Genomic DNA, 114,777 nt, shown 5'->3' on the forward strand with positions numbered 1-114,777 from the left:
TGGAACCACCTGATCCCATCCCGAACTCAGCAGTGAAACGATGCATCGCCGATGGTAGTGTGGGGTTTCCCCATGTGAGAGTAGGTCATCGTCAAGATTAAATTCCGAAACCCCAATTGCGAAAGCAGTTGGGGTTTTGTTTTGCCTGCAAGAAAGTGCTCATCGGCTGCACCAATGTCCGACCGTCGTTTTGGCCGTCAAGGACAATCACTTGGGAAATTACCCCTAAAGTGGCCGCGCAGTTTTTGGTATGGTGCAGCTCGTTTTTTAATGGACTGATGTCACGCGCAGGGAATGGCGTTTAACCCGGTCAAAGAGTTGCTGCAGAAATGCCCGAACCGATCCCGATCAAGGACCACGAAAAAGAAACGCGCCTGGTCAACAAACGCCTATTGGCCTGCGCATTGTTCGTGGTTGCCATTACCTGCGCGCTGGTTGTGCGCATGTACGTCCTGCAAGTGGTCGAGTTTGACTATCACTCGACGATCTCTGAAAACAACCGGGTGCATGTCCTGCCCATAACCCCGACTCGCGGTCTGATCTATGACCGCAACGGCGTACTGCTGGCCGATAATCGGCCAAGCTACAACCTGATCATTACCCGCGAACGCGCGACCGATGTGAAAGGCGAGCTGGACTCGGTGGTTAGTCTGTTGCACTTGCCTGCTGAAGACCGCACGCTCTTTGACAAGGCGATGAAGCAGGCACGCCATCCCTTTGTTCCAGTCACCTTGTTTTACGAACTGACCGAAGAGCAGATTGCGACACTGGCGGTGAACGAGTTCCGCCTGCCAGGAATCGACGTTGAGCCGCAGTTCGTGCGCAACTACCCGCTGGGTGCGCATTTCGCCCACTCGATCGGATACGTCGGGCGTATCAACGAAAAAGAATCCAAGGCACTGGATACCGTCGAGTACCGCGGTACCCAGTCGATCGGCAAGACCGGCATCGAAAAATTCTACGAGTCCGAGCTGCATGGCCATGTCGGCTATGAAGAGGTCGAAACCAACGCCCAGGGCCGGGTACTGCGAGTGCTCAAGCACACTGATCCGATCCCCGGAAAAAACATCGTGCTCAGCCTCGATGTAAAGCTTCAGGAAGCGGCAGAAGACGCGCTGGGCGACCGCCGTGGTTCAGTGGTTGCTCTCGATCCGGCAACCGGTGAAGTGCTGGCAATGGTCAGCAAACCGAGTTTTGACCCGAATCTGTTTGTCACCGGCATCAGTTTCAAGGAGTACGCGGCGCTGCATGACTCCATTGACCGCCCACTGTTCAACCGGGTCTTGCGCGGGTTGTATGCGCCAGGCTCGACGATCAAGCCGGAAGTGGCGATTGCCGGGCTCGACACTGGCGTGGTCACGGCGTCCACCAGGGTCTTCGATCCGGGTTACTACCAACTGCCAGACTTCGACCATAAATACCGTAACTGGAATCACAGCGGCGACGGTTGGGTCGACATGGACGCAGCGATCATGCGTTCCAACGACACCTATTTTTACGACCTGGCGCACAAACTCGGCATCGATCGTCTGCACGATTACATGACGATGTTCGGCCTTGGCGAAAAAGTCTCGCTGGACATGTTCGAAGAGTCTCCCGGGCTAATGCCGTCCCAGGCATGGAAGCGCGCTACTCGCCGTCAGCCGTGGTTCCCCGGTGAAACGGTGATCCTCGGGATTGGTCAGGGTTATATGCAAGTGACACCGCTACAACTGGCTCAGGCGACTGCGCTGATCGCCAACAAAGGGGTGTGGAACCGACCGCGTTTGGCCAAGACGATCGACGGCGTAGCGCCGGTGGATGAGCATCCGATGCCGAACATCCTGCTGAAGAATCCGCACGACTGGGAGCAGGTCAACCACGGCATGCAGATGGTTATGCACGATCCGCGCGGTATCGCCCGTGCGGCGGCGGTGGGGGCGCAATATCGGATTGCAGGCAAGAGCGGCACCGCACAAGTGGTGGCAATCAAACAGGGCGAGCGTTACGACCGTTTGAAGACCCGCGAGCGTAACCGTGACAACGCCTTGTTCGTCGGTTTCGCCCCGGCCGAGCATCCGCAGATCGTGATCTCGGTGATGATCGAGAACGGCGAGGCCGGCGGTCGCGTTGCTGGCCCTGTAGTGCGGCAGATCATGGATGCGTGGCTGCTGGACAAGGACGGCCATCTGAAGCCGCAATACGCGAGCCCGAGCAAACCACCCAGCGATCCTCACGTTTGACGCGCTGAAAGCTACAGCACCTGCTCATGCCTGTTGAGCAGGTGCTGGAAGCTGTCCAGGAACACTGTTTCGGCCTGAGTCATTTTCTGCTCGCGATTCCAGAGCAACCGAATATCCAGATCCACCACACCCTCCTCAGGCGGCAAACGCCATAGCAACCCCTGCTCGACATCTCGCTGCACCAGGTGAACGGGTAAACAGCCGATCCCAAACCCTGCACAGATCAATCGGTGTATCTCTTCGAAGCTGGTCGATGATGCGACGATCTTGCCGGTAAAGCCTTGCTGGTCGCGAAACAGCGTCAGCGGTGAAAGATTGCCGCCCAACTGGTCACTGGTGAAGCTGACGAAGTGCTCGGTGGCGAGCTGTTCCAGCCTCAGATTTGTCTGCCCGAACAATCGGTGGCGTTGGCCGCAGAAGTACCCATAACGCTCGCGAAACAGCACCCGTTGCTCCAGCCGCGGCTGCGGTAGTCGGGATAAGCCGACGCCGACCGTCGCAGTCTTTTGCAGCAGGGCACTGATGATGTTCGAACTGCCCATCACCTCGACTTCCAGTTCGACATTCGGATGGCTCTCATGGAAGTCCGCCAGGAACTTATCGTAGTGCGCGGACTGGATACCGCTGATGGTCAGGATCCGCACCTTGCCGACCACGTCATCGTGAGGACTCTCGATCACCGGCCCCAGGCGCGAAATATCACCATAGACATCGGCCGCGATACGCAGCACTTCTTCACCGGTTTCGGTGAGGTCGAAACGCCGGCCGCTGCGGACAATCAGCACGCAGTCGAGTTGCTCTTCAAGACGCTTGAGCGCCTGGCTCACCGCCGATTGTGTGATGTGCAGGCGTGCAGCAGCGCGGCTCATGCTGCCTTCCTGGGCGATCACCAGATAGGTGCGCAACAGGTTCCAGTCGAGCCGGTCATTGAGAAAGCGGCGGCTGGATTGGGAGAGGGGGGAGGGCATAAGGAATCCTGCTATTAGTCAGGCTAATAGTTAGGTTAAGAATTTGAAAATTGACTAATCCTAGCCCGGCCGCGATAAAGCTCACAAGCACACCGTGCTGTTGATACCCGGCGTCTGCGCTTTGCCCGTTCAAGGGCAGCCCGCTCGCCATCACACACAAAAAGAGGTGATTTGGTGAATAAGCCCGAGCACATGAACACCATTGAATGGCAGGCCCGCTGCGAGTTGGCAGCCCTATATCGATTGGTCGCGCACTTTCGCATGACTGACCTGATCGACACCCACATCACATTACGGATCCCAGGGCCCGAGCATCACTTCCTGATCAATCGCTACGGGGTGATCTTTGATCGCATGCGCGCCTCGGATCTGGTGCGCATCGATCAGCAGGGCCGAATTGTCGATCCGGCGTACGCGGATCATCGAGTCAACACGGCGGGCTTCGTGATCCATTCTGCGATCCACATGGCCCGCCCCGATCTGAACTGCGTGATCCATACCCACACGGCGGCGGGCATGGCGGTGGCTGCACAGAAACGAGGCCTGCTACCGATCACTCAACACGCGCTGAAGTTCTACGGCAAGCTGGCTTATCACACCTATGAAGGTATCGCTTTGTCGCTGGATGAGCGCGAGCGGTTGATTGCCGATCTGGGACCGCACAAGGCGATGATCCTGCGCAATCACGGACTGTTGGTGGGCGGCGCCAGTGTGGCTCACTCGTTCCAGGAAATTTACTTTCTGGAGCGTGCCTGCCAGGCGCAGGTACAGGCGTTGGCGGGCGGGTGTGAGCTGAATTTTCCGTCGCCGGAGGTCTGTGTTCACACGGCTGAACAATTCGAACAGGACGATGCCGAAAACATCATCGAGCTGGCCTGGTCGGCGGCATTGACCCTGATCGAATCGCAGCGCGAGTCCTATTGCTCATGAACACCGGGTCAGGTGCTCTACGGCACTTGCCAGTCTCTTGACGTTAACGTAAAGATAGGCGCTGGCGCCGAATTCCCATGGCGCAGGTTTTGCGTGAGGGAAGGGCTGTCCGAGGTATCGGGCAAACTTCCCTTTACTGCCACCTGAACCGGGTAGATATTTCCCCATGGCATGCGTGCTTCGTCGCATGTCGGGAAGTGACCCGGCCAGAGACTGGGCGGACCGATCCGGAGCGCTTGATGACTCTTATAAAAACAATAACGCCACAACCGCAACATGAAGCCCGGCTGGCTCGGGAGAAACTTCACCTTGAAGGCGAAGTCCCGAACGGGGTGTTGCGCGCTGAAATCGATGCCTCATGGCGGCGCAGCTTAAGCCATGGCGTGCACTTCAATGGCAAGCATGAGCTGGCACTGGAATCGAGTGCGAGCCTCGAGGTGTTGCTGGCGAGCAATCGCTTGCTGATCGACGCCGCGATGCCGGCCATCGATTACCTGGCCGAGCGTCAGGGCAAGGAAGGGTTGATCATCCTCGCCAATTCCGAGGCGACCATTCTCGCGGTCGAAGGCCGCGCCGACCGCCTCAAGGGCAGTGGCCTGCAAGACATCACCCTGGGCGCCTGCTGGAGTGAAGCTGCACGCGGCACCAACGCCCTCGGCACTGCGCTGGTGGAAGCCCGACCGACGTTGATCGACTGTGGCGAACATTACCTCGATCGTCTCAGCGATTTCTCCTGCAGCTCGGTGCCGATTCACTGCCCTCAAGGCGACATCCTTGGTGTACTCGATCTGACCCGCGAAGGCCCGTTGGGCCGGGCGCATGACAGCACCGCGTTGTTGGCGATGGCGGTCAGTCAGATTGAAAGCCGGGTGTTCAACGCCAGCTTCCCCGAACAGATCGTGCTGGCCTTTCATAGCCGTCGACAGTACCTCGAATCGCCCTGGCAAGGGTTGTTGGCGGTGAGCCTCGGCGGGCAGATTCTGGCGGTCAGCGCCCAGGCCTGTCAGTTGCTCAATGCCGAGCGTTCAGCCTTGGTTGGTCACCGCTGCGAAGAGTTTCTCGGGGTCGATGGCCTGCAACTGCTGGCGCGTCTGCAGCAAGGCGGGATCGGCAGTCTGCAAACCGCCAAAGGCGAGTTTTTCTACAAAACCCTACGCGCGCCACAGCGCTCGATCAATGTCACCAGCACACCGCGCAGCGTCGCCAAAAATCCTAAACCTCAACCCGATCTCGAATCCCTGGCCGGCAGCAATGCGCGTTATGCGCGTGCGTTACGGATGGCCCGGCAAGGCCTGGCCAATGAGTTGCCGGTGTTGCTGCTGGGTGAAACCGGCACCGGCAAGGAAGTCATCGCCCGGGCATTGCACATGGCCGGCAGCCGTTGCGACAAACCCTTCGTCGCGGTCAATTGTGCGGCAATTCCCGAAGGCCTGATCGAGTCGGAACTGTTCGGCTACCGCGAAGGGGCGTTCACCGGCTCGCGGCGCGGTGGGATGATCGGCCGCTTGCAACAGGCCCATGGCGGCACGTTGTTCCTCGATGAAATCGGCGACATGCCGCTGGCACTGCAAGCACGCCTGTTGCGGGTGTTGCAGGATCGCAAGGTCGCACCGCTGGGTGCCGGTGAAGAGCAAGACATCGACGTCGCGCTGATCTGTGCGACTCACCGCGACCTCAAGCGTCTGGTCGAGGACAAACACTTTCGCGAAGACCTGTTCTACCGGGTCAATGGCATCAGTGTGATGCTGCCGGCGTTGCGTGAACGCGATGATTTCAGTGAGTTGGTGAACCGTCTGCTCGGCAAACTGGATGCCCCGACGGTCAAGCTCAAGGGCGACCTGAGCAACTTGCTTGCCGGATACCACTGGCCGGGCAACATCCGTCAGCTGGAGATGGTGCTGCGCACCGCGCTGGCGATGCGCGAACCCGGTGAAACCGTGCTGAGTCTGGAGCATTTGCCCGACAGCATGCTCGACGAGTTGAATGCCTGCGAGCGCTCAACCTGCGGCAGTATCCGCGAGAACGAACTGGAGCTGATCCGCCAGTCCCTCGACAATCATCACGGCAACGTTTCGGCAACGGCCGATGCGCTGGGCATCAGCCGCGCGACGCTGTATCGCAAGCTCAAACAGTTGCGCAACTGATGCGGCGCTTGATCGTCAGGCTGGTCGACAGTCACAACCCCCAGGCACTGGACGCCGCCTTACAGTGGCTGTACGGCTTCGTGCGCCCGCATCGGCTGGCGATTGCCGGGCTGCTCGGGTTGTCGGTGTGCGCCTCGTTGCTGGTGCTGGTGCAGCCCTGGCTGACCAAGTTGCTGATCGACGATGGACTGTTGGCGCACAACTTTTCCATGCTGGTGCTGATCGCGGGGTTGATGATCGTCGCCGGATTGCTTGGCACGGCGTTGTCGGGGATCAATCGCTACCTGCACACACGGTTGTCGGGGCGGATTCTGTTTGCCCTGCGCGACGACCTTTATCGGCATTTGCAGACGTTGTCGCCGGGCTTCTACGGACAACGGCGGATCGGCGACCTGATGTCGCGCCTCGACGGTGATGTGGCGGAGATCCAGCGCTTTGCTGTCGACTCGCTGTTCTCGGCGGTTTCCAGCGTTATCGGTCTGGTCTGCGCAGTGGCGATGTTGCTGACCCTGTCGTGGAAACTCTCGTTGCTGGCGTTGGTTTTGATCCCGCTGGATATGCTGTGGCTACGCTGGATGCGGCGCAAGGTCGAGCGTGATGTGCGGCAGTTGCGTGAGCGTTCGGCGGACATGTCCTCGTTCATGGTCGAAACCTTGCCAGTGATGAAATTCATCCAGTCCGCCGGACAGCAACAGCGCGAAGCACGACGCCTCGAAACATTGGGGCAGGGCTACATGAGCCAGTTGCTGCGCCTGCAAGTCACCGAATTTTTCACCCAGGCGGTGCCCGGCACACTGACTTCGTTGTCGCGGGCCTGTGCGTTTTTGATCGGTGGTTACTGGGTGGTCCAGGGCACGTGGCAGCTCGGTGCGTTGATCGCGTTTTCGACGTATCTGGGGATGGCGGTCGGGCCGGTGCAGAGCTTGCTCGGGTTGTACGTGGCGATTCAACGGATGACCGTCAGCCTCGGTCGAGTGATGGAGCTGCGCGGTGAACAACCGAGCGTCGTCACACCGGCCACGCCGCAGCCAATGCCGAGCTCTGGTGAGCTGTATTTTGAGGCGGTGCACTTCAACCATCCCGGGCGCCCGGCGACGTTACGCGGGATCGAAGCGCGGATTCCCTACGGTTTGAAAGTTGCCCTGAGCGGCGGCTCCGGGGTTGGCAAGTCGACGCTGATCGACCTGCTGCAGCGGCATCACGACCCGCAGTCCGGTCGGGTGCTGCTGGACGGGATCGACCTGCGCGAGCTGGCGCTGTTCGAGTTGCGTCGGCGGATCGCCGTGGTCAGCCAGGACATCGTACTGTTTCGCGGCAGCCTGGCGGATAACCTCGCCTATGCGGTGCCGGACGCCAGTCGTGAGGCAGTGGCCGAAGTGGCGCGGCTGGCGCAGCTCGACAGTCTGATCGCGTCCCTGCCCGAAGGCCTCGACAGTCCGTTGGGCGAGCGCGGTCAGCAGTTGTCCGGCGGGCAGAAACAGCGGATTGCCATCGCCCGTGCGCTGTTGCAGGATCCGCTGATTCTGGTGCTCGATGAAGCCACCTCGGCGGTCGATGAGGCCACTGAACGGGAAGTCATCGAGGCCATCGATCGACTGTTTGCCGGACGTACACGAATCCTGATCAGCCATCGCCCCTCAACCCTGGCCGATGCGGATCTGCGCTTTGAGTTGTTCGACGGCGTGCTAACGCAGGTTAAGGTGCTGCATGAAGCTTGAGCTAAGGATTGGCGTGGTCGACAGCGGACATTCCGTGGCACAACGCGGACAAGTGAGTGCCGGGCGACGGTTTTACCTGGTCGAAGACGGACTCGCCGATGATGAGCTGCGTGACGATCCGCTCGGCCACGGTAGCGCAGTCGTCGAGGCAATCAGCCGGCGTGCAGCCTCTGCACGGTTTTGCGTAGCGCAGGTGTTCGACCAGCGTGGCGTCACCAGCGCCTTGCAGATTGCCACGGCGATCGATTGGCTGGTGGCGCAGGATGTTCGAGTAATCAACCTCAGCCTGGGCTTGCGTCAAGACCGCAGCCTGCTGCGTGAAGCCTGTTCGGCAGCATTGGCCCGTGGTGTTTTGCTGTGTGCCTCGAGTCCGGCGCAAGGCGAGGGTGTGTACCCGGCGAGTTACCCGCAGGTGTTGCGGGTGACTGGCGATGCCCGTTGCGGCGAACACGAATGGTCGTGGCTCAACAGTCAGCAGGCCGACTTTGCCGCCTGTGTTCAGGGCATGTACCCAGGGCAATCCGGTGCCAGTCTCGGTTGCGCGGCGTTGACCGGGCATATCGCCAATTTTCTTGCCGGACACCTCGATGCGAGCAATGCGCAGGTCCTTGAATGGCTACGAGACAATGCCCGTTATCATGGCCCTGAGCAGCGAGTCTGGACATGAGCAGCATCCTGATTCTCGGCGCCGGGCCTGCGGGCGCGGCGGTGGCGTTGGGTCTGCGCCGGTTGGGTTATGCGGTGACGCTGGTCAGCGACTGGCGCCGATTTGCGGCGCTTGAAGGCGTTTCGCAACGGGTACTCGAAGCCCTGCGCGGTGCCGGCTTGAATCAGGCACTGGCGCAGGTGGCGTTGCCATCGCAGCGACAGGTGTCGTGGAACGGCCAGCAGCATGCGCAAAACATCGAGTTTCTGCTGGATCGGCCGAGCTTTGATCGCGGCCTGCGTGAGGATTTGCGCCTGGCCGGTGTCGCGTTGATCGAAGGCCGGGTGTTGGCGGTTCACTCCCAGGCGTCGGGTCATCGGGTTGAGGTCGAAGGTCATGCTGAGCTGAACAGCGAGTTTCTGGTAGAGGCCCGTGGTCGTCAGGCGCCAGCACTTGGCAAAGGACTGCGCGGACCGGAGACGGTCAGCCTGCTCAACCGTTGGCAGGGCGCACCAGGCAGCACCGCCAGCGCGGTGGAAAGCCTGCCGGACGGTTGGGCCTGGATGGCACGGCGGGCCGACGGTCAATGTTATTGGCAGTTGACCGTGGACGTGGCCAGCGCCGAATTGCCGGGCAAGGCGCAGTTGCTCGACTACTGTCGCCAGCGCCGCGAGGACTCGTCGTTGGCCATCGATTTTTTCGGATCGCAGCCTGAAACCGACCTGCAACTGCACGCCCGCAGCAGCACGGCGATTCTCAATCAGCAGGTGTGCGGCGATAACTGGATTCGGGTTGGCGATGCGGCCATGGCGGTCGATCCGCTGTCAGGCAACGGCATCTTTCAATCCCTGTCCTCAGCCTTGCAAGCACCGGTGGTGATCAACACCTTGCTGGCTAAACCTGAGCGGGCGGCCTTGGCCCAGCGCTTCCATCAACAACGGGTCGAGCAGCTGTTCTTGCGTTTTGCGCGCATTGGTCGGGACTTTTATGCCGATGAACTGCGCTGGCCGGAGCAACCGTTCTGGCGTGCGCGTCGACAGTGGCCGGACGCTACGCCTGCTCATGCACCCGCCGACTTTGCTTCGCTGAGCATTGAGCGGGCGCCGGTGCTGCGCGATGGGTTTGTCGACGAAGCCGAGGTGGTGATCACGGCGGATCAGCCGTTGGGGATCTGGCATGTGCAAGGGGTTGAGTTGGCGCCGTTGGTGCGACGGTTGCGAACCCAGCCGGCTGACCAGGCGCTGCAAGGTTTGACGGTGGAGCAGGGGCGGGTGGTGCGCGGGTGGTTGCTGGGGCAGGGATTTAAACCCTGAAATGTGTATTGACCGGTCTGGCCCCATCGCGAGCAGGCTCGCTCCCACAGGGATCGGGTGAACGCTGGAGATCCAATGTGGGAGCAGCCGGGCGGCGTTCCGTCTGCTCGCGATGGCGGTCTGGAGGGCCCGATGATTACAGCTTGATCAACACCGACTTCAACTCGGTGTAATGCTCGATCGCCGCATACCCCATCTCCCGACCCACACCAGACATCTTGTAGCCACCAAACGGCAATGCCGGGTCGAGGGCGCTGTGACAGTTGACCCACACCGAACCGGACTTGATCCGTGGAATCATCCGGTGCACGGCCGCCAGGTCGTTCGACCAGATACTCGCCCCCAGGCCATACGGACTGTCATTGGCCATGCGCAATGCATCGGCCTCGTCATCGAACGGAATCGCCACCAGCACCGGGCCAAAGATCTCTTCCTGAACCAGCGAATGCTTTTGATCGACGTCGACAATCACCGTCGGTTTGACGAAGAACCCGGGGCCGAATTGCTCACCGCCACAGGCAATGGTCGCGCCGCTTTCACGGCCCATTTCAATGTAGTTGTACACCCGCTCTTGCTGGCGCGCCGAGATCAGCGGGCCCATGTCAACGCTTGGGTCCAGGCCATTGCCGAGCTTCATCGCGTTGGCGATGCCGGCAATGTCGGCCACCACATTGTCGAAATGCTTGCGCTGCACATAGAGCCGCGAACCTGCGCAGCAGACCTGGCCCTGGTTGAAGAAGATCGCGCTGGCCGCCCCGGCAGCGGCACTGCCGAGGTCGGCATCGGCCATGACGATGGTCGGCGATTTTCCGCCCAGCTCCAGGGTGACCCGGGTCATGGAATCCATGGCGATCTTGCCGATCTGCTTGCCGACGGCGGTGGAGCCGGTGAAGGTCAGTTTGTCCACTAGCGGGTTGTGGGTCAGCGCCGAACCCGCGGTGATGCCGGTGCCGGTGACCACGTTGAATACTCCGCTCGGGTAGCCGGCTTCCAGCACCAGCTCGGCGAGTTTCAGTGCGGTCAGCGGCGTTTCATCCGCCGGTTTCAGCACCACGGTGCAACCGGTCGCCAGGGCCGGGCCGAGTTTCCAGCAGGCCAGCAGCAGCGGGAAATTCCAGGCGACGATGGCGCCGACCACTCCCACCGCTTCACGGCGGATAAAACTGTGGAACTGATCGTCGGGCATCAATGGCAGCGAGACTTCGACGCTGGAGCCTTCGATCTTGGTCGCCCAACCCGCCATATAGCGCAGGAAGTCGATGGACAACTGCACGTCCATGACCTGCGCCACCGCCGCGCTTTTGCCGTTGTTCAGACATTCCAGCTGCGCGAGCAGTTCAGCGTCGCGTTCCATCAGATCCGCGAGTTTCCACAACAGGTTTTGCCGCTCCCGAGGTCGGGTGCGGGTCCAGGCCGAATCATCGAACGCGTGACGCGCAGCAAGCACCGCGCGATCAACGTCGTCCGGCGTAGCCTTCGGGACAACGCACAGCACTTCGCCGGTTGCCGGGTTGTGCAAGGGCATGGTCTGGCCGTCGGCGGCCTCGACCCACTCGGCGCCGATCAGCATGCGCGGGGCGCGTTGGATGAACGCCGAAACGGCAGGAAGCAGATAAGGGAGTGGCATGGTAAGACCTCGTCTTGTTCGTGTGACGAGGCCTTTCGCAACGGTTGTGCCAGTTTGCCGGAGGGCTTTATTCAGCGGGGTTCAGGGCCAAAAGCCGCAGAGAGGAACACACCGTGCTGTTGCAAACTGAGACACGGATGAGACAGCTATAACCCTTGACGGCTCAACATGCGATCAATCACCGCCCACAGCTGCGGATCGTCAAAGTCCTCGATCACCAGATGCGCGCCGGCTGCCAGCAGCGTCTCGCGGCGTTGGCTGGTCACCAGGCCGACGGTGAAAATCCCGGCGCTCACTGCCGCTGTCAGGCCGGGGATCGAGTCTTCGAACGCCAGGGTCACTTCGGCGCTGGCCTGCAAACGTTCGAGGCCGGTGAGGTAGGGCAGGGGATCGGGTTTGGCGCGGGGCAGTTCCTCGGCGACCACGATATGTTCGAAACGCTCACGCAGGCCCAGCGCTCGCAGCATGTGATCGGCGTTGGCCCGTGGCGCGTTGGTCACCACGGCGATGCCGATGTCTTGAGCCTTGGCGAAATCCAGTAACCGCACCAGCCCGGCCATCGGCGTCAGTTGCGGCGACAGCTCACGGAAACGCACTTCCTTGCGTTCGGCAAACGCTTCGCGCTCGGCCACCGAGCGGTCCGGGAACAGGTAGCGACACATGTTGGCGTTGGCTTGACCGCTGACGTGGGCTTCGAACTCGGCTTTGCTGAAGACCCGGCCATCCTCCTCCAGCAACAACTGTTGCAGCGCCAGCAGATGGAGCGCATCGGTGTCGGTCAGGGTGCCGTCGAGGTCGAAGAGCAAAGCATTGAGCATGGCGCAGTTCCCGTAGCTGAAGCGGTTAAGCGGATAGCTGCCCATCGTATACGCAGGGCGTCATCTATGCTCGTCTCAGAGTGCAACAGTTGTCGCGATATTAGACGCCGCTGACCTTTCTCAGCGCTGATAAAAATCCATTATTTCTCGCCAATTACTTGATTTTAAAGACTATTAATAAGCTGGCACGCTCCGTGTATTGCTCCTTCGCAGACGTTTCTCCTGCCACCGTCAGCGACCGGCTCGCCGACGGCAGAGACCCTGAAAACGATCATTCAAAAAATAAGAAAGCACCGTGCGAGGTTCGACGTTGATGAAGAGAAAACTCCGATCAGGCATGAGCGCCAGTCTGCTGGCGCTTGCCGCGTGTGCCGCCCTGCATGCTCCGCAAAGCATGGCGGCGCGTGACGCCCAAAGCATTCTCAAGGAAACCTGTCAGGGCTGTCATACCCCTGAAGCCGGCAATGCCTTGAGCCGTATCAGCCACCAGCGCAAAACCCCCGAAGGCTGGCTGATGAGCATTGCGCGGATGCAGACCATGCACGGTTTGCAGATCAGTGATGAGGACCGTCGCACGCTGGTCAAATACCTCGCCGATACCCAGGGCCTGGCGCCGAGCGAAACCGATGGCGTGCGTTATGCGCTGGAGCGTCGGCTCAACACCGTCGAGCATTTCGATGACCAGACCAGTCAGATGTGCGGTCGCTGCCACTCCGGCGCGCGAATCGCCCTGCAACGACGACCGGCCCAGGAGTGGGAACGTCTGGTGAACTTCCACCTCGGCCAATGGCCGTCCCTGGAATACCAGGCGCTGGCCCGCGACCGTGACTGGTTCGACATTGCCCGTAAAGACATGGTGCCGCTGTTGGCCAAGCGCTATCCGCTGGACAATCCGGCCTGGAAAAGCTGGCAGAAAACCGCGCCGAAAGCCGACGCGCTGGTGGGCGACTGGAGTTTCAGCGGCCACTTGCCGGGCAAGGGTGAACTGGCCGGCGTGATGAGCGTCAGCGCCTCGGGCGCCGACCAGTTCAAGGTCACAGTCAAAGGCCAATACGCCGATGGCAGCCCGTTCAACGGCGACGGCAGTGCAATCCTCTACAGCGGGTATGAATGGCGCGGCAACGTAACCATCGACGGCGTGGTCATGCGTCAGGTGTTTGCCGCCAAGGGCACCGAGCTGCAAGGCCGGATGTTCGAAGCCGAGCACGATGAACGCGGCCTCGACTTTATCGCCGCCAAACAAGGCTCCAGCCGTTTGCTGGCGGTGCAGCCGGGTTACCTCAAGGCCGGCAGCGAAACCGAGGTGACCCTGATCGGCAGCGGTCTGCAAGGTACGCCGAACTTCGGCAGTGGTGTGCAAGTGGCGCAAGTGCTGGAGCAAAGTCCGGAGCGCATCAAGGTCAGGCTCAAAGCCGCCGCCGATGCCAAGCCAGGTGCGCGCGAGGTCACGATTGGCAACTTGAAAGGCGCGACGCTGGCGGTTTACAGCCAGATTGCCGAGGTCAAGGTGGTGCCGGAATTCTCGGTGGCGCGGATCGGTGAGGGCGGCGGTTCGACGCCGAAAGTCCAGGGCCGTTTTGACGCTGAAGCCTGGGGCAAAGGCGTTGATGGCAAGCCGTATCGCATCGGTGTGTTCCCGGCACAGTGGAAGGTCGAAGCCTTTGATGACCGCGCCAAGGAAGATCAGGACGTCAAGTTCGCCGGGACCATGCAGGCCGACAGCGGCGTGTTCACCCCGGGCGATGCGGGGCCGAACCCGGCGCGCAAGATGTCCACCAACAACGCCGGCAACCTCAAGGTGATAGCCGCCGTCGACGATGCAGGGAAATCCCTGACCGGCGAGGGCCACATGATCGTCACCGTACAACGCTGGAACAATCCACCCATTCCCTGATTTGAAAACGTGAACTGGCTGACGTAACGGTTTCAGACACTTTTCAGGAATGACCGCAGGCCTCGCCAAACGGGGTTTGCACAGGAGGTTGTAATGGGCGCCATTTTGAATCTGGTCGAGCGCAATCTGCATGAAGTGCACGTTGATGCCGACCGCATGCTGTTCCATATCCCCAGCAGTTCGCTGTTCGCCAGTGATGAACTGACCGGGACCATCATCGATACCTTGCGCGGTCCCGGCTGTTCCTCGGAGGACTTGATCGAGCGTTTGGCGGCACGCTTCAACGGTGAAGAAATCAGCGAAACCCTGCGCGAGTTGATCTCCCTGGAACTGGTCAGCGACGGCTCGCCGCTGACCCCGGACATCGGCACCAAACGGGTCGAACGCACGGCGATCAACACCGTGGTGCTCAACGTCAATACCGGCTGCAACCTGAGCTGCACCTATTGCTACAAGGAAGACCTCGACAAGCCGTCCGCCGGTAAAAAGATGGACGTCGACACCGCCGTCGCGTCAGTGGAAATGCTGCTGCGCGAATCCCCTGACGAAGAGCGTTTCACCGTGGTGTTCTTCGGTGGCGAGCCGTTGAGCAACCGCAAGCTGATCGAGTACATGGTCGATTATTGCGAGAAGCGTTTTCGCGAGGCCGGCAAGTTCGTCGAGTTCGTCATGACCACCAACGCCACGCTGCTCACCGAGGAAACGGTCGATTACCTGAATGCCCATCGCTTTGGTTTGTCGGTGAGCATCGATGGACCGAAAACCGTACACGACCGCAACCGCATCACCGTGGGCGGGCAGGGCACCTATGACGTGGTCCGGCGCAAGGCCGAGATGTTGCTGTCGCGCTATAACAGCCGCCCGGTCGGCGCGCGTGTGACCCTGACCACTGGCGTCACCGACGTCGAAACCATCTGGGATCACTTGTTCAACGAGCTGGGTTTTGCCGAAGTCGGTTTTGCCCCGGTGACCTCGGGTGACATCAGCAGCTTCAACCTGTCGAGCGACGAACTGATCGAGGTCTTCGCCAACATGAAAAAACTCGGCCGGCGTTATCTGCAAGCGGCGCTGGAGCATCGCAACATCGGTTTCTCCAACCTGCACCAGTTGATCACCGACATCCACGAGGGCCACAAGAAAGCCCTGCCGTGTGGCGCCGGGCTGAAGATGCTGGCGGTGGATCACAAGGGCGAACTCAACCTCTGCCACCGTTTCACCGGCTCGTCATTGCCGACCTTCGGCAACGTCCACAGCGGCGTGAAACAGGTTGAGTTGAACGATTTCCTGTCCCAGCGCCTGGACCGGACCAACACCGGCTGCGAAGACTGCCAGATCCGCAACCTGTGCTCCGGCGGCTGCTACCACGAGAGCTACGCCCGTTATGGCGACCCGACTCATCCGACCTATCACTACTGCGAACTGATGCGTGACTGGGTCGACTTCGGCATTGAGGTCTACACCCGGATCATGGCTCACAACCCTGCGTTTATCAGCAGTTACATCACTCCGCGCAAGGCTCACTGATATGAAACATCTCAAGGCAATCAATAACAAAGCGCAGAAGCTCGATCAGGCCGCGGCCGAAAACCGTATCGAAGAAGTGGTGGCCATGAGTTCCGTCGCCGGCTGCGCCTCGACCACCGATCCGGGTTGGGAAATCGACGCCTTTGGCGGTGTGTCGTCGCTGTGCCAGCCGATGGAAGCTGACCTTTATGGCTGTTCCGACCCTTGCTGGTGGCCGGCCCAGGTGCCGGACATGATGAGCACCTACCCGGACTGGAACAAGGACGCCCAAGCTTCCAACGAGAGCTGGCGCAACCTGGGCACCGTGTTCCCTAAAGACAAGTAATCGGACCGAAGAAGGATTCCAGCATGCTTCGCATCAATGCCTGCGGCCTGGCCGCTTCTGCCCTCCTGAGTATCTGCTCACTCAGTGTTCTGGCCGATGAAAACACTGTGCTTCAAAATGGTCACGAGTACATGCTGACCACCAATTACCCGAACAACCTGAACGTCATCGACCTTAAAACCGACAGTCTGTACAAGACCTGCAAACTGCCGGACGCCTTTGGCCCCGGCACCATTCAGTTGTCACCGGACCGCAAGACCGCCTACGTGCTGAACAACCACTACGCGGACATTTACGGCGTCGAACTCGACAACTGCAAGCAGGTGTTCCACGCCAGCATCACCCAGCATCCGGGAGAGAAGGCGCGGTCGATGTTCGCGTTCACCCTCAGTCACGACGGCAAGGAGCTATACACCGTCGCCAACCCGACCTTGATGCTCAATGACCACTATGAAGTGCAGCCGCCACGGCTGGATGTTTACGCCACCGATGCCGGCATGAGCGCGAAGCCGGTTCGCAGTTTCCCGGCACCGCGCCAGTTGACCATCATGCAAAGCGGTGACGATGGCACGCTGTATGTGGCGGGTGCGGACATCTACAAGGTCAACGTGAAGACCGGCAAGTTCGACGTGCTGATCCCCAGTCGTCACTGGAAACGTCCGAACTACAGCGCACCGGACGTGCTCTACGTGTGGAACCAGCAGACGTACCGGCACGACTTTTCGCTGCTCTACACCACAGCTAAATTCAAGGACAAGAAACAGGACCCGGCCACTGCCGAAAACCTCTATGGCCTGTTCAGCATCGACCTGAAAACCGGCAAGACCGAAACCACCGATTTCGGCCCGCTGACTGAGATCTACTTCAGCGGCATGCGCTCGCCGAAAGACCCGAACCTGATGTTCGGCGTGCTCAATCGCCTGGCCAAGTACGACATCAAGCAGAAGAAGCTGCTGCAGTCGGCAAACCTGGATCACTCCTACTACTGCATTTCCTTCAACAAGGACGGTAGCAAGATCTATCTGGCCGGGACCTTCAATGACGTGGCGATCTTTGATGCCGACAGCCTGAAACAGATCGGCAGCATCAAAATGCCGGGCGGCGACATGGCGATTACCACGGCGCAGGTGTTTATCCGGTAATCGCGGTGGCCGCACGGACGCTATCGCGAGCAGGCTCGCTCCCACACTGGATCGGGTGTACACGAAATGAGTGTACGACCGAATTCCCCTGTGGGAGCGAGCCTGCTCGCGAAGAGGCCCTTACAGACGCTCGAGCATCAAACCCCGGGAACCGGGCAACTCAGATCACCTTCCTGGCACTCGAGGTAAGTCTTGAAGGCCTCGACACGTTTTAGCGTCAACCCGGCCAGGCAGTTGCTGTAGATCATCGGGTAAACGCTGCCGCCAGCCACCCCGGACGCCGAGAACTCGCACTCGGCATCGCGGAACGCCACCCAGGCACGCTGTGCACCGACCAGCAGTTTTTTGCTCTCGACGTTGTCCTTCAAGCGGTCATTGATCTGCTTGTAGAGGGCGTTGAGTTGAGTGTCGGCCTTCTTGTAATCCTTGGCGGCACACTCGCTCATTGTGCGTTGGTCGGCGGCGTTAGCGCAGTCGTCGGCGTGGGCGAAGGGCGCCAGCAGCAGCGGCGCAAGTGCCAGTAAAAAGCGTGGAGGCATGGAAAGCTCGCGTGGGTCTTCGAGGAGTTAAACGGCTGATTGAAGTGCAGTCGCCGCACTTGTGCAACCCGTGGCGGTGGTTATTCGGCAGACTCGGTCATTCCTTCATAAGCCAGCCATGGCACATCGTGAGAGGTCCAGATGTGCGCCTGCGGCGACATTTGCGGATCATCATCGAGCGTCGCCACCCGCACGATCACATGCGGCTGAGCCAAACGCTCGGCCACCAGGTGCGAGCCGCACTGCGAGCAGAAGTGCCGCAGCTTGCCGGGTGATGACTCGAAAGATGACAACTTATCCAAACCTTTGACCCAACGAAAATGCTCACGCATGACCCCGGCCGTAGATGCGAACGCCGCCGCATGCGCTTTGCGACAGGTGTGGCAATGACAGTGGCTGATCGGCATGTCGAGGCTGTCGAGTTCATAGGCGATGGCCTTGCATAGGCAACTGCCGTGGAGAGTGGGCATTGGGCACTCCTTGTGTCCGTGTATTCAGTCATTAAGTCGGGTGAGTGATGCTTGCAGCAATGCGTCAGCTATCGCCCCGATTTCATCAAACATATGCAGCTTCGCAAGCCAGTTCCCGGGGATTGCTTGAACGCCGTAAAAAGCTCCGGCCAACTGCCCGACAATAGCGGCGGTAGTGTCAGCATCATCACCCAGGTTGGCGGCTTGCAGAACGGCGTCTTCAAAGCTGTCGGTGTGATGGAAGCACCACAGCGCCGCCTCCAACGAGGCAACGCAGTAACCTGTACCCACGATCTCGGATTTTGGTTTGGCGAGATAGTCGCCACCGGCAATCGCGGCGACTTTGGGTTCTGAAAAGTGTCTGTGGCCCAGGTGTCGCAAGTCCGATTTCGACGCGCCCTGCAATGCTCTGCAAATCAATTCGGCGAACAGCTGACAGCATTCGATGGCTTCCGGGGCGGCGTGGGTGGTTCTGGAACTGCTAGCGGAATACACGTTGATCTGATCGATGTCAGGGAAATAGAAAAGCACCATCGGCGCTAATCGCATCAGCGAACCGTTACCTGCACTGAACGGATCGGTCGATCCGGCGAATGGATTGCCGGTTTCCTGATAATGAGTCAGGGCTTCGCGCACGGTCATGCCGATATCAAAGCAGTCGCCAGTCGAGCTCAGGTAACCCCATTGCCACCAATTGAGATAACGCCCCATCTGGTCGAAGGCGTCAAAACCATTTTTTGTGAGCAGGCTTTCGGCCAGGCACAGCGCCATCGACGTGTCATCGGTCCACTGGCCCGGTTTCAGATTGAACGGGCCGCCACCTACCATATCGGTGAGCGCCGGGAACGACCCGCGCGGTTTGAACTCTACGCTTGTACCGACGGCGTCGCCGCAAGCCAGCCCCAGCAGGCAGCCGCGATAACGCTCCGAAAGGGTAAGCAACATGAAGCATCCTTGTTCTGGGCCAGTTCACTGGCGACGTTAGCATTTCCAGGCGCCATGACAGAAAGGTAAAGCCTGTCCGAATGTTTTATGCAACCAGAAAGTTGCGCATTCAGCTATCCGGGCCTAGTGTTCATCAAAGGAGGTGACCTATGCACTCATCAGATCGCATCGAAAGAAAGATCCTGCTCAAGGCTCCACGCTCCACCGTCTGGCGCGCCCTGGCCAATGCCGAGTCCTTCGGCAAGTGGTTTGGTGTCGCGCTCGAGGGCAAACGCTTTGTTGCCGGTGAGCGAACCCGGGGGCAAATCACTTATCCGGGCTATGAACATCTGGTCTGGGACGTGCAGGTGGTGCGGGTCGAGCCCGAGCGGGTATTTGCGTTTCGCTGGCATCCGTATGCAGTGGATCCGGACATGGACTATTCGTCGGAGCCCACCACCCTGGTGCTGTTCGAGCTCGAAGACATGGAGGGCGGTACGTTGCTGAGGGTTGTCGAGTCCGGTTTCGATAACATTCCGGCAGAACGCCGTTTGAAAGCTTTCCGCATGAACAGTCGCGGCTGGGAAGATCAAATGACCAACATCGAGACGTACCTTGCCACCCCCTGACGCCTTAACGCTGGATACACCGTCAACCACCACTGCGCTGGGCCGCTCGGCGCTGACTTTCGCCGCACTTGGCGACGAAACCCGGCTGCGGCTGATCGACGTGTTGTGTGGTGGCGGGGCAATGTCGATCGCGCAGTTGACCGCCGGCACCGACATCAGTCGCCAGGCTGTGACCAAACACCTGCGAGTGCTGGCTGACGCCGGCCTGGTGCGTGACACCAAGCGGGGGCGTGAGCGCCGCTGGGTCTTCGAGCCGACGCAACTGGACGAGGCCCGCCGCTCGCTGGAAGTGATCAGCCAGCAGTGGGACCACGCGTTGGTGAGTCTGAAATCCTTTGTCGAACAATGAATTGCGAGCCGAAACTCGCACCTCAAGTGCTTGAGACCTGAGGTCTCTAAGGGGTTTCGGAAGTGCTGTAATGGCGAATGTCTTACACGAAGTAGCAGCTATGTCTCCTGTTTCAGATTGGATCCGAAGCGTAATCTACACCCATCAACTGAAGCGCAGGACGCGCTCAGGGTCATGGATGATCGACCATTTGCAAGGATCGCAGCGACAGGATGTCGTCATGGTCTTGAAAACCCGCTTCGGCGGGTTTTTTTTTGCCTGCAGGAAATGGCCCATTGGGGCTGGACCTGACGTATAGCCAATGGCTTACGCGCGGCCGATGGTATGTCGTCTTTTGCGCCTGTGGATTCAGGCCTAATCTGACTCCATCAACTGCAGCGCAGGACGCGCTCAGGGTCATGGATGACCGACCATTTGCAAGGAATGCAGCGACAGGATGTCGTTATGGTCTTGGAAAACCCGCTTCGGCGGGTTTTTTTATGGGCGTTGTAAAGGTCTGTTTCGGACCTGACCAAGCGCTTAACCGAGACGTGCTGCTGCGCGTTCGGTGATCAGTGTGCGTTGATTGAGCGAGGCGGCAGCTCGCCGACGAGCTTCCTCCAGCACGGCTTTCGGCGCGGTTTGCGGGTCGCCCGAGTTGAAGGGTGGTGCGGGCGCGTATTCGAGTTGCAGTTGCACCAATTGCGCAGTGTCTTTGTCGTACAACTCAGCGGCCAGGGTCAGGGCAAAATCGATCCCCGCCGTGATCCCGCCACCGGTCAGCAGATTGCCGTCGCGTACCACCCGGTCCCGAACCGGAATGGCGCCCAACAGGCTCAACAATTCATGATAGGCCCAGTGGGTCGTCGCACGTTTTCCCTTGAGCAATCCCGCCGCGCCGAGTACCAATGCGCCGGTGCACACCGAGGTTACATAGCGTGCCTTGGCGGCGTGTTTGCGAATGAACGCCAGGGTCTGCGGATCTTCCATCAATGGCCCGACGCCGCTGCCTCCTGGGATGCAAATCACATCCAGGTCGGGGCAGTCATCGAACGTGGTGGTCGGCTTCAGGACCAGACCGGTGCTTGCCGTCACGGGGACCAGGTCCTTCCAGATCAAATGCACCTTCACATCCGGCAACGAAGCCAGCACATCGTAAGGTCCGGTCAGGTCCAGTTGCTGCACCTGTGGAAACAACAGAAAACCGATCTGCAACGTCATGACGCTATCTCCTTGGTCTGCATGTTCACACCCTTATTGGGTGGACGGTTTAACTGTAGGCTCGTAGGATTTGGCGTATACGCCAATAAACCCTCGAATTACGCCAATCATGCCGAACTCACCGAAAACCATTCATGTGCTGGCCTTCGCCAATGTGCAACTGCTGGATGTCACCGGGCCATTGCAGGTGTTTGCCTCGGCCAATGACATGGCCGCGCAGCGAGGATTGCCACCGCCCTATGCGCCGACGGTGATTGTCAATGGCGGTGGGGCGGTGATGTCCTCGGCCGGCTTGGCGCTGTTGGCCGAACCGTTGCCGAGCGAACCTTCCGACACGCTGATCATCGCGGGCGGCTGGGGTGTTTACGCGGCGGCCGAAGACACTGTGCTGGTGGACTGGGTGCGTCAACAGGCGGCGCTTTCCCGGCGTGTGGCGTCGGTGTGTACGGGCGCCTTTCTGCTGGCCGCCAGCGGCTGGCTCGATGGTCGTCGCGTGGTTACCCACTGGACCCGCTGTGATCAGCTGGCGCAAAAGCACCCGAAACTGCGGGTCGAGCCCAACCCGATCTTTATCAACGACGGCCCGGTCTGGACCTCGGCCGGGGTTACGGCCGGCATCGACCTGGCGTTGGCGCTGGTGGAAGCAGATCTGGGGCGTGGGATTGCCCTGGAAGTCGCCCGGCAACTGGTGGTGTTCCTCAAGCGCCCGGGTGGCCAGTCGCAGTTCAGCGTGACCCTCGACCTGCAACAGCACGGCAATCGCTTTGATGAACTGCACGCCTGGATCGCCGAAAACCTCTCCCTGGACCTCGGCATCCCGGCGCTGGCGCTGCAAGCGGGTATGAGCGAACGCAGCTTCGTCCGGCACTATCGCGCCGACACCGGCCAGACCCCGGCGCGGGCCATCGAACTGATCCGCGTCGAAACCGCACGGCGATTGCTGAGTGACACCGGAGTGCCGATCAAACGGATCGCCGTGCAATGCGGGTTCGGCAGCGAAGAAACCCTGCGCCGCAGTTTCCTGCGGGCCATGGGCGTGACTCCGCAGGCGTATCGCGAGCGGTTTTCGCGGGAGAGTGTGGTTGAGGAGGTTTGAGTCAGCTGACTCCCTGCTCCCGGGTTTCCATTTCCGACGGCTGGTTAAAGTATTTCGAGCGATCGGGGGTGAAGGTCACGAGCATTTTGGTGCGGGAGCAGGTTATCGATCGTTCCTGAGTCAGGTCGATGTCCAGGTCTTCACCGCGCAGGCCTTGCCATTGGGCGAGGTATTTGAGGGAGCCGAACTTGTCGCGCTTCTTCAGGCTGCGGCTGACGCCACCTTTCCAGCCGAGTACCGGGAGTTCGCCGGCCAGGCAGCGTTTTGCAAGATCGGGGAATTTGGCGGCACGTTCGCGGCCGATTTCCCAGCATTTGATCAGGCCTTTGTCTTCGGCTTCCCACAGTTGATCCCGATTCAGGCCCGATCGGGGAGGTGCTTGGATGCTGCAGTGGATGCGATGGCTCATTCTGGTTCCTTGAATGCGGGTTTTTGTTGAACAGCTCCGCTGTACCCGTTGAGGGGGCGATGTTATGAGGCGGATGGCTGGCTTGCAACCGCATATTTCAGAGTGCGGAATGACTCCCGCCAATGGGCGTGAACGCACTGTTGTTTAACCGTTGTAAGCCTTGACACCGTCCGTAGCAGCTGGCGAAGCCTGCGTTCGGCTGCGCAGCGGCCGTAAAATCAGACACCCCGTTTTTTCAAGCTAACCGTGGAGGCAGGATTTACGACTGCTGCGCAGCCGAACGCAGGCTTCGCCAGCTGCTACGGATCGAGTAATGGCTTGAAGGTCTGGCTCCTACAAGAAGCGTTGCAGTGGGGAATTGTCCGACGTGGTTTTAAGGTTGCGGTTGGGAAGGGGGCGGGACTAGTGTTTGCGGGTCGCTGCAAAATCAGTGACCGGGTTTGGTCGCCCGGGTTTAGAATGGCGCACAGAACCGCGTGAGCGGTTTTTTTGCTTATTGGCAAACTGTGCGTGGGAGGGCTTAGGCCCTGCCGGGTTTCCATTCCCTGGTCGACCAACCTGCGTACAGTTCGCCACCCTTTTGCTTGGTCGCAGAAATGGCGAACTCCAATTTCTGAATGGAGTTTCAACCATGGTCAAGATCACCCCCAATCCCCCCGAAAATCCCAGCGTTTCCCCGTACGATTCCCTCGATTCCAGCAAGCTGCATGAAGCCGCCGAGCGTGCGCTGGATTACCACTTACCGCCATTCACCCAGCCACCGAAACTCGATACCCGGCCGGGCAAAATGTTTGTGGTCATTCCCGATGTCGACAACGAAACCTTGCTGGCCCACGCCAGCGAAACCCTGGCGTCGGTGAATGTGTTGGCCAGCGATCTGGCCTTCGAACTGGAAGGTTCGCGGCGTCATGTGGCGCTGGCGATTCAGCAGATGATTGTACTGAGCGAGTTGCTGGTGAACCGGGCGCTGGATAATTTCGATCCGTACGACTCCGACGCGTAGAGCACAACCTTGCTCCCGCTGGAGCGCGAAGCGGTCCCAACACCATTCGATGCGGTTTTGCTGGAGGACCGAGTGACAGGGGTTACGACTGCTGCGCAGCCGAGCGGGAGCAAGCCCCCTCGCCACAAGGGACTGTCTGCTGTCAGACAGTCCCCGTCAGGTCTCTCACCAGCACCTCACGGCTGCCAGTAACTCTTCTCCCCACTCAACTTCCGTTCGAGAAAACTCGCCGCGCTGATCAGCGCCAGATGGGTCAGTGCTTGTGGCGTGTTGCCCAGGTGTCTGGCGTGGCTGTCAAACTCTTCGGCGTAGAGTCCGAGCGGGTTGGCGTAGCGCAGCAGTTGTTCGAACTCCAGGTGCGCTTTTTCGATCATACCGGCGCGGGCCAGGCACTCGACGTACCAGAACGAGCAGGCGGCGAAGGCGCCCTCGGTGCCGGGCAGGCCATCGATCTGGCTGTCGTCGTTGTGGTAGCGGTACACCATGCCGTCGCGCACCAGGGTTTTCTGGATCGCTTGCAGGGTTGATAGCCAGCGCGGGTCCTTGGCGCTGACGAAGCGCACCAGCGGCATCAGCAACATCGAACCGTCGAGCGCGGTGCCGCCGATGTGCTGGACGAAATGCCCGTGTTCAGCGTTCCAGAAGTTGCTCCAGATGTCGGCGTAGATCGCTTGGCGGGTCTGATCCCAGCGGGCGAACGGGGCGGGCAGCGAACGTTTCGACGCGAGTCGGATGGCCCGATCCAGCGCCACCCAGCACATCAGCCGTGAATGCAGGAAGTGATGCTGCTCGCCACGCATTTCCCAGATGCCGACATCCTCTTGCTGCCAGCTATCGCAAACCTGATCGACCACCTTGATGGCATGTTGCCAACTCTCATGGGAAATGGCCTCACCGTACTTGTTGACCAGGTACACCGCGTCCATCAACTCGCCGAAAATATCCAGCTGAGCCTGCTCGTAGGCCTGATTGCCGATACGTACCGGCTTGGCGTTGCCGTGACCGGACAAGTGCGCGAGTTCGATTTCCGGCAGTTGCTGACGACCGTCGATGGCATACAGCACGTTGAGCTTCATCGCATTGCCCTGGCAGTCGCTCATCCGGCCGTGCAACCAGCGCATGTAGGCGTTGGCTTCATCGACAAAGCCCAGGCGCATGAAGGCATAGACGGTGAAGGAGGCATCGCGGATCCAGGTGTAGCGATAGTCCCAGTTACGGGCGCCGCCGGGTATTTCCGGCAGGCCGAAGGTTGCGGCGGCGAGGATCGAGCCGTGTTTGCGCGAGGTCAGCAGCTTCAGCGCCAGTGCCGAGCGGTTGACCATTTCGCGCCAGCGTCCGCGGTAATTGGATTGCCCGATCCAGTCGCGCCAGAACTTCAGCGTGCGTTGCAGGCACAGGTCGCTGTTTTCATCCTTGAAGCGTGGGTCGTCGAGGGCACCGAGGAGGAGTTCGGCGCTCTGGCCCTGTTTGAGGCTGAACGTGGCGACGGCAGCGTTTTGTACAACCTGCATCGGTTGATTGGCGCGCAGGCGTAGACCTGGCTGCTGGGTGGCTTCGAAGCAGACGTCTGCGCCGTCGGTCCGCGCCGTGGTCTGCGCTCGGGCGTAGTCATGGCGCACCGCGCAATGCAGGTGGAGCGTGGCGTGGCCACTGACCAGCCGCACACGACGGATCAACAGGGGCAGGGCGTCGTCGTTGTCGCCAACAGGCAGCAGGTCGGTGATTTCCACCACGGCCTGCTCACTCAACCAACGGGTTTGCAGCACGTTGGTGTCGGGCAGGTAGATTTGCTCGCGCCGGGCATCCGGCAGGTCGGGTGCCAGTTGGAAAATCCCCGCGTCCGGGGTGTCCAGTAATGAGCAGAAGATCGACGGACTGTCGAATTCCGGCCAGCAGAAAAAGTCCACGCTGCCCATGTCGTTGACCAGTGCGGCACTGCGCATGTCACCGATGATGCCGTGGGCGTCGATAGCGCTTTGTCGCTCGTTGTAATGATCAACCATTGCTGCGTCACTCCAGATAGAGACACATGCACTGTCGATGAACAGTGTGCTGCCGATGAGATGGGCCTATCAACCCGCGATGAAGGAGGGCCTTATCAGGTGACTGGCGCACGGTGGCTGGAGTTCATGGTGCGGCGGGTTTATTTGTGGTTTCGGGTTGCCAGGTTTTTTACTACAGGGACGCTTTATGGCAAGTTGCACGCCTCAGCAGAGGATGGAACCGGATGGCAAATCCCTATCAAGCGCTATTCAACGCCCCCGGCAGCCGCGCCTTCGTGCTGGCAGGGATGGTTGCGCGCATGCCGATCTCGATGACCGGTATCGGGCTGATCACCATGCTCTCGCAGTTGCAGGGCGGTTACGCGTTGGCCGGGTCAGTGGCGGCGACCTTTGCCTTGGCCACGGCGTTTTGCGCGCCGCAGGTGTCGCGCATGGTCGACCGTTTTGGTCAGGGCCGGGTGCTGCCGGTGTCAGCCTTGGTCGGTGGTGGCGGGTTGTTGCTGCTGTTGCTCTGTACACGATTGCAAGCGCCGAACTGGACGCTGTTTGTGTTCGCCGCGCTGGCCGGTTGCATGCCGAACATGTCGGCGATGGTCCGGGCGCGCTGGACGGAGCTGTATCGTGGTAAACCGCAGTTGCAAACCGCCTATGCGCTGGAGTCGGTGCTGGATGAGGTGTGTTTTATCGTCGGGCCGCCACTTTCGGTGGGGCTGTGCGTGGTGGTGTTTCCCGAGGCCGGGCCGTTGGTGGCGTTGCTGATGTTGGCGATTGGGGTGAGCGCGTTTGTGTTGCAACGCAGCACTGAGCCGCCGGTGCATCCGCATGACGCCGATCAACCGGGCTCGGTCGTTGGTTCGGCGGATGTACGCCTGTTGATGCTGTTGATGGGGGCCATGGGCACCATCGTCGGGGTGGTGGACGTGGTCAGCGTGGCCTTCGCCCAGCAGCAAGGCCAGCCGGCAGCCGCAAGCATCGTGCTGTCGGTGTATGCCATTGGCTCGTGCCTGGCCGGGTTGGCGTTCGGCGCGTTGAAACCCAATGCACCGTTGCCGCGTTTGTTTTTGTACGGCGGAGTGGCGACGGCACTGACCACGCTGCCGTTGTTATTGGCGGGGAACATTCTCGGGTTGTCGCTGGCAGTGTTTGTTGCCGGGCTGTTTTTCGCACCGACGCTGATTGTCGCCATGGGCTTGGTGGAGCGCATCGTGCCGCCGGCCAAACTCACGGAAGGCCTGACCTGGCTGATCACCGGTCTGAGCATCGGCGTGGCGATCGGCGCAGCCGGTTCCGGCTGGCTGGTGGATGCCTTCGGCGCGCGCAGCGGGTTCTGGTTGTCGATTACCGCGGGGGCGGTGGTGCTGGGCTCGGCCATCCAGAGTTATCGCCGGCTCAGGTGAGCGTTAGCGCCCGCTGACTCAGGTCCACAACCTGGCGCTCCCACAGGTACGGCGACTAATTTGTGTTGGGCGTCATCCGTTCCCCTTGCAGATAACTTGAGTGAGGGGAGATGCGGTGACCCAATTGACACTGCTGTGCCTGCCCTATTCGGGCGCCAGCGCCATGGTCTACAGCCGCTGGCGGCGCAAGCTGCCGGAATGGCTGCAGGTCAAGCCGGTGGAGCTGCCGGGGCGGGGTGCGCGTTTTGACGAGCCCTTGCAGACCGACATGCGCGAACTGGCGATGCAACTGGCCCGGGAACAACGTTCGTCCTTGAATACGCCTTATGCCTTGTTCGGCCATAGCCTCGGGGCGTTGCTGGCGTGTGAAATGGCCCACGCTTTTCGGGCACTGGGCGCGCCGGAACCGGTGGCGCTGTTCGCGTCCGGAACGGCTGCACCGACAATGCGTTCGGACTATGACCGGGGCTTTTCCGAACCCAGGACCGACGCCCAACTGATCGAGCAATTGCGCGCCCTCGGCGGCACCAGCGAAGAAGTGCTGGGCAACGCAGAGCTGATGAGCCTGACGCTGCCGATCCTGCGCGCGGACTTTTTGCTGTGCGGGCGTTTTCAGCCCCAGGAACGACCGCCGCTCAAGTGCCCGGTGCACGTGTTCGGTGGCAAGGCCGACCGGGCCAGTACCGAGCAATTGATCGGCTGGAGCCAGGAAACCCAGGGCAGTTTCTCGGTGGACATGCTGGCCGGCGGGCACTTTTTCATTCGTGAACATGAAGCCAAGGTGCTGCGGGTAATCAAGGGCCACCTGGAGATTCATCATCGGCGCCATGCCATGGTCGCCGTCGGGTAATCATTGCTTCTATATAAAAGATCGCAGCCAGCGTTTTGTTATTTCATGCCCTGAAAACACTCAACCTGAACCCTTCCTGAAGAACTTCCGATTTCATCCGGCGAAAATTGTTTCAAGGTTTACGCGCTTAAAAGTGCGGCGTAAGCTGCGCGCGTTTTCATCAATAGCGGAGACCCACGTGGGTACTTGTTCGAGTGACAGTAGTCGGCCGGTTACGGTAACCGGCATATTCTCGGCAAGATAACGCGCAGTTTCCTGTGCTGTTGTCTCGCCGCAAAGCGAGCAGCGGCATCCTGATCGTGGCCAGTCCTGGCCCGAGTCCTGACGTCCTCTCAACGACACTGAACCGTGTGTGATGCCGACCTTTGCGTCGTCATTGCAACCTATCGACGCGCCTGTCTTTTTGACGGGCGGGCCGGATCCGCTTTGCCCGTTTGATGGCAAGGCGTGAGGTCGGCCGTACCTGTTCGTGGGTTTCCCGGCTGATCCTTGGGGGAACCGCCATGAAACTCACTCTGTTGAAAGAGTTCTTCGCAGGCTTTCTGCGGACCCGACACTTCGCCCGGCACTTCCGCCGACTGGCGTTGCTGGAAAGCTTCACCGACACGCCGGTCAACCGTGAAGTGCCACCCACCCTGGCGCAAACCCTGGTGGTCGCCGCCAACAGCGACACCGGCAGCCTGCTGGAAAAACTCGGCAGCCACAGCGACGGCCTGAGCGACAGCGAGGCCGAGGCGCTGCGTGAGCAGTTCGGCCTCAACGAAGTCGAGCACGAGCAGCCACTGCCATGGTGGACGCACCTGTGGCACTGCTACAAAAACCCGTTCAACCTGCTGTTGACCTTGCTGGCCGTGATCTCCTGGCTGACCGACGACCTGAAGGCCGCCACGGTGATTTTCTCGATGGTGGTGCTCTCGACCCTGTTGCGCTTCTGGCAAGAGGCCAAGTCGAACAAGGCCGCCGATGCGCTCAAGGCGATGGTGAGCAACACCGCGACCGTGATGCGCCGTGACTTCAGCGCTGAACCTGCGACGGTGTTTGGCAAACTCTATGGTGCGGCAGCCCGGGTCAAAGGGGCGCAGCGCATTGAACTGGCGATCAAGCAACTGGTGCCGGGCGACCTGATCGTACTCTCGGCCGGCGACATGATTCCTGCCGATTGCCGGGTGCTCAGCGCCAAGGACCTGTTCGTCAGCCAGGCGGCGATGACCGGTGAATCGATGCCGGTGGAAAAATTCCCGCGCCAGCAGGACAACGACACCAGCAACCCGCTGGACCTCGACAATATTCTGTTCATGGGCACCAACGTGGTGTCGGGTGCGGCCACCGCGGTAATTCTGACCACCGGCAACAACACCTATTTTGGTGCGCTGGCCCAGCGTGTCGGCGCCACGGATCGCGTGCCGACCTCATTCCAGACCGGCGTCAACAAAGTCAGTTGGCTGCTGATCCGTTTCATGTTCGTGATGGCGCCGCTGGTGCTGTTCATCAACGGTTTCACCAAGGGTGACTGGATGCAGGCGCTGTTGTTCGCGCTGTCCATCGCCGTCGGCCTGACTCCGGAAATGCTGCCGATGATTGTCACCTCGACCCTGGCCAAGGGCGCGGTGTTCCTGTCGCGCAAAAAAGTCATCGTCAAACGCCTTGATGCGATCCAGAACTTCGGCGCAATGGATGTGCTCTGTACCGACAAGACCGGCACCCTGACCCAGGACAAGATCTTCCTGGCGCGGCATGTCGACGTCTGGGGCGAAGAGTCCGAAGACGTGCTGGAAATGGCCTACCTGAACAGCTACTACCAGACCGGGCTGAAAAACCTGCTGGACGTGGCGGTGCTCGAGCACGTTGAAATACAGCGTGAACTGAACGTCGGCAGCGCCTTTCGCAAGGTCGATGAAATCCCGTTCGACTTCAATCGCCGGCGCATGTCGGTGGTGGTGGCCGAGCAGCACCAGCCCCATCTGCTGATCTGCAAAGGCGCGGTGGAAGAAGTGTTGGCGGTGTGCAAGCGTGTGCGTCACGGCGAGGCTGAGGAAGCGCTGACCGATGAGCTACTGGCACGGATTCGTCAGGTCACGGCCGAGCTCAACGAAGAAGGCTTGCGCGTTGTGGCGGTGGCCGCGCGGTCAATGCCGGCCGGTCGCGACACCTACAGCCTGGGCGATGAACAGGAACTGACGCTGATTGGTTACGTGGCGTTCCTCGATCCGCCGAAAGAAAGCACTGCGCCTGCGCTCAAAGCCCTGGCTGCCCACGGTGTCGCGGTCAAGGTGCTGACCGGTGACAACGAGCTGGTGACGGCGAAAATCTGCCGTGAAGTGGGCCTGGAGCAACAAGGCCTGTTGATGGGCAACGACATCGAACGCATGAGCGACGCCGAGTTGGCGCTGGCGGTAGAGACCACCAATGTCTTCGCCAAACTGACGCCGACGCATAAGGAACGCATCGTTCGCCTGCTCAAGGCCAATGGGCACGTGGTCGGCTTCATGGGCGACGGCATCAACGATGCGCCAGCACTGCGTACCGCCGACATTGGTATTTCGGTGGACAGCGCGGTGGATATCGCCAAGGAAGCGGCCGACATCATCCTGTTGGAAAAGAGCCTGATGGTGCTGGAGGAGGGCGTGCTGGAAGGCCGGCGGACCTTCGCCAACATGCTCAAGTACATCAAAATGACCGCCAGCTCGAACTTCGGCAACGTGTTCTCGGTGTTGGTGGCCAGTGCGTTTATCCCGTTCCTGCCGATGTTGCCGATGCACCTGCTGGTGCAGAACCTGCTGTATGACATTTCGCAGATCGCCATCCCGTTCGATAACGTCGATGACGAGATGCTGAGAAAACCACAACGCTGGCAGCCGGCTGATGTCGGGCGCTTCATGATCTTTTTCGGCCCGATCAGTTCGGTGTTCGACCTGCTGACATTTGCCTTGATGTGGTATGTGTTCGATGCCAACACCCCGGACCATCAAACCCTGTTCCAGTCGGGCTGGTTCGTGGTCGGGTTGCTGACCCAGACGCTGATCGTGCACATGATCCGCACGCCGAAGATTCCGTTCCTGCAAAGCCGTGCAGCCACGCCGTTGCTGGTGATGACGGGGATCATCATGACTGTAGGGATCTTCCTGCCGATGGGGCCGCTGGCGCATTACTTCAAGTTGCAGGCGTTGCCGTCGCTGTACTTTGTGTTCCTGCCGGTGATCCTGCTGGCGTACATGGCACTGACCCAGGCGGTGAAAGGCTTCTACAGCCGCCGGTTTGGCTGGCAATAAGCCGTTTTCGCGACGAACGCATCCCCTGTGGCGAGGGGCAGCCCCCCTCGCCACAACAAAAAAATTAAAAGTAGATGGAACTGTTTCTTTCAGAAAGGTCCTACAGAAACCCCGCGGCATTGCCCTTAGTCTCAGGCGCTCTTGATAAGGGTGGGCGTAAACAGCCGCACCGTCATTGTAGGGTCAATCAACCATGCCGAATAAAGCGTTACGTATCCTGATCGCCGATGAGCAGCATTTTCATCGCATGAAAATCGAGCGCAAGCTGAATCAGCTCGGTTACTACCGAATTGCCCCCGTGCACTCCCTTGTAGAGCTGCTCAGCGTTGTCGAATACGGCTGTGAGCCGTTTGATCTGGTGATCATCAATGCAACCTTGTGTGCCGGGACCGGCCTGGACCTGGTGGCGTTCTGCCAGGACAACCAGCAGATCTGTCATACCTTGATCTACGATGCCCAGAAAGCCGGCCTGCCCGCGTTGTTCGCCGTCCAGCAGCACAACGTGCGGATCAGCCAGGATCGCGTACCGGACCAGGAAACCCTCGAAGGGCTGATGAGTCGCGTCGATATACCGGCTCACGGTTCCCGGCGTGGGCACGCCCGGCAGCAGGGTGGTTTGCGCGCCTGAGGCACACGACCGTTGGTCTGAACTGTCAACTTTGACAGGTAGTTTCGCCCTGTTTCTCGTGCAACAGTCGTTGCGCGGCCGTTGTGTCAGCCTTGGCAAATGCCGTGGGCGGCACGCCGGGGTTTTTGGGCGTTTCTATAGGAGTTGCCATGCGTTCAGCGCTGATCGTGGACGATCACCCGGTTGTTGTGACCGCCATCGAAATGCTGCTAAAGGCACTTAAGGATTCCAGCGACAGGGTGATGTTCAAGATCATTCTGCAGTCATCCAATGGTGCCGAGGCCCTACAAATGATCCTGGCCCAGTCACCTGATCTGGTGGTGCTGGATCTGAATATCCCCAAGCTTGGCGGGTTGGAACTGCTGAGTCGTCTGCAGCGCGATCAGTCACCTTCTCGGGTTGTGGTCTTCACCTCCTGTGAGCCGAGGTATTATGTCGACCGCTGCATGAGAGCCGGGGCCTTGGGCTTTGTCTCGAAAACCAGTGACCTGCAAGAGCTGCGTAAAGCCGTTCAAGCGGTGATGTCCGGCTATATGTATTTCCCGCAACTGGACTCCAGCTCAGTAAGTCTGGATCCGCTGCAACTCAACGAATTGCAGATGATCGAGAAGCTTTCCGACCGTGAACTGACCATCTTTCGATATTTGGCGCTTGGCTTTAGCAACAAGGAAATCGCTAAAGCCATGAACCTCAGCCACAAAACCATCAGCACCTACAAAACCCGCTTGATCGCAAAGCTCAATGTGAAATCGCTGGTTCACTTGAGAGAATTCGCCAAACGCAATCAGCTGATCTGAATGTATATGCACCTGCACATGCGCCTGCGTACCTGGCTGGTTGTGTTGATGCTGTTCAGTTCAGTCTGGTCGGTGGACAGCTTCGCCGCAAAACCACAGCTGCTGAAGCTGCAAGGGCGTTCGGTCGTCGACGATTACCAGGTCGAACTGGAAGATGCCGACTGGCGCTGGCTGCGCGAGCAGGGCAGCTTGCGACTGGGCGCTTCAGCGCCGGATTACGCGCCGTTCGAGGTCACCATCAGCGACAAGTACCTGGAAGGCATCACCGCCGATTTTGCGGTTCTGCTCAGCCAGCTACTGCACATTCGGGTCGAGGTGAAACGCTACCGGACCCGAGGCGAGGTGATTGCCGCGTTGAAGCAGGGCAATGTCGATCTGTTGGGCACCGCCAACGACTTTGAAGCGACCGATCCGCAGCTTTTGATGTCGCGTACCTATGCCGAAGATGCCCCGGCCCTGGTCACCCGCTTGGGCGACAGCGCCCGGCTGACACCCGACCTTGAGGGGCAGCGGGTGGCGATGCTCGATCATTATTTGCGACCCGAAGCGGTCTACGCGGTTTATCCCAAGGCACACCTTCAACTGTATGACTCGACATTGAGTGCCATCGGCGCCGTGGCTTTCGGCGGTGCCGATATCTATTTGGGCGACTCCCTCAGTGCCGGTTACCTGATCAATAACAGTTACCTGAACAACGTACAGCTGGCGGGATTTGCCCGCCTGGACGTCAACGCATTCGGCTTTTCGGTGAGTGCCGACAACCTTCGATTGCGGCGGATTATCGATGCCGCGTTGGCGGTGATTCCTGTGCAGGAACGCATGACGGTTCTGCGCCGCTGGAGTGCCGGCAGTAGTTTCAGCGGTGCGCAACGCTTGCAGTTGAGTGCCCGCGAACAACGTTGGATGGATAGCCACCCATCGGTCAGAGTCGGGGTCATCGACAACTTTGCGCCCTTGTCTTTTTATGACGATAAGGGCGAGTTCAGAGGCCTCAGCGCCCAGGTCCTGGACCGGATCAGCCTGCATACCGGGCTGAAGTTCGAGCTCGTGCGCGGCCATTCGTTGTATCAGCAAATAGAGCAGGTCAAGCAAGGCGGGATCGACCTGCTGGCTGTGATTACCCCGAGTAACGAGCGTCAGGCGGAACTGCGTTTTACTCGACCGTATCTGATCAATCCCTTTGTCCTGGTCAGTGCAGGCGGTACCGGGGACCCTGGGACGCTGGACGACCTGGCCGGTAAGCGGTTGGCGATTTACAGCGGTCACGCGCTGCGCGAGTTCATCATTGCGCGCGTTCCCGGTGTGCGCTTCGTTGATGTGCAAACCCCCGCCCAAGGTATGGCGCTGGTCGCCAAGGGGCAAGCCGACGCGGCATTGAGCTCGTTGATCATTGCTCGCTACCTGATTGCTCGGGAGTACCGTCACGTTCTGAAGATCACCAGCACGGTGGGCACCGAACCGGCACACATCGGCTTCGCGACCAACCGTGGAGCCCTTGAACTCTACTCAATCCTCAATAAAGCCCTGTTAAGCATTCCCCCGGAAGAAATGGACGAATTGGCCAACCGCTGGCGCAATGAACTGCCGGTGGATGACAGCTACTGGTCGCGCCACCGCACTGCCATCCTTCAGGTTTTTTTGGCCGCGGGACTGTTGCTGCTGTTGGCGCTGGGCTGGATTGCCTACCAGCGCAACCTGATCCGCAAGCGCCAGCAATTGCTGCAACAGGTGCAGCAAGCCAGGGACGCGGCAGACGATGCCAATCGTGCCAAAACCACCTTCCTGGCAACCATGAGTCATGAGATTCGCACGCCAATGAACGCTGTGATCGGCATGCTCGAACTGGCGATGTTGCGCGCTGAAGAGGGCGTCACGGACCATCTTGCGATAGAGGTGGCGTGGAATGCGGCGCAGCAGATGCTGGAGCTGATCGGCGATATTCTGGACATCGCGCGGATCGAGTCTGGGCATTTGTCCCTGACCCCGGAACGCGTGAATCTGTTGGCGCTGGTCGGTTCCGTGAGCAAAGTGTTTGAAGGTCTGGCGCGGCAAAAGAACCTGCTTTGGCAGGTCGAACTGGATGCCCGCAGTGACCGCGATGTGTTGATCGACCCGATGCGTTTCAAGCAAATCGTCTCCAACCTGCTGAGTAACGCAATCAAGTTCACCCGCACCGGACAGATCAGCCTGACGCTACGAGTGGAGCCCGCTGCCGTTCACGGGAACCTGGCGATCAGCCTGCGTATCAAGGACAGCGGGATAGGCATCAGCGAGTTCGATCAGCAGCGATTGTTCAGTCCGTTTGTACAGGCCGGCAATAGCCCGCAGGATGGCCGCAGCGGCTCCGGGTTGGGCCTGCTCATCAGCCGTTCGCTGTGCGAGATGATGGGTGGCCGATTGCAATTGAGCAGCAAGCTGGGCGCGGGCACGCAAATCGACGTCAGCCTCGATGTACTGGCATTGCAGCCGCTGGCCGCGCCGCCGGTCGAGACTGCAGCGCTGGAGCGGGGGGACTCGTTGAACATTCTGGTGGTTGACGACTACCCGGCCAATCGCCTGTTGCTGCTACAACAACTGAGCCGTCTTGGGCACCGTGTGTGTGATGCCCAGGACGGTGAGCAGGGGCTCGAATGCTGGCGTGAAGATACGTTCGACGTAGTGATCACCGATTGCAACATGCCGAATCTCAGCGGCTACGAGTTGGCCATGGCGATTCGTGACGAGGAGCGGGCCAATGGGGATGTGCCTTGCCTGATCCTCGGTTTCACTGCCAATGCCCAGCCCGAAGAAAAGATCCGTTGCATGGAAGCCGGGATGGACGATTGCCTGTTCAAGCCCATCGGCCTGAAGGACCTGAGTGCCCGTCTGGCCGGCGTGACGCCGGACACCAACACGCGACAACCGCTCGAAACGCTGCCGGTCAGCGCTGCCGAAATCGACCTCGGCAGCCTGGAACAACTGGCCGGACCTGACCGCAGCCTGATCAATAAACTGGTGGCTGAGCTGGCCAGCAGTAACGCCGAGGACCTGGCGCGGTTGCAGGGCTTTTACCGCCAACGTGACCGCATGGGCTTGCGGGAGCTGGCCCATCGGATCAAGGGCGGCGCGCAAATGGTCAAGGCCCGGCGCCTGGTTCAGTGTTGTGAACAACTGGAAGCTGCCTGCAGCGGGCGCGACAACAACGTATTGAGCCAGGCGGTGCAGGCCTTGCAAGACGCCATGGAACGTTTGGCTCTGCACCTGGAGCAACGCTGAGCGGTCCTGCTCAATCCCAGTCGGGAGCGATACCTTTCGGGCTGGTCAGGCGCTGGCCACGTTCAAGCCCGGCGATCAGCGCCATATCGGCATCGCTCAACGTCAGGTCGCGGGCCGCCAGGTTGCTGTCGAGGTTGGCCCGTTGGGTCGAAGACGGAATCACCGCGTAACCCTGCTGCATGGCCCAGGCCAGCGTGACTTGCGCCGGGGTTGCCTGATGCCGCTCGGCGATCTGCTGGATGACCGGGTCCTTCAGGACTTCGCCGTAGGCCAAAGTCATGTAGGAGGTGATTTGAATACCCTGGCTCTGGGCGAACTCGACCACTGTGCGGTTTTGCAGGTAAGGGTGCAGCTCGATCTGATTGGTCGCGATGTTGTCTGCGCCGACCGCGTCGATGGCTTGTTGCATGAGGTCGACGGTGAAGTTCGACACACCGATCTGCCGGGTCAGGCCCAGCGCCTTGGCTTCCAGCAGGGCGCCCATGAATTCATGCACCGGCACCTGGTTTTCCGGGGACGGCCAGTGAATCAGCGTCAGGTCCAGGTAATCGGTTTTCAGTTTGCGCAGGCTGTCTTTCAAGCTGCTGATCAGTTGGTCCTTGGCGAAATTGGCGATCCAGATCTTGCTGGTGATGAACAACTCTTCGCGGGCAATGCCGCTGGCGGCGATGGCTTGGCCGACGTCGGCTTCGTTGTCGTAGATCTGCGCGGTATCGATCACCCGGTAACCGAGTTCAAGGCCGGTGCTCACCGAATCGATGGCCACCTGGCCTTGCAGGCGAAACGTACCGAGGCCGAAGGCGGGAACAGACATGTGTGACTCCAGGGGTTGTGACGGGAATGGCCGCGAGTATCCCGGTCTGCATCCTTGAGAAAAACCGCTGAATCGGCAAAGCACTTTTTACTGAAAATCACGAATCCAGGGGCCGTGCGCTCAAGCGATGGTGGGTGGCGTACACGGATTCTGCATACGCCACTCACCAACTGTGGGAAGAGCCGGGCGACGTTCGTCTGCTCGCGATAGCGGTCTGACAGTCACTGCATCGGTGTCTGTTCCACCGTCATCGCGAGCAGGCTCGCTCCCACATTGGTATTGTGCGAGTTGCGTTCACCTTGCAATCAAACACTCCTACACTGTGCCCAATCTGTGCGATCTTCACGCCATTGGTCTTGCTGGAGTTGCTTGATGTTGTCACTTCTCACCGATCACCCGCTGTTTTGCGCCTTGGCGCTGATTTTGCTCGACATCCTGCTGTGGCGGTTGATCAGCGTCAGTCACTGGCAGTTGGTCGTGCGGGTGGTGATTTTTGCGTTGTTCAGTGCCGTGCTGTTCAACGAAGGCATGAACCCGATGGACGTGGCGCCCTGGCCGGAGAACGTGCCATTGCACCTGGCTGCGACCGGATTGCAGATCGGTTGGTGGCTGTTCGGCGCGCGAACCCTGACGGTGTTGCTCGGCACGGTGATGATGCAACGGGTCGGGCATACCGGCCGGCTGTTGCAGGATTTGCTCGGTGCGGTGATTTTCCTGATCGCGATCATTGCCGCCCTGGCGTATGTGCTCGATTTGCCGGTCAAAGGCGTGCTGGCGACTTCCGGTGCCCTGGCGATCATCGTCGGCCTGGCATTGCAGAGTACCCTCAGCGACGTGTTTTCCGGCATCGTGCTCAACACCACCAAACCCTATCAACTGGATGACTGGATCTCCATCGACGGCACCGAAGGCCGGGTCACCGATATCGATTGGCGGGCCACGCGGCTACAAACCTCACAGGGCAGCATGGCGGTGATCCCCAACTCGTTGGCAGCCAAGGCCAAGATCATCAACTTCAGCCGGCCCAGCGACATCTTCGGCATTACCATCAGCCTGCAACTGAGCCCCCATGCACGCCCGCACACGGTGATCGAAGCGCTGGAGCGGGCGATGCAGGGTTGCCGGCCGTTGCTCGGCAAACCGGCACCGAGCGTTTCCTTGAAAAGCTCCAGCGCCAGTGGCGTGGAGTACGAGATCATCGGATTTGTATCGTCCATGGGGCAAAAACGTGAAGTGCGCAATCTGCTGTACGACCTGGCCTTCCGGCATTTGCGTGCGTCGGGCGTGAGCCTGTTGTCGACCGCAGAAACCACAGCACCGCCGGACCTTTCGCGGCCACGGGCGTTGCTCGAAAGCTCGAGTATTTTCTCGACCTTGCGTTCGGAAGAGAAAGACACCTTCAGCCAGAACATGACGCTTATTACCTTCCGTCCCGGGGAAATGATCCTGCCGGCGGGCGAGGTCAGCGATCACCTGTTCATCATCGAATCCGGAGTGGTGTCGGTGGCCTTGAGCCGTGGCGGCAACAAGTTCGAAGCCGGGCGCATGGGGCCAGGCGAGGTGATCGGCGAAGCCGGGATTCTCTCGGATAAATCGGTACCGGCAGACTTTACCGCCAAGACCTTCTGCACCTTGTACCGGATCGAAAAGGAATACCTCAAACCCTGTCTCGACGCCCGCCACGACATCAACGAAGCGATGCAGACGCTGCTGGATTTCCGCTTGCACACCGCACAAACCCTGACTCAGGAAGTGCCGAAAGTGGTGGAGAAGAAGGGCTTTCTGCAGTGGTTGCGTAGCCGGGCTTAGCCCGTAACGAAGCCTTCACAATGTTCTCTCGTGGGAGCAATCAAAAAACCGCCAACCTCGTGAAAAGGTGGCGGGTTTTGTGTTGTTCGGGTCTATCAACCAGTTACGCCGCTACACACGCTCCGTAGCAGCTGCCGAGCCCGCGAGGCTGCGTTCGAGGACGCAGTCCTCGCCAATCCTGTGTACACGGTTTGCCTGCAAGAACGTGTTGCCTGAATTTACGACTGCTTCGCAGCCGAACGCAGCCTCGCGGGCTCGGCAGCTGCTACGGTTGCGACGGTTGCTGTTACTCCGGCGGATCGAGGTGATTCAGTGTTCGATTAAAAGACGGGCGGGTCAGTCATTGGCTACCCCTATTTCTGAACAATTGGCTATTTGTGCCAATCGCCGGCAGCGCTACCGTATGGCGCATCCCCACTAGCTACGGAGCTGACCATGCAATCTCGTGTCGATTTCTACACCGCCTCGCCGGATGCCCTCAAAGCCATGATCGCGCTGGAAAGCGCGGTGACAAAACTGCCGCTGGAAAAGTCGCTGATCGAACTGGTCAAGCTGCGTGCCTCGCAAATCAATGGCTGTGCCTTTTGCGTCGACATGCACACCGCCGATGCGCGCAAAGCTGGCGAGACCGAGCGCCGTCTGTATGCGGTGTCGGTCTGGCGTGAAACACCGTTCTTCACCCCGCGTGAACGTGCGGCGCTGGCCTGGACCGAAGCCCTGACTCGCATCAGTGAAACTCACGCCCCGGACGAGGACTACGCCCTGTTGAGCGCCGAGTTCGACGCCAGGGAAATGGTCGACCTCAGCGTGGCGATTACCACCATCAACGCCTGGAACCGCCTGGCGGTGGGCTTTCGCAAAATGCCCCAGGCCTGATCCGGGATCAATGGGCGTCTGCTGACGGCGCAGCCGGTGGTTGCACCTTGCGCATCAACGGCACCATCAGCGTGGCGATCATGAAGCAGACCATGATCGTCAGGAACGCGTCGCCATAGGTTTGCGTCTGGGCTTCGCGGTAGGTCAGCAGCCACAGTTGGTGCAGGCTGGCCGTCACGCCTGCGTCGCCGCTCTGACCCAGGGCGGAGAAGTTGCTGCCGACCTGTGACAGCCACTGGTTCAGGGCTTCATTGCTGCTGTTCAGGTGCTCGGCCAGTCGCGTGAAGTGCAGGTTGGTGCGGTCATTGAGGATCGTTGCGCAGGCAGCGATGCCGATCGCACCGCCCAGATTGCGCATCAGATTGAACAAACCCGACGCGTGCTTCAACCGCGCCGGGGCCAACCCGCCCAAGGTCAGCGTCACTGCCGGTGGCACCGCCAATTGCTGGGCAATCCCGCGCAAGGCTTGCGGCAGTATCAATTCCCTGGCGCCCCAGTCATGGGTAATCGGGCTGAAGTCCCACATCGATAACGCAAACAGCCCAAGGCCGGTCATCATGATCCAGCGCAGGTCGACGCGGTTGGCCAGAAAGGCATACAGCGGAATCGCCATGATCTGGAACACCCCGGTGGAAAACACCGCCAGACCAATGTCTAGTGCTCCATAACCGCGTACCCGACCGAGAAACAGCGGCGTCAGGTAAATGGTCGCGAACAGACCGATCCCGGTGACGAATGAAAAGAAGCAGCCGAGGGCAAAGTTGCGGTCTTTCAGCGCCCGCAGATCAACGATCGGGTTGGCCACGTGCAAGCTCCGGCCGATAAACGCCAGGCCCGCCAGCCCGGAGATCCACGCGGTGGTCAGAATCGTCTGGTCGCTGAACCAGTTCCAGCGCGGACCTTCCTCCAGGGTGTATTCCAGGCAGCCGAGAAACAGCGCCATGAACACCATGCTCAGGTAATCCGCACCCTTGAGCAGGGACAGTTCCGGCTGGTCGATTTTCACCAGCAGCGGCACCGCCACGGCGACGAAAATCCCCGGCACCAGGTTGATGTAGAACAGCCAGTGCCAGGACGACACGTCGGTGATCCAGCCGCCAATCACCGGCCCCAGCGTCGGTGCCAATGAGGCCACCGCGCCAATGGTCGCGGCGGCGATGACCCGTTGTTTGCCGCTGAAGAAAAAGAACGCGGTGGTGAACACCAACGGAATCATCGAGCCGCCGAGAAACCCTTGCAGGGCCCGGAAGGCGATCATGCTCTGGATGTTCCAGGCCGCGCCGCAGAGCAGGCTGGCCAGAGTGAAACCGACCGCCGAAGCGCAGAACTGCCAACGGGTGGAAAACACCCGCGACAACCACCCCGACAGCGGAATCACGATAATTTCAGCGATCAAATAACTGGTTTGCACCCAGGCGGTTTCGTCGGTGCCGGCCGAGAGCCCGCCGCCGATGTCACGCAGCGAAGCCGAAACAATCTGGATATCCAGCAGCGCGATGAACATGCCGATGCACATCGTAGCGAAGGCAAAGACCTTGGTCGCCGTCGCCATGGTCGCAGCATTGAACGGTTGAGCCTGGGCGGTGAGGGCGCGGCTCATGGTGCGCTGGCCCGGACGATGGCAACGGTGGTTTCCTTGGGCGCGGTTTTGGTATCAACCGAGGCGGTCACCGACAGCCCCGGACGCAACTGGCCGAGCACGCCATCGGCGGGATCAAGGAGTATCCGCACTGGCACCCGCTGGACGATTTTGGTGAAGTTGCCGGTGGCGTTTTCTGGTGGCAGCACGCTGAACTGCGCGCCAGTGGCTGGCGCCAGGCTGTCCAGATGACCATGGAACTCACGCCCCGAGAGCACGTCGGCATGAATGCTCACGCGCTGCCCCGGCACCATGTGCGCCAACTGATCTTCCTTGAAGTTGGCATCGACCCACAGACCGCTGGCCGGCACCACCGAGAGCAGTTGCGAGCCGGCCTGGGCATAGGCGCCAACCCGCGCCCGACGGTTGCCGATGACACCGTCGACCGGTGCGCGCAGTTCGGTGTAGCCGAGGTTCAATTGCGCCAGATCTCGTTCGGCACGCGCCTGCATTAACGCGGCTTTGGCTTGTTGCTTGCGGGTAGCGATCACGTCCAGTTGCCGTTGCGTTGCGAGCAGTTCGGCCTGTGCCCGGGCACTCTGCGCTTGGGCCGTCTTGAAGGTGGCATCGGCGCGTTGTGCACTTTCCACCGACACCGCATTACTGCCGACCAGTTTCTTGTAGCGCGCATTGTCATCCCGCGAGCGGGCGGTTTCCGCACCCGCGGCATCGATCCCGGCACGCGCCTGACCGATCACCGCATGCTGCAATTGCTCCGTGGCATCGAGGTTGGCCAGCAGCGCTTCTTGCGCGGCAACGGCACCTTCGGCCTTGGCCAGGCTGGCGCGATAGTCGCGCGAATCGAGGCGTATCAGCAGGTCGCCAGCCTTGACGCGCTGGTTGTCGGTCACCAGCACTTCTTCGATATAACCGGCGACTTTCGGCCCGATCACCGTCACATCGCCACCAATGTAGGCATCGTCGGTTTCTTCGATGAATCGGCCGCTGGTCCACCAGTGCGAACCGTAGAGGGCGATCAACGCCAGAGCAATGAGGCCCGCAACGGCGAGCAGCAAGCGCTTGAGCAAAGGAGGGCGCGCAGGTTGCACGGCAAGGGAAGGATCAACAGTGTTCAGGCTGGTCATGGCAATCCCCTATGGGGTAGCAGTCGTTATTACGGCTGTAATATGACGTAGGTAATATTTTCTGACAAATGATTTTTCCAGCCGCTCGTCGGTTGCCGGTCATCCAGGGCGGACGCTTTTGATAGGTGGTGCTGTGAGCGTGCGTGCGAGCCGTACGGCCTGATCGATGAAAACTGTAGTGATGTTTAATTATTAAATACGACGTAGGCAGCGTCTTGCATTTGTGTAGTCAGGGTTTGACTATCACGCCAATTGATAGCGTGGCATTAGGCCAGTTAATCGAATGCAAGGATGTTGAGTGCCGTTTTCGCTTTCCGTTGTTCCGCGTTTTTCCACCCCATTCTTTCCACGTTTGTTGGCCGCGCTGCTGAGCCTGGGCATCGCTGCGCTCCAGGCTGCAGAACCCTCGGCGCTCGACCAGGAAGGGCTGCGTCAGCAACAGCAGCAACAACGCGACCTGCAACAATTGCAACTGGAACAGCGGCGCCGCCAATTGCAACGCGGCAGCTTTGGACCGGCGCCAGGCACTCCCGCGTTGCCCGCGCAGGTCACTGCCGATGAGCGATGCTGGCCCTTGAGCGGGACACGCATTGGTGGCGTCACGCTGTTGAGCAGCCGTGAACTGAATGAGCAACTCAAGCCGCAGATCGCTTCGTGCATGGGGGTCGGCCAGATCAATCATCTGTTGGCGACCATCACCCGCTTGTATGTGGATGCCGGTTACATCGCCAGTCGACCGTATCTGGTCAGCGCCCCGGCGGCCGGCCAGTCGCTGGATATCCGGGTCGATGAAGGTTACGTCGAGTCCATCGAACTGCCGGATCAGAGCTTGCCGGTCGCACTGGGCGGGGCCTTTCCCGGCATGCTCGGCAAGCCGCTGAACCTGCGCGATCTGGAGCAGGGCCTGGATCAGTTGAACCGCTTGCGCTCACTCGATCTGACGGCCGACATCGCCCCCGGCAGTCAGCCCGGCGCCTCGCGGATCATCTTGCGTTCTCGCAGCAGCGCCGCCTCGCGCTGGGCCTTGGGGTTGGGCCTGGACAACCTCGGCAGCGCCAGCACCGGACGCGATCGCGACACTTTGAGCCTGAGTCTGGACAGCCCGTTGCAGCTCAATGATCTGCTCAGCATCAATCTCAGCGACACCCTCAACCATGGCCCGCGTTATAGCCGTAACGTCAGCCTGTATTACGCCATTCCTTACGGTTACTGGACGTACAGCCTGTTCGCCAGCCGTGCCGAATACCGAGCGCCATTCAAACTTCCCCAAGGCACCCTCTACGGCACCGGGCTGACCAACCAGCTCAGCCTGCGCGCCGACCGTGTGCTKTGGCGTGATCAAGGCCATCAGCTCAGCGCCAACCTGCAACTGGCGCACAAGGATGTCGACAGCTATTTCGTAAACACTCGTCTGGATATTCAAAGCCCGACGCTGACTGTGGCCGAAGCCGGGTTGAACCTGTTCTGGCTCAACAGCGCGGTGTGGAACCTCGACATCAACTATGCCCAGGGGCTAAGTGGGTGGGGCGCCGACGACGATGCCCAGCGCCAGAACAGCAACCTGCCCAAGGCGCAGTTCCGCAAGTACCGCGCCAACCTCAGTCAGTGGCGCAATGGCCAGTTCGCCGGGCAAGCCTGGCAGTGGCAGAGCCAGCTCTCGCTGCAATACAGCCCCGACCCGCTGCCGGCCATCGAACAACTGCTGGTTACCGACGATTCCGCCGTCCGCGGCTATCGCGAAAACAATGCATCCGGCGCCATCGGAACGATCTGGCGCAACACCTTGCGCTTGCCACTGAACAGCGGCTTGCCGGTGCACATCACCCCGCGCGTGGGCCTGGACAACGGTTGGCTCAAGACCGATCACGGCGCTCCAGGCCAACGGCTGAGCGGTGCCAGTGCCGGGCTCAACCTGAGCTGGAAAAACCTGCAAGTCGACATCGATTACCAACGCAGCCTCAACACACCCAAAGGCTTTGGGAATGAACCCGAAACCTGGCTGATGCGCCTGGGCCTGCAGATATGAAAACCACTACCCCTGACAGCCTGAAACAGCCGCGGTATCTGAGCGCGACAGCAGCGGCGTACTCCCCAACGCGCAACTGGATTCAGCCCATTTATTGAGAGGTTCTCATGCCGATAGAAAAGTTCGCGTTTCACCTTTCCCCTCGAGGCAAACTGCGTTGGGCGATTGCCAGCCTGTTCCTCGTTGCCCAATTACCTCAGGCGTTTGCCGGTGGCGTGACGGTCGCACCCGGTCCGGGCGGCACCCCGCAACTGCAAAATCAGGCCGGTGTACCGATCGTCAATATCGTTGCGCCCAATGGCGCCGGTCTGTCGCATAACCAGTTTCTCGATTACAACGTCGACCGTCAGGGGCTGGTGTTGAACAACGCCCTGCAAGCCGGGCAGTCGCAACTCGCTGGGCAATTGGCCGCCAACCCGCAGTTCCAGGGCCAGGCGGCGAGCGTGATCCTCAACGAAGTGATCAGCCGTAACGCCTCGGCCCTTAACGGCGCGCAGGAGATTTTCGGGCGCTCGGCCGACTACGTGCTGGCCAACCCAAACGGTATCTCGGTCAATGGCGGCAGCTTCATCAACACCCCGAATGCCAACCTGGTGGTCGGTCGTCCCGAGCTGAACGACGGTAAATTGCAGGGGCTCAACACCCGTGACGGCACCGGTCATTTGCAGATCCAGGGCCAGGGTCTGACGAACCGCGAAGGCAGCATCAACCTGATCGCCCCGCGCATCGACAGCCAGGGCCGCATCGATGCGCGCGACCAGTTGAACCTGACTGTCGGCCGCAATCTGCTGGATTACCCCAGTGGACAGGTGCGCAGCGTCGACCCGACCGGCACCACTCAGGATTCACGCATCGATGCCAGCCTGTTCGGTGCCATGCAGGCTGGACGCATCAACATTGTCAGCACCGCCGAAGGCGCTGGCGTGCGGGTCGGCCCGGTCCAGGTTGAAGGCCGTGACGGCGTGAAGATTCAATCCGCAGGTGACTTGCAGATCAGCGGCCAGGCACTCCCCAACAGCCTCGACATCACCCGCAGCGCGGTACGCAGCAGCCAGGGGGATGTTGCGTTGCACGGTGACAAGGACCTGACGTTGGCGGCGGCGGATGTCAGCGGTCGCAACGTCAAGCTCGACGCCGGGCGCAACCTCACGCTGAGCAGCGTCGAAGCGCGCAAGCTTCAGGAAAAACGCGAGAACTGGAACAACAACACCATCGGCATCACCTGGGAAACCTACGACCGGACCCAGACCGACAGCGACTCGCGCCAGCACGGCAGCCAGGTCGTGGCGACTCACACTGCCGAACTCAAGGCCGGCGCCAGCACCGAACTCAAGGCCGCCAAGGTCGAGGCCGGCGAAACCCTGAAGGTCGACAGCGGTGCTGATCTGCGCCTGATGGCAGCGACTGAAACCCGCACCCAGACCGATCAGGGCCAGCACCGCAAGCACCTGTGGAAAGCCGACTGGAACAACAGCAGCGAGGAGCAACGCAGCGTCACCAGCCAGTTGAAGGCCGGCAAGAACATTGCGATCAGCAGCGGCGAGTTGCTGTCTTCGCAAGGCGCGGAACTGACCAGCAAGGGCGACATTCACCTCGCCGGCAAACAGGTCGAGATCGGCAGCGCCAGCCGTACGCAGAGCAGCAGCAAGAACGGTTATTCGGGCGATCTGGTCGGTGGCGGATTCTTCGGCAAGACCGGCGATGCCGATCAGGGCAAGACCCTTAATCAGGGCAGCAAGATCAACGCCGACGGCAAATTGATCGTCAAGGCTGACGACGTGCGCATCAGCGGCAGCCAGGTGCGTGGCAGGTCCGAGGCCAGTGTTATCAGCGACAAAGGCTCGTTGACCATCGACGGCGTGCAGAACACTTCCCACAGCAACAGCCATGACAGGGACAGTAAGTTCTTTGGCATCGCCAAGGATGAAAGCCGACAGAACCTCAAGGGCAGCACTACTATCAGCAGCCAGCTGAGTTCCGACAGTAACCTTGTGCTCAAGAGCGCCAAGGACATCGACGTGGTCGGCGCCACGGTCTCGGCCGGTGGCTCGCTCAGCGCGGACGCGGTGGGCAAGCTGACGGTCAGCTCGGCTCAGAATACTTCCGACAGCAGCGCCTCGAGCCAGAGCCGTGGTTTCGACGCCTATGCCAAAGAGAATGCGCCAGGTGCCGGTCAGTACCGCGCCGGAATTCACTACGAAGACAAACAGCAAACCACCACTGCCAATGAAACCCGTCAGCAAGGCGCAAGCCTGACCGGCGCCAATGTCGAACTGGCGGCGGGCGGCGACCTGACGCTCAAAGGTGCCAACGTCAAAGCCTCTGCCGGGGATGTCCGCCTCAGTGGGCAGAACGTTGCGCTGTTGGCCGAACACGACAGCACCTCCAGCACCACGGACACCACCCGCAACGCTGGCGGTTTCTACTACACCGGTGGTCTGGATCGCGCTGGCAGTGGTGTCGATTTTGCTCACAGCAACAGTCAGGACAGCACCGCCAAAGCCACGGCTCGCACCACGGGTGTCGAGAGCAGCGGCAAGCTGCAGATCAACGCCGGCAACGGCACGCTGACCACCCAGGGCGCGCAGGTCAACGCCGGTTCGACGCTTCAGGTCACGGCTGGGCGAGTCGACAACCAGGCCGCCAATAACACCGACAGCAGTTCCCACAAGGAGAGCAACTGGTCGGCCGATGTCGGTGCCAACGTCGAGTACAAAGGCATTGCCCGCCCCATCGCCAAAGCCATTGAAGGTGTGGCCCAGAGCAAGGTTCAGCAACCGGGCTTGCTGGATAACCTCACGCAGCCGAATGTCGGCATCGACGTCGAGGTCGGTCATTCGAACAACAGCCGGAGCGAGCAAAACAGCACCGCTGTGGTCAGTCAGTTCAAGGGCGGGGCGGTTGATGTTCAGGTGGCCGGTGAAGTGAAGGATCAGGGCACCCAGTACCGTGCAACCGACGGCGCGTTGACGATCAAGGCTGACAGTCAGGTCGCGACGGCGGCCGCCAACACTCACAGCAGCAGCGAGCAAGCGGTGGATGCCAAGGTGGGCGTTCGCGTCTATACCACCACCGGCGAAGACGTGAACGTGCGCGGTAGCGGGGCGGGCGGTAGCCGCCAGACTTCCGAGACCAGCTCCAAAGCGGTGGTTGGCAGCTATGCCGGCAATCAGGGTGTGAAGATCGATCTGCGCGGTGACGGCCAGTACGAAGGCAGTCAGTTCAACGGCGGGCAGGGCGGTGTGGCGATCAAGAGCGGTGGCGATCTGGCGCTGAATCAGGCCAACGACCATCAGAGCAGCAGCACTTCCAGCCTGCGCGGCGATGGCTCGCTGACGGTCGGCACCAACCCTGGCGCCGAAGGCAGCAACGTCAACCTTGGCGCTGGTTTCCAACTTGATCACAAGGCCAACCAGACCGACGACAGCCAGGCCCGGGTTGCGAGTATTCAGGGCAAAGGTCCGGTGCAACTGAGCAGCGCTGGCGATCAAGTGCTGCAAGGCACGACCATCGGCACGGTGGTGAACAAGGCGGCTGACATCTCGCTGAATGCCGGCGGCAAGCTCGATCTGCAAGCCGCGACGGACACTCACAGCGCCAATGGCAGCAACCTGGGCGGTGGCCTCAATGTCGGTGGCGGTAAAAGCAGTACCGAGAAAAGCAGCGGCTTGAATGGCAACCTGAGTGCCAATTTCAACATCGGCCGGGTGGGTGAAAACAGCCAGAGCCTGAAGGGCGGCAGCCTGAACAGTCAGGGTCCGGTCCTGCTGAGCAGCGGCGCCAGCGCTGCTGACGCTATCCACTTGCAGGGCACTCAGGTCAGTGCGCCAAGCGTGACCCTCGATGCTCAGCAGGGCGGAATTTATCAGGAGTCGGCGCAATCGACTCAGGCCATCAACAACTGGGGGCTGACCCTCGGCGCTGGCGGTAATGCGAGCAAGTCCACACCGTCAGCGACTAATGATCAGGACGTGGCCAAGAGCGGCCACGGCTTCGACGCGCGGGTGAAAATCGACGTCGACAACCGCACCGGCACCACCCAGAAAAACAGCCACATCCAGGCTGACAGCGTGGTGCTGAACAGCGCTGGCGACACCCGGTTGGCCGGTGCCCGCATCGACGCCCAACAAGTCAGCGGCCAGGTTGGCGGTGATCTCACGGTCGAAAGCCGTCAAGACCATGAGAGTGGGGGCAAGGTTGGTATCGACCTGCGTTTGAACGCGGAGAAGAACCAGCCAGGCGCCGTCGGCAAACTGGCCAAGACCACCGGCCCGCTCAAGGACAAGGTTGAGGGCAAGGCCCAGGAGGCTTTCGACAGCCATCGCGACAAGCTGGAAACCGCCGTCGACAAAAGTGTCGAGGGGCTGGCCTCGGCCAAGGACTCACTGACCCGCAGCGGCAGTTACTCGCTCAACGAGAAAGACTCCGCCGGCAGCAAGGTCGCCGACGCGACCCAAAGCGCGCTGTTCGGCGACAAGAGCGGTGAAACCTCATACACCCCGACGCTGTACCTGGACGTCAGCCACACCAGCAAAAACAGCGTTACCCAGGCGTCCGGCATCAGCGGCAGCCAAGGCGTCGACCTTCGGGTCGGTGGGGAAACACAACTGACCGGTGCACGGATTTCTGCCAAGGAAGGTTCGGTGGATCTGGGAGGTTCCAGGGTCACCGGTACCAGCCTCAGCGGCAGTGACTACCGGGCCGATGTTGGCCTCAACCTGTCCAAGTCAGCGGTCAACCTAGCGACTGGCGCCAAGGACGAACTCACCCAAACCCCTGACGCCGCCACGGCCAGGGATCGCAAGTTCAACCTTGGCCCACTGAGTGCCGGTGGTCATTACGAGACCCAGGTGGTGCAAGCCGGTATCGACGAGAAAACCCTCTAAGCCGGGGGCCTTGCGCAAACAATAAAGCCCCTCTCCTGGCAACAGGAGGGGGGCTTTGTTTTTGACTGCGGTAACTAACAAGTTCACTTATTATTTCTGTCGGCTACCTGAACATTATTCAGAAAATAGTGCGCGTGCTCTGTTGGGGGCGGACAAGTCAATAACTCGGTGGATATACTCCGGCGCATCCGAAGAATGATTCTTTAGTTGAGAAGATCTCGCTGATCAAGCACTTGAATGATGTTTGTTTGTGCGCGCGACTATCAGAAACAAGTGTGCTGATGTTTCGTAATGTGTATCAGTGTGTGTAACTTGTTTTTGATGGTAAGCACTCTTGGTGTCGGCCTGTATAGGTTTCAAGGCAGGCATGGTGCCGGTGGTGGACGTTTTCGGATGAAATAAAATTGTCACAAAATGAAATGAATTTCGTTCGGCCAAGTTGGGCGGTCGTGCCTCGTCATGGCCGTTAATGAAAGATCAGGAGCGTCGAAGATGACCGAAGAACCTAGTTGTAACTCTCAACACCTGAACGCTGCCTTATTGTCGAAGGCATTAACTTTAACCGTTGCAAACCCTCCTCGTTATATTCATGAGGAGCGTTTTCGTGAACAAGTATTCAAGGTCGATCATGCCGAACTACACACTTTGCCGCACCGCCCACTCGAAAACCGCCGCGCAGGCCGTTGAGGCCGTTTCATTCACTGCTTTTCTTCAAGATCTGTCTCCCCACAAACGCGGGGTCATGCGGCAAAACCTTCTGTTTGTCGGTGTGGCCGTTGGCGTCTCCCTTCTGCTGACTCTCGCTTCCAAGGCCCACGCCGCCGGCGGCCCCTATGTGGTCGATGACGGTTCGATCAACGCCCCCGGCGAATGCAACGTCGATGTCTGGTACAAAAGCCAGCGCCACCAACAGTCGAACCATGAAACGGAGCTGTCCCAGGACTGCACGTTCAAGGCGCTGCCCTCGGTGCAGTTCGGCGCGGCGGTGTCCCACGGCCACGACGATGGCGACCGGGAGACCCAGGTCAGCCCGAAGATCAAGGCGCAGGTGTTCAGTGATGACGAGCTGGGGCTGGAAGTGGCCCTTGCCGCAGGCGCAAATTTTGCCCTCAACCGCCGCCACTCCTTCGATGGCGCCGACCTGACCCTGCCCATGACGTATCAGCCGGTCGAGTCGTTGCGCCTGAACGTCAGCACCGGCTGGACCCACGAATATGACGACGGCAAGCAACGCCGCAGCTGGACCTGGGGCACAGGCGTTGAGTACGCGCTGGCCGAATCCCTGACGCTGATTGCCGAACGCTTCGGCCAGCAGGGTGCAGATCAGGGCTGGCAGGCCGGACCTCGTCTGCATCTGGGCAAAAAGGTTGATATCGACCTAGTGATCGGACGCCACCTGAACAACGACCGCGAACGGTGGCTTGCCACCGGTGCCACGTTGCGTTTTTAAACGCCCGCTGTTTGGCCCCGCGTCACCCGCCAGCGCATTGCGGCGGGTGATGGTTGCGGTCTTTTGCTTCGGCGACTCAGACCTTCAACGCCTTGCCACCGACCGCCACTGCCAGCAGCAACACCGAGATCAATCCGAAGGCAAAACTCAAGCTGCTGCCGTGGGCGATAAAGCCGATCACGGCAGGCCCCGCCAGGATTCCCGCATACCCCAACGTCGTGATGGCGGGCACGGCGATGTTTTCCGGCATGACGTTCTGTTTGCCGACAGCGGTGTACAGCACCGGCACGATGTTCGAACACCCGACCCCAACCAGCGCGTAACCGATCAGCGCGGCTTCCCAGGCCGGTGCCAAGGTTGCCAGCAGCAAACCGGCAGCCGCGGTCAAACCGCCAAACACGATCACGCGCGTGGCCCCCAGCTTATGCACGATGGCATCGCCTGTCAGCCGCCCGACCGTCATGGTCAAGGCAAACGCGGCATAGCCCAGTCCGGCATACGCGGTGTCGAGATCACGCTCTGAGGTCAGGAACACCGCGCTCCAGTCCAGCACCGCGCCTTCGGCCAGGAACACGATAAAGCACAGGCTGCCGATAAACAGCACCACGCCGTGGGGAATGGCGAACGCCGGCCCCGAGCTTTCGCTGCCGTAGGGCAACAGATGGGGCGCAGCCTTGAGCAACGACACCAGCAGAAACACGATCACCACCAAGGTCGCGCCCAACGGCGAAATACCCAGGCCGAGCAGGGCGCTGACACCGGCCGCGCCGACAATCCCGCCGAGGCTGAACAAGCCGTGAAAGCCCGACATCATGGTCTTGCCGCTGGCGCGCTCGACGATCACCGCTTGCAGGTTTACCGTCGAATCCACTGTGCCCAACCCGGCTCCGAACAGGAACAGCGCAGCAATCAGCAGCGGGATCGACGACACCGTGGCCAGCAGCGGCAGTGCCAGGCAGATCAACAGCGTGCCGCCACTGAGCACCCGCCGACAGCCGAAGCGCGAGGCCAGCATACCGGCCATCGGCATCGCCAGAATCGAACCGACCCCCAGGCACAGCAACAACACGCCGAGTGTGCCGTCATCGAGCCCGGCCCGGGCTTTGGCGTATGGCACCAGCGGCGCCCACGCGGCGATGCCGAACCCGGCAATAAAGAAGGCGATGCGCGTCGACATCTGTTCGAGGCGCCCGGGAATGAGTGGGGTTCGGGTGTTGATGGCAGTCATGAAAGTCCTTGGCCAAAACGCCAGCACCTACCCTGCGGGCTGTTGCCGCCAATGGCGCTGCGCAAAGTGCAACATCCTTGCATATCAGGTGCAGTCCGGCGAGGTCGACCGTACAAGTACCTGTTACTTCTTACAGTTTACGGCGACGGTTTTTGCGCATAGAACAAAGCCTGCTTCATCGCGCTGACTCAAGAAGAGTCTGCGTTTCTCCAGTACCGGGAGTCGATGATGGATCATCAAACGCAGGTTTCACTTTCAAGAAAGATCTTCAGCCTGATCGACGAACGGGGCACCAGCATGGCGGGCTCGGTGTATTTGAACCCGGTGTTGTCCTACACCAGTGCGCAGCAACTGGAATGTGAGCAACGCATGTTGTTTCGGGCGCGGCCGTTGCTGATGGGGCTGAGTTGCCGGCTGGTTCACCCAGGCGATTATTTGACTGATGATTTGTCTGGTGTGCCCATACTGGTTGTGCGAACTGCAGAGGGCAGATTGAATGCCTTCATCAATGTCTGCCGGCATCGCGGGGCGAAACTGCTGGAGGGCACTGGTCGTTTGGCATCCTCGCTGTCCTGTCCCTATCACGGCTGGACCTATGATTTGCACGGCACGCTTGCACAGCTGGCACCTTCAGGCGGTTTTGATGGTCTGGATCGTGCCGAACGCAATCTGGTCGCGCTGTCGGTGGTCGAACGCAATGGCTTGATCTGGGTACATCCAACCCCGGGAATGACGATCAATATCGACGCTCAACTGGGCGCGCTGAATGATGAACTCGCCGGGTACGATTTCCAGCGTTTTGCGCACTATGAAACGCGCCTCCTGCACCGCTCGATCAACTGGAAAATCGTGATTGATACCTTTCTTGAAAACTGGCATTTCCCGTTTGTGCACCGGGCAACGGTCTTGCCGATATTTCTGCCGTCTATCAGCCACTTCCAGGCCCTTGGCCTTAACGCCCGTTTGATCATGCCGCGGCGCTCCATCCTCCAGATGCGTGACAGTCCCGAGGACCGCTGGAATTTGCTCAAGCATTCGCTCGTCATCTACCTGCTGTTCCCCAACACGCTATTACTCTGGCAGGGCGATCACCTTGAGATCTGGCGGGCCTTTCCATCCAGGTCAGGGGCCGTCGACCAATGTGTGGCCGAGGTTTCACTCTATACACCACGGGCTGCAACGACTGAGCGCGAACGTAAGTACTGGGACAAGAATATGGAGTTGCTGATCGATACGGTGGACGGTGAAGACTTCAAGCTCAGTGAGCATCTGCAGAAAGGCTTCACGTCCGGGGCTCAGGAGCATTTGACCGTCGGTATAATCGAGCCAGCGCTGCAACACTTTCATAAGGCGATACAGGCTGCGCTGGAGCCAGTTTGCGAGTCGCTGATTGCCTGCCGGTTGCTGTAAATAATCGCTGTTGAATGCGTGCGAACCGGCCCGTCGGGGCCTAAAGTAGCGGTTCTTTTTCGGCCGGGTTCAGGACCATCGCATGACGACGTTTTACGATGCTCGCGGGAATATCTACGCGGTTGTGGCGCCTGAAACACTGCGCCAACGGGGTATTGAACTGCCTGGTCAGGCGTCTTCGGCAGCTGAACAGCGTGCCGACTGGACGCTTGCGGCTATCCAGGCATTTTGCAGTTGGCCCCCCGACACCCAACCGGCCGGTGCCAAGGAGCACCGTTCGGATGGCTTGCTGGTCGGCCCGTTCCAGGCTGCGCCACCGTTTGACCTGTTGATCGTCAACACCGATGGGACGTTGGCCGAGCGCAGCGGCAACGGCCTGACGATTTTTGCCCAGGCGCTGACCGAGCAGGGCTTGATGCCGGCGCAGGGGCGTTGCCTGCTCAAGGTTCACCATGACAAAGGCGATGCGGTGTCTCCTGTCGAAACCTCGGTAACGCCTGCGCAGGTCGACGGCGTGCAGGGTTTCTGGCTGGACCTCGGCAAACCGGCGTTCGGGCCGAATGCTGTGGGGGCCCAGGCGGTCGAGGCGCGGACATTGAATCAACGTGAGTTGAGCCATGTACCGATGCTCGCGCGGCTGAATCCGCTTTGGGCTCACAGTCAGTTCGTGCGGATCGGCAATCCCCATTGTGTGACGCTGGTGGCGGATGCCGAGGCGTTGCCGAGCAATCAGCAGATGCGCGAGCCCGGATTGTCGGCCGACCTGACGCGCATCGCTTTCGCGCCGCCGAGCGGGGCTGGCGAGCCCTGTGCGGCGGGCGTCAATCTGCAATGGGCGAGGCTGGAATCCGAGCGTCGAATTGCTGCTCGGGTCTTCGAGCGTGGGGAAGGGCCGACCGCATCTTCTGGTACCAGCGCCAGCGCGGTGGCTTGCGCGGCGTGGAGTGTGGGGTGGGTGACGGCGGGGACTGTGGCGGTGGTTATGCCCGGCGGTACGGCGCCGGTGTTGCTTGAGGAGCAGGACGGTGAACTGAGCCGGGTCAGTTTGTTTGGGACGGCGCGGTTGATGTCCTGATTCTGCGGTGGCGGTCAGATTGCTATCGTCGGAACGCCGCCCGGAGCCGGCTCGCTCCCACACGGGATCTGTGTCGTCCACAATTGTTGTGGTCGTCGCAGTTCACCTGTGGGAGCGAGCCTGCTCGCGATGGCGTCAGCCCGGTCAGCCGAAAAACTCGACCACCGGCATCTGCCGCTTCATCAACACCTTCCCGCCACGAATCGAGTACAGCGGCAAGCCCTGGCTGCGGATCACTTCGTAATCGCTGTCCGCTGACAGGATCAGCAAGTTCGCCGGACGTCCCGGCTCCAGCCCATAGCGATCACCGAGGGCCATGGCCTTGGCGCTGTTGTCGGTCACCAGGTCCAGCGCGGTTTGCAGGTTGCGGTAACCGAGCATGTGGCAGATGTGCAGGCCGGCTTCGAGCACCCGCAGGATGTTGCCGTTGCCCAGCGGATACCACGGATCGACGATCGAGTCCTGGCCGAAACACACATTCATCCCGGCTTCCAGCAACTCGTTGACCCGGGTGACACCTCGGCGTTTCGGGAAATTGTCGAAGCGCCCCTGCAGGTGAATGCTTTCGGTCGGGCAGGAAACAAAACTGATCCCCGAATGCCCGAGCAGGCGAAAGAGCTTGGCGCAGTAGGCGTTGTCGTAGGAGCCCATGGCCGTGGTGTGGCTGGCGGTCACCCGTGAACCCATGTCGCGGCTGCGGGCTTCTTCGGCCAGCACTTCAAGAAAGCGCGAATGCGGGTCGTCGGTTTCGTCGCAATGCACATCCACCAGGCAGCCGGTGCGCTCGGCCAGGTCCATCAGGAACTTCACCGAGCTGACGCCCTGATCGCGGGTGTACTCGAAATGCGGAATCCCGCCGATCACGTCGGCACCGAGGAGAATGGCTTCCTCCATCAAATCGCGGCCATTGCGATACGACTCGATGCCTTCCTGGGGGAAGGCGACGATTTGCAGGTCGATCAGGTGTCGACTCTCTTCACGCACTTCGAGCATCGCCTTGAGCGCGGTCAACTGCGGGTCGGTCACGTCGACGTGGGTACGTACATGCTGGATACCGTGGGCGGCGAGGGCGCTGATGGTCTTTTTGGCGCGGGTCTTGGTGTCTTCCACCGTGATGGTTGCCTTGCGCTCGCCCCAGCATTCAATGCCTTCGAACAACGTGCCGCTCATGTTCCAGCGCGGTTCACCGGCGGTCAGCGTCGCATCGAGGTGGATGTGTGGCTCGACGAAGGGCGGCACCACCAGATTCCCACCGGCATCGAGGTCTTCGGGTCCGAGGGTCGGGGCTTCGGTCTGACGGGCGATGTTGGCAATCAGGCCGTTTTCCAGGTGCAGTTCATGCAGGCCTTCATGGTTGCGCAGGCGGGCGTTGATGATGTGCATGGGGACGGGTCCTTTTCTCGATCGATAGCGTCAGTGAATGCCTGAATCATAGGCATAAAAAAACCACCGGTCTCGGTGGTTTTTTTTGATCCCCAGGCTTATTCGCCGTGGTAGATGCAACCGCTGGTGCAGGTTTCGTGGATGCGAATGGCGCTGAGTTCCGGCAGCAACGGCTTCAGCTCGTTCCAGATCCACTTGGCGAGGACTTCGCTGGTCGGGTTTTCCAGGCCGGGAATATCGTTCAGGTAGTTGTGGTCCAGGCGCTCGTAGAGCGGCTTGAAGATCGCCTTGATTTCCGAGAAGTCGCGGATCCAGCCAGTGTGCGGATCGAGGTCGCCGCTCAGGTGAATTGCCACTTTGAACGAGTGACCGTGCAGGCGGCCGCACTTGTGGCCTTCCGGGACGTGAGGCAGGCGGTGGGCGGATTCGAAGGTAAACTCTTTGAAGATTTCCACAGTGGTTTGAGCTCTGTCAGGTGGCTATCGCGCGCGGCGATGGGGCAGATCGCGAGTTTAACAGCTTGGGTCCGGGGTTGCGGGAAAACACTGACTAAAGGGTCAACAGCTGCTCACCCAAACGCCCGCTGGCCGTCAGTTCGAGGAACTCGTCGCCGAGCCGCTGGCTCTCGTCCATGGCGGTTTTCCAGTATTTCTGGCGGCTGGCCGGATCACCCATGAAGCGCTTGAAGTCATTCCGGTCGGGTAATTTGCCGTAGGGCAGGCGCGACAGGTAGGCCTTCGACGGCGCCACCAGCAGCACATCCTGCAAACGCCCGGAATTGCCGCGTCGCCATGGCAGGGTTTTGTCGAACCAGCCGGGAATCACCCGATCGGTGAAATGCGGGTAAAGCACGATGTCGTCACCGCTGTACGGCAAGTCGAGGTGGTAATCCAGCAAGCCGCCATCGCGATAAGTCCCGGCGCCTGCACCGGGCAGGTCACGTACGCCTTCCATGACCATCGGGATCGAGCCCGACGCGAGCAAGGCCTGACGCAAGTTGCCGGCGTTCAACGCAACGAAACGCGACGGGAAGTCATTCAGCGCGTTGAGCGGCGGCGCCAGGCGTGGGTCATGCACGATCAGCCGTTCGAAGTGCCGCGACAACCGTGAGCGTCCGCGCAGGTTGTCGGCGATCACCGATGACAAGCCCAGCCCGAGCCGTCCGCGATGGTCGTCGGCGAGCAGGCCGTGGCTTTTCACAACCATGATGTTCAGCCGATAGAGCGGGTTGTCCAGCAGTCGCGAATCGTGCCCGCCGAGCAAGTCATGCAGCATGCGCTGCGAGCTTTGACTGATCTGCGCCATGCTCATGCCCTTGGTAAAACTCTGCGCGTTGTACAGCTCACCGAGACGTCTGATGCCTTCGCCAGCGTCTGGCAAGCAGGCACTGGCGAAGCGCCAGGAGCCCACCGAGGCGCCGATCAACGAGCGCTCGCGCGGTGCGGCCGGCAGCCACTGGCCGAACAGCGCCAGGTCCAGACCTTGAATCCCCAGGGCTTTCGGTCCACCGGCAGCACCGGGTAGCGTGCCGACCTCCAGGGCGCTCAAGCCGTTTTCGCGAATCCGCGTAAAGGCCCGCGGGCCGGCCTTGAGGGTCAGGGCAGGGAACTTGATGTGGATAGCGGTCATACCGGTCTCGATTTTTTCCGGATGTGTTTACACGGAAATGAAATGTAAGCGCATCAATGATGGCAATTCAGTTTCAGTTAAGTTGACGCAGCTAGGGTGACTCCCCGGGTAATTTATGAAGAATACGCAGGCACTCCATGCTCAGGATATGTAATGAAGGTTAATCTGCGCGCGTATGGCCTGGCGACCCTGATGCTCCTGGCATTTTGCTCGGCGGTGGTGGCCCGTGACCTGGACCAGGACGAAGCCCTGCGCCTGCGTCAGAAAGGCGTGATTCTACCGCTTGAACAGCTGTTGCAGCAGGCGATGGACCGTCACCCCGGCGCTAAATTGCTCGAAGCCGGGCTTGAACAAAAGCATGATGTTTACATTTACGAAGTCGAGTTGCTGACCGCCGACGGCGTGGTACGTGAGCTGGACCTGGAAGCCGCCACCGGGCGCTTGATCAAAGACAAGGACGATGACTGATGCGCCTGCTGTTGGTGGAAGACCACGTACCGCTGGCCGACGAATTGATGGCCGGGCTCGATCGCCAGGGTTACGCCGTCGACTGGTTGGCCGATGGCCGCGATGCGGTGTATCAGGGCCGCTCTGAACCCTACGACCTGATTATTCTCGATCTCGGGCTGCCAGGGTTGCCGGGGCTTGAAGTGCTCGGCCAATGGCGGGCGGCGGGCCTGGCCACGCCAGTGCTGGTGCTGACCGCGCGCGACTCCTGGGCCGAACGCATCGAAGGGCTCAAGGCTGGCGCCGACGACTATCTGAGCAAGCCGTTTCACCCGGAAGAACTGCACCTGCGGATTCAAGCGTTGCTGCGCCGCTCCCACGGCCAGGCCAATCAACCGACGCTCAAGGCAGCCGGGTTGCAGTTGGACGAGGGCCGTCAATGCGTGATTCGCGACGGCGCCGACATTCAGCTGACGGCTGCCGAGTTCCGCCTGTTGCGCTATTTCATGCTGCACCCGGAGCAGATCCTTTCCAAAAGCCACCTGGCCGAACACCTCTACGACGGTGAAACCGAACGCGACTCGAACGTGCTGGAAGTTCACGTCAATCACCTGCGCCGCAAACTCGGCCGCAGCGTGATCGACACCCGGCGCGGTCAGGGTTATCTGTTCGGTGGGCAAACCCGGTGAGGTCGATTCAACGGCGTTTGAGCCTGGGACTGATCAGCGTCATGGTGGTGGTCGGTCTGGTGCTGGCGCAAACCAGTTTGTGGTTGTTCGAAGTGGGCTTGCAGCGTTATCTGGAAGCCGGGTTGCGCAATGACAGCGAAAACCTGCTGATGGCCTTGGTGCGGGGGCCGCAGGGTTTACAACTGGACGAACGACGCCTGTCGCCGGCCTACCAGAGACCGTTCTCCGGGCATTATTTCCATATCGACTTCGCCGACAATCACTGGCGCTCACGTTCGTTGTGGGATCAGGAATTACCGCTGCTCGATCATCCGGGGCTGCACAGCAACCTGCAACTGGGCCCGGAAGGCCAGCAATTGCTGGTCCTGCGCGCGGACTACCGGCGATTGGGGCAGTCAATCTCCATCAGCGTGGCGCAGGACTACACCCCGGTGCGTGAGAGCTTCCAGCGTATGCGCCAGGTCGGGCTCGGGTTGGGCCTGACGGGGTTGCTGTTGATTCTGGTGTTACAGCGGGTCACCGTGCGGCGCGCCTTGCGACCGCTGGAAAACGCCCGCGAGCAGATCGCTCAGTTGCAACAAGGGCAACGCTCGCAACTGGACGCTCAAGTGCCGCTGGAGCTGGAGCCTTTGGTGGCGCAGATCAACCATTTGCTCGCGCACACCGAAGACAGCCTCAAGCGCTCGCGCAATGCCCTGGGCAACCTCGGTCATGCGCTGAAGACGCCACTGGCGGTGCTGTTAAGCCTGGCGTCGTGCGAAAAACTCGACGCCCATCCTGAACTGCGCAAGATCCTTCGCGAGCAACTCGAACAGGTTCAGCAGCGACTCAATCGCGAATTGAATCGCGCGCGTCTGGCCGGCGATGCCTTGCCGGGTGCGCAGTTCGATTGCGCTGCCGAGTTGCCGGGATTGCTCGCGACCCTGAACATGATCCACGGCGACCACCTGCATCTCGTCTACACGGCACCGACCGGTTTGCACTTGCCTTGGGATCGTGAGGATATGCTGGAACTGCTCGGCAATCTGCTGGATAACGCCTGCAAGTGGGCGGATGCCGAGGTGCGCCTGAGCATCGTCGAGACAGCTGAAGGGTTTGTGCTGGCGGTTGAAGACGATGGGCCGGGCATTCCCGAAGCGCAGCGCGATCAGGTGTTCAGTCGTGGCACACGGCTGGATGAGCAGACTGACGGGCATGGCCTGGGGCTGGGGATCGCGCGCGATATTGTCGAGGCGTGGGGTGGGGAGTTGGTGTTGCAGGAGAGCGAGTGGGACGGGTTGAAGGTGGTGATCGAGTTGCCCAGGCGCTGAAACCGATCTCGGACACACCCGATTAACCTGTGGGAGCGAGCCTGCTCGCGATGGCGGTATGACAGTCAACATCAATGTTTAATGTCACGGCCTCATCGCGAGCAGGCTCGCTCCCACATGAACCTGCTACATCAAACTCGGAACTGATCCATCAAACCCTGCTGCTGATTCGCCAGGCTATTGAGCGACTGACTGACCCGCGCCGATTCATTGGCTTGCCCCGACAGCGATTCCGTCACGTCACGAATGGTCGCCACGTTGTTGTTGATCTCCTCGGCCACCGCGCTCTGCTCTTCGGCGGCGCTGGCGATTTGCAGGTTCATGTCGGTAATCACCGTTACCGCGTCGCCGATCTGCCGCAGGGCGGTCACCGCCTGGCTGACGTGCTCGACGCTGCCCTGGGCCTGGCGATGGCTGTTGTTCATCGAGCCGACCACGTCTTGCGTGCCGCTTTGCAGTTGTTCGATCACCTGACGGGTTTCCTCCACCGACTCCTGCGTACGGCGTGCCAGGTTACGCACTTCATCGGCGACCACCGCAAAACCACGCCCGGCTTCACCGGCGCGGGCCGCTTCGATGGCGGCGTTCAGTGCCAGCAGGTTGGTCTGTTCGGCGATGGCGCGGATCACTTCCAGCACCGAGCCGATCTTCTCGCTGTTGGCGGCCAGGCCTTCGACCTGGGTCATTGCCGTGCTCATGTCTGCCGCCAGGCTGTCGATACTGGCGGTGGTGCGGTCGATGACGGTCAGGCCCTGACGAGTCGCCTGATCAGCGTCGCGTGCCGCTTGAGCCGCTTGGGCGGCGCTGCGGGCGACGTCCTGGGCGGTGGCGCTCATTTCATGGGACGCAGTGGCCACCTGATCGACCTGACGGTATTGCTGCTCCATGCCGGCGCTGGTCTGGGTGGCGATGGCCGACGATTGGTCCGCCGTGCTGCGCGCGTCCTGCACCGAGCGTTTCACTTGCGCGATGATCGGTTGCAGCTTGTCGAGGAAACGGTTGAACCAGCCGGCCAGTTGCCCGAGTTCGTCTTGCTTGTCATAGGCCAGACGGCGGGTCAGATCGCCTTCGCCGCTGGCGATGTCTTCCAGCATGCGCGCCACGCCAAGAATCGGCCGGGTCACACTGCGTGCCATCAGCCACACCAGCAACAAGCCGATGACGGCTGCCAGTACACCGAGGCTCAGCTCGATCAGGGTGCCGGCGGTGTTGCGTTCGTCGAGTTGCTGCTTCAGGGTTTCGGCGGGACCGACCAGGACTTTTTCCGGCACATCAAGCAACACGCCCCACGATTTGCCACCGGGAATCGGCTGGAACGGCGACAGGACTTTGAGCAGCTGATTGTTGTGCAGGCTCTGGGTCTGAGAGCTGGCGGCGAGCCTGCGGATCAGCTCGGCACCGTTGTCCTTGTCCACGCTGTCCAGACGCTGGCTGAGTTTGCTGGCGTCCGGGCTGTAACCGGCGAGCAGACCCACCGGGCTGAGGATGCTGACACTGGTCTGGCCGTCATAGAGCTTTTTGCTGGCTTGTTGGCTGACCGCTTGCAGGCTGTTGAGGTTGATGTCAACCGACAGCGATGCAATGACCTTACCGTCGACCAGCAACGGGAAGACGATGCTGGTCATCAGCACGTTCTGGCCGTCGATCTCATAGAAATAGGGTTCGATCACGCACGGTTTGAGGGTGGTGCGCGGGCAGGTGAACCAGGCGTTGGCGGGTTCGCCGCTGGGGCCGGTGCTGGTGTCGGCCATGTCGCTTTCCGGCAGTGCCATCGAGTTCAGCTTGCCGGCGGTCGGTTGCGACCAGTACAGGGCGAAGCGGCCCTTGTCGTTGCTGCCGATTTCTTTCTGGCCGCTGAACAGTTCGTCCTTGCCGTCCAGTGCGTTGGCTTCAAACACCAGCGACAGGCCGAGCAATTGCGGGTTGGCTTGCAGCGCCGACTTGACTTGACGGGTCAGGTCTTCACGCAGGTCGAAGGCGTCGAGAAAGCGCTTCTCGGCCTGCTCACGCAAAAACAGCACCTGGCGCGCGAAACCGTGGCCATATTGATAGGCGTCCATGAACTGCTGGCGAATCCCCAACGCCTGAACTTCACCCTGCGCCTCGATGCGTGCTTGAGCCGCTTCGGTTAGCATCTCCATGCTCGAGGCTTTGACCAGCTGCGAACTGTGCTCCATGCGATACAGCGAAAGACCGACCAGCAAGGTGACAATGCCGGCCAGGCACAGCCCGGCGAGCAGGGTGATTTTCCATTGAATGGAAAGTTGTCGGAGCTGCATGGAGATGTCCTTATTCGATATTTATTTGAGACTTTGCACTGTAACGGCGTCGATTCGACTTTCTTTATCCATGAAAGCCAATAAAAAACGACATAAATCCGTAGCAGCTGGCGCAGCCTGCGTTCGGCTGCGCAGCAGTCGTAAACCCTGCCTGCACGTTTTTCCTGAAACACCGCATCGCATGAATTCACGACGGCTTCGCCGCCGAACGCAGGCTGCGCCAGCTGCTACGGGAGTCGGTGTTGGTTTTGACAAGCCAGGCCTGCTGTTGCACAGTGCGCGCCCTCTAATAAAACCCTCTCTTCAATCCGCCGTCGGCTCATGCAGCTGGCTGGACGGACTCATCCTGTTTGCGCCGGATTTACCCGTCGCCCTGTTTTGAGGTAACGATGATTAATGCAGTAATTGCCGCGGTCGGCGTCATGCTGGTGCTCAGCCTGTCCCGCGTGCATGTGGTGATCGCGCTGATCGTCGGCGCACTGGTGGGCGGTTTGACGGGCGGCCTGGGCATCGATGCCACGCTCAAGGCCTTCAACAGTGGCCTGGGCGGCGGTGCGACCGTGGCCTTGTCCTACGCGTTGCTCGGCGCTTTCGCGGTGGCGATTGCCAAATCCGGCCTGGCCCACGCCCTGGCGGACAAAGCCTTGCTGCTGGTCGACCGGCAGGACGCCGCGGGTGGCGGGCAGGTCAAGTGGCTGCTGATCGCGTTGCTCTGGGTGGTGGCCATTGCCTCGCAGAACGTCCTGCCGATCCACATCGCTTTCATTCCGCTGCTGGTGCCGCCACTGCTTTATGTACTGACCAGGCTGCAGATGGATCGCCGACTGATTGCCTGCGTCATGACTTTCGGCCTGATCACGCCGTACATGTTCTTGCCGGTGGGCTTTGGCAACATCTTCCTGAATGAGATCTTGCTGGCCAACGTCAGTAGAAGCGGGGTGGACATCAGTGGTGTCAACGTCACTCATGCCATGGGGATTCCTGCGTTGGGCATGGTGTTCGGGTTGTTGATGGCGTTCGTCAGCTACCGCAAGAAGCGCGTGTATGACCTGGAGAAAATCGAGCGGGTCGAGCAGGTCGCGGTGCAGTACAACCCGTTGACCCTGATGGTGGCGGGGCTGGCGATTGCCGCTGCGTTCATCATTCAGTTGCTGCTGGACTCGATGATTATCGGTGCGCTGGCCGGGTTTCTGATCTTCTCGGTATCGGGTGTCGTGCGCTGGCGCGAGACTGACGACCTGTTCACCGAAGGCATGAAGATGATGGCGATGATCGGTTTCATCATGATCGCCGCTTCGGGTTTCGCCGAGGTCATGAAGGCCACCGGCGACGTGAAAACCCTGGTCGAGGCCTCGGCTTCATGGATCGGTCACAGCAAAGGTGTCGGCGCATTACTGATGTTGCTGGTCGGCCTGCTGGTGACCATGGGCATCGGCTCATCGTTTTCCACGGTGCCGATTCTCGCGGCGATCTTCGTGCCGTTGTGCGTGCAACTGGGTTTCAGCCCGTTGGCGATCGTCTGCATCGTCGGGACTGCCGGCGCCTTGGGTGATGCCGGTTCGCCAGCGTCCGATTCGACCCTGGGCCCGACCTCCGGTCTGAATATCGACGGCCAGCATCATCATATCTGGGACACCGTGGTCCCGACGTTTTTGCACTACAACCTGCCATTGCTGGGGTTTGGCTGGGTCGCGGCAATGGTGTTGTAACGGATTGAGCGCATCGTTTTCATCAGCGACCGGCCTGCGCCTACAGTTTTGCGCAGGCTGGCCGTTAATGCTTTAACCACGACAATAATATCCAGAGTGAACAACACATGCGCCTGAGCCTTAAAGCCAAAGTCTTGTCCCTCTCCGTCCTTCCGGTGTTGCTCTTTGCGTTGGTTATCAGTCTGACCACTGCCTTCATCTTGCAAGAGCAGGCCCGTAAAGAAGTCGAAGAAACCCGTCAGCGCTTGATGAACGATGCCAAGGCCACCCTGCAAAGCTATGTTGCGGTGGCGATGACGGCGATCAAGCCGCTGTATGACGCCGCAGCGCCTGGCGATGAGGCGGCTCGCGCGCAAGTGGTCAAATTGCTCTCGAGCATCAGCTACGGCAAGGACGGTTACTTCTTCGGCTACGATTCCAACACCGTGCGCCTGTTCAAGGCCAACAGCCCGGAAGGCGTCGGCCAGAGCTTCAAGGACAATCGCGATCCTAATGGCGTGTACGTCAACCGCGACCTGGTGAAAGTCGCCAAGGACGGTACGCACTACCTGCAATACAGCTCGCCGTTGCCTGGCGACAGCAAAGTCCTGGTGCCCAAGCTGGGTTACACCGAATACCTGTCCAAGTGGGACATGGCCGTCGGTACTTCGGTGAATCTCGACGGTATCGAAGCCCAGGTCGCAGCGGTCCAGACCGAGGTTCGCGAGCGCATGGAAGGCGTGCTGCTGAGCATCATGGGCATCGCGGCGGTGGTGCTGCTGGTGATCGCGGCGGTCGGTCTGTTTGTGGCCAATACCATTTTGCGTCCGCTGAACCTGATGAAGGCCAATCTGGACGACATCGCGGCAGGCGAGGGCGACTTGACGCGCCGGCTGGCGATTACCTCTCAAGATGAACTGGGCGAGCTGGCCGGTTCGTTCAACCGTTTTGTCGACAAGATTCACGGCCTGGTGCGGCAGATTACCGAGATGACCTCGCAGCTGACCGGGCTGGTCAATCAGGTCTCCGATCAGGCCCAGCGTTCGGATCAGGCCATGGAACGCCAACGTCACGAGACGGATCAGGTGGCCACGGCGATCAACCAGATGTCGGCGGCAGCGCAGGAAGTGGCGAAAAGCGCCCAAGGCGCTGCGGTGGCGGCCCAGCAAACCGACGAAGAAGGTCAGGCGGCCAAGCGCGTGGTCGCCGGGAGCATTTCGCAGATCCATGCGCTGGTGAAAGATATTCGCAGCAGCGGGGTCTCGCTCGACAGTTTGCAGCAGGACGTGTCGTCGATTGTCAGCGTGCTGGGGGTGATCCGCTCGATTGCCGACCAGACCAACCTGCTGGCGCTGAACGCTGCCATCGAAGCCGCTCGCGCCGGTGAGGCCGGGCGTGGCTTTGCGGTGGTCGCCGATGAGGTGCGCGCGCTGGCCAGTCGCACGCAGCAAAGCACTCAGGAAATTCAGGGCATGATCGACCGCTTGCAGGCCGGCACGCAGTCGGCGGTCGATGCCATGCGCCGCTCCAGCGAGGCCGGTGACGGCACCTCGGCGCAGGCCAATCAGGCGGGCGCTTCGCTGGACACCATGGCCCAGTTGATCGGCACCATCAATTCGATGAACGCGCAGATCGCCAGCGCCGCCGAAGAGCAAACCGCGGTGGCCGAAGAAATCAACCGCAGCGTGCATCAGATCGCCGTCGCCGTGGACAGCGTCGCCGACGAAACCCAGCTCGGTGCGCAAACCTCCCGCAGCCTGGCGGATTTGGGGCAGCGGTTGGGTAAATTGGTCGGGCAGTTCAGGATCTAAAGGTGTTTTTGCTTGAACTCCCGTAGCAGCTGCCGAGCCCGCGAGGCTGCGTTCGAGGACGCAGTCCTCGCAAATCCTGCGTACGCGGTTTACCTGAAAAAACGCGCTGCCTGATTTCACGACCGCTTCGCGGCCGAACGCAGCCTCGCGGGCTCGGCAGCTGCTACGGGGGGAGTATCCGCCAATCGTGGCTAAACTACTGTCACATCCCGCATCAACAACCCGAACTTCAAATCCACTGCATCCGGAATCGGCAGGTACACGGTGTGTCCGTCTCCCGGCGCCACTTCAATCGCCTCGCCTTTGGCGCTTTGCAATTGATGCAAGTCGAAGTGGAAATTGCCTTTGGGCGTCATCAATTCCATGTGATCGCCCAAACCAAAGCGGTTCTTCACCTTGACCTCGGCCAGCCGATCACGGCGCTCACCGGTCAGCTCACCGACGAACTGCTGACGCTCCGACACCGAGCTGCCGTTCTGGTAGTTCTGGTATTCGTCGTGCACATGCCGACGCAGGAAACCTTCGGTGTAGCCACGCTGGGCCAGGGATTCAAGGTCGGTCATCAGGCTACGATCGAACTCGCGGCCGGCCACGGCATCGTCGATGGCGCGGCGGTAGACCTGAGTGGTCCGGGCGCAGTAGAAGTGCGATTTGGTCCGGCCCTCGATCTTCAACGAGTGGACGCCCATCTGCGTCAAGCGAGCGACATGCTGCACCGCGCGCAGGTCCTTGGCGTTCATGATGTAGGTGCCGTGTTCGTCTTCGAAGGCTGGCATCAGTTCATCGGGGCGGTTGGCTTCCTGGAGCAAAAACACCTGGTCGGTGGGTGCGCCGATGCCCAGCGTTGGCTCTGGAGTGAACGCTTGAACGATCTCGCCCACGGTGTTTTCCGTGGCAGGTTGTGCGGCGTATTTCCAGCGACAGGCGTTGGTGCAGGTGCCTTGATTGGCATCACGCTTGTTCATGTAACCCGACAGCAGGCAGCGCCCGGAGTAGGCCATGCACAATGCGCCGTGAACGAACACTTCCAGCTCCATGGCGGGGACTTGCTGGCGAATCTCGGCGATTTCTTCCAGCGAGAGCTCCCGCGACAGGATGATCCGGCTCAAACCTTGCTGTTGCCAGAACTCGACACTGGCCCAGTTCACCGTGTTGGCTTGCACCGAGAGGTGAATCGGCATCTGCGGGAAATGCCGGCGCACCAGCATGATCAACCCGGGGTCGGACATGATCAGCGCATCCGGGGCCATGGCGATGACCGGCTGAAGATCCTTGAGGAAGGTTTTCAGCTTGGCATTGTGCGGGGCGATGTTCACCACCACATAGAAACGCTTGCCCTGGGCCTGGGCTTCGCGGATGCCGAGGGCCAGGTTGGCATGATCGAACTCGTTATTGCGCACACGCAAGCTGTAGCGCGGCTGGCCGGCGTAGACCGCATCGGCGCCGTAGGCGAAGGCGTAGCGCATGTTTTTCAGGGTGCCGGCAGGGGCAAGCAGTTCAGGCGTGGCGAGGGGCATGAGGGGCTCGATCACAAAAGCTCGCGAGGGTAGAGCAGTCGTGCGAGGCGTTTATTGATCTGGATCTATGCTGGGTGAATAAAGCAGGGCACTCGGGCGCGTGGTGGCTGACTAACCTAGTACAGGCAGTCAGTGTCTGCGGGTTACTGGCGGGGAGCGGACATGAACCAAACCGTTGTGCGAGACAGATCGCTGCTGGTGCTGCTGGTGTTGGTGACCGCCGCTTTCATCTGGATTCTGCTGCCGTTCTACGGCGCGGTGTTCTGGGCGGTGATTCTCGGCATTGTCTTCGCGCCCTTGCAGCGTCGGCTGCAAGTGAAGTTTGGCTGGCACCGCAACCTGACGGCCCTTTGCACCTTGGGCATTTGTCTGGTCATTGCCATTTTGCCAGTGATCATTACCGGCATCTTGCTGGTGCAGGAGGGTGCGAGCATCTACAAGAATATCGAGAGCGGCCAGTTAGACATCGCCAGCTATCTGGCGCAGTTCAAACACAGCCTGCCGCCGTATTTTCAGCACCTGCTGGACCGCTTTGGCATGGGTGAGCTGAGCACATTGCGCGAGAAAATCATCAAGAGCGCGATGCAGGGCAGCGAGTTTTTCGCCAGTAAGGCGTTCAGCCTCGGTCAGGGCACTTTTGACGTTGTGGTGAGCTTTTTTATCATGCTCTACCTGTTGTTCTTCTTTCTGCGCGACGGTGCCGAACTGGCGCGCAATGTCCGCGCGGCCGTGCCATTGGCGGAACATCAAAAGCGCCGCCTGCAGCTCAAGTTCAATCGCGTGGTACGAGCCACGGTCAAAGGCAACCTGCTGATGGCGATTACGCAAGGCGCACTGGGTGGGTTGATTTTCTGGTTTCTGGACATCCCCAGTGCATTGCTCTGGGCGGTGATAATGGCGTTTTTGTCGCTGTTGCCAGCGGTGGGGGCGGCGATTGTCTGGGTACCGGTGGCAGCCTGGTTCCTGCTCAGCGGCGCGATCTGGCAGGGTGTGGTGCTGGGGCTGTTCGGGGTGTTCGTGATCGGTCTGGTAGACAACATTCTGCGTCCGACCCTGGTGGGCAAGGACACCAGGATGCCGGACTATCTGGTCCTGGTTTCGACCCTGGGCGGCCTGGCGATCTTCGGTCTCAATGGTTTTGTCATTGGGCCGTTGATCGCCGCGCTGTTCATGTCGAGTTGGGACTTGTACATCGAAACCAGGCCACGCGTGCAGTTGCCTTAGGCGCCCAGCGCGTAGGTGCCGATACGTTGCGACAGGGCTTGGGCGGCGGGCAGTGAAGTGAGCGGGCCGCTGATCGCGACACCGTCCTGAACCAGATACCAACAGGCGAGCAATCCCAGCTCTCTGAGCGGTGCGGGAACGGCGCTACCAATAACCGACATGATCTGAACCTTGGGCATAAGTACCTCCATCAATCTATGGAGCTACCTTACTGACCCGGCGGTTCAACGGAAAATCAACGTGCTCGATAGTGGACATTGACGACAACGTGGCGAATGGCCGCTGTCAGTCGACGACCTGGTCGAGCATGTTCATCACTTCATGATCATTGAGCAGGCCTTTACGCACCAGGTTTTCGGCGAGCAGCGAGAGAAACTTGGCGCTGCGATGGCCTTCCAGGTGTTTGAGCTCGGTCAATGCGTTATAGACCTTGCTTGAGGTACAGAGTCCAACAATGTGGTGCGGGTTTTGCGTGGGCATGAGGGTCGTCCTTGTTTTTATGAACCGTTTATTACGGACAATTCAAAGCTTGCTGAACTGTCATGACATAAATATGACGGTTGTTGCGTGCAAGCCAGGGCATTCGTCGGATCAATCATGTCAAATTTAACCGCAGTCACTGTCCCGGCAGCGACCTTGGCGAGATTTATTCAGACATTGTTCTAACCGCAGAACGAAAACAGGCCCCGCCGAGGCGGGGCCTGTGTTGTGTAATTGGCAGTGATTACCAGCCTGGGTTTCAGTAACGGGGCTGAACGTAATACCCCTGTGGCTGGACGTAAACCGGTGCGGGCTGGACGTACACCGGCTGCGGTTGAACGTAGACTGGCTGCGGTTGAACGTAGACCGGTTGTTGTTGTACATAAACCGGACGCTCGTTGGACATGACTGATCCCGCGACCACCGCGCCGACCACAGCGCCGACGGCGAGCGGTGCACCCCAGCCCCAGCCGCCGCCACGGCCATGACCGTGACCATAATAGTAGCCATGGGCTTGCGCCTGTCCTGCGACAGCAAATGCACCGATCAGCAAGGCTATTACAGGGAGTTTGCGGATCATGATAATTCCTCGTGTTTTCGCCCCAACGCGCTTGAGCCTTCAATAGATCCAAGGATAGTTGCGGGGATAACTCTAAGACAGCGTTTTTTGGCGAATCTGCGACGCGTCAGAGTAAATTTTGTGTAAGGTCTGTACCGGCATCTTTACCTTTACATGCCAGCCGGGCCAGAGGCCTCGCTATGATCCGATAAACCCGATGGGCTGACCAATCCCGTCCATCTGAAAGTGCAATTTGAAGGAGATCCACATGCTGATGAACCCGAATAAAGACACCCAACTGTGTATGTCACTGTCTGGGCGCCCCGGGAATTTCGGCCTGCGTTTCCATAATCATTTGTATGAGCAACTGGGCCTGAATTTCTATTACAAGGCGTTCAGCAGTCAGGATCTGCCGGGGGCGATTGGCGGGATTCGTGCCCTGGGTATTCGCGGCTGCGGCGTATCGATGCCCTTCAAGGAAGCCTGCATCCCACTGGTCGATGAACTGGACGCGTCGGCGCAAGCCATTGCCTCGATCAATACCATCGTTAACACCAACGGTCACCTCAAGGCTTACAACACCGATTACATCGCTATCGAGCAACTGTTGAAAACCCATGCCGTGCCGCAGGATTCGACGTTCGCCTTGCGCGGCAGCGGCGGGATGGCCAAGGCGGTGGCCAGTGCCTTGCGCGACGGTGGCTATCAAAACGGCCTGATCGTGGCGCGTAACGAAAGCGCGGGGCGCGCCTTGGCCGACTCGCTGGGTTATCGCTGGCAAGCAGAACTGGGCAGCGAGCGTCCGCGGATGTTGGTCAATGTCACGCCGATTGGCATGACCGGAGGCGCAGAGGCCGATCAACTGGCTTTTGACGCTGACGCCATCGATTACGCAGAAACTGTCTTCGATGTGGTGGCGATTCCCTCGGAAACACCACTGATCGTGCGCGCTCGTGCCGCAGGAAAGCGGGTCATCACCGGGCTTGAAGTCATCGCCATTCAAGCGCTTGAGCAGTTTGTGCTGTACACCGGCGTGCGTCCCAGCGATGAGCAGTTCCACAAGGCCGTGGCGTTCGCCCGCAGTTGATAAGGCGCTGCGGGGCAGGGGGTAGGGTTACTCGAGGCGTGCCAGGCGTTCTTCGAGTGCTGCAATCCGCGCTTCGAGTTCTTCGATGCGCTCCACCGACACGCCGTTACTGGCGCCACGCTCCACCGGGTTCTGGCGGGCGGCGAGGATCGCGTCGATATCCGCCGGGTCGCCCAGTGCGTGCATGTAGCGGTCTTCGCGTTGGCCCGACTGGCGCGGCAGCAACATCGCGAGACCACGGGCAATCAAGCGTTCCAGTTGATGGACAACCTGTTCGGCATCTTCGAAATCATGCATGCGGCCGCTGCGTGTCAGCAGTTCGTTGACCGTCTGCGGACCGCGCAGGAACAGCAAGCCGGTCAGAATAACCTGGGCCGGCACCAGCTCCAGCGCCTTGTCGAGTCGATGCTCCCAGCGATCGGCGCGGCTGCCCATGACCAGCCTGGTGAAGCCTCGACCTTCCAGGGCGCGCAAACTTTGCCCGACCTGGCCCTGGCTGAGGTTCATCACCGGTTCCCGGCTGGTTTTCTGGTTACAGGCGATGACCAGCGCGTTAAGGGTCAGTGGATAGGTCTCCGGGCTGGTCGCCTGTTTCTCGATCAACGAGCCGAGAATGCGCAGCTCCGTGCTGCTCAGTTGCAGTGCATCGGTGGACGTCTCTGGCTCTGCGCTCATGCTTTCCGGGCCCTTGCTAACCGTATCTTCCATTGTTGACTCCCTAATTTAGCAACAGACCCTTGTTTGCGGGTCAGATCGCTCTCCTTTCACGTCGTTCTGTTTGACGCAGAACCTCGTCGGAGGAGGCGAGTGCGGCAATCTTAGCGCACTGTTGCTCAATCTTCTGGCGCAGACACGGTTCTTCTCGCCGTCGGCATCGCTAGCGTAGAGCGTGCTGTTTGCCTCACTCAGCAAGTTCTTCGGGCGACACGATCCAGACACTGCAGGGCATTTTGTATAACAGGCTTTCTGTCGTGCTGCCGACCAGCCGGCCTATCCCGCGATGGCTGATCCGGCCCATGACAATAACATCGACCTGATTGACGTCGGCATAGTTGACCAGGACCTTGCCCGGGTTGCCCATGATCATGTGACGCTGTTCCGGCGGGATGCCGTTGCGCTCGGCCAGTTCGTTGAATGCCTCCCCCTGAGCGTCGAACAGGGTCTTGGCTTTGCCTGAAGAGAAGAAGGTCGACACGTTGTTGAAGTCGAATTCATCGGCACTGATGGAGGAAAGGTCATAGGCATAGACGACGTCGACCTCGGCATTGCAGGCACTCGCCAGTTTGACCGCTTCGTGGAGTATCCGGTCGTTCAAGCCTTGGTACTGTTTATCGCGATGGAAGGGATCGACCGCTGCCACAACCTTGCGAGGCAAGGCATGAATGGCGTTACTGACAAAATGTAGCGGCACTGGACACTCGCGCAGCAAATGCACATCGAGCGGTGTGAACATCAGCCGCGAGAGCAGTGATTCATGTTGCAGCGCTTTGATCAGCAACTCGATCGGCTGTTCTTTGAGGTGGATCAGAATTTCCTGGAGCGGGCGTTCGACCCAGGTCACCTCGGTGGTGACTTCCAGGCCAATCTTGCGCAGAGGCCTGGCCTGCTCCTCCAGCCACAGGCGGTGACGTTCGATATAACCCAGGCGCATCTCTTCGCGGGCCTGGTCGTTGACCAGGCTGGCGGTCGCCAAACCTTCCAGATAGTCGAAAGCCACGATGTGCAGCGCCGCACCTTCGGCCTTGGCCAGTGCGGCGGCCCTGTCGAAGGCCGGGCTGTGCTGCATCAGCGGCGAGACGATCAGCATGAAACGTGATTGATCAGACATGACAAACCTCTCCTGGGTAGACACAAAGTCGGCGGCTGTACGGTTGGCACGATGAGTTGTCAGCTCCTGAAACCATGGCCTGATCGTGTCGCTGGCCAGTTGCCCGAGCTTGATCTGTGTCAAACCGGCGAGAGGCCAGTCTTGTCGTCCGACATACGGTCGTTTGCTGCACCTCCAATCTGCTGATTATTGACCATGATCAATCTCTCGTCCGCGAACCCGGCGCAGTCTGAAATTCGTACGCAATTTACGCTCGCGTACAGGGCAGGAGAGACCATCTGCCGTCATTCTCAGCGGCCAAAGCAAGGTCGTGTTACGCCGTGATGGAGTGTTTGGACGCCAGGATGCATCGCCCACAGACCCGATTGCGAGGCTTGATCCGAGGCCGGCTATGATTATTGAAATGACAGAACAACTGGCAAGACACCGTTGGCTCGTACAGATGGATGCATGGGAGGTGGGGTTCGACAGTCGGGATGAAGCTGAGGCGTTCGTCAGGCAACTCAAGGCGCGCATCAATGCGCCGCATGCCTGGCCGGCAAACACTGACACCAAGCCATTGCCCCGACCGCCCGCCGGTTCTCGGTCCGACCCGGCTGTCGAGCAACGGGTGCTGGCTGATCTCGCGAAATAAGCGCCGAGGTCAGGGGGGATGACCGGGTGCGTATCCAATGAGTGAAACCTTCGGCCTGACCAATGCAGCCGCTGCGCTGGGGATCGGCATGCTGGTCGGTCTTGAGCGCGAGCGCCATAAGGGCGGGGGCGATAGCCGTGCCTGTGCCGGGTTGCGGACATTCGCGATCACCGCGCTATTGGGCTATATCTCCCCGCAGGTGGGCGGCGGTCTGCTGGTGGGGATCATCGCGATCTGTGTGGCGCTGCTGCTCACCGTGGCTTATTGGCGAAACCTTGAAGAAGATCCTGGCATTACCAGTGAAGTGGCCTTGCTCACGGTGTTGGTCCTGGGGGCGTTGTGTGGCACCGCGCCAGAGCTGGCCATTGCGATTGGCGTGGTGATGGCGGGGTTGCTGACTTATCGTCAGCGGTTGCATCACTTCGCGCACAATCAGTTGACCGACGCGGAAATTCGCGACGGCCTGGTGCTGTTGATCGCCGCACTGGTGGTGCTGCCACTGGCGCCGGATCGCTTTATCGGGCCCTATGCTGCAATCAATTTGCGCACCATTTGCACCTTGACCGTGCTGTTGATGGCGATAGGGGCGGTGGGGCATATCGCGGTTCGCACCCTGGGCACCCGCTACGGGTATCCGATCAGTGCGATCGCTTCGGGGTTCGTTTCCGGCACGGTGACCATTGCGGCCATGGGGCATATCAGTGCCAAGGAGCCGGCGCACATCAAAGTCCTGAGCGCCGCTGCGATGCTGTCCAATCTGGCGACCGTCATTCAGGTGGGCCTGATCCTGGGAACGGTCGATCCCGGCCTGTTGCGCAGCATGTGGGGGCCGTTGCTATCTGGACTCTTCGTCACGGGGTTGTATGGCGTTTGCTTGATGTTTCCAAGATCGACGGGGGACGGCAACGAGCCGATCAAGGTTGGTGGTGCGTTCAATCTCAGGCTGGCCTTGATCGTGACACTGGCCATGACCGGCATTACCTTCCTGTCTTCTGCAATGCTGAGTCACTTTGGCCAGGTGGGGGTGATGCTGACGACGGCCCTCAGCGGTTTTGCCGATGCCCACTCGTCAACGGCATCCATTGCCTCTCTGGCGAAGGCCGGTCAGCTCCCCTACGACGCGATTGCCGGCCCTGTGCTGATCGCGGTGAGCAGCAACTCGCTGAGCAAATGTGTGGTGGCGTGGGTCAGCGGCGGTCGGCGGTTCGCCGGCTATGTCATTCCGGGTCAGGTATTGATGACGGCGGCGATGTGGGCGGGCACCTTGCTGCACTGAAGCGTTCGATGCAGGTCGTATCAATCGAGGCCCTGCAAAGAGCGCATGGAGCTGATAAAGATCAAGTCGCCTGCACCCGGAACGTTCAATCTAAAGTCTCACTGACTGCATTGAAATGGCCGAGCGCCGAGGTGACTTATGTCGCAGACTCAACGTTTATTGCTGATTGCCCCCTCCGCGATGACCCGTACTCCGGCGTTCGAGCGCGCTACGGCGCTGGCTCTGGCGACGCAATTGCCCTTGCATATCGTGGCGTTCGATTACAGCGAAGCCTTGGCGGTGGCCGGTCTGTTCGCCCCCGAGCAAATCCGGCAAGCCCGTGATGGCTACCTGGAAAACCACCGACAATGGCTTGAGCAGCAAGCCGGGTTGGCGAAGAAGCACGGGGTCGAGGTCACCAGTGAGGTGGTCTGGGTCCAGCACCTCTATGAAGAGATCCTTCATTTCGTCAACGAGATGCCTTTGGCCCTGATCATCAAGGATGCTCAGGAGGAGTCCGCGTTAAAGCGGATCTTCTTTACTCCGCTGGACTGGCGGTTGCTGCGCGATTGCCCGGTGCCGGTGCATCTGGTCACCAATGCCAGCCACCCACGGCCGCACAAGATTCTGGCAATTGTCGATGTGTTGCGCAGTGAAGACCAGGACCTGGTGTTCAACGATAAGATTGTCGACGCGGCAGTGAAGCTGGCCGAACAGTGCAACGCCGAGCTTGATTTGGTCCATGTGTATGACTGGGCGGCGGTGTACGCCTCGGACATGGGCGTTGGTGCATTGCCCCTCGCCACCGGCATCTACGAAGCGTTGGGCGAGGCGCAAAATGAGGCATTTGCGGCCCTGGCCGAGCGCCACGGCGTACCGGCCGATCGTCGCCACTTCATTGAAGGCGCGCCCTTGCAGGGCATCTGCGAGTTTGCGACTGATCATCAGATCGATGTCATCGTCATGGGAACGGTGCACCATAAGGGTTTGAACAAACTCTTGGGCAGCACCGCCGAACATCTCTTGCAGCGGGCACCGTGCAGTGTGCTGGCGATCAAGCCGGGCGAGTCGCTGCAGTAGTGTTGAATCGCCCCTTGGCGCGCCAGTGTCTGGTGCTCCAAGGGGCGTTTTTTTACAGCATGAGGCGGTGAATGACCTGGCGGGCATCGTCAGGATCGTTATGGACTTCAAATCCCAGGGCTTTTGCCAAATCGCGCATGGGGGCATTACTTGAGGCATCAACGGAATACATCTGATGAAAACCGTTCTTGCGGGCTGCCCTGATCAGATGCTCCATCAACAGCGTGCCCAGCCCCAGGTGCTGCCATTCATCGGCAACGGTGATCGCGCATTCGCATTCATGTTCGGCGGTGGCGGCATAGCGACTGACGCCGATTTCGATCAGTTTGCCGTCTTCGTGGACCAATGCGATGTAGGCCATACGTTGCTTGCCGTCGATGTCCATCAACTGATCGAGCATGGCTTTATCGGGTTCGTTGATTTGCGCCAGAAAGCGCATATGACGGGATTCCGGTGACAGGTGCTTGATGAACGCGTATTCGCGCTCGCGGTCTTTTTCCGTCAATGGCCGGATCAGTACATGCCGACCGTCCCTGAGCGCTTCAATCCAGTATTTCCCGCTGACGGCGGCATAGACGGCCGCCGCCCGTTCATTGTGGTCTTTGACGGTAAGCATGGTGTGATCCTCCGTTGGGCGTAAAAAGCTCGCGTGTGGCATGAGTTCACGCGTGTTGTTGTACTTTTTACGCCGCTGACGGCACTTGAATCTGATCTGGATCAGACACTCGGCATAGGCGTCCTCAAACGTTCGGGTTTGATGTAAATCAACCCCTCTCAGGGGCTAATGAGTGCAGTCTAGGAGCATGCCGGCGGGATCGACCGGCGCAGAGCCGAGGTGTGTGATGGGTCAATATCAACGTTTACTGCTGATCGCCGACCGAACCCTGCATCAATCTCCAGCCTTGCTGCGTGCGGTCGCCCTGGCCAAGGCGAGTGGGGCGGTCTTGCACGTGTGTGCCTTTGTCGAACCGGTGCCGATCGTTCATTTGTGGGATGAAAAAGTCGATGAGGCGGCATTTCACAGCTACCTGCGTCGCTATCGCCGCTGGATGTCGGAGGAAATCCAGCGACTGAGCGGTGAGGGGCTGAAAGTCTCGGTGGAAGTGGTCTTCACCACCCATCCGCTGCTGGATATCCTGAAACATGTCGAGGAGTTCAAGCCTGACCTGGTGATCAAGGACGCCACGCTGGAGCCGGTGCTCAAACGGGTATTCATCACGCCACTCGATTGTCACCTGCTGCGCGAATGCCCGGTGTCTGTGCACCTGGTCAACCAGGCCCGTTACAGTTTGCCTCACCGGATCGTGGCGGCGGTTGACCCCTTCGACCCGCAAACCCAGATCAGTGGCCTCAACGACACCATCATTCAAACCGCGAACGCCCTGGCCCTGCAGTGCGATGCGCCGCTGCATTTGCTGTACGCCTACGACCTGTCACCCGCGTTCAATGGCGATGCACCGTTGGTCAACGGCGGCTGGAGCATGGATTACATGGAGGAGCTGCGTGAATCCCTGCACCTGGCATTCGTGACCCTGGCCGATCGCTACGGTATACCGCCCGAACGTCGGCACTTTGTCATGGGCCAACCGGTTCGGGCATTGACCGAGTTTGTCGAAGAGTACCTGGCCGACGTGGTGGTGATGGGCACCGTGCACCGGGTCGGGCTGGATCGGTTGATTGGCAGCACCACCGAACGGGCGCTCTACTCGGTGCCTGGCAGCATTCTGGCGGTCCGCTCACCCGGTTTTGCGGTCAGGGGGTAAGCACGATGGCGCCTTTGACCTGACCGCTCCTCAACTGGGCGAGCGCCTGATTGGCATCGTCCAGTGCAAAACAGGTGACATCGCTGTGCACGGGCGTATGGCGGATCTCCTGGAAAAACGCCGTGCCGTCTTCGCGCGTCAGGTTGGCCACCGAACGTACGCTGCGCTCACCCCAGAGCAGACGATAGGGAAACGCAGGGATGTCGCTCATGTGGATGCCGGCGCATATCACACAGCCACCCTTGACGGTGGCCTCCAGCGCCAACGGCACCAGCGCACCCACGGGGGCGAAGATCAGGCTGGCGTCGAGCAGGTGCGGCGGTTTCTGGTCCGAGGGGCCAGCCCAGGCGGCACCCAATGTTCGGGCATACGCCTGGCCCTCGTTGTCGCCCGGTCGGGTGAAGGCATACACCCGTTGACCTCGCCCCAGCGCCACCTGGATTGCCAGGTGCGCGGCGGCACCGAACCCGTAGAGGCCCAGATGGCGTGCGTTTTTTGCCATTTGCAGCGCCCGAAAGCCGATCAGCCCGGCGCACAGCAACGGTGCGGCTTCGGTGGCCGAGAGCGTGTCCGGAAGGCGAAAGCAGAAGCGCGCGTCGGCCACGGTGTAGTCGGCATAACCGCCGTCCAGATTACAACCGGTGAACTGCGCCTGATCGCAGAGGTTCTCCCGGCCCGAGCGGCAGAACGCACACTGGCCGCAGGTCGATCCAAGCCAGGGAACGCCGACTCGCTGGCCGATCCAGTCGGGTGCAACGTCAGCCCCCACCGCGGTCACTTCCCCGACAATTTCATGCCCCGGCACTCGCGGCAGTGTCGCTTGTGGCAGCTCGCCATCGACCAGGTGCAGGTCGGTGCGGCATACGCCACAGGCCAGGACTTTGATTAACAGTTGCTGAGCATCAGGTGTCGGGATAACGCGTTCTTCCCGTTGCAGTGGCTGGCCAGGAGTCTGTAGCACCATGGCGCGCATGACGATTCTCCGGAATCAACGGCATTCAGGCTGTCAAACTGGCGCGTCCCGATGGCAGCCGGTGACCAGATGCTTGAGCCTGTCCATGTCGAGGATGGTGACGTTACGCCCGGAAATCTCGACCAGTGACTGATCCCGCAGGTGGGCAATGCCCCGGCAGATGGTTTCCAGGCGCAGCCCCAGGTAGGAGCCGATCTCTTCGCGACGCATCTTCAGTACGAACTCCCTGGACGAATAACCGCGCAGGCTAAGCCGCTGCGACAGGTTCAGCAGAAAGGCCGCCAGACGTTCGTCGGAGTTCATCTTGCCCATCAGCATCAGCATGTCGTGATCGCGCACGATTTCGCGGCTCAGGAGTTTGTTCAGATTGTGCTGCAGCGTAGGCAGCTCCCGGGAAAGCTTCTCCAGCTGGGCGAAATGGATGGGACACACTTCGCTGTCCTCAAGAGCGAAAGCATTGCAGGTGTGCTGCTCTTCACTGATAGCGTCCAGGCCGAGCATCTCGCCGGGTATTTGAAAACCGGTAACTTGCTCGCGACCGTCGAGAGACAACACTGTGGTCTTGAATGAACCGATACGCACTGCGTAAAGCGAGCGCAATGAATCGCCCGTGCGATACAACGCCGCCCCTTTTTTAACTTTTACGCGCTGGATGATCAGGGTATCCAGTCGCTCTACTTCCTGGTCGGTCAGGCCAATCGGCAGGCACAGCTCCAGCACGCTGCAGTTGGCACAGGCAGCCTTGAGGTAATGCGCGTGAAGGGGGCGGAGGTCATACGGCGGCATTATGCGTCCCTCTATTGGTGTATGAAGCATAGGCGCTGAGAGCCGGGTCAAACCCGTAATGCGTAAACCGAGGGCGGTTGTACGACGAACGGGGGCAGTGCCCCAGCAGAAAATGCCAGTCAATCAGGCGCAATCCATGTGGGAGCGAGCCTGCTCGCGATAGCGGTGGGTCAGTCAACATTGATGTTGAATGTTATGCCGTCATCGCGAGCAGGCTCGCTCCCACAGGTTTGCGCTTAACTGACTGGCATTCCTCTCCAGAGGAGGCGCGTTTGATGTAAATCAAGTCTTGAACCTCCCAGACTCCCAGAATCGACAAATGCCCTGTTCGCAGCGCGGGCCTGTCATCGATGGCCGGCGCTGCTCTTTGTCGAGAGCGGAGAGCTTCATGAGTGATTTTCTGAGTGCCGATCAGCTGGAAGGTCTCGACGCCTATTGGCGAGCGTCCAATTACCTGGCAGTGGGGCAGATCTACCTCAAGGACAACCCGCTGATCAGCGTGCCCCTGACGCTGGAACATGTAAAACCGCGTTTACTGGGGCATTGGGGAACAACGCCGGGGCTGAATCTGATCTATGTGCACCTCAACCGCCTGATCACCTGCTACGACCTGAACATGATCTTCGTCACCGGCCCCGGGCATGGTGGGCCGGCGATCGTGGCGCAGACCTATCTGGAAGGGACTTACACCGAGTTCAATCCTTCAGTGGAGCAGAACCGTAACGGCCTGGTCCGGCTCTTTCGGCAGTTTTCCTGGCCTTATGGGCTTTCCAGCCATGTTTCGGCGCAGATTCCCGGGTCGATCCATGAAGGCGGCGAACTGGGCTATTCCCTGGCCCATGCTTACGGCGCGGCGTTCGATAACCCGGACCTGATCGTGGCGTGCGTGATCGGCGACGGTGAGGCTGAAACGGGAACGCTGGCGGCCAGCTGGCATTCCAATAAATTCCTTAATCCGGTGCGTGACGGGGCAGTCCTGCCGATTCTGCACCTCAATGGCTACAAGATCGCCAACCCCTCGGTACTCTCCAGAATCAGCGAAGATGAACTGTCGGCCCTGATGTATGGCTACGGTTACGATCCGTATTTTGTCGAGGGTGATGAACCTGAGCAGGTTCATCAGGCGTTGGCCAGAACCCTGGACACGATGCTGTTGAAAATCCGCGAGATCCAGCGTGTTGCGCGCAAATACCCGCAGCCCCCGGTGCCGGAGCGCCCCCTTTGGCCGATGCTGGTGCTGCGTACGCCAAAGGGCTGGACAGGCCCCAAATTCGTCGATGGTCGGCGTATTGAAGGCACGTGTCGTGCGCATCAGGTGCCGCTGGCGGATTTCGGCCAGCCGACTCATCTGCGGCAACTGGAGGAGTGGCTCAGCAGCTATCGTCCGGATGAGCTGTTTGACGTCAATGGCGCCTTGTTACCCGAAATTGCTGCACTGGCGCCGACGGGGCACCGGCGAATGAGCGCCAATCCTCACGCCAATGGTGGCCTGCTGCTGCGACCGCTGGATCTGCCGCGTTTCACCGAATACGCCGTGAAACTTCCTGCGCCGGGCTGCCTGCGCGCAGAAGCGACCCGGGTGCTGGGGGCGTTTCTGCGCGATGTGATGAAAAACAATCTGACCTCAGGCAATTTTCGGTTGTTCGGCCCGGATGAAACCGCCTCGAACCGACTGGATGCGGTCTACGACGTCAGCGCGAAGGCGTGGATGGGCAATCTGGAGCCCGAGGATATCGACCTGGCGGCCGAAGGCCGGGTGATGGAGATTCTGAGTGAACAAGTGTGCGAGGGGTGGCTGGAAGGCTATTTATTGACGGGCCGGCATGGACTGTTTTCCTGTTACGAGGCCTTCATTCACATCGTCGATTCGATGTTCAATCAGCACGCCAAATGGCTGAAAACCGCCGCCGAGGTGCCTTGGCGCAAACCCGTAGCCTCGCTCAATTACTTGCTCACCTCGCATGTCTGGCGTCAGGACCATAACGGTTTTTCCCATCAGGACCCGGGCTTCATCGATCTGGTCGCGAACAAGAAGTCCGATGTGGTCCGGATCTACCTGCCAGCCGACGCCAATTGCCTGCTGTCGGTTGCCGACCACTGCCTGAGAAGTCGCAACTACATCAACATCATCGTTGCCGGCAAACAACCGGAGTGGCAGTGGCTGGATATCGGTTCGGCCATCCGTCATTGCCTGTGCGGCATCGGTCGATGGGACTGGGCCTGCCAGAACGATCAAGACCCGGACGTGGTCATGGCCTGCGCGGGAGACGTCCCGACCCTGGAAACGCTGGCCGCCGTGACCTTGCTCCGCGAGTACGTGCCGGATTTGCGCGTCAGGGTGATCAACGTCGTCGATCTGATGGTGCTGCAACCGTCATTTCAGCATCCCCATGGTTTGTCGGACTCGGCGTTCGATGAGCTGTTCACCGTCGATAGACCCGTGATCTTTGCTTTCCACGGGTACCCGGCACTGATTCACCGGCTGATTTACAAACGCAGCAATCATGAAAACTTCCACGTGCGCGGCTTCAAGGAGGAGGGGGCGACCACGACACCGTTCGATATGGCGGTCATCAATAACCTGGACCGTTATCAGCTGGCGCTGGATGTGATCGAGCGGGTTCCGCGCCTGCACGACCAGATCGAAACTGCCCGGGCGCGTTACTGGGCAACGATGGAGAAACACAAGCTTTACCTCATCGAACACGGGCAGGACTTGCCCGAAGTGATGAACTGGCAATGGACGCCTGCGGCCGGCAGTTGAGGAGCCCCGATCGATGCCGACATCCATCCAGCATGAGCGCAGAGGCAAGAAGCCGTTCGCGTCCAGGCCTGAACGTTCTGGAGCCAGACCATGAGCCAGTATCAACGGTTGCTGCTGATCATCAATCCGACCCTGCGTCACTCCCCGGCCATCCACCAGGCCAGCGCTCTGGCCAAGGCCTGTGGTGCCACTCTGCATATTCTCGGGCTGACCAAACCGGTCAGGCTTTTTTCTCTGCTTGAACCGCCGGCACGGGACGAGACGCGCACGCATTACCTGCAGGAGCAGAGCCGATGGTTGAAGAATGAAGTGCACGCACTACGCGCCAAAGGGCTTGATGTGACCAGCGAAGTGAGATGGAGCGATGATGCCCGTCTGGAGATCCTGGACTATGTGATGCAACTGCGTCCCGACCTGTTGCTCAAGGAGATTCAGCATGAGCCGCTGCTCAAGCGTGCTTTTGTCACGCCCATGGATTGGTACTTGCTGCGCGAATGCCCGGTGCCGGTTTATCTGCTGAGTCCGTGCAGTCATACCTTGCCGCGCAAGGTGGTCGCGGCGGTGGATCCCGAGCCGCAGGGCAGCAAGCTGAACGAGCGGATCCTGCAGCAGGCCAATAGCCTGGCGTTGCAATGTGATGCCCAATTGTCTCTGCTGCACGTCTGCCCTATGTCCTCCGACTATCTGGACGATGCAGATGGAGATGAGCCGGTGCTGTCGAAGCTCAGGAAAGATCTGCGCCAGGCACTGGAAAAATCCTTTGTCACACTGGCTCACGACTTCGGGGTGCCTGTTGAATGTCGGCACTTTATCTTCGGCGATCCGGTGTCGGCGCTGGCCGGATTCGTCAACGATAACCAGACTGACGTGATCGTCATGGGCAGGGGCCGGCACCATGGCCTGCAATGGTTGATTGGCAGCACCACCGAACATGTTCTTTATCAAGTGCCTTGCAGCATCCTGGCGGTTTAGGTCCCGTGGAAGCGGTCGTCCACCGGCGACCGCTATTTGCTCTTCCAGTATTTCTGCATTTCGAGAAACAGAAAGGACGCCGTCCAGGTGATGAGCACCAGGCCGGTCAGTGCCTGCAAGCCTGTCAGGTACTTGAGTTTGCCCATGGGCGAGATATCGCCAAAACCGATGGTGGTAAAGGTGGTGAAGGAGAAATACACGCAATCCATGAACGAGCCGTCAAAGTTGCCATTCAGGCTGCCCCAGTCGCCGGAGCGCGCCATCAGGTAATAGGCCAGCGCAAAGCACCAGACTTCTGTTGCATGGGCCAGCATCGCGCCAAATACCCCGACGACGATTCTGAATCGACTCCAGGCCCGGAGCCGGGGAAGCCAGTCGTTCAGGCGTGACAGGCATTCGTAGTGGATCACCACGGCAACGATGACCACCAGCGTATTGATCAGCGTGACCTCAATCATGGCGAGCCATCGGGGGCGGCCTTGAGCGGTAGCAGCGGCGCAAACTCCTCTGGCGTCAGCGTTTCCTTTTCCAGCAACAAATGAGCGCCGGCATCCAGGTCGGCCCGACGACTGTCGAGCAGCACCTTGGCACGGTTATAGGCTTCTTCGAGCAGGGCGCGGATGCCCAGGTCGATTTCCCGCGCGGTTTGCTCCGAATAGTCTTTCTGGCCCAGTCCGGCCATGTGTTCGCCCAAATAAGTCGGGGTTTGCCGTTCGAGTACCGATTGACCGAGTTCGGCACTCATGCCGAAGCGGGTGATCAACTGCCGGGCGATGTCGGTCGCCCGGGTCAGGTCATCGGCGGCACCTGTGGAAATCTGGCCATAGACGATGAACTCGGCGGCCCGACCGGCCATCAGTACGGCGATGCGATCCTTGAGCATCTGGCAACTGATCAGGAAGTGATCCTCGGTCGGGCGCTGCAAGGTATAGCCCAGCGAGCCAATGGAGCGGGGGATGATCGACACCTTGTGAACCGGGTCCATCCCCGGCAACGTGCCAGCGGCCAGGGCATGGCCCATTTCGTGATAGGCCACCACCAGGCGTTCGTCAGGCAGTAACAGGCTGCTCTTGCGTTCGACCCCGGCGACGATGCGTTCCACCGCGACCGTGAAGTCGTCGAGGGTGACGGTTTCGCCTCCCCGGCGGGTGGCCACGATCGCGGCTTCGTTGATCAGGTTCGCCAAGTCTGCACCGGTGAAGCCCGTGGTGATTTCGGCGATACGTTCGGAGTCGATGTCGGGCGCTACGGTGATTTTTTTCAGATGGACCTTGAGGATCGCCTGTCGGCCTTTTCGATCGGGGCGGTCGATCACCAGTTGACGGTCGAAGCGGCCGGCCCGCAGCAGCGCCGGGTCGAGGACCTCGGGTCGATTGGTCGCTGCCAGCAGGACCACACCTTCGCGCGGGTCGAAACCGTCCAGTTCGGCCAGCAGTTGGTTGAGGGTCTGTTCTTTTTCGTCGTTGCCGCCAAACGCACCGATACCGCGCATTTTGCCCAGGGCGTCGAGTTCGTCGATGAAAATGATGCACGGTGCAGCCTGCCGTGCCTGCTCGAACAGGTCGCGCACTCGAGCGGCGCCGACACCGACGAACATTTCGACGAATTCGGACCCGGAAATCGAAAAAAACGGCACCCCGGCTTCACCGGCGATCGCCTTGGCCACCAGGGTCTTGCCGGTGCCCGGTGGGCCGACCAGCAGGGTGCCCTTGGGAATATGCGCGCCCAGGCGTGCGTATCTGGCCTTGTCCTTCAGGAACGAGACGATTTCCACCAGCTCGGCCTTGGCTTCATCGATGCCCGCGACATCGGCGAACGTCACCCCGGTATCGCGTTCGACAAAGACCTTGGCCCGCGATTTGCCGACGTTCATCAGCCCGCCAAGGCCCTGTTTTTCGGCCATGCCGCGGAACAGGAAATGCCAGAGCACCATGATCATGGCAAAGGGCAGCAACCAGCCCAGCAGCGCGTTAAGCAGGGTGTTTTCGCTGATGCCGGAAAAGCCGACGCCTGACTGGGCCAGTTCCGTCGCCAGCGTAGGGTCGACCCGCACGGTGGTGAACAGATCGTGGCCATCGATGGGCTCTTGCAGCTTGCCGCTGATCTGCTCCTTGTCGACCCGCAACTCGCTGACCTTGTGCTCGCCCAACAGTTGCAGGAACTGACTGTAAGGGATGCTCTGCACCGAATGGCGGTCAACAAAAAACAGCTGGGCGAGTGCAAGGACCAGAAAGGTGATCGCGAAGTAGGAAAGGTTCCACTGGTGATTCTTTTTCATGGCCTTGGCTCAGGGAAAAAAGGCGGGCTGGCCCGATGCGTGACGGTTCGATTGCCGAACGCCGAGGCTCAAGCTCGTTGGGCATCTGAATACGATTCTAGACGCCATCAGCCCGAACGCCGGGGTTTACGCCGGACGTCGAGCTGATATTCCCTGTTTGACATCAGGCAATCAGCAGGTGATCTTCCACCGCCCTCACGCCTGGTACGGACCAGGCAGCGCGGGTAGCGATCTGGCGTTCACGCCACAGATGGACCCGGCCTTCAAGTTTCACGACATCACCGTCTACCTTGACGTGAATACCCTTGGCATCCACTTCGGCATTGCGCTTGAGGGCTTCTTCGATGCGGTGCTGGATATCGGCCACTTCCACCCGAGGATAAAGGGTGAGCCGATTGTCCACGCCCACCACCCCGGACAACTTGCGCACCGCACGTTCGACGGTTTCTTTCTGGTACTGCCAGTCCACCTTGCCTTCCAGCGTTACCCAGCCCTTTTGTACGATGACCTTGACGGTGTCTATGGGGACATCAGAACTCCAGGCAATGATCTTCAATGCGCGGGTCGCGATGGTGTCATCTGCCGTGCCCTCCCCGGGATCCAGCCTGACCTGTATTTCTTCGGCCAGCGCGCGTACCCCCTTGATGCGTTTTACCGCCTGTTCAGCAGCGATTTTCTGGGCATAGGTCCGGACATGGCCGGAGAGCGTGACGACGCCCTTGTCCACAGCGACGCCGATATTGGCGGCATCGATATCCGGCTGGAACTCAAGCTCATCCAGAATGGTTTGGCGCAGACTCAAGTCGTTCATGACGGTGTCCTCTGTGGTCGATTTGGCGCGAGCATCGGACGGCATATGCCCGATCACTGGGTATGTTTTTACGCCTGGCGGCTGAGCATTTATTGAGCTGAATCAACAATGCTTCTTTCAGCAGCGGTGCTTGGGCGCACAACGACTTTTTGTGATTTTTATCAACCCCGGCCAGCACCTGCCCACTCACTATCGACATTAATCAGAGAGGGTGTTCGTCGATTCGTTTGCTGATGGAAAGCCGGCACAGGAGTGCTGCTCATCAGGTTCGACTGACCAAGCATCTGCCGACGAGGTGTGTGATGTTCGAAATTCGCCGTTTACTGCTGATCGCTCCGAGCGAAATGTCCCGTACCCCCGCGTTTGATCGGGCGGAGTCCCTGGCAAGGGCGACAGGCGCGATGCTGCACATCGTGGCATTCGATTACGTCGAAGCGCTGGCGGTCGCTGGCCTGTTTGACCATCAGGCCATGGCGCAGGCGCGCGAGGGATATTTGCAGGTGCACCGTCACTGGCTAGAGCAGCAGGCCCGGTTTGGGCAATGCAAAGGCCTGCACGTGACCACTGAAGTGGTCTGGGCCAAACCGGGTATCGAGGAGGTGCTTGAGTACGTGAACGACTTCGGGGCAGACATCGTGATCAAGGATGTACAGCACGTATCGGCATTTCAACGGGTTTTCTACAAGCCTCTGGACTGGCTGTTACTGCGCGACTGTCCGGCCCCCTTGCACCTGGTCACCGATGCCAGAAACCCGTTGCCCTTGAAAATACTGGCGGCTGTCGACCTTTCCCATCTTGAAGAGCTGACGCAGGGGCTCAATGACCAGATCCTCGATATTGCTTCGAAGCTGGCCTTGTCCTGTGGCGCGAAGTTGCACCTGCTCAATGTCAGCGGCTGGATTGTGAACGGCGACTCCGGCGTGAACCTGCAATACCTGACCATGCGGGAAAGCTTGAGGGACGCGGTCAGCGATACCCAGATTGAAGCCTTCGATACGCTCGCCGAACGCTATGAGATTCCAGAGGCGAAACGGCATCTGTTGACCGGTGTTCCGCACAAGATGATCGAGCGTTTCGCGGCAAGTAATGAATTCGACATGATTGTGATGGGCACCGTGCACTATCGGGGCGTGAACGTATTTCTCGGCAGTACCGCCGAGAACACCCTGAACCGGGCTCCCTGCAGTCTGATGATCGTCAAGCCGCCGTATTGATGGCGTATCGTGGTGGCGGTATTCGATAACTGCCAGTGCTCAGGGGCATCGGCCGATCGGGAGCAGAAACGCTCATGAGTTCGGATCAAACGGGTTCTGCCGATCATCCGGCGATTGATTCGAGCGGCCTGACCAAATGGTTCGGGGAAGGGGACGTACGAATGAAGGCTGTCGATCAGGTCTCACTGGTCGCACAGTTCGGTGAAATGGTGTTCATCGTCGGCCCGTCAGGAAGCGGCAAGACCACGTTGCTGAGCATGATCTCCGGCATTCTGCGGCCGGATGCCGGTACGGTGAAGATCAATGGCAATGACATCTGGAGCCTGAGCACCGATCAACTGGCAGAGTTACGCCTCAATAACATCGGCTTCGTGTTTCAGGACTACCATCTTTTTGCACGGCTGACCGCTGCCGAGAATGTCGCGATTCCCCTGATCCTCAAGCATCGTGACTGGGATGACGCCATAACGCAGGCGAAGCAGAGCCTGGAAGTGGTCGGCCTCAAGGATCGCGGCGACATTCTGCCGGTCAAGCTGTCCGGCGGCGAACAACAGCGGGTGGCGATTGCCCGGGCGATCATCGGCAGCCCGCAGCTATTGATTCTCGACGAGCCCACCGCATCCCTCGACGGTGACACCGGGAAAATGATCATTGCCTTCGTGAAGTCGAATATTCTCAACCAGCAGCGTTGCATTCTGATCGTCACTCACGACGCGCGAATCAATGAGTACGCCGACCGCATCATTCATATGGAAGATGGCCGCATCAGCGAACCTGACCGGACCTCGCCATGAAGAACCGGGTGCTGTTTGTGCTGGCAGTCATCGGTGTATTGGCCGGGGTGACCGCCGCCTACCTGCTCGGACGCACGCCCCGTCCATTGCCGCCAGCCTTCGCCCCGGCGAGCAGCACTTATGACACCGCGATTTATGCGAACGGGATTATCGAAAGCGAGCAGCCCGGCGGTTCCAACATCGTGATTTACCCGCAGGTTTCCGGGCCGATCACTCAAGTGCTGGTGCAAGAAGGGCAGGCTGTCACCCGTGGTACGCCCCTGGTGACCATCGATGACGCCGTGCCCAGGGCAAACTTCGAATTGGCGCAAGCCAGTCTGAAAACCGCTCAGGACCAATACACCAAGCGCCTGGCGTCCTACGGGATTGATCCCAAGTCCATCAGCAAGGACACGCTGGACACCGCAAAGAATACCGCGGCCCAGGCACAGGCAGCGCTCAAGGCGGCGAATGCCACGCTTGCGCAATATGCGATCAAGGCCCCGGTGGATGGCGTGGTCCTGGCCATCAATACCACCGTGGGCAGTTATGTGTCGCCGCAGGGCGCCTATGACCCGTATATCCAGCAATTCAGCCCGTTGGCGGTGATGAGCGCTGAACAGACCTATCTGGCGGTACGCTGCTATGTGGACGAGATCCTGATTGCCCGCTTGCCGACGCCCGAACATATCCGTGCACAGATGTTGATCCATGGCTCGGATATCAAGGTGCCGCTGGAGTTCGTCCGCGTGCAGCCGTATGTGTCGCCGAAAATCCAGTTGTCCAATCAGCGTCAGGAGAAAGTCGACCTCAGGGTGTTGCCGGTGGTTTTCCGGTTCGAGAAAAAAGACCTCCCGAGGGTGTATCCGGGGCAGTTGGTGGATGTCTTCATAGGACAGAAATGATGTGCCAGTCCCGCGTCCATCGACCCCTGCGATTGCATGCCCGGGTGCTCCCCGCGATTATTCTGATGGCGATGAGCGCTTGCACCGTAGGCCCGGACTTTTCGCGTCCGCCTACGCCGTCGCAGAGCGGCTACACCCGCAATCCGGCGACGACGACCGTCGCGGCGCAGGGCCAGGCGCAGCATTTTTTGCCGGGGGCTGAAGTGGCGCCCGACTGGTGGCGGCTGTTCAAGTCCGGCTCTCTGGATGCGGTGGTTCGCCAGGCGGCTGCCAACAACCAGACCTTGCAGGCTGCCGAGGCCAGCCTGCGGCAAAGCCAGGACACGCTCATGGCCGGTCATGGGGTTTTCTATCCGCATCTGGACCTTCACGCCGGCGCGACCCGCGAACGCAATGCTCCGCTCCAGCAAGGGCTGACGACGGGAGGGACAATCTTCAACGTGGTGACCCTGAGTGGCACGATCAGTTACACCCTCGATGTGTTTGGCGGACAGCGTCGAACGGTGGAAGGCCTGCAAGCCGAGGTCGACCGTCAAGCCTGGCTGACCCATGCGGCTTACCTCACCCTGACCGCCAATGTCGTGAATACCGCCATCGCCCGTGCCGGCTATATCGCGCAAAGGCGCGCCACCGAGCAGTTGATTGCGCTGCAAAAACAACAGCTTCGGACCACCGAGGTCCAGGTGCGCAGCGGCACGGCGCCTTATTCGGCGGTCCTCAGTTTGCGCAGCCTGATTGCCAGCAATGAGGCCTTGTTACCGGCGCTGGAGCAGAAAATCAGCCAGGCCGAGCATTTGCTGGCCACCCTCGAAGGCGTCGCACCCACCGATGTCAGTCTCCCCAATATCGAGCTGACAGGTCTTTCGCTGCCCACCGATTTGCCGGTCAGCCTGCCCTCGAGGCTAGTCCGGCAGCGGCCGGATATCTTGTCCGCAGAAGCGCAGCTGCACCGGGCCAGTGCCAACATCGGGGTGGCCACGGCGGCGATGTTTCCCAGTTTCAATCTGACCGGGACCTATGGGACGGCCGGGTCGAACCTGGGGTCGTTGTTTGCGAGTGCCGGGCGGTTCTGGAGTGTTGGCCCCTCCATCGATGTCCCGCTGTTCCAGGGCGGTAGCCTGTGGTTTGGCCGTAAAGCGGCGATCGATGCCTATGAGCAGGCGGCAGCGAATTATCGGCAAACCGTGCTCGAGTCTTTCGCGCAAGTGGCCGATGCCCTGAAGGCCCTGGAGTTCGATGCACAGGCCCTGCAAAAACAGACCGAGGCACAGGCTACCGCTGAAGAAGCACTGCGTTTGCTGCAAGCCAACTACCGATCGGGCCTGGTGACCTATCTGGATCTGCTGGCGGCCGATGTGCAGTTGCATCAAGTCAACATCGCCTATCTGCAAGCACTTGCCCAGCGCCATCAGGACACTGTCGGGCTGTTCGTCGCGCTGGGTGGCGGCTGGTGGAACACTCCGCCCCCTGCGGGCAGCAGGCAGACACCATGAAATACTCGGGCATCCTGCGGATCGGCTTCAAGCTGCTGGTCAATGACAAGGCCAAGTTTTCGGCATTGCTGGTAGGGATTACGTTCTCGGTGTTCCTGATGTTGCAGATGACCGCACTGTTTGCCGGCATCCTCAATCGCGCCCACTCGACGGTGACCAATATCGGCGCGGCGATGTGGATCATGGACCCGGCCGTGAACACCCCGACCATTGTCATTCCTCTGCCAGACTATTTGCTCGATGCCGTACGCAGCATGGAGCAGGTGCGCTACGCGGTGCCTGTATTCATTGGYGGCGCCCAGGTCAGGTTGGCCAGTGGCACCTATCAGGCGGTCAGTGTGATAGGTCTCGACGACACCAGCCTGTTCGGTCGCCCTGAGCTTGAAGAGGGTTCTATCGAGGACATTTACGCGGAAAACGCATTCATCATGGTCCACGATGCCGAATTTTCGAAACTGGAGAATCCGCGGATTGGCACCTCCTTCGAGCTCAATGACCACCGTGGGACCATCGTCGCCATCGCCAAGGTACTGACCAGCGGATTGACTGGCATACCGACGCTCTACACCACTTACCGACGCGCCATCGAATACATCCCGACCACCCGCTTCACGGTGTCTTACATTCTGCTGGAACCCAGGAACAAGGCCGCAGAGGCCGGGATCAAGCAGCAGGTTGCGCAGTTGGGCTATGTCGCCTTGACCCGGGGAGAGTTCAACCAGCGGATTACCGATTTCTATATCTATCAGACCGGGGTCGGCACCAACATACTGACGATGACGGTGATCAGTTTCCTGGTCGGGTTATCCATCTCCGGTCAGACGTTCTACACCTTCATTCTGGAAAACCTCGACAAGTTCGCAGCCCTCAAGGCTATTGGCGCCAAGGGCCGCGAACTGATCTACATGATCCTCTTCATGGCCATGTTCACCTGTTTGACGGGGTACGGGCTGGGGGTCGGGCTGGTCACGTTGATGATCTTCACGGTGCGCACCTATCTGCCCAATTACGCAGCGATGATTACGTTCTGGAACCTGGGGCTGGCGTTTGGCCTGGTGCTGTTGATCGCCGGGGTTTCCAGTTACGTGGGCATACGCAAGGTGCTGAAAATCGAGCCATTCGACATTTTCAGGGGCTGAGCCTCGATAAGACGGAGTCAGCCCGGCTGCTGTTGATAAATATCAAGTGCCGGAAGACGTAAAGGGAGGATCAATAGCGTACCCATCAGTGTTCAAGGAGACGGGCATGCGAATGACATTTCTCGGTGCGGCTGGCACGGTGACGGGCAGCAAGTACCTGCTGGAACATAACGACAAACATGTGTTGATCGATTGCGGCTTGTTCCAGGGCTACAAACAACTGCGCCTGCACAACTGGGACCCTTTCCAACTGCCGGTCCGGGATCTGGAAGCCATCGTTCTGACCCATGCTCACCTGGATCACAGCGGCTATCTGCCCGTGTTGGTGCGCAACGGTTATCGCGGCCCGGTCTATGCCACGGCGGCGACCTGCGAGCTGGTCAAGATACTGCTGCTCGACAGTGGCCGCTTGCAGGAAGAGGAGGCTGAATACGCCAACCGCCATGGCTTCTCCAAACATGATCCGGCCTTGCCGCTGTACACCGAACAGGACGCGCACAGGGCCCTGAAGCTGTTGCGGCCAGTGGAGTTGCATCATCCGATCGACATCGCTCCGGGGATCAGCATCCAGTTGCGCGGTGCCGGGCACATCCTTGGAGCGGCCACCGTGGAAGTGCGTGCCGAAGGCATTAGCCTGGTATTTTCCGGGGACTTGGGGCGGCCGAATGATCCGTTGATGTTCGCCCCGGAAACCATCGAACAGGCGGACTATCTGTTGGTGGAGTCGACCTACGGCGACCGTCATCACCCCGCGGAGCCTCCGGAGGAACAACTGGCCGACGTTATCAACCGCACGGCATTGCGCCACGGCATTACTTTGGTGCCCTCGTTTGCGGTCGGGCGTGCGCAATTGCTGATGTATCACCTCTATCGCCTGAAACAGAAGAAGGCGATCCCCGACCTGCCGATCTACCTCAACAGCCCCATGGCCACCGATGTCACTCGCTTGTACCAGCGTTTTCGCAGTGAGCACCGGCTGTCGCTGGAGGAATGCGAAGGCATGTGCCATGCCGCGCACTTCGTGCGTTCGGTCAGAGACTCCATGGACCTTGACCTACAGCGCACCCCCGCGGTGATTATCGCTGCCAGCGGCATGGCCACCGGCGGGCGGGTGCTTCATCACCTCAAGGCGCTGGCGCCCAACCCGCTCAATACGCTGCTGGTTCCCGGTTTCCAGGCCGGGGGAACTCGCGGTGCGCAGATCATCGCCGGTGCCCCATCGGTGCGGATTCATGGCAAGGACGTGCCGATTCGGGCCGAAGTGGTGCCCATGGGGACCTTGTCCGCGCATGCCGACGGGGATGAAATCATGCAGTGGCTGAGGGGCTTCAAGCGGCCACCGAAACACACCTACGTCGTGCACGGAGAACCCAATGCATCGGATGTGCTGCGCCGGCGCATCAGCCTGGAGCTGGGGTGGTCGGTCTCGGTGCCTGAGTACCGTGACTGCGTTGAGTTGACCGGCGTTCCGGTCCCGGCCTGAAATCCTGATGACCGAAAGTCCCTTGCCGGTGTGGCGGCGAGGGGCCTTCGGCCAACAGCTGACGGGTGTTCTGGGTGCGCAACCCTTGTTGCTGGTTGTTCTGACCGTTGTCATCAACCGGTTTTTCTTTACTCGTCACGTGTCCAGCTGACGCTCAACTGGTATTGGTCATCGTCGTAATGGTAATTCGCGTGGCCTTTGAAAGCGCCTGTCAATGCATGACCCAGGCGGTTGGCGAGATGGACGCCGGTGGTGGTCACGATCAGAGCACCCTCGGAGTCGGTCAGCTTGATGAGGCGCTCAAGGGCATGATCGGCTTTTTCCTGCCGCTCGGTGTTTTCAATCAGATTGACGATTTCTTTTCGATGCTTGAGCAAGAAGCTGCCGGACAGCGTTAGCGTACCCGCCGGCCTGTTGTCATCGATGCGCCGACAGGCCGGGCAGGTCACCGTTTCGGCATCAGCGATCACCGTGTTTTCAGGCTGCTTCCAGGTCCAGTTACCGGCCTGATAAATCGCATCGCACTTCGAACAGATGGCCGAGCCTGCGACTCGCTGCAATAAATAGGGGTCATGGRCAGGTGTCTTGAACAGTTGGTTTTTTTGACTGAGCTGATGTTTGTCCATGACCTGTTCCTCGCAAATGAGAAGGATAAAAACTGCACCCCCAGCTCTGTTTTCAGATCGATTTTTACCGATAGTGCCCGCTGACAGAACCGTGGAATTCACGGGTTCATTTGGCCGCGACTGGTTGTTGTACAGGTTGATTTTTGTCAACTGAGGGCCATTGGCTGACGGCCAATCATCTGGAGTCGGTGCGCGAAATGCGCGCGCAGACAAGTACCTGCGAAGGCCCCGCGACGTCGTGACTTTGTTGATAAAAATCAACGTCGCGTGAGCCATTTCAGGGAAGCTGCAAGTACCTGCCTGTTGCAGGATGACTCGGGAGAACAACCTGATGGCTCACAGTAAAATTCTGTTTCGTGCCGCCGCTCGCGAGAAAATCCTCTGCGGTGCCACCCAGTTGGCGGACGCGGTTCGGGTGACCCTTGGGCCCAAATCGAAATCGGTGTTGATCCAGAACAAATGGGGTAATCCGACGGTCTGCAACGACGGCGTGACGATTGCCAAGCGAATCGACCTGCAAGACCCCGAGGAGGGGCTGGGTGCCCAGATGCTGCGTCAGGCGGCGGAACGTACCGGCGATGCGGTAGGGGACGGGACCAGCACGGCAACGGTGCTGGCCCATGCCATCCTGGCTGACGGCATACGCAACGTCGTCGCCGGTGCCAGCGCGATTGATTTGAAGCGTGGCCTGGATCGCGGGCTGTTGCTGGTCGTGCAATCGCTGGCAGCCCAATCGCGCCCGGTCAGTACCCCCAAGGAAAAGGCCCAGGTGGCCACGCTTTCGGCGCATAACGATGCGGTTATCGGCCAGTTGGTGGCAGACGCTCTGGAAAAGGTCGGCGTTGAAGGCGTGGTCAGTGTCGAGGAGTCCAAGACCACTGAGACCGTGGTCGAGGTGATGGAGGGCATGCGTTTTGACCGGGGTTACGTCTCGCCGTATTTCGTAACCGATACCGAGAAGATGCAGGTGGAGCTCGATGATGCCTACCTGCTGCTCTGTGATCATAAGATCGGCGTGCTCAAAGACCTGCTGCCACTGCTTGAGTTGATCGCCAAAAGTGGCCAGCCGCTGGTGCTGATCGCCGACGACATAGAGGGCGAGGCGCTGACCACGCTGGTCGTCAACCAGATCCGTGGCGTATTGCGCGCGGTGGCGATCAAGGCCCCCGGCTTCGGTGATCGACGCAAGGAAATGCTCCAGGACATTGCCGTCCTGACCGGGGCAACGGTGGTCTCCAACGAGCTGGGCATCAGTCTTGAACAGGTGGACTTGAGCCAGTTGGGACGAGCGCATCGCGTCGTGGTGCAAAAAGACAGCACGGCGTTGATCGGTGGCGCCGGTCAACGCGAGGCGATTGAGGCGCGTCTGCAACAGATCCGCGTGCAAATGGACGCGACTACCAGCGATTACGACCGTGAAAAACTCCAGGAACGACTGGCCAGGCTGTCGGGCGGTGTCGCGGTGATCCGGGTCGGGGCGCCTTCCGAGGCCGAGATGAAGGCCCGCAAGGATGCACTGGATGATGCCATTTCGGCGACTCGCGCGGCGATTGCCGAGGGCATCGTCCCGGGGGGCGGGCTGGCATTGCTCAAGGCTGTACCGATTATCGCGGCCGAGGAGGCCAGCTATGAAGGCGATGCCAAAACCGGTTTGCAGATACTTCGCCGAGCGCTCGAAGCGCCAGCCCGGGTGATCGCGGAAAACTCGGCGGTGGATGCCGGCGTGGTCGTTGCCCGTATGCTGGCGGAGCCGGGGAATATTGGCTTCGACGCGTCAGCCAATGTCTATGTGGACATGTATGAAGCCGGCATCATCGATCCGACCAAGGTGGTGCGTATCGCGCTGGAAAATGCCGTTTCAGTCGCCAGTATCCTGCTGCTGACCGAGGCGACCATGACCGATATCCCGGAAAAGGAATCACCTGCCCAACCACCGTTTCCTGAATGACCCGCACCGCGCTGCGGCGGTGCGCAGTGACTTGATATAAATCAAGATCAAGCAGGCGTCCGGGGAGGACGCTGAGTTGACGCTGGTGATTTGATCCAGCGAAGACGCAATGGCTGACCACCGGCAAGGGGCAGCGGCAGGCGTCGAAGTCCAACCTGTCTGGAGTTCAGACCATGAGCCAGTATCAACGGTTATTACTGATCATCAACCCGGCCCAGCGCCATTCCCCTGCGATACACCATGCCGCTGCCCTGGCCAAGGCCAGCGGGGCGAGCCTGCATATTGCCGCGTTAGTACCATCGCTGGACATCCTGTCACTGCTTGAAGAAGGCGTCCGGGAAAAAGCTCGGCAGAGTTACCTCCAGGACCATAGCGATTGGCTCAAGGATCAGGCGGAAAAGATGCGCGGCAGGGGCATCGAGGTGACCACCGAGGTGGCATGGGCCGATGACATGCAGCAGGCGATCCTTGATCACGTCAGCGAAATGCAGCCCAACCTGCTGATCAAGCAAGTACAGCATGAGCCTGCGCTCAAACGCGCATTTTTCACCCCTCTGGACTGGCACTTGCTGCGCCACTGCCCGATACCGATGTATCTGGTGGGCGCGAGTGGTCATGCCTTGCCGCGCAAGGTGGTGGCAGCGGTTGACTCGTCGGATACCGCGTCTTCGAACAGCGAACTGAATGACCGGATCATCCAACAGGCCAACAGCCTGGCGCTRCAGTGCAATGCCGAATTGCATCTGCTATATGCCTGTGACATTTCGGCGGCCTATCTCGGCGATATGGGCGGTGGCGGGCTGACCCTGGCGGACCTTACCCGGGAACTGCGCAGAGAACTGGAAAAGTCATTCCTGCGGTTGGCCGGTCGATTCGGTGTGCCCTCTGACCGTCGACATTTCATCATGGGGAGCCCGGTCTCGGCGTTGAGTGAGTTTGCCGACGAGCAACAGGTGGATGTGATCGTGATGGGCAGAGTCCAATCCCACGGGCTGGACAAGCTTCTCGGCAGTACGACCGAACATATCCTCTATCAGGTGCCTTGCAGCGTTCTCGCGGTCTAGGGGCTGTGGCGTGTCGTATCAAGATCAATAGAACAAGTTCTCCTGCCGCAGTCGTGCGAAGCGCTCAAGCGCTGCGGCATCGAGCGCTTGCGCGGCGTCAGGCGCTATGCCGTCGCGAATGGCTTGCCAGACGATTTGCGAGCCGATTGAGCCGCGGGTCGCCGCAATATCGAACGCGCCGGGATAGAGCGTATGCAGCGTGGCGAGCAGCGCCAATCCCAGGCGTGCGACGGGCCGTTGCTCAGGCACCGGGTTGCGCGTGATGCTCACGCCATGACAGAGCTGACCGTGCCAGTTCGATTCAGTGGGCACGAAGTCGATCGGCTCGAAATGCGCGCCAACGTTGAGGGCATTCAGCGCATGGGCGAACTGGGTCGCGTTGATCCACGGCGCGCCGATCCACTCGAACGGATGCGCTGTGCCGCGTCCCACACTCAGTCTCGCGCCCTCAAGCAAACCGACATCCGGGTAGAGGTCCAGCTGGGACAACGTACGCAGGTTTGGCGAGAGCGGCACCCAGCCGAGCCCGGTGTCGGCGAAGGTCATCTCACGCCGGTAGCCCTGCATCGGCACCACGCGCAGATCCGTGCCAATGTGCTTGTTGCGGTTGAACAGACTCGCCAGTTCGCCGACCGTCATGCCCGGTTGCAGCGGCGCCGGAAAATAGCCGGTGAACGATTCTTGACGGCTGTCCAGCACCGGTCCGCCGAATTGCTGCGCCCCGAGCGGATCGGGCCGGTCCAGCACGAACAGCGGAATGCGCTGCGCCGCCGCGGCCTCCAGTGCGTAGCCGAGCGTCGTCTCGTAGGTGAAGAAGCGCACGCCGGCATCCTGGATGTCAAAGACCAGCGCATCCAGTCCGGCGAGCGAACCGGGCGGAAAGCGCCGCGCCGCGCCGTAGAGACTGTGTACGGTGAGGCCCGTCGCGGTGTCGAGGGTGTCGCCGACCCGCTCGTCCACATCGATATTCAGCCCATGCTCCGGCGAGAACAGTGCGGCCAGCCTGACGCCTGGCGCGTGCGCGAGTACGTCGACGGTGCGCCGGCCCTCGGCGTCGAAACCGCTGCGATTGGTGATCAAACCCACGCGCTTGCCGGCGAGCGGCGCAAACCGCTGCGCCTCGAGCACGTCGATGCCGGTCTGCACCGGGCCCGTCGAGATCGGCAGGCGATCGGCGGCACTCAGCGCCGGTAACGTCGATGGCAGCCATTGGCCAATTTGCGCGACGCTCGCAGGTGGAGCCCGGCTTGCCAGCAGCGCGAGCAACTGCGCACGTAGCGGGCGGGCGTCACCGCGGTCGTCCGGGTACACGCGGTTGGTCAGGATAACGATGAATTGGCGCGTCAGCGGATCGATCCACAGGCCCGTGCCGGTGTATCCGGTGTGGCCGATCATGCCAATCGGTGGCAGACGGTCGTGGTTCGACGCGAACGGTGCGGCCAGGTCCCAGCCGAGTCCGCGCCACGGTGGAGTCGCGAGCGGCGAGGCGGCACTGCTGAGCGCGGCAATGCTTGCTGGCCGCAGAATCTGCAGGCCGCCCGCGCGCCCTTGGTTGAGCATCATCTGCGCGAAGCGGGCGAGGTCATCCGCGGTGGAAAACAGCCCGGCGTTGCCGGAGACGCCGCCCATCCATTCAGCAGTCGGATCGTGCACCCGGCCGCGGCGGATACCGGCCTTGTTCGCCAGTGTCGGTGCACTGCGGGCCGCTCGCCCGGGGTCCGGCACAAAGACCGTGTCGCGCATACCGAGCGGGCCGAAGATGTAGGCCTGGCAATACGCGTCGAGCGTGCGGTGGGTGATGCGCTCGACCAGTTCGCCCAGCACCACGAAATTCAGGTCACTGTAGATGACGCGCTCACCTGGCACGCTCCGCAGACGCTGCGCCGCAATCGCGCTCAAGACGCCTTCGCGGTCCGGATGCAGTGGCCGCACCGGCAGGTCTGGCAGCAGGCCGGAGGTGTGCGCCAGCAGATGACGAACGGTCACCGGGTCTTTGCCGAAGGCCGCAAAGGCCGGCCAATACTGTGTAACGCGTGCGTCCAGGTCGATGCGGCCGGCTTCGGCCAGTTGCATGATCGCCGTGGTGGTCGCGATGACCTTGGTCAGCGACGCAAGATCGAACTCGGTGCTCAGCGTCATCGGTTCGGGGTCGGGCGTTGTCGCGCGTTGCCCAAAGGCCTGGCGATAGAACACATGCGTGGCGTCCCCGATCAGCACGACGGCCCCCGGAATCCGTCCGGCAGTGATCTGCCCCTCGACGATCTGTGCGGCTTGCAGGCGTGCCTCCGCATCGAAATCGGCGGCACCGGCGAACTGCGCCGCCGCCATTGCAAGCAGCATTACCCAGCGTTTCAGCGCACCGATCAAGGGTGCGGCATATCGGCGGCGTTGTAGTGATTGTGTGGATTCCATAACATCCATCCATCGGTGCCGGCTGCGTTGGCGGCGTTGATCTGGGCACTGATCGCCTCTGCGTCAAACAAGCGACGATCGAACGCATAGTCGCGAAAGGCTTGCAGCCACGGACGAAAACGCACCCCCGGCAGATGGGTGCGCTTGATTGCTTCCGCCAGGGAGCGTCTGACGATCTGAGCGGGATCGCTGACCGGATTGGTCAAGCCCGGCAGCCCCCAGGTAAAACCGGACGGGTAGAGCATCGGTGAAATATAGTCGAGCGGCTCGCCGAGCAATTCGATTTGCTGGCCGATCGCGGTATCGTCCAGATTCCAGCAGACGTAGCCGAAGATGTCCGCAGAGACGAATACATTGTAGGGCGCCAGCCGTGTGCGTGCGGCCTGCAGGAAACCGACGATCGCCGCGGTCCGGTTGCGCCGGGTATTGGACAGGGCGAAGTGCAGCCCGCTCTTGTCGGGAAAGCGCACATAGTCGAACTGGACCTCGTCGAAGCCCATCTGCGCCGCCTCCTCGGCGACGTCCAGATTGTGCCGCCATACATCCTGCGAAAACGGATCCATCCATTGCAGCTTCTCGAGATCGCGCCACGGTTGGCCGTCTGTGGTGTGCACGCTCCACTCTGGATGCGCGCTGGCGAGCGGGTCGTCCTTGAACACCACGATGCGCGCGATCAGATACAGGTGTTGCTCATGTAGTCGGGCCAGCAGCGCCGCAAAGTCGTGGTCCTGTGGTGCGCGCACCGTCACCTGGGCAGCCGCGCCGATGGCCTCGCGCGCCGCGCTGCGATACGGCGTCAGGCCGCGGTCGCCCTTGACGTCAATCACCAGCGCATTGATCTCGCTGCTTTCGGCAAGGCTGAGGGCATTATTGCGCAACGTCTTGTTGGTCACGCCGAACACCGACAAATACAGCGCTTTCGGGCGAAACGGGGTCAACGCGAGCGTCACAGGTGTATCGCCGGACACCTTGGCTTCGGTGCGCAAATACCCTGGAGCGCGGGCCGCAACGTTCTCCACCGTCTGAGCGATTTCGAACTGCCCGTGTTCGTCCGTGCGCATCACACCCGCCGATGTCGTGATGATCGCGTCGGCGATCGGGTTCTGCGTGCTTGAGTCGAGCACGACACCCGTGACGGCCAGGGCACCTCGCTGGCTCAGCAGGGTAGTAAAGACGACGAGCAGCGTCGCGATTGCATAGCGCCTCACTGCGCTGATAAAGGTCATCGTGCGCTCTCCGTTGCGGGTATTGCCGGGGTGTTTGGTTCGCCAAGCAGGTGCGCGAATGCGCTGGCGCCGTAGGCATCGGTCATCAGAAAACGTGGCAGCGCGAGCAGCCGGTCGTGCCGATTCGCCTTGCGTGCGTCCAGGGTGAAGGCGACGACGTAACCGTCTTCGGAGGCGAGTGTGATCAATTCGTCGTCGTAGATCCCGAAAGGCCACGCGAGCATGTCGATATGCGTACCGGTTTGCGCCTCCAGGCGTTGACGGGATTTGTCGAGTTGCATGCGCACGAATTGCTGGAAATCAGCCGGCGTACGGTGTCTGCGCTCGACCTTGAAATTGGGATGCCAGTACGTATGCCCCTGGATGTCAAAGAGTCCGGTCTGTTTCAGGCTGCGCAATTGTTCCCAGGTCATTGCATAGGAGGCGTTCGAGATCGCCGATGGATAGATGAACAGCGTGACCGGAAAATGCTCGCGCTGCACGATGGGCAGCAGTTTTTCGAATACCGAGCGATGCCCGTCGTCGACAGTGATCGCCACCGGCTTCTGCGGTAACGTCGCACTTGGGTCCTGCAACCAATTGACCACCTCACGCAGCGGCACGATGTGGTAGCCATGCTCGTGCAGGACGCGTAACTGGGTTTCGAAGGTGCTCATGCGCACGGTCATCGAGTCGTCCAGCGTCTGCGAAAAGCGGTGGTAAACGAGGATCGTGACGCGCGGCTCAGCACTTGGCGCGGCAGCGTCTGCGCCCCAGGCCAGCCCGCCGATGCACACCAGCACAGCGCACACCAGAAGCCGGATCGCGCTGCTCATATAAGCTCCCCCCGTTTGGCAGGTTTTGCCCTGATTTGATCTAAATCAATAGTAGATGTTCGTTGGCGGGCCACTGTATGAAACGACAATATTTGAGGCTGCCGCCATGAATATCAACGAGGCAATCTCGGGCCGTCGCTCGACGCGTGAATACACGAAAGAAGCGGTTGATGAACTCATCATTCGTCGCTTGATCAACACCGCCGTCCAGGCGCCCAGCGCAGTCAACCAACAACCGTGGACGTTCACGGTGATCCGCGATCAGGAACTGCTGGATCGGGTCTCGCGCGAAGCGAAGGCCCACCTGCTCGCGACAGTGCCCGCAGGGACCCAGTCCGAGCACTTTTATTCGATGCTCAACGATCCAGGCTTCCAGATCTTCTATCACGCGCCGGTACTCATCCTGATTTCGGGGAACGCGCCCGGTCCGTGGATCGTTGAAGACTGCGCCCTGGCGGCCGAGAATCTGATGCTTGCCGCGTACGCTGAAGGACTCGGCACCTGCTGGATCGGTTTTGCCCAGGGGTTTCTCAATACGCCGGAGGGCAAGCATGTATTGGGTCTCCCTGCCGGATCGAGGCCCGTGGCGCCCATCATCGTTGGCCATCCGAAGTCTGCGCCTGCGCCCGTCCAGCACAAGGACCCCGAGATCCGCTGGATTGGCTGAGCAGGAGGCCGCCCGTGCTCAGACGGTAGCAAACGCTCCGTTTTCAGCCAGCAAGGTGGCAATCAGTGCGGTGCTGTCGAGCACGTGCAAGTGGCGCGTGACACAGTCGGCTGGCAGGCGAAACGGAGGCACGCTGTCAGAGATCGCCAGGTGTTCAAACAGTGGCTTGTCGAGCAGGTCGCTGCCACCGGTGAACAAACCATGGGTGGCGGCTGCAAATAACCGGGTGGCACCGGCCTGCTGGCAGGCGAGGCCCGCATGCATCAGCGTTTCACCGGTGCTGATCAGGTCGTCGAAAATGATCGCGGTTTTACCCAGCACTTCACCCACCAGCAGCGTGCCGGTGAACGTCGCTTGAGCACGGTGCTTTTCCATCAGCGCACCGCCCACCGGGCGTCCCAGTTGCCGCTCCAGGGCCTGGCGAAACTGCTCGGCCCGCTTGGTGCCGCCGGCGTCCGGGGAAACCGACACCACCTCGGCGTCGCCGACGAACCCGGCGAAATGCCGGGCGAACAATTCCGCGCACTGCACGTTCCAGGTGGGAATGCGAAAGGCGTTATCAAACGCTGCCGGGTTGTGCACTTCCAGGGCCACCAGGCGATCCACGCCGCAGGCTTCAATCATGGCCGCCACGTAGCGGGTGATCGTCGGGTCCTGAGGTTGGGTACGACGATCCTTGCGCCCGTAGCAGAGGTAGGGCGTCACGGCCTGCACCTGGTGAGCGCCGGCATCCTTGAGTGCGCCACAAAAAAACAGCAACCGACACAGCTTGTCGTTTGCGCTCTGCCGGTCATCCCCATACAAGGAATGGAACACCACCACCTCGCGACCGTTGACTGATTCCAACGGGCGGCATTTATGCTCGCCATCTTCATAGTCACGCTCTTCGTGGCGCGCCAGTTGACAGCCAAGCCGCTGCGCGACGCGGCTCGCGTAGTGCTCACTGCCTTGCAGGGCAAACAGAAGCGGGCGTTCGGTGAGCATGTGATGGCTCCTTCAAGGCACTGCCGTCAGTGGGCGGCACCATGACGCAGAACTTCGATGCAAAACTCCGCTTCGTAGGGCGGTACGTTGCATTCGACGATGTCATTGGCGGCAACTTGCAGATGCACGCCGACAATATCGGCATGAATCGGTTGCTGGCAGACGTGCCGATCGACCAATACCGCGGTGTAGACCCGACGCGCACCGAGTTGCGCCAGATACGCGCAGGTGCGCAGCAGCGAATGGCCTTCAAACAGCACGTCATCGACAACAAGCAGGGTGGTACTGGCGAGGTCCAGTGCGCCCAGAAGCGGGTTTTCGGTCAATTGCGTGTGTGCATGCAGCACGCTGAGATCATCGGCATAGCGCTTGACCTTCAGGGGGTAAAGAGGCAGTTCCGGCTGGCCGGTCTGACGCGACAGATGTTGCTGTAAACGCTGTGCCAGCGGCTCGCCGCGGCGCTGGATGCCGATCAGTACCGCTTGAGTAGGCGGCAACAGTGCCGCAGCCTGGCGCGCCATCGCCTGCAGTACCCCGTCGAGTTCATCGCTGTCGTACACGCGCAACCGCTGACTCGCAGGTAGGGTCGGCATGGCAGTCTCCCGTTCAGGGCCGATAGATTGATCATAGCGCAAGGGGCCGTTGCTGCTGGCGCTGGGTATCTGTGCCTTGCGCAGGGACTTGATATAAATCAAGACCGGGGAGACTTCATGGGAGGATTCTGAATTTAAAAAAGGGTATTGGCACATAGCTGAGCACTTGCCATGCGCTCATGGGTTGTAAAGGCTTCTCGGCAGTACGACTGAACCTGTCCTGTATGGCTGCCTTGCGGCGTTCTGGCGGTATGGAGTTGGCCCGATAGCTTCAGGAGGTTTTCAAATGACACACAGTCCCTTACTGCAAACCACCTTGCGCGACCGGACCGCTGCCGGTCGAACCCTGGTTGAGCCGCTGCGCAAATACGCTCATCGACCGGACGTCATCATTCTGGCCTTGCCCCGTGGCGGAGTTCCGGTGGCCTATGAAGTGGCCACCGCGCTGGAGGTTCGCCTGGACCTGATGCTGGTCCGCAAGTTGGGCGTTCCGTCCCATGAGGAATACGCCATGGGCGCCATTGCCAGCGGCGGCATACAAATCATCAACGAAGAGGCGCTCCGGGCTCACCCGATTGATCAGGACACGTTCGATGCCGTGGTCGCCCGGGAAACCCGGGAACTCTCTCGTCGTGAGCATTTGTACCGGTCAACGCGTGCGCCGGTGGTACTCAAGGACCAGGTGGTGATTCTGGTCGATGACGGCCTGGCGACAGGGGCCTCGATGATGGCCGCGATCCACGCTGTGCGCCTGCAAGCACCGTCGCGCATTGTCGTTGCCGTGCCCGTGGCTCCGCTTGAGACGGTCGAGGCGCTGCGCACCGAAGTGGATGAACTGGTGTGTCCGCTCATTCCCGAGTGGCTGATGTCGATCGGCTATTGGTACATGAACTTCACCCAGACCACGGACGGGGAAGTCATCGATCTTTTGCAAAGAGCCTGGCAACGAGAATCCAGCACGGGCACTGCCCCTCAGGAGAATTCCGATGCTTGAGTCTCACTATCGAAAACTGAGCCTGGAGGACGTGGAGCTGTCAGCCGACCTGCGTCTGCCGATGAACGCTGCCGGTCTGGTGGTTTTTGTCCATGGCAGCGGCAGCAGCCGTTCAAGCCCACGTAACCAGCAGGTTGCAGAGTCTCTGGGCCGGCGGCGGCTGGGCACGTTGTTGTTCGATTTGCTCACCGAGCCGGAGCAGCGCCTGGATAACGTGACGCGGGAGCTGCGTTTCGATATCGCGATGCTTTCGCGGCGACTGGTGCAGGTGATCGACTGGATTGGCCGGGACGCGGAACTGCAATCGCTGCGGATCGGCTTGTTTGGTGCAAGCACCGGGGCCGCTGCGGCGCTGTTGGCGGCTGCCGAGCGCCCGGACGTGGTCCATGCGGTGGTCAGCCGGGGAGGGCGGACCGACCTGGCAGGTGCGGCGCTGTCCCAGGTAAAGGCGCCGACCTTGCAAATCGTCGGAGCAGAGGACCCGGTGGTCGTGCGTCTGAACGTGCAAAGCAGTCATGTTCTGCGGTGTGAACAGCGTCTGGAAGTCGTGGAGGGCGCTACGCATCTGTTTGAAGAACCAGGCACCCTCGAAGAAGTCGCCAGACTTGCTGGCGACTGGTTCGAGAGACATCTGCGTGGTACTCGTTCAGAGACCTCCATCAGTCCCTGACCGGTATCACACACCAAACGGAAAGGTTTCGTCTTCCGGTTCCAGCGCCTGGCTTTTTGGCAGAGGCAGTGCCGTCACCGGTTGCGTCTGTTCAATCCACACCATGGCGTCAAATTGCTCGGCCAGCACCGACTCGAAGTAGTGGCTGCTGCGCTCGCTTTCGGGGCGGTAAATCACCCCGATGGCCCGCTCCAGCAGAGGCTCGGACAGCGCCTTGCGCAAGTCTTCGCGCAGGGGATCCCGCCAGTCGGTCAAAGACGCGGGGACACCGGCTTTAAGGAACTGATGCTCCCAACTGTCTGGACGAGACGGCCGGATGTCCTTGATGAGCATGTCGGCGTCCCAGTCATCGGCTGCCGCCACCTGGCCACGGTCGGTGCTCATGCCGATCAGAACGACATCGCGCCCATAGGCGCTGCGGCATAGCTGACCGATATTGAACTGCCCCTTCCAGCCCATTTCCGTGGCAGCGGCATTACCGATATGGGAGTTGTGCGCCCAGACCACAGCCTTGGCGCGATGGCCACGGTGCTCAAGCAACCCCCGCAGTGTGTCGAACATGTGCCGGTCACGCAGGTTCCACGAGGCGGTCGAACCTCGATAAATCGCTCGGTAATATTGTTCCGCCGCCCGAACGACCCGGGCGTTTTGCGTGGCATCGAAGAACGCCTCGTCGTCGTGGATAAGCCCGGCCAGCTGCTCGGCCAGCATGTCATGGAGCTGCTCGACCACCGCTTGCTCGCAGGGCATCAGCCCACCACGTTCAACAAAGTGGCCGTACAACGCAGGCTCATCCTGCCAGGGAGTCAGGCAGCCATAGCGCCGGCGTGCTTCGTGTGCCAGATGCGGGTCGACCCGCTCCAGATAACTCAGGACCTCGTGGATGGAGTTGCGCAAACTGTAGACGTCCAATCCGCGAAACTCGACTCGACGCTCGGGGGCGTGCTTGTGGTTGTATTGATGCAGCCAGTGGGCAAACGCTTTCACATCGGTGTTGCGCCACATCCAGGTCGGGAATCGGCTGAAGATGTGCCGTTTCCAGGCTGTATGGGCCAGCCCGCGAACATAATGGTCAACATGCGCGGCATCTGGCCAGTCCGCTTCAACCGCCACAATCGTGAACCCGTGCTGTTCAATCAATCGTTGAGTTATCGCCGCACGGGTTCGGTAGAAGTCGCTGGTGCCATGGCTGGCCTCACCGATCATCACCACGCGCGCATCGGCGTAACGGTCGAACATTTCACCAAAGGCGTCTGAATTCAAATCCGGCAGCGGTTCTGCATAGTGACGTAACAGAGGGGTAATAGTGGTTCTCGCAACAGTGCTGCGCGGACCGTAAAGTTTTTCCAGCAGTTTTTGCGAAGGGGAGGTCATGAGTGTCGTCCCTATAGAAGAGGGGTTACCCGACGTGCAGCACTCTGGGCTGCCTCTTTGATCATTCCTACACCTTGATCCCGAGGATTCATTGAGTTTCGTCAACAAAGGACGCAATGCCCCAGGAGACAGTGTCTGCATCACACGCCCGCAGGTCGCTGAATATGACCTGACGCCATGGGCGTGATGCGCGTTGCAGGCTTGAACGGCGCAACGCGCGACGGCACTTGTAAATGGCTAGCGTCTGACTAGGCTCCATTCAGGTTTAAATCGTTCGACAGTCTCTTTTCAGAGGGAGCTGAGATGAATGTGAAGGACGGCGAAGCAGGCGGAATGAAGTCGGTGGCGCAGTCGTTTTTTTCCGGGTCAGCTTTTTTAATCACATTACTCCGGCGACCGGGCACCCTGCTGGTGGCGTTATCAGTGCTGCTGTTTTGTCAGTCAGCGCAGGCCTTGCCTTCCTTTGCACGCCAAACCGGACAAAGTTGCATTGCCTGCCATGCCGGCGGGCAATTTCCCGAGCTGACACCTTATGGGCGTCTGTTCAAGCTGACGGGGTACACCAACGGCGTACAAACCAACCCCCTGGCCGCGATGATCGTCGGTGATTTCACCTCGACGCGTAACAACAGCGACGGTGCGGGCAGCTCGATTTCACCCAAAGACAAGCAATTCATCATTGATTTCGGCAGCGTGTTCCTCGGTGGAAAAATCACTGACGTTATCGGTGGTTTTGCCCAATTCACCTACACCTCCTATGACCACCAGGACGCCTCGGGTAATTGGGTCAGTCACCTGGGCTCGGACAACTTTGACCTGCGTTATGCAGACAGCCGGCTGGATGCCTCACGAGATGTCATCTGGGGCGTCACATTGCATAACAACCCCACGGTTCAGGATGTCTGGAACAGCACGCCTGCGTGGGGCTATCCGTATGTCAGTTCAACCCTGGGCGCCTTTGGCGGGGTCCCTGCCTCGACGCTGATCGAGGGGGGATTGGCTCAACAGGTGGCGGGTATCGGTGCCTATGTTTATCTGAACAAGTCGTTGTATCTGGAGCTGACTTCCTACCAGACCGCCAAAGACACATGGCAGTTTCTGAGCCTGGGCAACAAGAAGGGCGACACCTACCATCCGTTGACGTACATGGATGGCTCAAGCCCTTATGCACGGGTGGCCTATACCTACGAATGGGGGGCCCAAAACGTGATGCTGGGGGCCTTTGCGATGAATGCCAAAATCCTGCCCATGGATGACTCCAACAATCCGATCCATGGCCAGGGCAGTACCGAGTACCGGGACGTAGGCTTCGATGGCCAGTATCAGTACCTCCTTGAGCCCCATACTTTCACGGCACAGATACGTTATGTCAGGGAAGAAATCAGGGATGACACCCAGACCCTCTTCGACGGACCTGCAACCCTGCGATCCTTCAAGCTGAAGGGCAGTTATGTGTACGGTGGCAAGTATGGTGCGAGCCTGGCGTATACCAATGTCAATGGCAGCTCGGATGCCACGGCGTACCCGGACAGCGCCAGTTTTTCACCCAATACACAGATGTGGACGCCGGAGGTGTTCTGGTTACCGATGCAGAACCTCAGGGTCGGGCTCCAATACAACTATTTCACCCGCTATTTGGGCGCAACGAACAACTATGACGGCAATGGCCGTGATGCCAGCGAAAACGACACCACCTATCTTTATATGTGGTACGCGTTTTGATCAGTTGAACGCAGGGGCGTAGACCATGAACGCAACGGGCATGAAGAGTACTTTCAATCGATCGCATTTATTGCTTGCCCTCTGCGTGGTTGCGCTCACGGGCTGCACCGGTACGACCGAACAGGCCTCGGAAAAAACCTCGCCGATGTCCGGTATCGCCATGGTCGACAAGGTTTGCTCCATGTGCCACGGATTGACGGGGGAGTCCGTCTCGCCGATGTTTCCCAAGCTGGCCGGCCAGCAAAAGGAATACCTGAAGCTGCAACTGACTGACTTCAAGGGCCATGTCCGCAGCGATAAAACCGGGACCCAGTACATGTGGGGATTTACCCATTTGACAGAGACCCAGATCAGCGAACTGGCGGACTATTTTTCCAGCCAGAGCCCCATGAAGGCTGACGCCGACAAGTTTGATCCACGCGGCGAATTGATCTTCCGCAAGGGCTTGCCTGGCTCGGGTGTCGCCCAGTGCAGCTCCTGTCATGGTGCCGAGGGGCAGGGCAATGGCCAGTTCCCGCGCCTGGCAGGTCAACATGCCGAGTATATGATCCGCCAGCTCAAGGTGTTCCAGCAGACCGACCAGCGCCCGCGTGGCGCTCTGATGAAGCAGGTCACTCATTCCCTGTCTGATGAAGATGCCGCCTCTGTCGCGCATTACATTGCGACACTCGGGGCAAAAAAATGAGGGCCTTTTCGGCACCGGCGATGAGCCTGGGGGCACGTCGCGGTTCCAGGCCTTCAGGCACTGTCTGATCTATATCAATGACCGTGTGGCGGGATCGGCAATCCTGATCCAGTGACCTCCACTGAGTCAGGATTGCGCCATGAAGCTCACTGCGGCACCGCTTCCAGAGCCGTTGCCAACCTTGCCTCCTTCATCGGCCAAGGTCGGGCAGGCGATCGGCAATGATCAAATCGCCGCGATTTTTGACGATATCGCCGATCTGCTGGAAATCGAGGACGCCAATCCCTTCCGCATCCGCGCTTACCGCAATGCAGCGCGAACCCTGAGGGCTTTGACCTTTGAGGTCGCGAAGCTGATCGTGCGCGGTGAGCCGCTGCCCAAACTCACGGGCATTGGGGTCGACCTTGCCGGCAAGATCAACGAAATCGTCACCACCGGCGATTGCGCACTGCGCCAGCGCCTGCGTACGACATTGCCCCTGGGGCTGGTCGAGCTGCTTTCCATTGCCGGGCTGGGCCCCAAACGCGTTAAACACCTTTATCACGACCTGGGCATCGAAACCGCGCAGCAACTGTGTCAGGCGGCTAAAGACGGACGCATTCGCCATCTGCCTGGCTTCGGCGAAAAGATGGAGGCCCGACTGTTGAACGCCGCGCAGAAGGGCATTGGCAGGGACCGCCGGTTGCCATTGGCCTTTGTTGCGCCAGTGGCCCTGCGATTGACCGAGTACCTGCAGCAGCTGCCAGGGGTTGAGGCGGCTACGGTTGCCGGCAGCTTGCGACGGATGCGCGACACCATCGGCGATATCGATATTCTGGTGGCCGCGGCACCGTCGGTGGACGTCACGGCACACTTTATCCAGCATCCGGACATTGCCAGTGTGCTGGCACAGGGGCGCACCCGTACCAGCGTAATACTGGGCACCGGCATGCAAGTGGATCTGCGGGTGGTCGAGCCGGCGGTCTATGGCGCCGCCCTGGTGTACTTCACCGGCAGCAAGGCGCATAACATCGCGATTCGCCAACGGGCTCAGAAACAAGGCCTCAAGCTCAGTGAATATGGCCTCTTCAGAGCAAAAAAATGTGTGGCCGGCACCACCGAGGAATCCGTTTACCAGGCGCTGGGGCTGGAATGGATGACACCGGAACTGCGCGAGAATCGCGGTGAGATTGCCGCGGCAGAGGCAGGTCAGTTACCCAGGCTGATCGAGTTGAGCGACCTCAAGGGCGATTTGCATGCTCACACCCGCGCCTCGGATGGGGGCAACAGCCTGGAAGAGATGGCATTTGCCGCGCGGGAGGCCGGGCTGGACTATCTGGCGATTACCGAGCATTCGCGGTCCCTCAGAGTGGCCCATGGCCTGGATGCCGACCGGCTGCTCAAGCACATCGACCAGATCGATGCGCTCAACAGCCGCTTGCGGGGCGTGACCTTGCTCAAGGGCATCGAGGTGGACATTCTCGAAGACGGTAGCCTGGACCTGCCGGACGATATTCTCGGGCGCCTGGACCTGGTGGTCGGCGCCGTACACAGCCATTTCGGCCTGACGTTGCGTCAACAGACCCAACGCTTGCTCAGGGCCATGGATCATCGCTATTTCACGATTCTGGCGCACCCGCTGTGCCGGTTGATCAATGAGCGCGACCCGCTGAACCTGGATCTGCCGGTCATCATCAAGGCGGCCCGGCAGCGTGGTTGCTGCCTGGAACTCAATGCGCAGCCGCAACGCATGGACCTGTTCGACCTGCAGTGCCGCTACGCCAAGGATGAAGGGGTGCTCATTGCCATCAACTCGGATGCGCATCGCACCGTTGACTTTGCCTATTTGCAGTATGGAATCGCTCAGGCACGGCGTGCCTGGCTGGAAAAAACCGACGTGCTCAACACCCGTCCCCTGAAGGAACTCAAGGCGTTCCTGAGCGCCTGTTCCGCCCGGGGATGAGTGGCTGTGGGTGCGGGATTGAGACGCTCCATTCCCTTTCGTCAGCAACGTGCGGGATGACCTCCGCGAAATCAGCTGCGCCTGTCACTGTATGGGCCCCGAGGGAGTCCCCGGAACCAGGCGCCACGCTTCAGGGCATTGGCGTATATAAGGGTAGTAACCTTTGGCTGAAGGGCAGTAATACCAGCTTGGCACCGACGGAGTGTTGGGGGGCGCTGCCACCACAGGCGGGTTGGCCGGGTAGTAATAAACAGGGGGCGGGTAGTAGTAAATCGGATAGGAGGGGTAGTAATACGGACCACGAAGGTATGCGCCTTCCCAGCCCAGTCCCAAGCCAAGACCGATGCCCCACCAGAACGGAGCGCCGATATGACCGCCTCCGTGTCGGTCGGCGTTGGCCGGTAATGCAAGGCACGTGGCGATCAGGATTGCCCCTATCAGCGTGCAACGTTTTACCGAGTCGATATTCATGATGTCTACCCAATCGTGGGGGCAATTCGAGAATAGGAGTCGCTCAGGAGAAAAATCTGATCCACATCAGAAAACAGGCATACGAACGGGCAAGTGGATAGACGGGCTGCCAATTGGGGGGGGGAGTCATAATGTTCGATGCAAAAAAAACTTGCCGGTTTCCCGGCAAGGTGAGGAGGACGGTCATCGGCTTAATTGCCTTTGATCGGCACAATTTTCTCCGGTTTCATGGCTTCGGGCTTTTTCGGTAGCGATATGCTCAGCACACCTTTGCTGAAGCTCGCTTCGATCTTGTCGGCGTCGACCCCTTTAGGCAGGTTGAACATCCGTTCGAAGGAGCCGTAGTGACGCTCCGACAGGTAATAGCCCTTTCTTTTTTCTTCCTTGTCTTCCTGTTTTTCGCCTTTGATGATCAGGCTGCCGTTGGACAGTTTGATCTCGACATCCTTCTGGTCCATACCGGGCAGTTCGACAGTGATATCGAAGCTTTTATCTTTCTCGGTGATGTCCACGGCAGGGATGCCGTAACCCATCAGTTCACGAGATAAAAGCGGCTCGACGTCGAACAGCCCACGGCTGAATGGCGATAATCCCAAAGGACCTCGATTGAAGTCTTCGAACAGGTGATCAACCTGTTCCCGCAGTTTTTGCAGAGGACGCCAAAGGTCAGTCGTCGCTGGGAGCGGACTTGCTTTTTTTTCGGTATGAACCGGTACTTTTTTCACGGAATTGGCCATTTTCAGTTCTCCTCTTTGGCTATGTCGAGGTGGGCTGTAAACGTTTTGGACACCTGTGCCTGCCTCGAGAAAAAACACATCCATTCATTGATTTGGCCTTACAAGGCCAGTTTCCCTGACCACAGCATCCAGCCGGCGAAAGCGGCCGCCGCCCAGATGACGATCAACAATCCCCACTCAAAGCCGTTCAGCGCTTGACCCTGGCGAGCCCGTTTGGTGGCCAGGTAAATCAGTGAGCCGGGGGCATAGAGCAGGGCGCTGAGCAGCATGTATTTCGGCCCTGCGGCGAATAACAGCCAGAAGCAATACAGGGTTGCGACCGAGGCAATCGCCATGTCGCGCAGTTGCAGGGCTTTGTGTCCGGCATAGGTCGCGCCCTGCCACGTCAGCTTCAACGCGTATAGGCCGCTGAACAGGTACGGCAACAGAATCATCGAGGTCGCCAGAGAGATCAGGGCCAGGTAACTGGCGCTCGAATACAGCGTCAGCAGCAGGAATAGCTGAATGCAGCCGTTGGTAATCCACAAGGCATTGGCAGGCGCACCATGGGTGTTTTCCAGGGCCAGCGGCCCCGGCATGACCTTTTCCCTGGCCGGTGTGAACACCGACTCTGCCGCCAGCAGTGTCCAGGCGAGCAGGGCGCCGCCGACCGAAATGATCAGGCCGATACTGATCAGCATCGCTCCCCAAGGGCCGGCCACCGCCTCAAGCACGCCACTCATCGAAGGATTTTTCAGGGCGGCCAGTTCCGGTTGCCTGAGAATGCCCAGTGACAGCAGGGACACCGCAATCAGCAGCAACAAGGTGAGGACAAAGCCGATGACGGTGGCCCGTCCCACATTCACCCGTTCTGCCGCTCGGGCGGAAAATACGTTGGCGCCTTCGATGCCGATAAACACCCAGACGGTGACCAGCATCGTGCTTTTGACCTGATCCAGGGTGCTGCCCAGCGCCGGTGAGCCCCAGAAGTCGACCATGAACGTTTCGCGCTGGAACGCCGCAATCACCAGGCCGATAAACACAAGCAACGGAACGATCTTGGCCAGGGTCGTGAGGGCATTGGCCCGCGCTGCGGTGCGCATGCCCCGCAGGATCATCCAGTGCAACGACCACAGCACCAGCGACGCCGCCGCAATGGCTGCTTTGTTATTGCCTTCACCGAATAGCGGGAAGAAGTAACTCAGCGCCGCGAACAGAATCACCAGGTAACTGACGTTACCGATCCAGGCACTGATCCAGTAACCCCAGGCCGAGTTGAAACCGAGGAATTCGCCGCCCAATGCGCGGGCATAGGCAAACACGCCGTTATCCAGTTCGGGCTGGCGGTTGGACAAGGTTTGGTAGACCAGTGCCAGTGACAGCATGCCGACGCCGGTGATCAACCAGCCAATCAGGATCGCGCCGGCACCAGCGCCCGCGGCCATGTTCTGGGGCAGGCTGAAAATACCGCTGCCGATCATCGAGCCGACCACCAGAGCGATCAACAGGCTCAAGGACAGGCGCCTGGGTTCCAGCTGGCGCAAGCTTCCCGCCTCAGGGCGAGGCGAAATGCCTGGAATAGTCGGTTGGGTGCCGTGCACATGCGTTGCCATGCAAACCTCCACGAGACAATTTCTTCGTCGGCTATCGCCAATGCGAAAGCATGAATGCTGATGATTAATGTCTGCGCGAATGGGCTGCCGGGAGTTGATGTAGATCAGAGGAATGGCAAACCGCGCGAAGGACACAAGGGATAAACCCAATGGGCTGGTGCGCCGCAGTGCCGTATAGAAAAGGCAGGGAGTGCTCACAGGATTCGAGTGGTTGGGCGGCGGTTGGGTGTCAGCGTATTTCGCTTATTCAATCGCGGCCTGGCGCAGGCGCAAGGCATTGAACACTACCGATGCCGAGCTCACGCTCATGGCCAGCGCCGCGATCAGTGGCGATAGAAGATGACCGGTCAGCGGGTAGAACACACCGGCGGCCAGTGGAATGCCCATGGCGTTGTAAAGGAAGGCGAAGGTCAGGTTCTGGTGCATGTTTCTCACGGTGGCCACTGACAGGCTGCGGGCACGCAGGATGCCGAGCAGGTCGCCCTTGACCAGGGTCACCTGGGCGCTGTTCATCGCCACGTCAGTGCCGGTGCCCATGGCGATACCCACATCGGCGCGCGCCAGTGCCGGGGCGTCATTGATGCCGTCGCCAGCCATCGCCACCCGGTGTCCGGCCTGTTGCAGCGCCGCGACCAGGCGCTCCTTGTCTTGCGGCTTGACCTCGCCGTGCACTTCTTCGATACCCAATTGACGCGCCACCGAACGGGCCGTCGTAAGGCCGTCGCCAGTCGCCATGACGACCTTGACGCCGTCCGCTTGCAGACGGCCGACTGCCAGTTTCGAGGTGGGCTTGATGGGGTCGGCTACCGCCAATAACCCCGCCAGGACACCATCGACCGCCAGGTACATGATGCTCGTGCCGTCACTGCGTAGCATTTCTGCCTGGGCTTGCAAGCTCTGTATGGAAACACCCGCCTCATCCATCAACACCGTATTGCCCAGTCTCAGGCCACGCCCCTCGACCTGACCGCTGACGCCAATACCGGAGGCGGACTCAAAGGCTTCAGGTGTGCTCAGTGTCAGACCCATGCGGCGGGCTTGCTCGACGATGGCATGTGCCAACGGGTGCTCGCTGCCCTGATTGAGAGACGCCGCCAGGCGCAGCACTTCGTCCTGGGTAAATCCGGGTGCCGCCTCGACACTGTGGAACGCTGGCCGACCTTCGGTGAGGGTGCCGGTCTTGTCGACGATCAAGGTGTCGATCTTGCGCAGGTTCTCGATGGCGGCGGCATCGCGAAACAACACACCGACACTGGCGGCCTTGCCGGTGGTGACCATGACCGACATTGGTGTCGCCAGACCCAGGGCACAGGGGCAGGCAATGATCATGACCGCGACGGCGTTGATCAGGCCAAATACCCAGCTTGGCTCTGGCCCCCACAGGCCCCAGCCGACCAGCGTCAGCAGCGCGATGCTGATCACCCCGATCACAAAGTAACCGGCGATCACGTCGGCCAGACGTTGCATTGGCGCTTTCGAACGCTGTGCCTGCGCAACCATCTGCACGATCTGCGCGAGGAGGGTCGCTGCCCCGACCTTCTGTGCCTGCATCACCAGACTGCCATGGAGGTTGAGGGTGGCGCCGATCAATACGTCGCCGGCCTTTTTCATGAC

General features: G+C 60.1%; 96 protein-coding genes, 1 rRNA gene and 2 pseudogenes (1 of these 99 only partly in view). 58 read left to right on the plus strand and 41 right to left on the minus strand.

What is annotated here, in order from left to right; all coding sequences use genetic code 11:
• Positions 1-97, plus strand: a 5S ribosomal RNA gene (gene rrf / locus AC1DHT_RS19100); the annotation flags it as partial.
• A 232-nt stretch (positions 98-329) separates the two neighbouring features.
• Complete coding sequence (gene mrdA, locus AC1DHT_RS19105; protein WP_427539632.1) at positions 330-2,222, plus strand: penicillin-binding protein 2; 1,893 nt, start codon at positions 330-332, stop codon at positions 2,220-2,222.
• 11 nt (positions 2,223-2,233) lie between these two features.
• Here the strand turns inward: mrdA and AC1DHT_RS19110 are convergent, their stop codons facing one another.
• A complete protein-coding gene (locus AC1DHT_RS19110; RefSeq protein ID WP_427539636.1) occupies positions 2,234-3,190 on the minus strand; it encodes a LysR family transcriptional regulator in 957 nt (318 codons plus the stop codon).
• Between the two features lie 174 nt (positions 3,191-3,364).
• On the opposite strand from AC1DHT_RS19110, the gene AC1DHT_RS19115 reads away from it, so the two are divergent.
• The 5 genes from AC1DHT_RS19115 to qhpG all read left to right on the plus strand — a co-directional run bounded on the left by AC1DHT_RS19115 (position 3,365) and on the right by qhpG (position 9,941).
• Positions 3,365-4,120, plus strand: coding sequence for a class II aldolase/adducin family protein (locus AC1DHT_RS19115; protein ID WP_442114781.1), 756 nt, complete (start codon positions 3,365-3,367; stop codon positions 4,118-4,120).
• A gap of 239 nt (positions 4,121-4,359) precedes the next feature.
• Positions 4,360-6,264 (plus strand): sigma-54-dependent Fis family transcriptional regulator, encoded by a 1,905-nt coding sequence (locus tag AC1DHT_RS19120; RefSeq protein WP_427539642.1) that lies wholly within the window; start codon positions 4,360-4,362, stop codon positions 6,262-6,264.
• Positions 6,264-7,982: an ABC transporter ATP-binding protein gene (locus AC1DHT_RS19125; protein ID WP_427539645.1), complete on the plus strand. Its 1,719-nt coding sequence runs from the start codon at positions 6,264-6,266 to the stop codon at positions 7,980-7,982. The genes AC1DHT_RS19120 and AC1DHT_RS19125 overlap by 1 nt, the downstream gene beginning before the upstream one ends.
• Positions 7,972-8,649, plus strand: coding sequence for a subtilisin-like serine protease QhpE (gene qhpE, locus AC1DHT_RS19130; protein ID WP_427539648.1), 678 nt, complete (start codon positions 7,972-7,974; stop codon positions 8,647-8,649). Before AC1DHT_RS19125 ends, qhpE begins: the two co-directional genes overlap by 11 nt.
• Positions 8,646-9,941, plus strand: a complete 1,296-nt coding sequence (gene qhpG, locus AC1DHT_RS19135) for a flavin-dependent monooxygenase QhpG (RefSeq protein ID WP_427539651.1) — start codon at positions 8,646-8,648, stop codon at positions 9,939-9,941. The genes qhpE and qhpG overlap by 4 nt, the downstream gene beginning before the upstream one ends.
• 136 nt (positions 9,942-10,077) lie before the next feature.
• On the opposite strand, the gene AC1DHT_RS19140 is transcribed toward qhpG, so the two are convergent.
• A complete protein-coding gene (locus tag AC1DHT_RS19140; protein WP_427539654.1) occupies positions 10,078-11,568 on the minus strand; it encodes an aldehyde dehydrogenase family protein in 1,491 nt (496 codons plus the stop codon).
• 146 nt (positions 11,569-11,714) lie between these two features.
• Positions 11,715-12,386 carry an HAD family hydrolase gene (locus AC1DHT_RS19145; RefSeq protein WP_427539657.1) on the minus strand — a complete coding sequence of 224 codons (672 nt, stop codon included), beginning with the start codon at positions 12,384-12,386 and terminating at the stop codon, positions 11,715-11,717.
• Between the two features lie 313 nt (positions 12,387-12,699).
• Between AC1DHT_RS19145 and peaA the strand changes: the two genes are divergently transcribed.
• The 4 genes from peaA to peaD all read left to right on the plus strand — a co-directional run bounded on the left by peaA (position 12,700) and on the right by peaD (position 17,271).
• Entirely contained in the window at positions 12,700-14,280 is a 1,581-nt protein-coding gene (gene peaA / locus AC1DHT_RS19150; RefSeq protein ID WP_427539660.1) for a quinohemoprotein amine dehydrogenase subunit alpha, read from the plus strand.
• 93 nt (positions 14,281-14,373) lie between these two features.
• Complete coding sequence (gene peaB / locus AC1DHT_RS19155; protein ID WP_427539663.1) at positions 14,374-15,804, plus strand: quinohemoprotein amine dehydrogenase maturation protein; 1,431 nt, start codon at positions 14,374-14,376, stop codon at positions 15,802-15,804.
• 1 nt (position 15,805) lies between these two features.
• Positions 15,806-16,129, plus strand: a complete 324-nt coding sequence (gene qhpC, locus AC1DHT_RS19160; protein ID WP_054596428.1) for a quinohemoprotein amine dehydrogenase subunit gamma — start codon at positions 15,806-15,808, stop codon at positions 16,127-16,129.
• Between the two features lie 23 nt (positions 16,130-16,152).
• Positions 16,153-17,271 carry a quinohemoprotein amine dehydrogenase subunit beta gene (peaD, locus tag AC1DHT_RS19165; RefSeq protein WP_427539666.1) on the plus strand — a complete coding sequence of 373 codons (1,119 nt, stop codon included), beginning with the start codon at positions 16,153-16,155 and terminating at the stop codon, positions 17,269-17,271.
• 137 nt (positions 17,272-17,408) lie between these two features.
• On the opposite strand, the gene AC1DHT_RS19170 is transcribed toward peaD, so the two are convergent.
• The 3 genes from AC1DHT_RS19170 to AC1DHT_RS19180 all read right to left on the minus strand — a co-directional run bounded on the left by AC1DHT_RS19170 (position 17,409) and on the right by AC1DHT_RS19180 (position 19,225).
• Positions 17,409-17,810, minus strand: a complete 402-nt coding sequence (locus tag AC1DHT_RS19170; protein ID WP_427533843.1) for a lysozyme inhibitor LprI family protein — start codon at positions 17,808-17,810, stop codon at positions 17,409-17,411.
• Positions 17,811-17,890: 80 nt separating this feature from the next.
• The gene (locus tag AC1DHT_RS19175; protein ID WP_427533842.1) at positions 17,891-18,280 is read right to left on the minus strand and encodes a GFA family protein; all 390 of its coding nucleotides are present in this window, start codon (positions 18,278-18,280) and stop codon (positions 17,891-17,893) included.
• Between the two features lie 24 nt (positions 18,281-18,304).
• Positions 18,305-19,225: an ADP-ribosylglycohydrolase family protein gene (locus AC1DHT_RS19180; RefSeq protein ID WP_427539669.1), complete on the minus strand. Its 921-nt coding sequence runs from the start codon at positions 19,223-19,225 to the stop codon at positions 18,305-18,307.
• A gap of 149 nt (positions 19,226-19,374) precedes the next feature.
• On the opposite strand from AC1DHT_RS19180, the gene AC1DHT_RS19185 reads away from it, so the two are divergent.
• A complete protein-coding gene (locus tag AC1DHT_RS19185; protein ID WP_427539672.1) occupies positions 19,375-19,833 on the plus strand; it encodes an SRPBCC family protein in 459 nt (152 codons plus the stop codon).
• Positions 19,820-20,182 (plus strand): ArsR/SmtB family transcription factor, encoded by a 363-nt coding sequence (locus AC1DHT_RS19190; protein ID WP_427539675.1) that lies wholly within the window; start codon positions 19,820-19,822, stop codon positions 20,180-20,182. The genes AC1DHT_RS19185 and AC1DHT_RS19190 overlap by 14 nt, the downstream gene beginning before the upstream one ends.
• 519 nt (positions 20,183-20,701) lie before the next feature.
• Here AC1DHT_RS19190 and inhA read toward each other — a convergent pair.
• Entirely contained in the window at positions 20,702-21,382 is a 681-nt protein-coding gene (gene inhA, locus AC1DHT_RS19195; protein ID WP_427539678.1) for an isonitrile hydratase, read from the minus strand.
• A gap of 109 nt (positions 21,383-21,491) precedes the next feature.
• Between inhA and AC1DHT_RS19200 the strand changes: the two genes are divergently transcribed.
• Complete coding sequence (locus AC1DHT_RS19200; RefSeq protein ID WP_427539681.1) at positions 21,492-22,478, plus strand: GlxA family transcriptional regulator; 987 nt, start codon at positions 21,492-21,494, stop codon at positions 22,476-22,478.
• 1 nt (position 22,479) lies between these two features.
• On the opposite strand, the gene AC1DHT_RS19205 is transcribed toward AC1DHT_RS19200, so the two are convergent.
• The gene (locus AC1DHT_RS19205; protein WP_427539684.1) at positions 22,480-22,887 is read right to left on the minus strand and encodes a hypothetical protein; all 408 of its coding nucleotides are present in this window, start codon (positions 22,885-22,887) and stop codon (positions 22,480-22,482) included.
• Between the two features lie 631 nt (positions 22,888-23,518).
• On the opposite strand from AC1DHT_RS19205, the gene AC1DHT_RS19210 reads away from it, so the two are divergent.
• Positions 23,519-23,890 carry a DUF6124 family protein gene (locus AC1DHT_RS19210; protein ID WP_216743271.1) on the plus strand — a complete coding sequence of 124 codons (372 nt, stop codon included), beginning with the start codon at positions 23,519-23,521 and terminating at the stop codon, positions 23,888-23,890.
• Between the two features lie 176 nt (positions 23,891-24,066).
• Here the strand turns inward: AC1DHT_RS19210 and AC1DHT_RS19215 are convergent, their stop codons facing one another.
• Positions 24,067-25,893 (minus strand): glycoside hydrolase family 15 protein, encoded by a 1,827-nt coding sequence (locus AC1DHT_RS19215; RefSeq protein WP_442114782.1) that lies wholly within the window; start codon positions 25,891-25,893, stop codon positions 24,067-24,069.
• 224 nt (positions 25,894-26,117) lie between these two features.
• On the opposite strand from AC1DHT_RS19215, the gene AC1DHT_RS19220 reads away from it, so the two are divergent.
• From AC1DHT_RS19220 to AC1DHT_RS19245, 6 genes are all read left to right on the plus strand, one after another.
• Positions 26,118-27,290, plus strand: a complete 1,173-nt coding sequence (locus AC1DHT_RS19220) for an MFS transporter (RefSeq protein ID WP_427539690.1) — start codon at positions 26,118-26,120, stop codon at positions 27,288-27,290.
• Positions 27,291-27,405: 115 nt separating this feature from the next.
• Entirely contained in the window at positions 27,406-28,140 is a 735-nt protein-coding gene (locus AC1DHT_RS19225) for a thioesterase II family protein (RefSeq protein WP_427539693.1), read from the plus strand.
• Between the two features lie 503 nt (positions 28,141-28,643).
• Positions 28,644-31,409, plus strand: a complete 2,766-nt coding sequence (mgtA, locus tag AC1DHT_RS19230) for a magnesium-translocating P-type ATPase (protein WP_427539696.1) — start codon at positions 28,644-28,646, stop codon at positions 31,407-31,409.
• A 193-nt stretch (positions 31,410-31,602) separates the two neighbouring features.
• Entirely contained in the window at positions 31,603-32,037 is a 435-nt protein-coding gene (locus AC1DHT_RS19235) for an ANTAR domain-containing protein (protein ID WP_427539699.1), read from the plus strand.
• A gap of 149 nt (positions 32,038-32,186) precedes the next feature.
• Positions 32,187-32,834, plus strand: coding sequence for a response regulator (locus AC1DHT_RS19240; protein ID WP_427539907.1), 648 nt, complete (start codon positions 32,187-32,189; stop codon positions 32,832-32,834).
• A gap of 6 nt (positions 32,835-32,840) precedes the next feature.
• Positions 32,841-36,089: a transporter substrate-binding domain-containing protein gene (locus AC1DHT_RS19245; RefSeq protein WP_427539910.1), complete on the plus strand. Its 3,249-nt coding sequence runs from the start codon at positions 32,841-32,843 to the stop codon at positions 36,087-36,089.
• A 10-nt stretch (positions 36,090-36,099) separates the two neighbouring features.
• Here AC1DHT_RS19245 and dkgB read toward each other — a convergent pair whose 3' ends face one another.
• The gene (gene dkgB, locus AC1DHT_RS19250) at positions 36,100-36,903 is read right to left on the minus strand and encodes a 2,5-didehydrogluconate reductase DkgB (RefSeq protein WP_427539701.1); all 804 of its coding nucleotides are present in this window, start codon (positions 36,901-36,903) and stop codon (positions 36,100-36,102) included.
• 372 nt (positions 36,904-37,275) lie between these two features.
• On the opposite strand from dkgB, the gene AC1DHT_RS19255 reads away from it, so the two are divergent.
• Both AC1DHT_RS19255 and AC1DHT_RS19260 read left to right on the plus strand, forming a co-directional pair.
• Positions 37,276-38,712: a mechanosensitive ion channel domain-containing protein gene (locus AC1DHT_RS19255; RefSeq protein WP_427539704.1), complete on the plus strand. Its 1,437-nt coding sequence runs from the start codon at positions 37,276-37,278 to the stop codon at positions 38,710-38,712.
• Positions 38,713-39,147: 435 nt separating this feature from the next.
• Positions 39,148-39,588 (plus strand): carboxymuconolactone decarboxylase family protein, encoded by a 441-nt coding sequence (locus AC1DHT_RS19260; RefSeq protein ID WP_427539707.1) that lies wholly within the window; start codon positions 39,148-39,150, stop codon positions 39,586-39,588.
• Positions 39,589-39,595: 7 nt separating this feature from the next.
• Here the strand turns inward: AC1DHT_RS19260 and AC1DHT_RS19265 are convergent, their stop codons facing one another.
• Positions 39,596-41,188 (minus strand): DHA2 family efflux MFS transporter permease subunit, encoded by a 1,593-nt coding sequence (locus tag AC1DHT_RS19265; RefSeq protein ID WP_442114783.1) that lies wholly within the window; start codon positions 41,186-41,188, stop codon positions 39,596-39,598.
• Positions 41,185-42,312, minus strand: a complete 1,128-nt coding sequence (locus AC1DHT_RS19270; protein ID WP_427539713.1) for an HlyD family secretion protein — start codon at positions 42,310-42,312, stop codon at positions 41,185-41,187. The genes AC1DHT_RS19265 and AC1DHT_RS19270 overlap by 4 nt, the downstream gene beginning before the upstream one ends.
• A 298-nt stretch (positions 42,313-42,610) precedes the next feature.
• Between AC1DHT_RS19270 and AC1DHT_RS19275 the strand changes: the two genes are divergently transcribed.
• From AC1DHT_RS19275 to AC1DHT_RS19290, 4 genes are all read left to right on the plus strand, one after another.
• Positions 42,611-44,338 carry a ShlB/FhaC/HecB family hemolysin secretion/activation protein gene (locus AC1DHT_RS19275; RefSeq protein WP_427539716.1) on the plus strand — a complete coding sequence of 576 codons (1,728 nt, stop codon included), beginning with the start codon at positions 42,611-42,613 and terminating at the stop codon, positions 44,336-44,338.
• A gap of 107 nt (positions 44,339-44,445) precedes the next feature.
• Positions 44,446-49,224, plus strand: a complete 4,779-nt coding sequence (locus tag AC1DHT_RS19280) for a hemagglutinin repeat-containing protein (protein ID WP_442114784.1) — start codon at positions 44,446-44,448, stop codon at positions 49,222-49,224.
• Between the two features lie 492 nt (positions 49,225-49,716).
• Positions 49,717-49,911, plus strand: a complete 195-nt coding sequence (locus AC1DHT_RS19285) for a hypothetical protein (protein ID WP_427539722.1) — start codon at positions 49,717-49,719, stop codon at positions 49,909-49,911.
• A gap of 55 nt (positions 49,912-49,966) precedes the next feature.
• Positions 49,967-50,674, plus strand: coding sequence for a hypothetical protein (locus AC1DHT_RS19290; protein ID WP_427539725.1), 708 nt, complete (start codon positions 49,967-49,969; stop codon positions 50,672-50,674).
• A gap of 76 nt (positions 50,675-50,750) precedes the next feature.
• Here AC1DHT_RS19290 and AC1DHT_RS19295 read toward each other — a convergent pair whose 3' ends face one another.
• A complete protein-coding gene (locus tag AC1DHT_RS19295) occupies positions 50,751-51,902 on the minus strand; it encodes an MFS transporter (protein ID WP_427539728.1) in 1,152 nt (383 codons plus the stop codon).
• A gap of 324 nt (positions 51,903-52,226) precedes the next feature.
• Here AC1DHT_RS19295 and AC1DHT_RS19300 point away from each other — a divergent pair, with 324 nt between their 5' ends.
• Together AC1DHT_RS19300 and AC1DHT_RS19305 are read left to right on the plus strand one after the other, a co-directional pair.
• Entirely contained in the window at positions 52,227-53,312 is a 1,086-nt protein-coding gene (locus AC1DHT_RS19300; protein WP_442114786.1) for an aromatic ring-hydroxylating oxygenase subunit alpha, read from the plus strand.
• Positions 53,313-53,394: 82 nt separating this feature from the next.
• Entirely contained in the window at positions 53,395-54,387 is a 993-nt protein-coding gene (locus tag AC1DHT_RS19305; RefSeq protein ID WP_427539734.1) for a diaminopimelate epimerase, read from the plus strand.
• Between the two features lie 144 nt (positions 54,388-54,531).
• On the opposite strand, the gene codA is transcribed toward AC1DHT_RS19305, so the two are convergent.
• From codA to AC1DHT_RS19320, 3 genes are all read right to left on the minus strand, one after another.
• Positions 54,532-55,770, minus strand: a complete 1,239-nt coding sequence (gene codA / locus AC1DHT_RS19310; RefSeq protein WP_427539737.1) for a cytosine deaminase — start codon at positions 55,768-55,770, stop codon at positions 54,532-54,534.
• Between the two features lie 98 nt (positions 55,771-55,868).
• A complete protein-coding gene (queD, locus tag AC1DHT_RS19315) occupies positions 55,869-56,225 on the minus strand; it encodes a 6-carboxytetrahydropterin synthase QueD (RefSeq protein WP_019692825.1) in 357 nt (118 codons plus the stop codon).
• A 94-nt stretch (positions 56,226-56,319) separates the two neighbouring features.
• Positions 56,320-57,399, minus strand: coding sequence for a patatin-like phospholipase family protein (locus AC1DHT_RS19320; protein WP_427539740.1), 1,080 nt, complete (start codon positions 57,397-57,399; stop codon positions 56,320-56,322).
• Positions 57,400-57,552: 153 nt separating this feature from the next.
• Here AC1DHT_RS19320 and AC1DHT_RS19325 point away from each other — a divergent pair, with 153 nt between their 5' ends.
• From AC1DHT_RS19325 to AC1DHT_RS19335, 3 genes are read left to right on the plus strand one after another with little or no spacing between them, the layout of a single operon-like run.
• Complete coding sequence (locus tag AC1DHT_RS19325; RefSeq protein WP_427539743.1) at positions 57,553-57,867, plus strand: PepSY domain-containing protein; 315 nt, start codon at positions 57,553-57,555, stop codon at positions 57,865-57,867.
• Positions 57,867-58,535 carry a response regulator transcription factor gene (locus AC1DHT_RS19330; protein ID WP_427539746.1) on the plus strand — a complete coding sequence of 223 codons (669 nt, stop codon included), beginning with the start codon at positions 57,867-57,869 and terminating at the stop codon, positions 58,533-58,535. Before AC1DHT_RS19325 ends, AC1DHT_RS19330 begins: the two co-directional genes overlap by 1 nt.
• Positions 58,532-59,845, plus strand: a complete 1,314-nt coding sequence (locus tag AC1DHT_RS19335) for an ATP-binding protein (RefSeq protein ID WP_427539749.1) — start codon at positions 58,532-58,534, stop codon at positions 59,843-59,845. The genes AC1DHT_RS19330 and AC1DHT_RS19335 overlap by 4 nt, the downstream gene beginning before the upstream one ends.
• A gap of 131 nt (positions 59,846-59,976) precedes the next feature.
• Here AC1DHT_RS19335 and AC1DHT_RS19340 read toward each other — a convergent pair whose 3' ends face one another.
• The gene (locus tag AC1DHT_RS19340; protein WP_427539913.1) at positions 59,977-60,732 is read right to left on the minus strand and encodes a methyl-accepting chemotaxis protein; all 756 of its coding nucleotides are present in this window, start codon (positions 60,730-60,732) and stop codon (positions 59,977-59,979) included.
• 102 nt (positions 60,733-60,834) lie between these two features.
• Positions 60,835-62,124: pseudogene (locus AC1DHT_RS19345) on the minus strand (cache domain-containing protein); the annotation flags it as partial.
• On the opposite strand from AC1DHT_RS19345, the gene AC1DHT_RS19350 reads away from it, so the two are divergent.
• From AC1DHT_RS19350 to AC1DHT_RS19365, 4 genes and pseudogenes are all read left to right on the plus strand, one after another.
• Positions 62,123-62,506, plus strand: coding sequence for a hypothetical protein (locus AC1DHT_RS19350; protein WP_427539752.1), 384 nt, complete (start codon positions 62,123-62,125; stop codon positions 62,504-62,506). The pseudogene AC1DHT_RS19345 and the gene AC1DHT_RS19350 overlap by 2 nt on opposite strands.
• Positions 62,507-62,516: 10 nt before the next feature.
• Positions 62,517-63,833: a Na+/H+ antiporter family protein gene (locus AC1DHT_RS19355; protein ID WP_427539916.1), complete on the plus strand. Its 1,317-nt coding sequence runs from the start codon at positions 62,517-62,519 to the stop codon at positions 63,831-63,833.
• Between the two features lie 107 nt (positions 63,834-63,940).
• Positions 63,941-64,765: pseudogene (locus AC1DHT_RS19360) on the plus strand (cache domain-containing protein); the annotation flags it as partial.
• A gap of 102 nt (positions 64,766-64,867) precedes the next feature.
• On the plus strand, positions 64,868-65,623 hold the full coding sequence (locus AC1DHT_RS19365; RefSeq protein WP_427539919.1) for a methyl-accepting chemotaxis protein: 756 nt from the start codon (positions 64,868-64,870) through the stop codon (positions 65,621-65,623).
• A gap of 191 nt (positions 65,624-65,814) precedes the next feature.
• Here the strand turns inward: AC1DHT_RS19365 and trhP are convergent, their stop codons facing one another.
• Positions 65,815-67,140 (minus strand): prephenate-dependent tRNA uridine(34) hydroxylase TrhP, encoded by a 1,326-nt coding sequence (trhP, locus tag AC1DHT_RS19370; protein ID WP_427539755.1) that lies wholly within the window; start codon positions 67,138-67,140, stop codon positions 65,815-65,817.
• A 162-nt stretch (positions 67,141-67,302) separates the two neighbouring features.
• On the opposite strand from trhP, the gene AC1DHT_RS19375 reads away from it, so the two are divergent.
• Positions 67,303-68,364 (plus strand): AI-2E family transporter, encoded by a 1,062-nt coding sequence (locus AC1DHT_RS19375; RefSeq protein ID WP_427539758.1) that lies wholly within the window; start codon positions 67,303-67,305, stop codon positions 68,362-68,364.
• On the opposite strand, the gene AC1DHT_RS19380 is transcribed toward AC1DHT_RS19375, so the two are convergent.
• From AC1DHT_RS19380 to AC1DHT_RS19390, 3 genes are all read right to left on the minus strand, one after another.
• Positions 68,361-68,543, minus strand: a complete 183-nt coding sequence (locus tag AC1DHT_RS19380; protein ID WP_019692817.1) for a hypothetical protein — start codon at positions 68,541-68,543, stop codon at positions 68,361-68,363. The two genes, AC1DHT_RS19375 and AC1DHT_RS19380, sit on opposite strands and share 4 nt — an antisense overlap.
• Before the next feature lie 106 nt (positions 68,544-68,649).
• Positions 68,650-68,844 carry a hypothetical protein gene (locus tag AC1DHT_RS19385; protein WP_123426570.1) on the minus strand — a complete coding sequence of 65 codons (195 nt, stop codon included), beginning with the start codon at positions 68,842-68,844 and terminating at the stop codon, positions 68,650-68,652.
• A 259-nt stretch (positions 68,845-69,103) separates the two neighbouring features.
• On the minus strand, positions 69,104-69,424 hold the full coding sequence (locus AC1DHT_RS19390; protein ID WP_427539761.1) for a hypothetical protein: 321 nt from the start codon (positions 69,422-69,424) through the stop codon (positions 69,104-69,106).
• 247 nt (positions 69,425-69,671) lie between these two features.
• On the opposite strand from AC1DHT_RS19390, the gene AC1DHT_RS19395 reads away from it, so the two are divergent.
• Positions 69,672-70,490 (plus strand): shikimate 5-dehydrogenase, encoded by an 819-nt coding sequence (locus AC1DHT_RS19395; RefSeq protein ID WP_427539764.1) that lies wholly within the window; start codon positions 69,672-69,674, stop codon positions 70,488-70,490.
• 27 nt (positions 70,491-70,517) lie between these two features.
• Here the strand turns inward: AC1DHT_RS19395 and AC1DHT_RS19400 are convergent, their stop codons facing one another.
• The gene (locus AC1DHT_RS19400) at positions 70,518-71,165 is read right to left on the minus strand and encodes a YceH family protein (protein WP_427539922.1); all 648 of its coding nucleotides are present in this window, start codon (positions 71,163-71,165) and stop codon (positions 70,518-70,520) included.
• A gap of 226 nt (positions 71,166-71,391) precedes the next feature.
• Positions 71,392-72,318, minus strand: a complete 927-nt coding sequence (locus AC1DHT_RS19405; RefSeq protein ID WP_427539767.1) for a universal stress protein — start codon at positions 72,316-72,318, stop codon at positions 71,392-71,394.
• A 391-nt stretch (positions 72,319-72,709) separates the two neighbouring features.
• Between AC1DHT_RS19405 and AC1DHT_RS19410 the strand changes: the two genes are divergently transcribed.
• The 3 genes from AC1DHT_RS19410 (at position 72,710) to AC1DHT_RS19420 (ending at position 75,287) form a co-directional block, all read left to right on the plus strand.
• The gene (locus tag AC1DHT_RS19410; RefSeq protein WP_427539770.1) at positions 72,710-72,952 is read left to right on the plus strand and encodes a hypothetical protein; all 243 of its coding nucleotides are present in this window, start codon (positions 72,710-72,712) and stop codon (positions 72,950-72,952) included.
• A gap of 37 nt (positions 72,953-72,989) precedes the next feature.
• Entirely contained in the window at positions 72,990-74,228 is a 1,239-nt protein-coding gene (locus tag AC1DHT_RS19415) for an MgtC/SapB family protein (RefSeq protein WP_427539773.1), read from the plus strand.
• Positions 74,229-74,366: 138 nt separating this feature from the next.
• Positions 74,367-75,287 (plus strand): universal stress protein, encoded by a 921-nt coding sequence (locus tag AC1DHT_RS19420; protein WP_427539776.1) that lies wholly within the window; start codon positions 74,367-74,369, stop codon positions 75,285-75,287.
• 52 nt (positions 75,288-75,339) lie between these two features.
• Here AC1DHT_RS19420 and AC1DHT_RS19425 read toward each other — a convergent pair whose 3' ends face one another.
• Entirely contained in the window at positions 75,340-75,903 is a 564-nt protein-coding gene (locus AC1DHT_RS19425) for a GNAT family N-acetyltransferase (protein WP_427539778.1), read from the minus strand.
• Between the two features lie 226 nt (positions 75,904-76,129).
• Between AC1DHT_RS19425 and AC1DHT_RS19430 the strand changes: the two genes are divergently transcribed.
• A complete protein-coding gene (locus tag AC1DHT_RS19430) occupies positions 76,130-77,050 on the plus strand; it encodes a universal stress protein (protein ID WP_427539781.1) in 921 nt (306 codons plus the stop codon).
• On the opposite strand, the gene AC1DHT_RS19435 is transcribed toward AC1DHT_RS19430, so the two are convergent.
• Both AC1DHT_RS19435 and fnr read right to left on the minus strand, forming a co-directional pair.
• Positions 77,040-78,023: a zinc-dependent alcohol dehydrogenase family protein gene (locus tag AC1DHT_RS19435; protein ID WP_427539784.1), complete on the minus strand. Its 984-nt coding sequence runs from the start codon at positions 78,021-78,023 to the stop codon at positions 77,040-77,042. The genes AC1DHT_RS19430 and AC1DHT_RS19435 overlap by 11 nt on opposite strands.
• Positions 78,024-78,056: 33 nt before the next feature.
• The gene (gene fnr / locus AC1DHT_RS19440) at positions 78,057-78,809 is read right to left on the minus strand and encodes a fumarate/nitrate reduction transcriptional regulator Fnr (RefSeq protein ID WP_427539787.1); all 753 of its coding nucleotides are present in this window, start codon (positions 78,807-78,809) and stop codon (positions 78,057-78,059) included.
• Between the two features lie 388 nt (positions 78,810-79,197).
• Between fnr and AC1DHT_RS19445 the strand changes: the two genes are divergently transcribed.
• Complete coding sequence (locus tag AC1DHT_RS19445; RefSeq protein WP_427539790.1) at positions 79,198-81,573, plus strand: phosphoketolase family protein; 2,376 nt, start codon at positions 79,198-79,200, stop codon at positions 81,571-81,573.
• A 90-nt stretch (positions 81,574-81,663) separates the two neighbouring features.
• Positions 81,664-82,545 (plus strand): universal stress protein, encoded by an 882-nt coding sequence (locus tag AC1DHT_RS19450; protein ID WP_427539793.1) that lies wholly within the window; start codon positions 81,664-81,666, stop codon positions 82,543-82,545.
• 32 nt (positions 82,546-82,577) lie between these two features.
• Here AC1DHT_RS19450 and AC1DHT_RS19455 read toward each other — a convergent pair whose 3' ends face one another.
• From AC1DHT_RS19455 to AC1DHT_RS19465, 3 genes are all read right to left on the minus strand, one after another.
• Entirely contained in the window at positions 82,578-83,003 is a 426-nt protein-coding gene (locus tag AC1DHT_RS19455; protein ID WP_427539796.1) for a potassium channel family protein, read from the minus strand.
• Positions 83,000-84,823, minus strand: a complete 1,824-nt coding sequence (gene ftsH, locus AC1DHT_RS19460) for an ATP-dependent zinc metalloprotease FtsH (RefSeq protein WP_427539799.1) — start codon at positions 84,821-84,823, stop codon at positions 83,000-83,002. The genes AC1DHT_RS19455 and ftsH overlap by 4 nt, the downstream gene beginning before the upstream one ends.
• Before the next feature lie 163 nt (positions 84,824-84,986).
• Positions 84,987-85,634 carry a BON domain-containing protein gene (locus AC1DHT_RS19465; protein WP_427539802.1) on the minus strand — a complete coding sequence of 216 codons (648 nt, stop codon included), beginning with the start codon at positions 85,632-85,634 and terminating at the stop codon, positions 84,987-84,989.
• 302 nt (positions 85,635-85,936) lie between these two features.
• On the opposite strand from AC1DHT_RS19465, the gene AC1DHT_RS19470 reads away from it, so the two are divergent.
• The 6 genes from AC1DHT_RS19470 (at position 85,937) to AC1DHT_RS19495 (ending at position 92,641) form a co-directional block, all read left to right on the plus strand.
• The gene (locus tag AC1DHT_RS19470; protein WP_427539805.1) at positions 85,937-86,848 is read left to right on the plus strand and encodes a universal stress protein; all 912 of its coding nucleotides are present in this window, start codon (positions 85,937-85,939) and stop codon (positions 86,846-86,848) included.
• Between the two features lie 74 nt (positions 86,849-86,922).
• Positions 86,923-87,642: an ABC transporter ATP-binding protein gene (locus tag AC1DHT_RS19475; protein WP_427539808.1), complete on the plus strand. Its 720-nt coding sequence runs from the start codon at positions 86,923-86,925 to the stop codon at positions 87,640-87,642.
• The gene (locus tag AC1DHT_RS19480) at positions 87,639-88,526 is read left to right on the plus strand and encodes an efflux RND transporter periplasmic adaptor subunit (protein WP_427539811.1); all 888 of its coding nucleotides are present in this window, start codon (positions 87,639-87,641) and stop codon (positions 88,524-88,526) included. The genes AC1DHT_RS19475 and AC1DHT_RS19480 overlap by 4 nt, the downstream gene beginning before the upstream one ends.
• A 65-nt stretch (positions 88,527-88,591) precedes the next feature.
• On the plus strand, positions 88,592-90,019 hold the full coding sequence (locus AC1DHT_RS19485; RefSeq protein ID WP_427539814.1) for an efflux transporter outer membrane subunit: 1,428 nt from the start codon (positions 88,592-88,594) through the stop codon (positions 90,017-90,019).
• A complete protein-coding gene (locus AC1DHT_RS19490; RefSeq protein ID WP_427539817.1) occupies positions 90,016-91,158 on the plus strand; it encodes an ABC transporter permease in 1,143 nt (380 codons plus the stop codon). Before AC1DHT_RS19485 ends, AC1DHT_RS19490 begins: the two co-directional genes overlap by 4 nt.
• Before the next feature lie 106 nt (positions 91,159-91,264).
• Positions 91,265-92,641: an MBL fold metallo-hydrolase RNA specificity domain-containing protein gene (locus AC1DHT_RS19495; RefSeq protein WP_427539820.1), complete on the plus strand. Its 1,377-nt coding sequence runs from the start codon at positions 91,265-91,267 to the stop codon at positions 92,639-92,641.
• A gap of 128 nt (positions 92,642-92,769) precedes the next feature.
• Here the strand turns inward: AC1DHT_RS19495 and AC1DHT_RS19500 are convergent, their stop codons facing one another.
• Positions 92,770-93,267 (minus strand): BCAM0308 family protein, encoded by a 498-nt coding sequence (locus AC1DHT_RS19500; RefSeq protein ID WP_477761435.1) that lies wholly within the window; start codon positions 93,265-93,267, stop codon positions 92,770-92,772.
• A gap of 331 nt (positions 93,268-93,598) precedes the next feature.
• On the opposite strand from AC1DHT_RS19500, the gene groL reads away from it, so the two are divergent.
• Entirely contained in the window at positions 93,599-95,215 is a 1,617-nt protein-coding gene (groL, locus tag AC1DHT_RS19505; RefSeq protein WP_427539823.1) for a chaperonin GroEL, read from the plus strand.
• Positions 95,216-95,388: 173 nt separating this feature from the next.
• Complete coding sequence (locus AC1DHT_RS19510) at positions 95,389-96,279, plus strand: universal stress protein (RefSeq protein WP_054596500.1); 891 nt, start codon at positions 95,389-95,391, stop codon at positions 96,277-96,279.
• 24 nt (positions 96,280-96,303) lie between these two features.
• On the opposite strand, the gene AC1DHT_RS19515 is transcribed toward AC1DHT_RS19510, so the two are convergent.
• Genes AC1DHT_RS19515 through AC1DHT_RS19525 form a run of 3 tightly spaced genes read right to left on the minus strand, consistent with a single transcriptional unit; the run spans position 96,304 to position 100,732 of the window.
• Positions 96,304-98,691, minus strand: a complete 2,388-nt coding sequence (locus AC1DHT_RS19515; protein WP_427539827.1) for a serine hydrolase — start codon at positions 98,689-98,691, stop codon at positions 96,304-96,306.
• Positions 98,643-99,917 carry a putative glycoside hydrolase gene (locus tag AC1DHT_RS19520; protein WP_427530519.1) on the minus strand — a complete coding sequence of 425 codons (1,275 nt, stop codon included), beginning with the start codon at positions 99,915-99,917 and terminating at the stop codon, positions 98,643-98,645. The genes AC1DHT_RS19515 and AC1DHT_RS19520 overlap by 49 nt, the downstream gene beginning before the upstream one ends.
• The gene (locus AC1DHT_RS19525) at positions 99,914-100,732 is read right to left on the minus strand and encodes a polysaccharide deacetylase family protein (protein ID WP_427539830.1); all 819 of its coding nucleotides are present in this window, start codon (positions 100,730-100,732) and stop codon (positions 99,914-99,916) included. The genes AC1DHT_RS19520 and AC1DHT_RS19525 overlap by 4 nt, the downstream gene beginning before the upstream one ends.
• Positions 100,733-100,838: 106 nt before the next feature.
• On the opposite strand from AC1DHT_RS19525, the gene AC1DHT_RS19530 reads away from it, so the two are divergent.
• The gene (locus tag AC1DHT_RS19530) at positions 100,839-101,399 is read left to right on the plus strand and encodes a nitroreductase family protein (protein WP_347927381.1); all 561 of its coding nucleotides are present in this window, start codon (positions 100,839-100,841) and stop codon (positions 101,397-101,399) included.
• Positions 101,400-101,417: 18 nt separating this feature from the next.
• Here AC1DHT_RS19530 and AC1DHT_RS19535 read toward each other — a convergent pair whose 3' ends face one another.
• Together AC1DHT_RS19535 and AC1DHT_RS19540 are read right to left on the minus strand one after the other, a co-directional pair.
• The gene (locus AC1DHT_RS19535) at positions 101,418-102,383 is read right to left on the minus strand and encodes a ribose-phosphate diphosphokinase (RefSeq protein ID WP_427539834.1); all 966 of its coding nucleotides are present in this window, start codon (positions 102,381-102,383) and stop codon (positions 101,418-101,420) included.
• A 26-nt stretch (positions 102,384-102,409) separates the two neighbouring features.
• Positions 102,410-102,976 (minus strand): bifunctional pyr operon transcriptional regulator/uracil phosphoribosyltransferase PyrR, encoded by a 567-nt coding sequence (locus AC1DHT_RS19540; RefSeq protein ID WP_427539837.1) that lies wholly within the window; start codon positions 102,974-102,976, stop codon positions 102,410-102,412.
• A 286-nt stretch (positions 102,977-103,262) separates the two neighbouring features.
• On the opposite strand from AC1DHT_RS19540, the gene AC1DHT_RS19545 reads away from it, so the two are divergent.
• The gene (locus AC1DHT_RS19545) at positions 103,263-103,970 is read left to right on the plus strand and encodes a phosphoribosyltransferase (RefSeq protein WP_427530510.1); all 708 of its coding nucleotides are present in this window, start codon (positions 103,263-103,265) and stop codon (positions 103,968-103,970) included.
• Positions 103,963-104,640: a dienelactone hydrolase family protein gene (locus AC1DHT_RS19550; protein ID WP_427539840.1), complete on the plus strand. Its 678-nt coding sequence runs from the start codon at positions 103,963-103,965 to the stop codon at positions 104,638-104,640. The genes AC1DHT_RS19545 and AC1DHT_RS19550 overlap by 8 nt, the downstream gene beginning before the upstream one ends.
• 6 nt (positions 104,641-104,646) lie before the next feature.
• On the opposite strand, the gene AC1DHT_RS19555 is transcribed toward AC1DHT_RS19550, so the two are convergent.
• Positions 104,647-106,014, minus strand: coding sequence for an erythromycin esterase family protein (locus tag AC1DHT_RS19555; protein WP_427539843.1), 1,368 nt, complete (start codon positions 106,012-106,014; stop codon positions 104,647-104,649).
• Between the two features lie 303 nt (positions 106,015-106,317).
• Between AC1DHT_RS19555 and AC1DHT_RS19560 the strand changes: the two genes are divergently transcribed.
• From AC1DHT_RS19560 to polX, 3 genes are all read left to right on the plus strand, one after another.
• Entirely contained in the window at positions 106,318-107,736 is a 1,419-nt protein-coding gene (locus tag AC1DHT_RS19560) for a cytochrome C (protein ID WP_477761432.1), read from the plus strand.
• A gap of 40 nt (positions 107,737-107,776) precedes the next feature.
• Positions 107,777-108,421 (plus strand): c-type cytochrome, encoded by a 645-nt coding sequence (locus tag AC1DHT_RS19565; RefSeq protein ID WP_427539849.1) that lies wholly within the window; start codon positions 107,777-107,779, stop codon positions 108,419-108,421.
• Positions 108,422-108,560: 139 nt separating this feature from the next.
• On the plus strand, positions 108,561-110,363 hold the full coding sequence (gene polX, locus AC1DHT_RS19570; RefSeq protein ID WP_427539852.1) for a DNA polymerase/3'-5' exonuclease PolX: 1,803 nt from the start codon (positions 108,561-108,563) through the stop codon (positions 110,361-110,363).
• Between the two features lie 84 nt (positions 110,364-110,447).
• Here the strand turns inward: polX and AC1DHT_RS19575 are convergent, their stop codons facing one another.
• From AC1DHT_RS19575 to AC1DHT_RS19590, 4 genes are all read right to left on the minus strand, one after another.
• Positions 110,448-110,834: a hypothetical protein gene (locus tag AC1DHT_RS19575; RefSeq protein WP_427539855.1), complete on the minus strand. Its 387-nt coding sequence runs from the start codon at positions 110,832-110,834 to the stop codon at positions 110,448-110,450.
• A gap of 191 nt (positions 110,835-111,025) precedes the next feature.
• Positions 111,026-111,571 (minus strand): Hsp20/alpha crystallin family protein, encoded by a 546-nt coding sequence (locus AC1DHT_RS19580; protein WP_103316140.1) that lies wholly within the window; start codon positions 111,569-111,571, stop codon positions 111,026-111,028.
• Positions 111,572-111,669: 98 nt separating this feature from the next.
• Complete coding sequence (gene arcD / locus AC1DHT_RS19585; RefSeq protein WP_427539858.1) at positions 111,670-113,163, minus strand: arginine-ornithine antiporter; 1,494 nt, start codon at positions 113,161-113,163, stop codon at positions 111,670-111,672.
• Between the two features lie 243 nt (positions 113,164-113,406).
• Positions 113,407-114,777 carry the 3' portion of a copper-transporting P-type ATPase gene (locus tag AC1DHT_RS19590; RefSeq protein WP_427539930.1) on the minus strand. It continues 756 nt past the right edge of the window, so only the last 1,371 of its 2,127 coding nucleotides appear in the window; the start codon falls outside the window, past its right edge; its stop codon occupies positions 113,407-113,409.

It is taken from the genome of Pseudomonas sp. 05N432 (assembly GCF_056396945.1).

What these genes read in the sequence shown, in the direction of transcription:
- mrdA (WP_427539632.1), top strand. Translation starts at nt 330, where the DNA reads ATGCCCGAACCGATCCCGATCAAGGACCACGAAAAAGAAACGCGCCTG.
- AC1DHT_RS19110 (WP_427539636.1), bottom strand. Translation starts at nt 3,190, where the DNA reads ATGCCCTCCCCCCTCTCCCAATCCAGCCGCCGCTTTCTCAATGACCGG.
- AC1DHT_RS19120 (WP_427539642.1), top strand. Translation starts at nt 4,360, where the DNA reads ATGACTCTTATAAAAACAATAACGCCACAACCGCAACATGAAGCCCGG.
- AC1DHT_RS19125 (WP_427539645.1), top strand. Translation starts at nt 6,264, where the DNA reads ATGCGGCGCTTGATCGTCAGGCTGGTCGACAGTCACAACCCCCAGGCA.
- qhpE (WP_427539648.1), top strand. Translation starts at nt 7,972, where the DNA reads ATGAAGCTTGAGCTAAGGATTGGCGTGGTCGACAGCGGACATTCCGTG.
- qhpG (WP_427539651.1), top strand. Translation starts at nt 8,646, where the DNA reads ATGAGCAGCATCCTGATTCTCGGCGCCGGGCCTGCGGGCGCGGCGGTG.
- AC1DHT_RS19140 (WP_427539654.1), bottom strand. Translation starts at nt 11,568, where the DNA reads ATGCCACTCCCTTATCTGCTTCCTGCCGTTTCGGCGTTCATCCAACGC.
- AC1DHT_RS19145 (WP_427539657.1), bottom strand. Translation starts at nt 12,386, where the DNA reads ATGCTCAATGCTTTGCTCTTCGACCTCGACGGCACCCTGACCGACACC.
- peaA (WP_427539660.1), top strand. Translation starts at nt 12,700, where the DNA reads ATGAAGAGAAAACTCCGATCAGGCATGAGCGCCAGTCTGCTGGCGCTT.
- peaB (WP_427539663.1), top strand. Translation starts at nt 14,374, where the DNA reads ATGGGCGCCATTTTGAATCTGGTCGAGCGCAATCTGCATGAAGTGCAC.
- qhpC (WP_054596428.1), top strand. Translation starts at nt 15,806, where the DNA reads ATGAAACATCTCAAGGCAATCAATAACAAAGCGCAGAAGCTCGATCAG.
- peaD (WP_427539666.1), top strand. Translation starts at nt 16,153, where the DNA reads ATGCTTCGCATCAATGCCTGCGGCCTGGCCGCTTCTGCCCTCCTGAGT.
- AC1DHT_RS19170 (WP_427533843.1), bottom strand. Translation starts at nt 17,810, where the DNA reads ATGCCTCCACGCTTTTTACTGGCACTTGCGCCGCTGCTGCTGGCGCCC.
- AC1DHT_RS19175 (WP_427533842.1), bottom strand. Translation starts at nt 18,280, where the DNA reads ATGCCCACTCTCCACGGCAGTTGCCTATGCAAGGCCATCGCCTATGAA.
- AC1DHT_RS19180 (WP_427539669.1), bottom strand. Translation starts at nt 19,225, where the DNA reads ATGTTGCTTACCCTTTCGGAGCGTTATCGCGGCTGCCTGCTGGGGCTG.
- AC1DHT_RS19185 (WP_427539672.1), top strand. Translation starts at nt 19,375, where the DNA reads ATGCACTCATCAGATCGCATCGAAAGAAAGATCCTGCTCAAGGCTCCA.
- inhA (WP_427539678.1), bottom strand. Translation starts at nt 21,382, where the DNA reads ATGACGTTGCAGATCGGTTTTCTGTTGTTTCCACAGGTGCAGCAACTG.
- AC1DHT_RS19200 (WP_427539681.1), top strand. Translation starts at nt 21,492, where the DNA reads ATGCCGAACTCACCGAAAACCATTCATGTGCTGGCCTTCGCCAATGTG.
- AC1DHT_RS19205 (WP_427539684.1), bottom strand. Translation starts at nt 22,887, where the DNA reads ATGAGCCATCGCATCCACTGCAGCATCCAAGCACCTCCCCGATCGGGC.
- AC1DHT_RS19210 (WP_216743271.1), top strand. Translation starts at nt 23,519, where the DNA reads ATGGTCAAGATCACCCCCAATCCCCCCGAAAATCCCAGCGTTTCCCCG.
- AC1DHT_RS19215 (WP_442114782.1), bottom strand. Translation starts at nt 25,893, where the DNA reads ATGGTTGATCATTACAACGAGCGACAAAGCGCTATCGACGCCCACGGC.
- AC1DHT_RS19220 (WP_427539690.1), top strand. Translation starts at nt 26,118, where the DNA reads ATGGCAAATCCCTATCAAGCGCTATTCAACGCCCCCGGCAGCCGCGCC.
- mgtA (WP_427539696.1), top strand. Translation starts at nt 28,644, where the DNA reads ATGAAACTCACTCTGTTGAAAGAGTTCTTCGCAGGCTTTCTGCGGACC.
- AC1DHT_RS19235 (WP_427539699.1), top strand. Translation starts at nt 31,603, where the DNA reads ATGCCGAATAAAGCGTTACGTATCCTGATCGCCGATGAGCAGCATTTT.
- AC1DHT_RS19240 (WP_427539907.1), top strand. Translation starts at nt 32,187, where the DNA reads ATGCGTTCAGCGCTGATCGTGGACGATCACCCGGTTGTTGTGACCGCC.
- AC1DHT_RS19245 (WP_427539910.1), top strand. Translation starts at nt 32,841, where the DNA reads ATGCACCTGCACATGCGCCTGCGTACCTGGCTGGTTGTGTTGATGCTG.
- dkgB (WP_427539701.1), bottom strand. Translation starts at nt 36,903, where the DNA reads ATGTCTGTTCCCGCCTTCGGCCTCGGTACGTTTCGCCTGCAAGGCCAG.
- AC1DHT_RS19255 (WP_427539704.1), top strand. Translation starts at nt 37,276, where the DNA reads ATGTTGTCACTTCTCACCGATCACCCGCTGTTTTGCGCCTTGGCGCTG.
- AC1DHT_RS19260 (WP_427539707.1), top strand. Translation starts at nt 39,148, where the DNA reads ATGCAATCTCGTGTCGATTTCTACACCGCCTCGCCGGATGCCCTCAAA.
- AC1DHT_RS19265 (WP_442114783.1), bottom strand. Translation starts at nt 41,188, where the DNA reads ATGAGCCGCGCCCTCACCGCCCAGGCTCAACCGTTCAATGCTGCGACC.
- AC1DHT_RS19270 (WP_427539713.1), bottom strand. Translation starts at nt 42,312, where the DNA reads ATGACCAGCCTGAACACTGTTGATCCTTCCCTTGCCGTGCAACCTGCG.
- AC1DHT_RS19280 (WP_442114784.1), top strand. Translation starts at nt 44,446, where the DNA reads ATGCCGATAGAAAAGTTCGCGTTTCACCTTTCCCCTCGAGGCAAACTG.
- AC1DHT_RS19285 (WP_427539722.1), top strand. Translation starts at nt 49,717, where the DNA reads ATGACCGAAGAACCTAGTTGTAACTCTCAACACCTGAACGCTGCCTTA.
- AC1DHT_RS19290 (WP_427539725.1), top strand. Translation starts at nt 49,967, where the DNA reads ATGCGGCAAAACCTTCTGTTTGTCGGTGTGGCCGTTGGCGTCTCCCTT.
- AC1DHT_RS19295 (WP_427539728.1), bottom strand. Translation starts at nt 51,902, where the DNA reads ATGACTGCCATCAACACCCGAACCCCACTCATTCCCGGGCGCCTCGAA.
- AC1DHT_RS19305 (WP_427539734.1), top strand. Translation starts at nt 53,395, where the DNA reads ATGACGACGTTTTACGATGCTCGCGGGAATATCTACGCGGTTGTGGCG.
- codA (WP_427539737.1), bottom strand. Translation starts at nt 55,770, where the DNA reads ATGCACATCATCAACGCCCGCCTGCGCAACCATGAAGGCCTGCATGAA.
- AC1DHT_RS19320 (WP_427539740.1), bottom strand. Translation starts at nt 57,399, where the DNA reads ATGACCGCTATCCACATCAAGTTCCCTGCCCTGACCCTCAAGGCCGGC.
- AC1DHT_RS19325 (WP_427539743.1), top strand. Translation starts at nt 57,553, where the DNA reads ATGAAGGTTAATCTGCGCGCGTATGGCCTGGCGACCCTGATGCTCCTG.
- AC1DHT_RS19330 (WP_427539746.1), top strand. Translation starts at nt 57,867, where the DNA reads ATGCGCCTGCTGTTGGTGGAAGACCACGTACCGCTGGCCGACGAATTG.
- AC1DHT_RS19340 (WP_427539913.1), bottom strand. Translation starts at nt 60,732, where the DNA reads ATGGAGCAGCAATACCGTCAGGTCGATCAGGTGGCCACTGCGTCCCAT.
- AC1DHT_RS19350 (WP_427539752.1), top strand. Translation starts at nt 62,123, where the DNA reads ATGGAGATGTCCTTATTCGATATTTATTTGAGACTTTGCACTGTAACG.
- AC1DHT_RS19365 (WP_427539919.1), top strand. Translation starts at nt 64,868, where the DNA reads ATGGAACGCCAACGTCACGAGACGGATCAGGTGGCCACGGCGATCAAC.
- trhP (WP_427539755.1), bottom strand. Translation starts at nt 67,140, where the DNA reads ATGCCCCTCGCCACGCCTGAACTGCTTGCCCCTGCCGGCACCCTGAAA.
- AC1DHT_RS19375 (WP_427539758.1), top strand. Translation starts at nt 67,303, where the DNA reads ATGAACCAAACCGTTGTGCGAGACAGATCGCTGCTGGTGCTGCTGGTG.
- AC1DHT_RS19380 (WP_019692817.1), bottom strand. Translation starts at nt 68,543, where the DNA reads ATGCCCAAGGTTCAGATCATGTCGGTTATTGGTAGCGCCGTTCCCGCA.
- AC1DHT_RS19385 (WP_123426570.1), bottom strand. Translation starts at nt 68,844, where the DNA reads ATGCCCACGCAAAACCCGCACCACATTGTTGGACTCTGTACCTCAAGC.
- AC1DHT_RS19390 (WP_427539761.1), bottom strand. Translation starts at nt 69,424, where the DNA reads ATGATCCGCAAACTCCCTGTAATAGCCTTGCTGATCGGTGCATTTGCT.
- AC1DHT_RS19395 (WP_427539764.1), top strand. Translation starts at nt 69,672, where the DNA reads ATGCTGATGAACCCGAATAAAGACACCCAACTGTGTATGTCACTGTCT.
- AC1DHT_RS19400 (WP_427539922.1), bottom strand. Translation starts at nt 71,165, where the DNA reads ATGAGCGCAGAGCCAGAGACGTCCACCGATGCACTGCAACTGAGCAGC.
- AC1DHT_RS19405 (WP_427539767.1), bottom strand. Translation starts at nt 72,318, where the DNA reads ATGTCTGATCAATCACGTTTCATGCTGATCGTCTCGCCGCTGATGCAG.
- AC1DHT_RS19410 (WP_427539770.1), top strand. Translation starts at nt 72,710, where the DNA reads ATGATTATTGAAATGACAGAACAACTGGCAAGACACCGTTGGCTCGTA.
- AC1DHT_RS19415 (WP_427539773.1), top strand. Translation starts at nt 72,990, where the DNA reads ATGAGTGAAACCTTCGGCCTGACCAATGCAGCCGCTGCGCTGGGGATC.
- AC1DHT_RS19420 (WP_427539776.1), top strand. Translation starts at nt 74,367, where the DNA reads ATGTCGCAGACTCAACGTTTATTGCTGATTGCCCCCTCCGCGATGACC.
- AC1DHT_RS19425 (WP_427539778.1), bottom strand. Translation starts at nt 75,903, where the DNA reads ATGCTTACCGTCAAAGACCACAATGAACGGGCGGCGGCCGTCTATGCC.
- AC1DHT_RS19430 (WP_427539781.1), top strand. Translation starts at nt 76,130, where the DNA reads ATGGGTCAATATCAACGTTTACTGCTGATCGCCGACCGAACCCTGCAT.
- AC1DHT_RS19435 (WP_427539784.1), bottom strand. Translation starts at nt 78,023, where the DNA reads ATGCGCGCCATGGTGCTACAGACTCCTGGCCAGCCACTGCAACGGGAA.
- fnr (WP_427539787.1), bottom strand. Translation starts at nt 78,809, where the DNA reads ATGCCGCCGTATGACCTCCGCCCCCTTCACGCGCATTACCTCAAGGCT.
- AC1DHT_RS19445 (WP_427539790.1), top strand. Translation starts at nt 79,198, where the DNA reads ATGAGTGATTTTCTGAGTGCCGATCAGCTGGAAGGTCTCGACGCCTAT.
- AC1DHT_RS19450 (WP_427539793.1), top strand. Translation starts at nt 81,664, where the DNA reads ATGAGCCAGTATCAACGGTTGCTGCTGATCATCAATCCGACCCTGCGT.
- AC1DHT_RS19455 (WP_427539796.1), bottom strand. Translation starts at nt 83,003, where the DNA reads ATGATTGAGGTCACGCTGATCAATACGCTGGTGGTCATCGTTGCCGTG.
- ftsH (WP_427539799.1), bottom strand. Translation starts at nt 84,823, where the DNA reads ATGAAAAAGAATCACCAGTGGAACCTTTCCTACTTCGCGATCACCTTT.
- AC1DHT_RS19465 (WP_427539802.1), bottom strand. Translation starts at nt 85,634, where the DNA reads ATGAACGACTTGAGTCTGCGCCAAACCATTCTGGATGAGCTTGAGTTC.
- AC1DHT_RS19470 (WP_427539805.1), top strand. Translation starts at nt 85,937, where the DNA reads ATGTTCGAAATTCGCCGTTTACTGCTGATCGCTCCGAGCGAAATGTCC.
- AC1DHT_RS19475 (WP_427539808.1), top strand. Translation starts at nt 86,923, where the DNA reads ATGAGTTCGGATCAAACGGGTTCTGCCGATCATCCGGCGATTGATTCG.
- AC1DHT_RS19480 (WP_427539811.1), top strand. Translation starts at nt 87,639, where the DNA reads ATGAAGAACCGGGTGCTGTTTGTGCTGGCAGTCATCGGTGTATTGGCC.
- AC1DHT_RS19485 (WP_427539814.1), top strand. Translation starts at nt 88,592, where the DNA reads ATGGCGATGAGCGCTTGCACCGTAGGCCCGGACTTTTCGCGTCCGCCT.
- AC1DHT_RS19495 (WP_427539820.1), top strand. Translation starts at nt 91,265, where the DNA reads ATGCGAATGACATTTCTCGGTGCGGCTGGCACGGTGACGGGCAGCAAG.
- groL (WP_427539823.1), top strand. Translation starts at nt 93,599, where the DNA reads ATGGCTCACAGTAAAATTCTGTTTCGTGCCGCCGCTCGCGAGAAAATC.
- AC1DHT_RS19515 (WP_427539827.1), bottom strand. Translation starts at nt 98,691, where the DNA reads ATGGAATCCACACAATCACTACAACGCCGCCGATATGCCGCACCCTTG.
- AC1DHT_RS19520 (WP_427530519.1), bottom strand. Translation starts at nt 99,917, where the DNA reads ATGACCTTTATCAGCGCAGTGAGGCGCTATGCAATCGCGACGCTGCTC.
- AC1DHT_RS19525 (WP_427539830.1), bottom strand. Translation starts at nt 100,732, where the DNA reads ATGAGCAGCGCGATCCGGCTTCTGGTGTGCGCTGTGCTGGTGTGCATC.
- AC1DHT_RS19530 (WP_347927381.1), top strand. Translation starts at nt 100,839, where the DNA reads ATGAATATCAACGAGGCAATCTCGGGCCGTCGCTCGACGCGTGAATAC.
- AC1DHT_RS19535 (WP_427539834.1), bottom strand. Translation starts at nt 102,383, where the DNA reads ATGCTCACCGAACGCCCGCTTCTGTTTGCCCTGCAAGGCAGTGAGCAC.
- AC1DHT_RS19540 (WP_427539837.1), bottom strand. Translation starts at nt 102,976, where the DNA reads ATGCCGACCCTACCTGCGAGTCAGCGGTTGCGCGTGTACGACAGCGAT.
- AC1DHT_RS19545 (WP_427530510.1), top strand. Translation starts at nt 103,263, where the DNA reads ATGACACACAGTCCCTTACTGCAAACCACCTTGCGCGACCGGACCGCT.
- AC1DHT_RS19550 (WP_427539840.1), top strand. Translation starts at nt 103,963, where the DNA reads ATGCTTGAGTCTCACTATCGAAAACTGAGCCTGGAGGACGTGGAGCTG.
- AC1DHT_RS19555 (WP_427539843.1), bottom strand. Translation starts at nt 106,014, where the DNA reads ATGACCTCCCCTTCGCAAAAACTGCTGGAAAAACTTTACGGTCCGCGC.
- AC1DHT_RS19560 (WP_477761432.1), top strand. Translation starts at nt 106,318, where the DNA reads ATGAATGTGAAGGACGGCGAAGCAGGCGGAATGAAGTCGGTGGCGCAG.
- AC1DHT_RS19565 (WP_427539849.1), top strand. Translation starts at nt 107,777, where the DNA reads ATGAAGAGTACTTTCAATCGATCGCATTTATTGCTTGCCCTCTGCGTG.
- polX (WP_427539852.1), top strand. Translation starts at nt 108,561, where the DNA reads ATGAAGCTCACTGCGGCACCGCTTCCAGAGCCGTTGCCAACCTTGCCT.
- AC1DHT_RS19575 (WP_427539855.1), bottom strand. Translation starts at nt 110,834, where the DNA reads ATGAATATCGACTCGGTAAAACGTTGCACGCTGATAGGGGCAATCCTG.
- AC1DHT_RS19580 (WP_103316140.1), bottom strand. Translation starts at nt 111,571, where the DNA reads ATGGCCAATTCCGTGAAAAAAGTACCGGTTCATACCGAAAAAAAAGCA.
- arcD (WP_427539858.1), bottom strand. Translation starts at nt 113,163, where the DNA reads ATGGCAACGCATGTGCACGGCACCCAACCGACTATTCCAGGCATTTCG.